87 protein-coding genes, 1 tRNA gene and 4 pseudogenes (1 of these 92 cut by a window edge) are annotated in these 93,506 nt (G+C 72.3%); 65 read left to right on the plus strand and 27 right to left on the minus strand.

Translation table 11 applies throughout. The annotated features are described in order from the left end of the window. The 5 genes from ACIQU3_RS11965 to ACIQU3_RS11985 all read left to right on the plus strand — a co-directional run. On the plus strand, positions 1 to 776 hold the 3' portion of the coding sequence (locus tag ACIQU3_RS11965) for an acyltransferase (protein ID WP_403924628.1). 514 nt of this gene lie to the left of the window's left edge; only the last 776 of its 1,290 coding nucleotides appear in the window; the start codon falls outside the window, past its left edge; its stop codon occupies positions 774 to 776. Further along, positions 769 to 2,145, plus strand: coding sequence for a sensor histidine kinase (locus ACIQU3_RS11970; RefSeq protein WP_403734633.1), 1,377 nt, complete (start codon positions 769 to 771; stop codon positions 2,143 to 2,145). Before ACIQU3_RS11965 ends, ACIQU3_RS11970 begins: the two co-directional genes overlap by 8 nt. Continuing rightward, complete coding sequence (locus tag ACIQU3_RS11975) at positions 2,142 to 2,825, plus strand: response regulator (RefSeq protein WP_403734629.1); 684 nt, start codon at positions 2,142 to 2,144, stop codon at positions 2,823 to 2,825. The genes ACIQU3_RS11970 and ACIQU3_RS11975 overlap by 4 nt, the downstream gene beginning before the upstream one ends. Positions 2,826 to 2,923: 98 nt before the next feature. Then, entirely contained in the window at positions 2,924 to 4,261 is a 1,338-nt protein-coding gene (locus tag ACIQU3_RS11980) for a sensor histidine kinase (protein ID WP_403924631.1), read from the plus strand. After that, the gene (locus tag ACIQU3_RS11985; protein WP_403734623.1) at positions 4,258 to 4,923 is read left to right on the plus strand and encodes a response regulator; all 666 of its coding nucleotides are present in this window, start codon (positions 4,258 to 4,260) and stop codon (positions 4,921 to 4,923) included. The genes ACIQU3_RS11980 and ACIQU3_RS11985 overlap by 4 nt, the downstream gene beginning before the upstream one ends. 52 nt (positions 4,924 to 4,975) lie before the next feature. Here the strand turns inward: ACIQU3_RS11985 and ACIQU3_RS11990 are convergent, their stop codons facing one another. Further along, a complete protein-coding gene (locus tag ACIQU3_RS11990; protein WP_403734619.1) occupies positions 4,976 to 5,353 on the minus strand; it encodes an SH3 domain-containing protein in 378 nt (125 codons plus the stop codon). Positions 5,354 to 5,500: 147 nt separating this feature from the next. Here ACIQU3_RS11990 and ACIQU3_RS11995 point away from each other — a divergent pair, with 147 nt between their 5' ends. Then, a complete protein-coding gene (locus ACIQU3_RS11995) occupies positions 5,501 to 6,706 on the plus strand; it encodes a cytochrome P450 (protein ID WP_403924634.1) in 1,206 nt (401 codons plus the stop codon). Here the strand turns inward: ACIQU3_RS11995 and ACIQU3_RS12000 are convergent, their stop codons facing one another. Next, positions 6,707 to 8,305 (minus strand): ABC transporter permease, encoded by a 1,599-nt coding sequence (locus tag ACIQU3_RS12000; protein ID WP_403924637.1) that lies wholly within the window; start codon positions 8,303 to 8,305, stop codon positions 6,707 to 6,709. It lies immediately after the preceding gene. Continuing rightward, positions 8,302 to 9,207: an ATP-binding cassette domain-containing protein gene (locus ACIQU3_RS12005; protein WP_403924640.1), complete on the minus strand. Its 906-nt coding sequence runs from the start codon at positions 9,205 to 9,207 to the stop codon at positions 8,302 to 8,304. Before ACIQU3_RS12005 ends, ACIQU3_RS12000 begins: the two co-directional genes overlap by 4 nt. Before the next feature lie 74 nt (positions 9,208 to 9,281). Between ACIQU3_RS12005 and ACIQU3_RS12010 the strand changes: the two genes are divergently transcribed. Further along, complete coding sequence (locus tag ACIQU3_RS12010) at positions 9,282 to 9,788, plus strand: GbsR/MarR family transcriptional regulator (protein WP_403924642.1); 507 nt, start codon at positions 9,282 to 9,284, stop codon at positions 9,786 to 9,788. A 98-nt stretch (positions 9,789 to 9,886) separates the two neighbouring features. Here the strand turns inward: ACIQU3_RS12010 and ACIQU3_RS12015 are convergent, their stop codons facing one another. Beyond that, the gene (locus ACIQU3_RS12015; protein ID WP_403734602.1) at positions 9,887 to 10,768 is read right to left on the minus strand and encodes a diacylglycerol kinase family protein; all 882 of its coding nucleotides are present in this window, start codon (positions 10,766 to 10,768) and stop codon (positions 9,887 to 9,889) included. 185 nt (positions 10,769 to 10,953) lie between these two features. Between ACIQU3_RS12015 and ACIQU3_RS12020 the strand changes: the two genes are divergently transcribed. Then, positions 10,954 to 12,237 (plus strand): adenylosuccinate synthase, encoded by a 1,284-nt coding sequence (locus tag ACIQU3_RS12020; RefSeq protein WP_403734599.1) that lies wholly within the window; start codon positions 10,954 to 10,956, stop codon positions 12,235 to 12,237. Positions 12,238 to 12,372: 135 nt separating this feature from the next. Then, the gene (locus ACIQU3_RS12025) at positions 12,373 to 12,666 is read left to right on the plus strand and encodes a hypothetical protein (RefSeq protein ID WP_403734596.1); all 294 of its coding nucleotides are present in this window, start codon (positions 12,373 to 12,375) and stop codon (positions 12,664 to 12,666) included. A 26-nt stretch (positions 12,667 to 12,692) separates the two neighbouring features. On the opposite strand, the gene ACIQU3_RS12030 is transcribed toward ACIQU3_RS12025, so the two are convergent. The 3 genes from ACIQU3_RS12030 to ACIQU3_RS12040 form a co-directional block, all read right to left on the minus strand. Further along, positions 12,693 to 13,343: a hypothetical protein gene (locus tag ACIQU3_RS12030; protein ID WP_234849520.1), complete on the minus strand. Its 651-nt coding sequence runs from the start codon at positions 13,341 to 13,343 to the stop codon at positions 12,693 to 12,695. 121 nt (positions 13,344 to 13,464) lie between these two features. Next, entirely contained in the window at positions 13,465 to 14,166 is a 702-nt protein-coding gene (locus ACIQU3_RS12035; RefSeq protein WP_403734591.1) for a GntR family transcriptional regulator, read from the minus strand. Positions 14,167 to 14,308: 142 nt separating this feature from the next. Then, complete coding sequence (locus tag ACIQU3_RS12040; protein ID WP_403924645.1) at positions 14,309 to 15,664, minus strand: aspartate aminotransferase family protein; 1,356 nt, start codon at positions 15,662 to 15,664, stop codon at positions 14,309 to 14,311. Between the two features lie 168 nt (positions 15,665 to 15,832). Between ACIQU3_RS12040 and ACIQU3_RS12045 the strand changes: the two genes are divergently transcribed. From ACIQU3_RS12045 to ACIQU3_RS12055, 3 genes are all read left to right on the plus strand, one after another. Beyond that, positions 15,833 to 16,438 (plus strand): DJ-1/PfpI family protein, encoded by a 606-nt coding sequence (locus ACIQU3_RS12045; protein ID WP_403734585.1) that lies wholly within the window; start codon positions 15,833 to 15,835, stop codon positions 16,436 to 16,438. Continuing rightward, entirely contained in the window at positions 16,435 to 16,893 is a 459-nt protein-coding gene (locus ACIQU3_RS12050) for a MarR family winged helix-turn-helix transcriptional regulator (RefSeq protein ID WP_403924648.1), read from the plus strand. Before ACIQU3_RS12045 ends, ACIQU3_RS12050 begins: the two co-directional genes overlap by 4 nt. Positions 16,894 to 16,972: 79 nt before the next feature. Then, positions 16,973 to 18,985, plus strand: a complete 2,013-nt coding sequence (locus ACIQU3_RS12055; RefSeq protein ID WP_403924651.1) for a protein kinase — start codon at positions 16,973 to 16,975, stop codon at positions 18,983 to 18,985. 183 nt (positions 18,986 to 19,168) lie between these two features. Here the strand turns inward: ACIQU3_RS12055 and ACIQU3_RS12060 are convergent, their stop codons facing one another. Beyond that, the gene (locus tag ACIQU3_RS12060; RefSeq protein WP_403924654.1) at positions 19,169 to 19,927 is read right to left on the minus strand and encodes an SLATT domain-containing protein; all 759 of its coding nucleotides are present in this window, start codon (positions 19,925 to 19,927) and stop codon (positions 19,169 to 19,171) included. A gap of 276 nt (positions 19,928 to 20,203) precedes the next feature. Between ACIQU3_RS12060 and ACIQU3_RS12065 the strand changes: the two genes are divergently transcribed. The 3 genes from ACIQU3_RS12065 (at position 20,204) to ACIQU3_RS12075 (ending at position 21,891) form a co-directional block, all read left to right on the plus strand. Next, positions 20,204 to 20,545 (plus strand): YbaB/EbfC family nucleoid-associated protein, encoded by a 342-nt coding sequence (locus ACIQU3_RS12065; protein WP_078615225.1) that lies wholly within the window; start codon positions 20,204 to 20,206, stop codon positions 20,543 to 20,545. Between the two features lie 94 nt (positions 20,546 to 20,639). Next, complete coding sequence (gene recR / locus ACIQU3_RS12070; RefSeq protein ID WP_003991835.1) at positions 20,640 to 21,239, plus strand: recombination mediator RecR; 600 nt, start codon at positions 20,640 to 20,642, stop codon at positions 21,237 to 21,239. After that, a complete protein-coding gene (locus ACIQU3_RS12075; protein WP_403734563.1) occupies positions 21,232 to 21,891 on the plus strand; it encodes a DUF5063 domain-containing protein in 660 nt (219 codons plus the stop codon). The genes recR and ACIQU3_RS12075 overlap by 8 nt, the downstream gene beginning before the upstream one ends. A 208-nt stretch (positions 21,892 to 22,099) precedes the next feature. Here ACIQU3_RS12075 and ACIQU3_RS12080 read toward each other — a convergent pair whose 3' ends face one another. Both ACIQU3_RS12080 and ACIQU3_RS12085 read right to left on the minus strand, forming a co-directional pair. Further along, complete coding sequence (locus tag ACIQU3_RS12080) at positions 22,100 to 22,936, minus strand: PhzF family phenazine biosynthesis protein (RefSeq protein ID WP_403924657.1); 837 nt, start codon at positions 22,934 to 22,936, stop codon at positions 22,100 to 22,102. A gap of 117 nt (positions 22,937 to 23,053) precedes the next feature. Beyond that, positions 23,054 to 23,527 (minus strand): annotated as a pseudogene (locus ACIQU3_RS12085) (response regulator transcription factor); the annotation flags it as partial. Positions 23,528 to 23,761: 234 nt separating this feature from the next. On the opposite strand from ACIQU3_RS12085, the gene ACIQU3_RS12090 reads away from it, so the two are divergent. From ACIQU3_RS12090 to ACIQU3_RS12105, 4 genes are all read left to right on the plus strand, one after another. After that, on the plus strand, positions 23,762 to 25,051 hold the full coding sequence (locus ACIQU3_RS12090; RefSeq protein ID WP_344461231.1) for an aspartate kinase: 1,290 nt from the start codon (positions 23,762 to 23,764) through the stop codon (positions 25,049 to 25,051). Beyond that, entirely contained in the window at positions 25,051 to 26,136 is a 1,086-nt protein-coding gene (locus tag ACIQU3_RS12095) for an aspartate-semialdehyde dehydrogenase (RefSeq protein ID WP_403734541.1), read from the plus strand. The genes ACIQU3_RS12090 and ACIQU3_RS12095 overlap by 1 nt, the downstream gene beginning before the upstream one ends. A gap of 549 nt (positions 26,137 to 26,685) precedes the next feature. Then, a complete protein-coding gene (locus ACIQU3_RS12100) occupies positions 26,686 to 27,261 on the plus strand; it encodes a SigE family RNA polymerase sigma factor (RefSeq protein ID WP_366708850.1) in 576 nt (191 codons plus the stop codon). Between the two features lie 110 nt (positions 27,262 to 27,371). Continuing rightward, positions 27,372 to 28,409 (plus strand): hypothetical protein, encoded by a 1,038-nt coding sequence (locus ACIQU3_RS12105; protein WP_403734537.1) that lies wholly within the window; start codon positions 27,372 to 27,374, stop codon positions 28,407 to 28,409. A gap of 63 nt (positions 28,410 to 28,472) precedes the next feature. On the opposite strand, the gene ACIQU3_RS12110 is transcribed toward ACIQU3_RS12105, so the two are convergent. Continuing rightward, positions 28,473 to 29,267, minus strand: a complete 795-nt coding sequence (locus tag ACIQU3_RS12110; protein ID WP_403734534.1) for an SURF1 family protein — start codon at positions 29,265 to 29,267, stop codon at positions 28,473 to 28,475. A gap of 416 nt (positions 29,268 to 29,683) precedes the next feature. Here ACIQU3_RS12110 and ACIQU3_RS12115 point away from each other — a divergent pair, with 416 nt between their 5' ends. Beyond that, entirely contained in the window at positions 29,684 to 31,552 is a 1,869-nt protein-coding gene (locus tag ACIQU3_RS12115) for a prolyl oligopeptidase family serine peptidase (RefSeq protein WP_403734531.1), read from the plus strand. Between the two features lie 124 nt (positions 31,553 to 31,676). Here ACIQU3_RS12115 and ACIQU3_RS12120 read toward each other — a convergent pair whose 3' ends face one another. Next, entirely contained in the window at positions 31,677 to 33,569 is a 1,893-nt protein-coding gene (locus tag ACIQU3_RS12120) for an NAD-binding protein (protein WP_403735287.1), read from the minus strand. A gap of 182 nt (positions 33,570 to 33,751) precedes the next feature. Here ACIQU3_RS12120 and ACIQU3_RS12125 point away from each other — a divergent pair, with 182 nt between their 5' ends. The 10 genes from ACIQU3_RS12125 (at position 33,752) to ACIQU3_RS12170 (ending at position 43,798) form a co-directional block, all read left to right on the plus strand. Further along, positions 33,752 to 34,795, plus strand: coding sequence for a permease (locus ACIQU3_RS12125; RefSeq protein ID WP_403924660.1), 1,044 nt, complete (start codon positions 33,752 to 33,754; stop codon positions 34,793 to 34,795). Next, positions 34,792 to 35,553 (plus strand): TIGR03943 family putative permease subunit, encoded by a 762-nt coding sequence (locus ACIQU3_RS12130; RefSeq protein WP_403734525.1) that lies wholly within the window; start codon positions 34,792 to 34,794, stop codon positions 35,551 to 35,553. Before ACIQU3_RS12125 ends, ACIQU3_RS12130 begins: the two co-directional genes overlap by 4 nt. Before the next feature lie 65 nt (positions 35,554 to 35,618). Continuing rightward, positions 35,619 to 36,029, plus strand: a complete 411-nt coding sequence (locus ACIQU3_RS12135) for a hypothetical protein (protein WP_403734520.1) — start codon at positions 35,619 to 35,621, stop codon at positions 36,027 to 36,029. Between the two features lie 228 nt (positions 36,030 to 36,257). Next, complete coding sequence (locus ACIQU3_RS12140; RefSeq protein ID WP_403734517.1) at positions 36,258 to 36,809, plus strand: class I SAM-dependent methyltransferase; 552 nt, start codon at positions 36,258 to 36,260, stop codon at positions 36,807 to 36,809. 583 nt (positions 36,810 to 37,392) lie between these two features. Beyond that, complete coding sequence (locus ACIQU3_RS12145; RefSeq protein WP_104783758.1) at positions 37,393 to 37,761, plus strand: hypothetical protein; 369 nt, start codon at positions 37,393 to 37,395, stop codon at positions 37,759 to 37,761. Next, positions 37,761 to 39,209, plus strand: coding sequence for an FAD-binding oxidoreductase (locus tag ACIQU3_RS12150; RefSeq protein ID WP_403924663.1), 1,449 nt, complete (start codon positions 37,761 to 37,763; stop codon positions 39,207 to 39,209). The genes ACIQU3_RS12145 and ACIQU3_RS12150 overlap by 1 nt, the downstream gene beginning before the upstream one ends. Next, complete coding sequence (locus ACIQU3_RS12155) at positions 39,206 to 39,979, plus strand: SDR family NAD(P)-dependent oxidoreductase (RefSeq protein ID WP_403734510.1); 774 nt, start codon at positions 39,206 to 39,208, stop codon at positions 39,977 to 39,979. Before ACIQU3_RS12150 ends, ACIQU3_RS12155 begins: the two co-directional genes overlap by 4 nt. 148 nt (positions 39,980 to 40,127) lie before the next feature. Beyond that, on the plus strand, positions 40,128 to 41,090 hold the full coding sequence (locus ACIQU3_RS12160; protein WP_403734507.1) for a GNAT family N-acetyltransferase: 963 nt from the start codon (positions 40,128 to 40,130) through the stop codon (positions 41,088 to 41,090). A 190-nt stretch (positions 41,091 to 41,280) separates the two neighbouring features. Beyond that, a complete protein-coding gene (locus ACIQU3_RS12165; RefSeq protein ID WP_403734502.1) occupies positions 41,281 to 42,120 on the plus strand; it encodes an ester cyclase family protein in 840 nt (279 codons plus the stop codon). A gap of 40 nt (positions 42,121 to 42,160) precedes the next feature. Next, on the plus strand, positions 42,161 to 43,798 hold the full coding sequence (locus ACIQU3_RS12170) for an FAD-dependent monooxygenase (RefSeq protein WP_403734499.1): 1,638 nt from the start codon (positions 42,161 to 42,163) through the stop codon (positions 43,796 to 43,798). A 102-nt stretch (positions 43,799 to 43,900) separates the two neighbouring features. Here the strand turns inward: ACIQU3_RS12170 and ACIQU3_RS12175 are convergent, their stop codons facing one another. Beyond that, a complete protein-coding gene (locus ACIQU3_RS12175) occupies positions 43,901 to 44,386 on the minus strand; it encodes a MarR family winged helix-turn-helix transcriptional regulator (protein ID WP_351639446.1) in 486 nt (161 codons plus the stop codon). Between the two features lie 149 nt (positions 44,387 to 44,535). On the opposite strand from ACIQU3_RS12175, the gene ACIQU3_RS12180 reads away from it, so the two are divergent. The 7 genes from ACIQU3_RS12180 to ACIQU3_RS12210 all read left to right on the plus strand — a co-directional run bounded on the left by ACIQU3_RS12180 (position 44,536) and on the right by ACIQU3_RS12210 (position 54,034). Then, positions 44,536 to 46,092 (plus strand): FAD-dependent monooxygenase, encoded by a 1,557-nt coding sequence (locus ACIQU3_RS12180; protein ID WP_403734495.1) that lies wholly within the window; start codon positions 44,536 to 44,538, stop codon positions 46,090 to 46,092. A gap of 93 nt (positions 46,093 to 46,185) precedes the next feature. Continuing rightward, positions 46,186 to 47,187: a methyltransferase gene (locus tag ACIQU3_RS12185; protein WP_403734493.1), complete on the plus strand. Its 1,002-nt coding sequence runs from the start codon at positions 46,186 to 46,188 to the stop codon at positions 47,185 to 47,187. A gap of 95 nt (positions 47,188 to 47,282) precedes the next feature. Then, positions 47,283 to 48,260, plus strand: a complete 978-nt coding sequence (locus ACIQU3_RS12190; RefSeq protein WP_403734491.1) for a zinc-binding alcohol dehydrogenase family protein — start codon at positions 47,283 to 47,285, stop codon at positions 48,258 to 48,260. A 156-nt stretch (positions 48,261 to 48,416) separates the two neighbouring features. After that, on the plus strand, positions 48,417 to 49,394 hold the full coding sequence (locus tag ACIQU3_RS12195; RefSeq protein ID WP_403734488.1) for a zinc-binding alcohol dehydrogenase family protein: 978 nt from the start codon (positions 48,417 to 48,419) through the stop codon (positions 49,392 to 49,394). 204 nt (positions 49,395 to 49,598) lie between these two features. Next, positions 49,599 to 51,197 (plus strand): DHA2 family efflux MFS transporter permease subunit, encoded by a 1,599-nt coding sequence (locus ACIQU3_RS12200; protein ID WP_403924719.1) that lies wholly within the window; start codon positions 49,599 to 49,601, stop codon positions 51,195 to 51,197. 192 nt (positions 51,198 to 51,389) lie between these two features. Next, positions 51,390 to 52,430: a methyltransferase gene (locus tag ACIQU3_RS12205; protein WP_403734484.1), complete on the plus strand. Its 1,041-nt coding sequence runs from the start codon at positions 51,390 to 51,392 to the stop codon at positions 52,428 to 52,430. Beyond that, positions 52,427 to 54,034 (plus strand): FAD-dependent monooxygenase, encoded by a 1,608-nt coding sequence (locus ACIQU3_RS12210; RefSeq protein WP_403734482.1) that lies wholly within the window; start codon positions 52,427 to 52,429, stop codon positions 54,032 to 54,034. The genes ACIQU3_RS12205 and ACIQU3_RS12210 overlap by 4 nt, the downstream gene beginning before the upstream one ends. Positions 54,035 to 54,276: 242 nt before the next feature. On the opposite strand, the gene ACIQU3_RS12215 is transcribed toward ACIQU3_RS12210, so the two are convergent. Next, positions 54,277 to 55,854 carry an FAD-dependent monooxygenase gene (locus ACIQU3_RS12215; RefSeq protein ID WP_403734479.1) on the minus strand — a complete coding sequence of 526 codons (1,578 nt, stop codon included), beginning with the start codon at positions 55,852 to 55,854 and terminating at the stop codon, positions 54,277 to 54,279. A gap of 223 nt (positions 55,855 to 56,077) precedes the next feature. Here ACIQU3_RS12215 and ACIQU3_RS12220 point away from each other — a divergent pair, with 223 nt between their 5' ends. The 19 genes and pseudogenes from ACIQU3_RS12220 to ACIQU3_RS12310 all read left to right on the plus strand — a co-directional run bounded on the left by ACIQU3_RS12220 (position 56,078) and on the right by ACIQU3_RS12310 (position 72,648). Beyond that, on the plus strand, positions 56,078 to 56,527 hold the full coding sequence (locus tag ACIQU3_RS12220; RefSeq protein ID WP_234750083.1) for a DUF1772 domain-containing protein: 450 nt from the start codon (positions 56,078 to 56,080) through the stop codon (positions 56,525 to 56,527). Further along, positions 56,524 to 57,057, plus strand: coding sequence for a hypothetical protein (locus tag ACIQU3_RS12225; protein WP_403734472.1), 534 nt, complete (start codon positions 56,524 to 56,526; stop codon positions 57,055 to 57,057). The genes ACIQU3_RS12220 and ACIQU3_RS12225 overlap by 4 nt, the downstream gene beginning before the upstream one ends. Then, positions 57,054 to 58,925: an asparagine synthase (glutamine-hydrolyzing) gene (gene asnB / locus ACIQU3_RS12230; protein ID WP_403734469.1), complete on the plus strand. Its 1,872-nt coding sequence runs from the start codon at positions 57,054 to 57,056 to the stop codon at positions 58,923 to 58,925. Before ACIQU3_RS12225 ends, asnB begins: the two co-directional genes overlap by 4 nt. Before the next feature lie 310 nt (positions 58,926 to 59,235). Then, on the plus strand, positions 59,236 to 61,179 hold the full coding sequence (locus ACIQU3_RS12235; RefSeq protein WP_403734466.1) for a BTAD domain-containing putative transcriptional regulator: 1,944 nt from the start codon (positions 59,236 to 59,238) through the stop codon (positions 61,177 to 61,179). A 158-nt stretch (positions 61,180 to 61,337) separates the two neighbouring features. Continuing rightward, complete coding sequence (locus ACIQU3_RS12240; protein WP_403734461.1) at positions 61,338 to 61,709, plus strand: TcmI family type II polyketide cyclase; 372 nt, start codon at positions 61,338 to 61,340, stop codon at positions 61,707 to 61,709. Beyond that, the gene (locus tag ACIQU3_RS12245) at positions 61,706 to 62,137 is read left to right on the plus strand and encodes a cupin domain-containing protein (protein WP_403734458.1); all 432 of its coding nucleotides are present in this window, start codon (positions 61,706 to 61,708) and stop codon (positions 62,135 to 62,137) included. The genes ACIQU3_RS12240 and ACIQU3_RS12245 overlap by 4 nt, the downstream gene beginning before the upstream one ends. Continuing rightward, positions 62,134 to 63,420 (plus strand): beta-ketoacyl-[acyl-carrier-protein] synthase family protein, encoded by a 1,287-nt coding sequence (locus ACIQU3_RS12250; RefSeq protein ID WP_403734455.1) that lies wholly within the window; start codon positions 62,134 to 62,136, stop codon positions 63,418 to 63,420. Before ACIQU3_RS12245 ends, ACIQU3_RS12250 begins: the two co-directional genes overlap by 4 nt. After that, a complete protein-coding gene (locus ACIQU3_RS12255) occupies positions 63,417 to 64,775 on the plus strand; it encodes a ketosynthase chain-length factor (RefSeq protein ID WP_403734448.1) in 1,359 nt (452 codons plus the stop codon). Before ACIQU3_RS12250 ends, ACIQU3_RS12255 begins: the two co-directional genes overlap by 4 nt. 116 nt (positions 64,776 to 64,891) lie before the next feature. After that, complete coding sequence (locus ACIQU3_RS12260; protein WP_403734445.1) at positions 64,892 to 65,155, plus strand: acyl carrier protein; 264 nt, start codon at positions 64,892 to 64,894, stop codon at positions 65,153 to 65,155. Beyond that, positions 65,155 to 65,604, plus strand: a pseudogene (locus ACIQU3_RS12265) (SRPBCC family protein); the annotation flags it as partial. The gene ACIQU3_RS12260 and the pseudogene ACIQU3_RS12265, both read left to right, overlap by 1 nt. A gap of 30 nt (positions 65,605 to 65,634) precedes the next feature. Next, positions 65,635 to 66,351 (plus strand): annotated as a pseudogene (locus tag ACIQU3_RS12270) (SDR family NAD(P)-dependent oxidoreductase); the annotation flags it as partial. A 29-nt stretch (positions 66,352 to 66,380) separates the two neighbouring features. Next, the gene (locus ACIQU3_RS12275) at positions 66,381 to 67,130 is read left to right on the plus strand and encodes an SDR family NAD(P)-dependent oxidoreductase (RefSeq protein ID WP_403734444.1); all 750 of its coding nucleotides are present in this window, start codon (positions 66,381 to 66,383) and stop codon (positions 67,128 to 67,130) included. Position 67,131: 1 nt separating this feature from the next. Further along, on the plus strand, positions 67,132 to 67,458 hold the full coding sequence (locus ACIQU3_RS12280; protein WP_403734441.1) for an antibiotic biosynthesis monooxygenase family protein: 327 nt from the start codon (positions 67,132 to 67,134) through the stop codon (positions 67,456 to 67,458). Continuing rightward, the gene (locus tag ACIQU3_RS12285; protein ID WP_403924666.1) at positions 67,455 to 67,862 is read left to right on the plus strand and encodes an antibiotic biosynthesis monooxygenase family protein; all 408 of its coding nucleotides are present in this window, start codon (positions 67,455 to 67,457) and stop codon (positions 67,860 to 67,862) included. The genes ACIQU3_RS12280 and ACIQU3_RS12285 overlap by 4 nt, the downstream gene beginning before the upstream one ends. A 2-nt stretch (positions 67,863 to 67,864) precedes the next feature. Continuing rightward, positions 67,865 to 69,136, plus strand: coding sequence for a cytochrome P450 (locus ACIQU3_RS12290; RefSeq protein WP_403734435.1), 1,272 nt, complete (start codon positions 67,865 to 67,867; stop codon positions 69,134 to 69,136). A 38-nt stretch (positions 69,137 to 69,174) separates the two neighbouring features. Further along, positions 69,175 to 69,993 (plus strand): SAM-dependent methyltransferase, encoded by an 819-nt coding sequence (locus ACIQU3_RS12295; protein ID WP_403924669.1) that lies wholly within the window; start codon positions 69,175 to 69,177, stop codon positions 69,991 to 69,993. 6 nt (positions 69,994 to 69,999) lie between these two features. Further along, positions 70,000 to 71,502: a peptide MFS transporter gene (locus ACIQU3_RS12300; protein WP_403734428.1), complete on the plus strand. Its 1,503-nt coding sequence runs from the start codon at positions 70,000 to 70,002 to the stop codon at positions 71,500 to 71,502. A gap of 94 nt (positions 71,503 to 71,596) precedes the next feature. Beyond that, positions 71,597 to 71,935, plus strand: a complete 339-nt coding sequence (locus ACIQU3_RS12305; protein ID WP_403734424.1) for an ArsR/SmtB family transcription factor — start codon at positions 71,597 to 71,599, stop codon at positions 71,933 to 71,935. Next, positions 71,935 to 72,648, plus strand: coding sequence for a cation transporter (locus tag ACIQU3_RS12310; RefSeq protein ID WP_403924672.1), 714 nt, complete (start codon positions 71,935 to 71,937; stop codon positions 72,646 to 72,648). The genes ACIQU3_RS12305 and ACIQU3_RS12310 overlap by 1 nt, the downstream gene beginning before the upstream one ends. 305 nt (positions 72,649 to 72,953) lie before the next feature. Here ACIQU3_RS12310 and ACIQU3_RS12315 read toward each other — a convergent pair. The 5 genes and pseudogenes from ACIQU3_RS12315 to ACIQU3_RS12335 all read right to left on the minus strand — a co-directional run. Continuing rightward, positions 72,954 to 73,226: pseudogene (locus ACIQU3_RS12315) on the minus strand (SRPBCC family protein); the annotation flags it as partial. A 141-nt stretch (positions 73,227 to 73,367) separates the two neighbouring features. Then, the gene (locus ACIQU3_RS12320; protein ID WP_403734415.1) at positions 73,368 to 73,916 is read right to left on the minus strand and encodes a hypothetical protein; all 549 of its coding nucleotides are present in this window, start codon (positions 73,914 to 73,916) and stop codon (positions 73,368 to 73,370) included. A gap of 267 nt (positions 73,917 to 74,183) precedes the next feature. Then, positions 74,184 to 74,257: transfer RNA gene (locus tag ACIQU3_RS12325), tRNA-Pro, on the minus strand. A gap of 32 nt (positions 74,258 to 74,289) precedes the next feature. Then, on the minus strand, positions 74,290 to 75,075 hold the full coding sequence (locus ACIQU3_RS12330; protein ID WP_403924675.1) for a Pr6Pr family membrane protein: 786 nt from the start codon (positions 75,073 to 75,075) through the stop codon (positions 74,290 to 74,292). Positions 75,076 to 75,205: 130 nt separating this feature from the next. Beyond that, positions 75,206 to 76,144: a metallophosphoesterase gene (locus ACIQU3_RS12335; RefSeq protein ID WP_403924678.1), complete on the minus strand. Its 939-nt coding sequence runs from the start codon at positions 76,142 to 76,144 to the stop codon at positions 75,206 to 75,208. 135 nt (positions 76,145 to 76,279) lie between these two features. Here ACIQU3_RS12335 and ACIQU3_RS12340 point away from each other — a divergent pair, with 135 nt between their 5' ends. Further along, positions 76,280 to 76,744, plus strand: a complete 465-nt coding sequence (locus tag ACIQU3_RS12340) for a GatB/YqeY domain-containing protein (RefSeq protein ID WP_366708944.1) — start codon at positions 76,280 to 76,282, stop codon at positions 76,742 to 76,744. Between the two features lie 254 nt (positions 76,745 to 76,998). Here the strand turns inward: ACIQU3_RS12340 and ACIQU3_RS12345 are convergent, their stop codons facing one another. After that, the gene (locus tag ACIQU3_RS12345) at positions 76,999 to 79,284 is read right to left on the minus strand and encodes a transglycosylase domain-containing protein (RefSeq protein WP_403924681.1); all 2,286 of its coding nucleotides are present in this window, start codon (positions 79,282 to 79,284) and stop codon (positions 76,999 to 77,001) included. Positions 79,285 to 79,692: 408 nt separating this feature from the next. On the opposite strand from ACIQU3_RS12345, the gene wblA reads away from it, so the two are divergent. Beyond that, entirely contained in the window at positions 79,693 to 80,031 is a 339-nt protein-coding gene (wblA, locus tag ACIQU3_RS12350; RefSeq protein ID WP_234750049.1) for a transcriptional regulator WblA, read from the plus strand. Between the two features lie 200 nt (positions 80,032 to 80,231). Here wblA and ACIQU3_RS12355 read toward each other — a convergent pair whose 3' ends face one another. Continuing rightward, positions 80,232 to 81,635 (minus strand): ArsA family ATPase, encoded by a 1,404-nt coding sequence (locus tag ACIQU3_RS12355; protein WP_403924684.1) that lies wholly within the window; start codon positions 81,633 to 81,635, stop codon positions 80,232 to 80,234. A 127-nt stretch (positions 81,636 to 81,762) separates the two neighbouring features. After that, positions 81,763 to 82,740 (minus strand): ArsA family ATPase, encoded by a 978-nt coding sequence (locus ACIQU3_RS12360; protein WP_403734347.1) that lies wholly within the window; start codon positions 82,738 to 82,740, stop codon positions 81,763 to 81,765. A 108-nt stretch (positions 82,741 to 82,848) separates the two neighbouring features. Here ACIQU3_RS12360 and ACIQU3_RS12365 point away from each other — a divergent pair, with 108 nt between their 5' ends. From ACIQU3_RS12365 to ACIQU3_RS12380, 4 genes are all read left to right on the plus strand, one after another. Further along, entirely contained in the window at positions 82,849 to 83,007 is a 159-nt protein-coding gene (locus tag ACIQU3_RS12365; RefSeq protein ID WP_097218487.1) for a DUF4177 domain-containing protein, read from the plus strand. Further along, positions 83,007 to 83,468: a RidA family protein gene (locus tag ACIQU3_RS12370; RefSeq protein WP_053669671.1), complete on the plus strand. Its 462-nt coding sequence runs from the start codon at positions 83,007 to 83,009 to the stop codon at positions 83,466 to 83,468. Before ACIQU3_RS12365 ends, ACIQU3_RS12370 begins: the two co-directional genes overlap by 1 nt. 186 nt (positions 83,469 to 83,654) lie before the next feature. Next, positions 83,655 to 84,524, plus strand: coding sequence for an NUDIX hydrolase (locus tag ACIQU3_RS12375; protein WP_403734341.1), 870 nt, complete (start codon positions 83,655 to 83,657; stop codon positions 84,522 to 84,524). Continuing rightward, positions 84,521 to 85,351, plus strand: a complete 831-nt coding sequence (locus tag ACIQU3_RS12380; RefSeq protein ID WP_403924687.1) for an MBL fold metallo-hydrolase — start codon at positions 84,521 to 84,523, stop codon at positions 85,349 to 85,351. Before ACIQU3_RS12375 ends, ACIQU3_RS12380 begins: the two co-directional genes overlap by 4 nt. A gap of 71 nt (positions 85,352 to 85,422) precedes the next feature. On the opposite strand, the gene ACIQU3_RS12385 is transcribed toward ACIQU3_RS12380, so the two are convergent. Continuing rightward, on the minus strand, positions 85,423 to 86,097 hold the full coding sequence (locus ACIQU3_RS12385) for a Crp/Fnr family transcriptional regulator (RefSeq protein ID WP_010031945.1): 675 nt from the start codon (positions 86,095 to 86,097) through the stop codon (positions 85,423 to 85,425). Positions 86,098 to 86,432: 335 nt separating this feature from the next. On the opposite strand from ACIQU3_RS12385, the gene nth reads away from it, so the two are divergent. The 3 genes from nth to ACIQU3_RS12400 all read left to right on the plus strand — a co-directional run bounded on the left by nth (position 86,433) and on the right by ACIQU3_RS12400 (position 89,740). Continuing rightward, on the plus strand, positions 86,433 to 87,473 hold the full coding sequence (gene nth / locus ACIQU3_RS12390) for an endonuclease III (protein WP_403924690.1): 1,041 nt from the start codon (positions 86,433 to 86,435) through the stop codon (positions 87,471 to 87,473). A 358-nt stretch (positions 87,474 to 87,831) separates the two neighbouring features. Continuing rightward, a complete protein-coding gene (locus ACIQU3_RS12395) occupies positions 87,832 to 88,527 on the plus strand; it encodes an NUDIX hydrolase (protein WP_403924693.1) in 696 nt (231 codons plus the stop codon). 13 nt (positions 88,528 to 88,540) lie between these two features. Then, the gene (locus tag ACIQU3_RS12400; RefSeq protein ID WP_403734323.1) at positions 88,541 to 89,740 is read left to right on the plus strand and encodes a MarP family serine protease; all 1,200 of its coding nucleotides are present in this window, start codon (positions 88,541 to 88,543) and stop codon (positions 89,738 to 89,740) included. 154 nt (positions 89,741 to 89,894) lie between these two features. Here ACIQU3_RS12400 and ACIQU3_RS12405 read toward each other — a convergent pair whose 3' ends face one another. The 4 genes from ACIQU3_RS12405 to nhaA all read right to left on the minus strand — a co-directional run bounded on the left by ACIQU3_RS12405 (position 89,895) and on the right by nhaA (position 93,200). Next, entirely contained in the window at positions 89,895 to 90,077 is a 183-nt protein-coding gene (locus tag ACIQU3_RS12405) for a hypothetical protein (RefSeq protein WP_079129072.1), read from the minus strand. Positions 90,078 to 90,204: 127 nt separating this feature from the next. Beyond that, positions 90,205 to 91,158 (minus strand): alpha/beta fold hydrolase, encoded by a 954-nt coding sequence (locus ACIQU3_RS12410; protein WP_403734319.1) that lies wholly within the window; start codon positions 91,156 to 91,158, stop codon positions 90,205 to 90,207. Further along, positions 91,155 to 91,643 (minus strand): phage holin family protein, encoded by a 489-nt coding sequence (locus tag ACIQU3_RS12415; RefSeq protein ID WP_033310187.1) that lies wholly within the window; start codon positions 91,641 to 91,643, stop codon positions 91,155 to 91,157. The genes ACIQU3_RS12410 and ACIQU3_RS12415 overlap by 4 nt, the downstream gene beginning before the upstream one ends. Positions 91,644 to 91,763: 120 nt before the next feature. Continuing rightward, the gene (nhaA, locus tag ACIQU3_RS12420; RefSeq protein ID WP_403924696.1) at positions 91,764 to 93,200 is read right to left on the minus strand and encodes a Na+/H+ antiporter NhaA; all 1,437 of its coding nucleotides are present in this window, start codon (positions 93,198 to 93,200) and stop codon (positions 91,764 to 91,766) included. Positions 93,201 to 93,506: the final 306 nt, after the last annotated feature.

The following is a 93,506-nucleotide window of genomic DNA, read 5'->3' on the forward strand; positions in this document are numbered from 1 at the left end:
TGCTGGCCCGGCTCAACCCGCTGTGGCCGCTGGCCGTCGTGCTGCACGTGGACCTGCTGCGCTTCGGCCTCGGCGGCCCCTCCTGGCTGGGCTGGGTGAACGTGGTGGCGGCCTGGACGGTGCCGTACACGCTGGGCGCGGCCTGGACCCGCGGTGAGCTGGAGGGCCGACGAGCGGGCTGGGCCCTGCTCGCCGGCGGGGCGGCGGCGACCGCGGTGCTCGTCGCGGGGGCGGGCTATCCGGCCGCCATGGTCGGTGTCCCGGGCCGGAACCTGTCGAACCTGTATCCGCCGACCCTGGCCGTCGTCACGTTCGGCCTGGCCCAGTGCGGTGCCGCCCTGCTCCTGCGCGAGCGGCTGCGGCACGCGATGCGCCGGCCCGTGGCGTGGGCGGCGGTGGCGCTGGTCAACCTGTCCGCGATGACCGTTTTCCTCTGGCACCAGACGGCCATGATGGCGACGACCGCCACCGGCCTCCTGGCGGGCAGACTGGCGGGCCTGCACACGCCGCCGGACGGTCTCGGCTGGGTCGGGTCGCGGTTGCTGTGGCTGCCGGTGTTCACGTCGGTCCTCGCCGTCTGCTGGGCCGCCTTCCGCTTCTTCGAACGGAGCGGCGGCGCCGGGCGGAGCGTGGCCGGGCGGAGCGTCGCGGGGCGGACCGGCGCCGGGCGGACCGGCGCCGGGCGGGTCGGTGGCAGGCGGGAGCGCGCCTCGCGGGTGGTGCAGGCGCACCGTCCGTCCGGCCGGGACACAGCGGCACGGGCGCGCCGTGTCTAGGCTGAGCCGCGTGAAGGACACGGGGGTGGGCCGCGCGCGGCGAACGCGCGTCACAGGATGGCTGCACGCGCTGCGCGAGGACCTGTGGACCGTGCGGACCGATCCGCTGCCGCCGTCGACGTGGCTGCGCTGGCTACCGCACGGGCTGGTGTGCCTGGCCGCCTTCGGCATCACGCTCGGGGGCACGGGCGACATGAACGACAACGGCCATCTGGCCCCCGGCCTCGCTCTCCTGATCGCGGGCGGGCAGGGCGCCGCCATGGTGCTGGGGCTGTGGCGGCCGGTGCCGGCCTGGTGGCTGTCCCTGGGACTGTTCACCCTGGGCGCCGCCACGGTGCGTACCCGGATGGGCTTCGACCTGGAGACCTACACCTGGCCCTGGACCGCGGCCGGGATCGTCGCCGAGCTGTTCGTGCTGCTGCTGCTGGCGCTGCGGGTGCCGACCCGGGCGGCGGTGGCGGCTCTGGCGGTGACCTGGTTCTTCACCTACGCACTCGAAGGCCTGGGGACCGAGGAGCCCTACGACACCACCAGTGTGCTCGCGGTCTCCCTGTTCACCGTCGTCGTGATACTGGGCAGCGCCCTGCGCGGCCGCCGCGAGGCCCGCGCGCAGCTCGTCGAGCAGACCACCCTCACCGCCGAGGAACGCACCCGGCGCACCCTGCTGGAGGAGCGCAGCCGCATCGCGCGGGAGCTGCACGACGTGGTCGCGCACCACATGTCCGTCATCTCCATCCAGGCGCAGGTCGCCCCGCACCTCGTCGAGAACCCGCCCGACGAGCTCCGGGAGAACCTCGCGGGCATCCGGCAGAACGCCCTGGAGGCCCTGATCGAACTGCGCCGCGTCCTGGGCGTGCTCCGCTCGGAACACCCCGGCCCGGAGGAGCCCTTCACCGGCACGGGTGACGGAACCACACCGCACGCCCCGCAGCCCACGCTCGACCGGCTCGACGTGCTGGTGGAGAACACCCGGGCCGTCGGCCGCGAGGTCGTCACCGACATCCGGGGCGAGCGGCGCCCGCTGCCGCCCGGCGTGGAACTGTCGGCGTACCGGATCGTGCAGGAGGCGCTGAGCAACGCCCTGCGGCACGCGCCCGGCGCGAGGATCACGGTCCGTCTCACCTACGAGACGGACGGCCTGGAGGTGGAGATCGTCAACGGCCGCCCGACCGGCCCGCCTCCGCCGTCGACGGGCGCGGGGCACGGACTGCTCGGTATGCGGGAGCGCGTCGCGATGCTCGGCGGCACGATGACGGCACACCCGTGGCACTGGGACGGTTTCAAGGTCACCGCCTTCCTCCCGGACACACCGCCCGCCGACGCCCCGGGCATCGACCACCGAACCACCCCCCGGAGAGGGACCTCATGACGAGTGGCACCGGCGAACCCATCCGGGTTCTCATCGTCGACGACCAGGCCATGGTCCGGCAGGGCTTCACCGTGCTGCTCGGCATCCAGCCGGACATGGAGGTCGTCGGCGACGCGAAGAGCGGTGAGGGCGGTGTCGCCGCGGCCGCTGAGCTCGCCCCGGACGTGGTCCTGATGGACATCCGCATGCCCGGCATCGGCGGCATCGAGGCCACCGCGCGCATCACTTCGGCCCACCCGGACATGCGGGTGCTGGTGCTCACCACCTTCGACCTCGACGAGTACGTGTACGACGCGCTGCGCGCGGGAGCCTCCGGCTTCCTGCTGAAGGACGCCTCGTCCGAGCAGCTCGCCGAGGCGGTCCGGGTGGTCGCGGCCGGGGAGGCGCTGCTCGCCCCGGTCATCACGCGCAAGCTGATCGCCGAGTTCTCCCGGCTCGACGGCAAGCCCCGCGCCCCGCTGAAGGAACGGGTCGGCGATCTGACGGAGCGGGAGACGGAGGTGCTCTCGCTGATCGCGCAGGGCCTGTCGAACGCGGAGATCGCCGGGCACCTGTTCGTGGCCGAGCAGACGGTGAAGACCCACGTCGGCAGGATCCTGGTGAAGCTGGGCCTGAGGGACCGCACGCAGGCGGCGGTGTTCGCCTACGAGTCCGGTCTGGTGCGGCCGACGGGCTACTGAGGGCGGCCGACGGAGCCCCGTAGTACCTGAGAGGGACGCCGAGGAACCCCTCTCACTGGGGACGACCGGGACCCCGGGGGCCGCTTACCGTTCTTTACGTGACCGAGACGACTCAGATGCAGACGACGCCGGGGGGCGGGGCCGTGCCGCGCAGCCCGGAGTACCGGGTGGCGGTGGACTCCCTGCGCGGCCTGCGGCAGGACCTCTTCCAGAATGCCTTCGCCTACCGGCCGCTGGCGGGCCGGCGCACGGACGGGCGGTTCGCCCGGCGGCTGCCCGGCCGCCTGCGTGAGTTCGCGGCCTGGATGCCGCACGCCCTGATCGTCGCGGCGGCCCTGATATCCGTGGCGTTCGCCACCGTCGACTCCGGTGGGCCCGCCGCGCTGATGGGTCTGTTCTGCGCGGTTCCGGTGCTGCTGACCATGGTGCGGCCGGTGGGGGCGTTCTGGGCGTCCATGGTGGCCACCCCGGTCGTGGCCGTGGTCGGCAGCCGCTGGTTCGAATGGCCGTGGGCGGCCGGCAGCTTCGTCAGCCATCTGACCGTGCTGACGGTGGTGGCGATCCGCACCCGGCCGCGCACGGCCGGATGGATGTGGGTGCTGACCGCGCTCTACGCGATCATCGCGGACAGCGGCATCGGCCCGACCTCCATGTACGGCAGCAACTCCGGCGCCATGCTGATCGTCTCGGCGCTGTTCCTGCTCTGCGTCACCGTCTGGCACATCCGCCGCAGTGCCGAGCAGGAGGTCACAGCCCAGCAGACCGTCACCGCGCACGAGCGCTCCCGCCGCACGCTGCTGGAGGAGCGCACGACCATCGCCCGCGAGCTGCACGACGTCGTCGCCCACCACATGTCGGTGGTCGCCATCCAGGCGGAGGCCGCGCCCTACCGGGTGGACAACCCGCCGCCGGAGCTGGAGAAGGCGTTCGCCACCATCCGGGTCAACGCGGTGGCGGCGCTGACCGAACTGCGCCGCGTCCTGGGCGTCGTCCGCGCCGAGGACTACGAGGCGCCGGACGCCCCGCAGCCGACGCTCGCCGACCTGGAGGGACTGCTGGCCAATGTGCGGGAGGCCGGGGCGACCGTCGACAAGGTGGTGACCGGCGCGGTGCGCGAGCTGCCCCAGGGCGTGGAGCTGTCGGCGTACCGCATCGTGCAGGAGGCGCTGAGCAACACCCTGCGGCACGCGCCCGGCGCGAGCGCCCGGGTGGAGATCGGGTACGTGCTGGGCGGCCTGGGCCTGCGCATAGTCAACGGCCCGCCGCCGAATCCGAGCCTGATCAAGCCCTCGCCCGGCGCGGGGCACGGCATCACGGGCATGCGTGAGCGGGTGTCGATGCTGAACGGGGAGATGACGGCGGGCGCGAGCGACGACGGAGGCTACGAGGTGGCGGTGTTCCTGCCGGTCGCCCTGCCGGACGAGGGCGACGCATGACCGTCCGCGTCCTGATCGCGGACGATCAGATGATGGTGCGCGAGGGCTTCTCGGTCCTGCTGAACGCGATGCCTGACATCGAGGTCGTCGGCGAGGCGGTGAACGGCCGGGAAGCCGTCGCCAAAGTCCGCGAACTCGCCCCGGACGTGGTGCTGATGGACATCCGCATGCCCGAGCTGAACGGCATCGAGGCGACCCGCGAGATCGTCGCCGCCGACGGCGCGGCGAAGGTGCTGGTGCTCACGACCTTCGACCTCGACGAGTACGTCTACCAGGCGCTGCGCGCGGGTGCCTCCGGCTTCCTGCTCAAGGACGCCTCGGCCCGCCAGCTCGCCGACGGGGTGCGCGTGGTCGCGTCGGGGGAGGCGCTGCTGGCGCCGTCGGTGACCAGGCGGCTGATCACCGAGTTCTCCAAGCTCTCGGAGACCCCGCGCCTGATGCCCTCCGCGCAGGCGGCCTATGGGGACCTCACCGACCGGGAGACGGAGGTGCTGGTGCTCATCGCGCAGGGCCTGTCGAACTCGGAGATCGCCGAGCGTCTGGTGGTCGCCGAGTCGACGATCAAGACGCATGTCAGCCGGATCCTGGTGAAGCTGGGCCTCAGGGACCGCACGCAGGCGGCGGTGTTCGCCTACGAGGCGCGGCTGGTGACACCGGGCTAGCCCGGGGCGCCGCCCTCGGGCCCGCAGGCCCGGGGGCGGCACAGAGGGCCGGTCAGTCCAGCTGCATCGGCACGCAGTCGCTCACATACGCCTTGGAGACCCAGCCGGTGGTGCCCTTGGCGATGCCGCTCCTGGACTTCTGGCCGAGCTTCAGCTTGATCCAGGAACCCTTGGTGGCGATCTTCTTGCCCCAGTCGTTCTTGTGGAGCAGGCCCTTGGAGGCGTAGCCGGTGCCGGCGCCCGTGCGGAAGTTCACGCCGCTGCTCTTGTAGACGTAGTAGTAGACGTTCGGCTTGCACGGCATCTCGGCGGCGGTGGCGGCCGGGGCGGCGGCGACGACCGCGCCGGCGGTCAGCGACAGGGCCAGCATGGCCGAGGCGGCCAGACGGGCGGGGACGCGGGTGCGGAGCTTGGATCGCTGCTGTGTCATGAAGTTCTTTTCCTTGCGAAGACTCGTGCCGCTCACACGGCCAGGTCAGCTTAACGATCTTGATGTCGCAGGTTCGTCTCCGTCGTGTCCCTGCCGTGTGCGGAACACCCCTGGTCAGAGAGGGGGTTCGGGAGCTAGCGTCCCGGCATGGCTGCCTTCGACCCGTGGGACCCGGCGTTCCTCGCCGACCCCTACTCCGCTTACGCCGAGCTGCGCGCCCGGGGTCGCGTGCACTGGTTCGAGCCGACGAACCAGTGGCTCGTCCCGCACCACGCGGACGTCTCGGCCCTGCTGCGCGACCGGCGCCTGGGCCGGACGTACCAGCACCGCTTCACGCACGAGGAGTTCGGCCGTACGGCGCCCCCGCCGGAGCACGAGCCGTTCCACACCCTCAACGACCACGGGATGCTCGACCTGGAGCCGCCGGACCACACCCGGATCCGCCGGCTGGTGTCGAAGGCGTTCACCCCGCGCACGGTGGAGCGGCTGAAGCCCTATGTGCGGGGCCTGGCCGACGACCTGGCGTCCGCGCTGGTCGCGGCGGGCGGCGGCGACCTGCTGAAGGACGTCGCCGAGCCCCTCCCGGTCGCGGTGATCGCTGAGATGCTCGGCATCCCCGAGTCCGACCGGGCCCCGCTGCGCCCCTGGTCGGCGGACATCTGCGGGATGTACGAGCTGAACCCGTCCGAGGACGCGGCGGCCCGGGCGGTCCGCGCGTCGGTCGAGTTCTCCGACTACCTGCGCGACCTGATCGCGGCACGTCGCAAGGAGCCCGGAGACGACCTCGTCTCCGGCCTCATCGAAGCCCACGACGAGGGCGACCGGCTCACCGAGCAGGAGATGATCTCCACCTGCGTCCTGCTGCTCAACGCCGGTCACGAGGCCACCGTGAACGCCACGGTCAATGGCTGGTACGCCCTGTTCCGCAACGAGGCGCAGCTGTCGGCCCTGCGCGCCGACCACTCCCTGATCCCCTCCGCGATCGAGGAGCTGATGCGCTACGACACCCCGCTCCAGCTCTTCGAACGCTGGGTCCTGGACGAGATCGAGATCGACGGCACGACGATTCCCCGGGGCGCGGAGATCGCCATGCTCTTCGGCTCCGCGAACCACGACCCGGCGGTGTTCCGCGACCCGTCCGCCCTCGACCTGACCCGCACCGACAACCCCCACATCTCCTTCAGCGCCGGCATCCACTACTGCATCGGCGCCCCGCTGGCCCGTATCGAACTGGCGGCGTCGATGGGGGCGTTGCTGGAGAAGGCGCCGACGCTGCGGCTCGCGGCGGAGCCGGTGCGGAAGCCGAACTTCGTGATCAGGGGCCTGGAGGGGCTGACCGTGGAGGTGGGCTGATCAGGCGGTCACGTCCCGCCGCCGCAGCCCCGCGAGCCCACCGGCCACCAGCACCGCCGCCAGCCCGGTCAAGGCCACCACGGGCCCCCACTCCATGGATCCGCCCGGCAGCTTCGGCAGGTGCCCGAACGGGGAGACGTCCAGCACCGCCTGCGGCACGTCCAGCGCGGGCCCGACCCAGCCGACCAGCAGCACGGCCCCGGCGACTCCCCATGCCGCCAGGGCCACCCGGGGGAGGACGCCGTACAGCAGCACCGCCACTCCGCCGACCACCCACACCGCCGGAAGCTGCGTCAGGCACGCCCCCAGGACGGGGCCGGTCTGCCTGCCGTAGCCGACGGCGAATCCGGCACCGGCCAGCAGCATGATCAGGGCGGAGCCGCCGAAGGCGATCACCAGATGCCCGGCGGCCCAGCGGAACCGACCGACCGCGTTCGCCAGGATCGGTTCCGCCCGGCCCGAGGTCTCCTCGCCGTGCAGGCGCAGCACCGAGGCCACGATGTACAGGGTCGCGACCAGACCGAGCATGCCGATCGTCGACGCCAGGAACGCGTCCGTCAGCCCGGACCGGCCGCCCATCCGCTCGACGATGCGCCGGGCGCCGGCGTTGCCGCCGACCAGGTCGGCCGCGCCCTCGGTCATGCCGCCGTAGACGACCCCGGCGAGGAAGAAGCCGATGCTCCAGCCCAGCACACCGCCCCGCTGCAACCGCCAGGCCAGGGCGCCCGCGCCGGCCAGCCGGCCGGACGCGGGGCCGGGGCGGGCCGGCAGGAAGCTCATGCCGAGGTCCCGGCGGCCGGCCAGCGTGTAGGCGATCGCGGCCTGCAGTGCCACCGCCGCGGTGAGCAGGGCCAGCACCCACCAGCGTTCGGCGGCGTAGGGCCGCAGGTTCTCCAGCCAGCCCAGGGGTGACAGCCAGGTCAGGGCCGAGGAACCGTCGTCCGTGGCCGAGTCGCCCGCGGCGCGCAGGACGAACGCGGCGCCCAGGACCGCCGCCGTCAGACCGCGTGCCAGCCGTGCGCTCTCCGTCAGCTGCGCGACGATCGCCGCCATCGTGGCGAAGACCATCCCGACGGCGGCGATCCCCAGTCCGAGGGCCACTGCGCCGGTCGGGCCCTGCCCGGCCAGTCCCGCCGTGACCAGCAGCGCCAGCACCGCGTTCGCGACCGCCGCCGCCAGCAGGGCCGCCGTGAGGGAGGCCCGGCGGCCCACCGTCCCGGAGGCCACCAGCTCCTGACGGCCGCTCTCCTCCTCGTCCCGGGTGTGGCGCACGACGACCAGCAGGCTCATCACGGCGGCCAGGGCACCGGCGTAGACGCCGACCCGCCAGGCCGTCAGGGCGCCCAGCGAATCGCCGAAGACCGGGCCGACCATCGCCCGCAGCGAGGAGTTGGTCTCCATCTGCCGGATCAGGCCGGCGCGTTCGGCCGGGGTGCCGTAGAGGCCCTCCAGCGTGCCGGGCATGGAGAGGACCATGAGCGCGTCGACCGCGATCCACACCGGGATCAGCAGCCGGTCGCGGCGCAGCGCGAACCGCAGCAGCGTGCCCGTGCCGGCGAGCGGGGAGGAGCTGCCGGGCCGTACCGCGATCGCCGTCACCGGGCCACCGCCCCGGCCCTCTCGTCCTGGTAGTGCCGCAGGAAGAGCTCCTCCAGGGTGGGCGGCGTCGACGTCAGCGACCGGACGCCCGACTCGGTCAGCGACCGCAGGACACCGTCCAGCCGGTCGGTGTCGACCTGGAGCCGGACACGGTGCCCCCGGACGTCGAGGTCGTGGACACCGGGCAGGGCTGCGAGCCCGTTCGGCGGGCCGGCGAGTTCCGCGACGACGCTGGTCCGGGTCAGATGCCGCAGGTCGGCGAGGGAACCGCTCTCGACCGTACGGCCCCTGCGGATGATGCTCACCCGGTCGCACAGCTCCTCGACCTCGCTGAGGATGTGGGACGAGAGCAGGACGGTGCGGCCCCGGTCGCGCTCCTCCTCGACACAGGCCTGGAAGACCTCCTCCATCAGCGGGTCCAGACCCGAGGTCGGCTCGTCCAGGATCAGCAGGTCCACGTCCGAGGCGAAGGCGGCGACCAGGGCGACCTTCTGCCGGTTGCCCTTGGAGTAGGTGCGGCCCTTCTTGGTGGGGTCGAGTTCGAAGCGTTCGACCAGCTCCGCACGGCGCCTCGCGTCGAGCCCGCCGCGCAGCCGGCCGTACAGATCGATGACCTCGCCGCCGGACAGGTTGCGCCACAGGGTCACGTCGCCGGGGACGTAGGCGATCCGGCGGTGCACCTCCACCGCGTCCCGCCAGGGGTCGCGGCCGAGGATCTGCGCGGCACCCGAGTCGGCGCGCAGCAGGCCGAGCAGGACCCGGATGGCGGTGGATTTCCCGGCGCCGTTGGGCCCGAGGAAGCCGTGGACCTCGCCTGCGGCGACCTCCAGATCGAGCCCGTCGAGAGCATGCGTCCGCCCGAAGGACTTGTGCAGTCCGGAGACGGTGATGGCCTTCGTCATCTTTCAGAACGTACGCTTCTTTCAGAAATTTGTGAAGTTAAGGAACCGTGTGAAGCGCGGTTAGGGTGAGTGCCATGACGGAATCAGCCGGCAGCGGCCGGGACGCACAGGCCGTGTCGAGGTTCGTGGAGTCCTTCGCGGCACAGCTCGTCGAGGCGGGCATGACGCGCATGCCCGCCCGGGTGTTCGCGGCGCTCCTGTCCTCCGACGAAGGCTCGATGACCTCCGCCGAGCTGGGGGAGCAGCTGCGGATCAGTCCCGCCGCGGTGTCCGGGGCGGTGCGCTACCTGGCTCAGACGCACATGGTCTCGCGCGAGCGGGAACCGGGCTCGCGCCGGGAGCGCTACCGGGTGCACGGCGACCAGTGGTACGAGGCCCTGACCAACCGCGAGAACGTGCTGAAGCGCTGGGAGAGCGCCCTGCGCGAGGGCGTCACCAGCCTCGGCCCCGCCACCCCGGCCGGCCGCCGCCTGGCCGAGACGCTCGCGTTCTTCGAGTTCCTCGAGGGTGAACTCGCCGCGCTGATGGAGCGCTGGCGGGAGCACCGGGACAAGACGTTCGGACCGGCCGCCGGGAGCTGACCCGCAGGCCCCACCGCCCCACCGCCCCGCCAATCTCCAGGCGTCCGCCCCGCTTCACCGCCTCATCGCCCCGCCGGTCTCCGGGCGCCCGCCCCGCTTCACCGCCCCGCCGGCACCGTCAGCCCCCACGCGGCCTCTCGCACCACCCACGTCCGGGTCCGCACCGGCCCCGACACCACCGAGTCCGCGCGATAGCGGAAGTGTGCCCCGGACACCGTCACCGTGCGGCCCTCCGCCAGCAGCGGTGACGCCTCGGCGCCCACCGACACCGGTCTGACCTCCACCGCCGCCACCCCGGCCGCGGCCGGTGCCACCGACACCGCCTCCACCGGCTGGTCCAGGTCGACGAGCGTCTCCCCGTCCACCTCGACCCGCAGTCGCGACGGCCCCGGCTCGGGCGTGGCGGCGAGACGCGCGGGCCGGCCCGCCGGCACCAGGGTCCGCACCAGGGACTGGCAGGTCCGCAGCCAGGGCCGGGCCGGTTCGTCGTCCGGCTCCGGCGCGGCCGTCTGCCCAGGCCCGGCCGTGGCCGGCGGCAAGGGCGGTATTCGCAGCGCGCCGAGCACCACCCCGTCGCTGTCGTCGACCATCAGGTCCATGCGCCGCTCGACCCCGTCGAGCACCGCGCGCGCAGCCGCCACCGTCCCCGTCGGCACCCCCAGCGACCGGGCCAGGGACAGCGCACCGCCGACCGGCACCACCGACAGCGGGCAGCCGGACAGCTCCCGGTGGCGGTGCAGCAGCGCCACCGCGCGGATCAGGGTCCGGTCGTCACCCACCACCACCGGCCGCCGCGAGCCCCGCCGGGCCAGCGCCCGGGCGAACTCCTCCGGCCCGTCCGGCAGGCACAGCTTCATGCCGGCACCCGCGCCGAGCACGTCTTTCGCGATCCGTACGGACTCGCCGTCCGACCTTCGGGCGACCGGGTCGACCACCACCAGCAGCTGCTCGGACGTCGTGGAAGTCGCCACCTCGGCCATGCCTCGCTTCCTCGGGTAGCATCTTTGTGCAAGAGCCCCTTGCGCTATTGCGCCAGGGGCTTCGTCTATTCCGGGGCATCCGGTCCGACGGTTGGCGGCCAACGGCGGTCGCGGTGCACACGGCTGCGATCCTCCGCGTGCGCCCTCGACCATGGACATGCCCCGCCCGGAAGGGGTGTACGCGCGTGCCCGCACTTGTGCTGCTCGGTGCTCAGTGGGGTGACGAAGGCAAGGGAAAGGCCACCGACCTTCTCGGTGGCTCCGTGGACTATGTGGTGCGCTACCAGGGCGGCAACAACGCCGGCCACACGGTGGTCGTGGGTGACCAGAAGTACGCACTGCACCTCCTCCCTTCCGGAATCCTGTCTCCCGGCTGTACGCCGGTCATCGGAAACGGCGTCGTCGTCGACCCGTCGGTCCTGCTCTCCGAGCTGAGCGGTCTGAACGAGCGCGGCGTCGACACGTCCAAGCTCCTCCTCAGCGGAAACGCGCACATCATCACCCCGTACAACGTGACGGTGGACAAGGTGACCGAGCGCTTCCTCGGCAAGCGGAAGATCGGCACCACCGGGCGCGGCATCGGCCCCACCTACGCCGACAAGATCAACCGCGTCGGCATCCGCGTGCAGGACCTCTACGACGAGTCGATCCTGACGCAGAAGGTCGAGGCGGCCCTCGACGTCAAGAACCAGGTCCTCACCAAGCTCTACAACCGCCGCGCGATCGCGGTCGACCAGGTGGTCGAGGAGCTGCTGGGCTACGCCGACAAGCTCGCGCCGTACGTCTCCGACACCGTCCTGGTGCTCAACCAGGCGCTGGAGGACGACAAGGTCGTGCTGTTCGAGGGCGGCCAGGGCACGCTGCTCGACATCGACCACGGCACGTATCCCTTCGTCACCTCGTCGAACCCGACCGCGGGCGGCGCCTGCACCGGTGCCGGCGTGGGCCCGACGAAGATCAGCCGGGTCATCGGCATCCTCAAGGCGTACACGACCCGCGTCGGCGCCGGCCCGTTCCCGACCGAGTTGTTCGACGAGGACGGCGAGGCGCTGCGCCGGATCGGCGGCGAGCGGGGTGTCACCACCGGCCGGGACCGCCGCTGCGGCTGGTTCGACGCGGTCATCGCCCGCTACGCGACCCGCGTGAACGGCCTGACCGACTTCTTCCTCACCAAGCTCGACGTCCTCACCGGCTGGGAGCAGATCCCGGTCTGTGTCGCGTACGAGATCGACGGCAGGCGCGTCGAGGAGCTGCCCTACTCGCAGACCGACTTCCACCACGCGAAGCCGGTCTACGAGATGCTGCCGGGCTGGAGCGAGGACATCTCCAAGGCCAAGTCCTTCTCCGACCTGCCGAAGAACGCCCAGGCGTACGTGAAGGCGCTGGAGGAGATGTCCGGCGCCCCGATCTCCGCGATCGGCGTGGGCCCCGGCCGGGACGAGACGATCGAGATCAACTCGTTCCTCTGACCGGTCCCGACGTCCGCGGGCCGCTCCTCGTGCACACGGGGAGCGGCCCGCGTTCCGTCGCAAGGAGAGTTGCCCGGAACCGGCATACGCTGAATTCATACCCCCACGTGCGTCGACCAGAAGAAGGTGACCACGATGCGCGTACTGCTCAAGATGAGCATGGACACCGAGAAGTCCAACGAGCTCATCCGGAACGGCACCCTGGGGAAGCTGATCCAGGAGTCGATGGAACAGATCAAGCCCGAAGCGGCCTACTTCACCACCGACCACGGCAAGCGCACCGCCTACGTGTTCTTCGACATGCAGGACAGCTGGCAGATGCCGGTCATCAGCGAACCCTTCTTCCTCCAGCTGGACGCGGAGATCTCCTACACGCCCGTGATGAACATGGACGACGTGCAGAAGGGCCTCTCCCAGCTGGGACGGTGAGCGGCGGGCCCCGCTGACGACCGGGCTCAGCTGAAGACGATCATCGACCCCTGGGCCAGACTGCGGGTCACCGCCGCGTGCAGCCCGAGCCACACGTGCCGCTCGCGGGCGAACGGGCTCGGGTCGTACGGGGCGGGAACGGCGGGTTCCTCCAGCTCCGTCGGGGCGAGCGGCGGCTGGGGGGCCGCCGGCGGGTTCGCCGGGTCGATCCCGATGGCCGGCGCGACCAGCTCCAGTTCGCGCAGCAGGGCGTGCGAGGAGCCCAGCGGGCCGCCGCCCGCGAGGAGATCGTCGTCGGCGAGCGGGCCGGGGAAGTCCACCGGGACGTAGGCGCCCGCGTGGTCGTAGTGCCAGACCAGGTGCGACTGCTGGGCCGTCGACTCGAACATCTCCAGCAACTGCTCGTAGTCGCCGCCGAGTTCGTCCACCGGCGTCACCGGCAGGCCGCACACCTGGAGCAGGTAGGCGCGGCGCAGGAAGTGCAGCGCGTCGTAGTCGAAGCCCGCGACCGGGGCGACCTCGCCGGAAAGGCCCGGCATGTACTGGTACACCGGCACCGGCGGCAGACCGGCCTCCGCGAGCACCTTGTTGTATTGCGCGAGTTCCTCGGCGAAGGGGTTGTCCGGCGTGTGGCACAACACGTCGACGAGCGGTACCAGCCACAGGTCACAGGCCAAAGAAGGCTCCTCGCTCAGCGCGGTGGTCGGGTAGCACGGTGGTCAAGAAGGGTAGCGGTGTGCCGCTGTCACGGCTCCCGCCGTGCATGTCCCATACCCATACGGACAGCGGCGACGCGGGTCATCGGGGAGCGAGCCGTTCGATGAGGGTGACCGAGTGCGCGTTGTACGCGGCGATGATCGCCCGGGCGGCGTCGTTGTCGCGGGCGATCAGGGCGTCGACCAGCTGGGTGTGACCGGCCCACAGCTCGCCCCGCAGATCGGTGAGCCGACGCAGGTGCGGCACCGCGCAGACCCAGGTCTGCACGCGCAGCCGGTTCAGGAAGTCGGCGAGGTAGGGGTTGCCGAAACAGGCGCCGAGCTCGCGCCAGAAACGCAGGTCGTAGCCGATGAGGACGGTGAGGTCACCGGCCGCGGCGGCGCGCTGCGCCTCCTCGCCGCGTCTGCGGACCCCGGCGACGACCGCGGCGGAGCGGGGATCGTCCGGCCGTACCGCGCCGGGGCGGCCTTCGGTCAGTGCGAGGAACATGCCCTCGATGACGAGACCGCGGGCCTCGATCATGCCGCGGAAGTCCTCGACCGAGTACTCGTGGACCCTGAAGCCCCGGTGCTGGTCGGCCTCGAGGAGCCCCTGTGCGGAGAGGTCGACGAGCGCCTCGCGCACCGGCGTCGCGGACACCCCGTACTGCTCGGCGATCTCCTTGACCGTGAACTCCTGCCCCGGCTGGAGCCGCCCGGCCAGCACCTCGTCACGAAGCGCGTCGGCGATCTGCTGCCGCAGGGTGCTGCGCGTCACGGCGCCGTTGCCGGAGCTGGCGGGCATGGTCGGGGCGTCTCCCTCGTCGCGTTCGGGTGGCGTGCGCGTACATGTATGTCTACGAGCACGCCACCTTACGCGTTCGAATGAGGCGCGAGGATGTCGGTTACTGACGGGTTTACAGGTGTTTACCGTGCGTATCCGGTGTCTACCGCGTGTGCTCGTCCGCGACCGAGAGCGCCGCGTCCAGCGCCGCCAGGCCCTCCTTGAGTTCGGCCTCGCCGATGTTGCAGGGCGGCACGACGTGCGTCCGGTTCATGTTCACGAAGGGCCACAGGCCGCCCTTCTTCGCGGCGGCGGCGAAGGCGGCCATGGGGGCGTTCGCCTCACCGGCCGCGTTGTACGGCACCAGCGGCTCCCGCGTCTCGCGGTCGCGCACCAGCTCCAGCGCCCAGAACATGCCGGTGCCGCGCACCTCGCCGACGCTCGGGTGCCGCTCGGCGAGCGCGCGCAGCTCCGGTCCGACGACATCGGCGCCGAGCCGGGCCGCGTTCTCGACGACGCCCTCCTCCGCCATCACGTTGATCGTCGCCACCGCCGCCGCGCAGGCCAGCGGGTGCCCGGAGTACGTCAGACCGCCGGGGTAGGGCCGCTTCCCGAACGTCTCCGCTATCGCGCCGGAGATCGCGACACCGCCCAGCGGTACGTAGCCGCTGTTCACGCCCTTGGCGAAGGTCAGCAGGTCGGGCGTGACGTCGAACAGGTCCGCCGCGAACCACTCACCGGTCCGCCCGAACCCGGCCATGACCTCGTCCAGGACGAAGACGATCCCGTACGTGTCGCACAGCTCCCGCACCCCGGCGAGGTAGCCGGGCGGCGGGACCATGATCCCGGCCGTTCCGGGGACGGTCTCCAGGATGATCGCCGCGATGGTCGAGGGCCCCTCGAAGCGGATCGTCGTCTCCAGGTGCTCCAGCGCCCGCGCGCACTCCTGCTCCTCGGTCTCGGCGTAGAAGCGGGAACGGTAGAGGTAGGGCGCCCAGAAGTGCACGACCCCGTCCGTGCCGCTGTCGGAGGCCCAGCGGCGCGGGTCGCCGGTGACGTTCACGGCCTGCTGGGTGCCGCCGTGGTACGAGCGGTACGCCGAGAGCACCTTCGGGCGGCCCGTGTGCAGCCGGGCCATCCGGATGGCGTGCTCGACGGCGTCGGCGCCGCCGTTGGTGAAGAAGATCTTGTCCAGGTCGCCTGGGGTCCGCTCGGCGATCAGCCGGGCCGCCTCCGAGCGCGCCTCGACCGCGAAGGCGGGCGCGAAGGTCGTCATCTTCGCCGCCTGCTCCTGGATCGCGGCGACGACCTTCGGGTGCTGGTAGCCGATGTTCGTGTAGACGAGCCCGCTGGAGAAGTCGAGGTAGCGGCGGCCGTCGTAGTCCCAGAAGTACGACCCCTCGGCACCGGCGACGGCGAGCGGGTCGATGAGCTCCTGCGCGGACCAGGAGTGGAACACGTGGTCACGGTCGGCGGCCTTGACGGCGGCACCGGCTTCGGGGTTCGGCTGAGGGGTCATGCGGGCGAGCGTAGGCACGGGGGGCGGGGGCGGGAAATCGGCGTCGTGTGTGAGGTCTGGGGGTTTCCGCGACAGGTTGTCGACGGGAAGGTGTCGCGCGGCCCACTCATTGACAACATGCTGTCTATTGGACAGCATGTTGTCATGCAGGGAAGCCGAGGAGGCACCATGACCCGCAAGCCCGTCCATCTCGCCGTCTACGACACCCTCGCCGACTGGGAGACCGGCCACGCCACGGCCCACCTCGCCCGCGCCGGCCACGAGATCCGCACCGTCGGCCCGTCCACCGCCCCCGTGCGGAGCACCGGCGGACTGCGCGTCCTGCCCGACCTGGCCCTGGCGGACCTGCGCCCCGAGGACAGCGCCCTGCTGATCCTCCCGGGCGCCGACCTGTGGGACACGTCCGGCGACCTCGCGCCCTTCGCCCGCACGGCCCGGGCCTTCCTCGAAGCGGGCGTGCCCGTCGCCGCGATCTGCGGCGCCACCGCAGGGCTCGCCCGTGAGGGCCTGCTCGACGACCGCGACCACACCAGCGCGGTCTCCTTCTACCTCGCCGCGACCGGCTACGCGGGCGCCGGGCGCTACGTCGAGACCGACGCCGTCACCGACCGCGGCCTGGTCACCGCAGGGCCGACCGAGCCGGTCGCGTTCGCCCGGGAGGTCCTGCGGCTGCTCGGTGTCTACCAGGGCGAGGTGCTCGACGCCTGGTACCGGCTGTTCCACGACTCCGACGCGGCGGCGTACGGGGTGCTGGAGAAGGCCGGCGCCCTGTGAGCCGGGAGCGTCAGGAACTGCTCAGCGGCAGCGCCCTCGGGGTGTTCCGGCTCAACGGCCAGTTCCTCGCCGTCGCGGAGGAACTGGCCCGGCCCGCCGGGCTCACCGCCGCCTGGTGGCAGGTCCTCGGCGCGGTCCTCGGCGAGCCGCTGCCCGTCTCCGGCATCGCCCGCGCCATGGGCATCACCCGGCAGAGCGTGCAGCGCATCGCCGACCTGCTGGTCGAGAAGGAGCTCGCGGAGTACCGGCCGAACCCGGCGCACCGCCGCGCCAAGCTCCTCGCGCCGACCGGGCGGGGGCGTGCGGCGATCGCCCGGATCGACCCCGGACACGCGGCGTTCGCCGACCGGCTGGCGGAGGCGTTCGGGGAGGAGGAACTGGCGGAGGCGGCGCGGATGCTGGAACGGCTGTCCACGGTGCTGGACCAGGTGGGTCCGCCTGTTACGGAACCGTAGAGGTTGTCCAGGTCACCCCGCCCTGGCCCCGCACTATTCTCGGTCTGTTGCTCACGTGTGGGGGGAAGGCGGCTGAGCGATGGAGAAGCTGGGGCCCGGGGATCCGCAGCACATCGGTGCGTACCGGCTGCTGGCGCGGCTCGGTGCGGGGGGCATGGGGCACGTGTACCTGGCCCGCTCGGAGCGGGGCCGTACGGTCGCGGTGAAGCTGGTCCGTGAGGAACTGGCCGCGCAGGAGGAGTTCCGGGAGCGGTTCCGCCAGGAGGTGCGGGCCGCGCGGCGGGTCGGCGGGTACTGGACCGCGCCGGTGCTGGACGCCGACACCGAGGCGGCCGTGCCGTGGGTCGCGACCGGGTACGTCGCGGGGCCGAGTCTGCAGCAGGTCGTCGGGCACGACCACGGTGCCCTGCCCGAGCGGACGGTCCGCATCCTCGCGGCCGGGCTCGCGCACGCGCTCAAGGACATCCACGCCGCCGGCATCGTCCACCGCGACCTCAAGCCGTCCAACGTGCTCGTCACCATCGACGGCCCGCGCGTCATCGACTTCGGCATCGCCCGTGCCCTGGAGACTGTGACGGACGGCGGCCTCACCCGCACCGGCGCGCTCGTCGGATCGCCCGGCTTCATGGCGCCCGAGCAGGTGCGGGGCGACCGCATCACCCCGGCGTGCGACGTCTTCTGCCTCGGCTCCGTCCTCGCCTACGCCGCGACCGGCGCCCTGCCCTTCGGCACCGCCAACAGCGGCGTGCACGCCATGATGTTCCGCATCGCCCAAGAGGAACCGGACCTGGAGGGCGTCCCCGAGGGCATCGCCGACCTCGTCCGGGAATGCCTGCGCAAGGACCCCGCCGCCCGACCCTCCCTCGACCGCATCCTGCAGCGCACGGGCGCCGACGACACCGTCTCCGACGGCCGCGCCCTCGACCCCTGGCTGCCGAGCGCACTGGTCGCCCAACTGGGGCGGCACGCGGTGCGGTTGCTGGACACGGAGGACCCGGAGGCGGTGGCCGGGCCCGCCGAAGGCGCGCGGGGCACCGCGCGCCCGGCCCCCGCCGGCCCGCAGCCCGAGCGCGACACCGCGCGGCAGCCGGGCGCGGCCCCGGCGGAGAAACCCGGCCCCGGCCCCACTCCCGACCATGCCCCCGCCGCCGACGAGTCGTCACCGCGCCCCGCGCTTCCCCCGGCCCCGGCGGCAGCGCCCGCCGCGCCCGCGGGCCCACCCCTGCCGGGCAGACCCGGCGGGGGCCCGCCGCTGAACCACCTGCCCACCGTGGCCGCGGGCCAGAGCGCTGCCCCCGCCTCCCGGCAGCCACAGCCGGCGGGCGGCCCGCCCCACCCGCAGCCCGGAACGCCCCCGCCCCCGTACCCGGCATACGGCTACCCCCAGCAGCACCCGCAGCCCGGCACCCCGGCCCTACCCGCGCCCCACCCCGCCCACGGCGGCCTCGGCGCGACCCCGCCCTACGGCCCGCCGCCCTATGGCACGACTCCGCCGTATGGCCCCCCGCAGCCCCAGCCGGCCCGCGGGGAGGGCCGGTCCACCGCGCTGCTCGTCGTGATCGCCCTGGTCGTCGCGCTCGCCGCGGGCGGATCGGTGTACGCCCTGATGCAGGGCGGCGACGACGACCGGGCCGACGACGGGCGCGGCGGCACACAGAGCACGGGCGCGTCCCCGACCACCCCGGGCCCCTCCCCGACCACCTCGCAGCCGGACACCTCCCCCTCACCTGCAGACGGCACGATCCCGGCCGGCTACCTCGGCACCTGGGCCACGACCATCGACAACGCCGACGGCCGGCACAGCCGTTCGCTCACCCTCCAGCAGGGCGAACCGGGCGACACGGTCCTGTCCCTCGTGGCCGACGGCCCGACCGAGGGAGGCGGCACGTACCACTGCGTCTTCGAGGGCCGGCTGACCGCGGCCCCCGGGGCCGGCGGCACGCTGAGCATCGGCCCGTCCAGCGTCAAGGTCGGGCAGCCGCGCACCGCCTGCACCCCGGGCGCCGCCACGGAGGTGACCCTCCTCCCGGACGGCACGCTCCAGCGCGTGAACACCAGCAGCGGGGAACGGCTGACCTACACGAAGCAGTGAGCGACTCCCGCCGGCCCTGCCCGGCGGGTGGCCGGTCGCCGCCCCGCTGGTAGTGGGACAACCGGGCCGTGAACGTCTCGGCTTCCGCGCGCCGCTCTCGTCCTGATGAGGTCGCCCTCCCCATCGCCGGACACCGGGCCGGTCAGGGCCGACGACGACCCGAGACGCGCACGCCGGCGCCCCTCACCTCGGCTCGGGCGGCCGCTGGCGGGGCATGTTCGGGCGGGCCCCTCCGTGCGGCGGCACCGTGAACCGCCCGTTCAGCCCGACCTCGGCCCCCCGCCCCGGAGCCGGGAACACCACCGCCTGCAACCCCGCCGGCGTGGCACATCCCGACCGGAACTCCCCCATCCAGTCAGCCGTCTCCACCCGCACCAGCTCCGTCACGTCCTCGGAGAACCTCCGCAGCACCCCGAGGCACCGCTCGGCGGCCTCGCCGGCCGTTCCCTCCGCCGGACCCAGCACCTCCCGCACACTCTCCGCCGCCCAGTCGAACTGCAACGCCTGCAACCTGCGCTGCACGGCCTGCGCGGTGGCCACGTCCCGCATCCACCCGGACGTCACCCCGAAGTACCGGTCGACCGCCACGCACGTCACCCCCAGCAGCAGCGCGACACACCCCCAGGGCGCGATCCCGCCCGCGGCGCCGGTCAGATCCAGCAGCGGCAGCGCGACCCCGGACACCGCCCCGGCCGCGGCCCCGCAGCGCAGCACCCGCGCGCACCTTCGCTTCCACACCCGGTCGGCCAGATACCAGGCCGCCGTCCGCAGGGCCCCCCGCTCCACCCACCGGTACAGCTCGTCCAGCCGGAGCGCCGGCTCGCCCCAGTCCCCGAGCGGGAAGACCCGCCCGGTCAGATCGCCCGGCCGCAGCCCGGGCGCCGCCTGCTCGCCCCGCCCGTCCTGAGGCGGCCCCTCGGGCTGCATCTCCGGCTGACCCACCCGGCACTCCTCACTGACCACGAATGACCACGTACGGTTCACTCACCGATCACGCTGCGCGATGGGCGAAAGCATGCATCCGGCACGCGCCCGACCCTTCCTACCCCCCAATGGGTGGCGAAGACGTAGCTTTCGCCTCTTTTCCGCCCGGAAGTATTCCTTGATCAGGTATAGGGCGCGAGTGGGACTCACTCGAAAGAGTGCTGGGGCGACGGCAGCCCCGACCACGTAGGCTCGTGCCGAACGGGAAAACCCGTACCGAGCAAGGAGCTGATCGTGATCCCCGGTGGTGGCCAGCCCAATATGCAGCAGCTGCTCCAGCAGGCCCAGAAGATGCAACAGGACCTGGCACAGGCGCAGGAGGAACTGGCGCAGACCGAGGTCGACGGGCAGGCGGGCGGCGGTCTGGTGACGGCCACCGTCACCGGCGCCGGCGAGCTGCGTGCCCTCAAGATCGACCCGAAGGCGGTGGATCCGGAGGACACCGAAACGCTCGCCGACCTGGTCGTGGCGGCGGTCCAGGCGGCCAACGAGAACGCGCAGACGCTCCAGCAGCAGAAGCTGGGCCCGCTCGCGCAGGGCCTGGGCGGAGGCGGCATCCCCGGCCTGCCGTTCTGACCCCGCACACCGCCTTCCTCGGACAGGCGGCAGACAACTACGGTACGTACGGGACGGTACGCACCGACCCCGAAGACCCAGGAAGGGCAGTCCGTTGTACGAAGGCGTGGTCCAGGACCTGATCGACGAGCTGGGGCGGCTGCCCGGCGTCGGTCCGAAGAGCGCCCAGCGGATCGCCTTCCACATCCTCCAGGCGGAGCCGACGGACGTCCGGCGGCTCGCACAGGCCCTGATGGAGGTCAAGGCGAAGGTCCGCTTCTGCGCGACCTGCGGCAACGTCGCACAGGAGGAGCTGTGCAACATCTGCCGTGACACCCGCCGCGACCCGGCCGTCATCTGCGTGGTCGAGGAGCCGAAGGACGTCGTCGCGATCGAGCGCACGCGTGAGTTCCGGGGCCGGTACCACGTCCTGGGCGGCGCGATCAGCCCGATCGACGGCGTCGGCCCGGACGACCTGCGCATCCGGGAGCTCCTGGCGCGCCTGGCGGACGGGACGGTCACCGAGCTGATCCTGGCCACGGACCCGAATCTCGAGGGCGAGGCGACAGCGACGTACCTCGCCCGCATGATCAAGCCCATGGGCCTGAAGGTCACCCGCCTGGCCAGCGGCCTCCCGGTGGGTGGGGACCTGGAATACGCGGACGAGGTCACCCTCGGACGCGCCTTCGAGGGGAGACGACTCCTAGATGTCTGACGCCACGCTGCACGCGACCGACCAGAACCCGGACGATTTCGCGGTCCAGATCGCGGACCAGATCGAGAGCTTCCTGGTCGCCGTCACGGAGGTCGCGAAGGGAGACGAGCCGGAATCGGCCGTGCCCTTCCTCCTCCTGGAGGTCTCCCAGCTCCTCCTGGCCGGCGGTCGGCTCGGCGCGCACGAGGACATCGTGCCCGACGAGCGTTACGAACCGGATTCCGGCCCCGAGGCGGACGTCGACGAGCTGCGCGAGAACCTGGCCCGGCTGCTGGACCCGATCGACGTCTACTCCGAGGTCTTCGACCCCTATGAGCCCCGCAAGGCACCGGTCCCGGCCCGCATCTCCGACGACCTGACGGACGTCATCACGGACCTGCGCCACGGCATGTCCCACTACCGTGCGGGCCGCACCACGGAGGCCCTGTGGTGGTGGCAGTTCTCCTACTTCTCCAACTGGGGCTCCACCGCCTCGGCGAGCCTGCGCGCCCTCCAGTCGGTCCTCGCCCACGTCCGCCTCAACCAGCCCCTCGCCGAACTCGACGGCCTGGACACGGACCAGGGCATGGGCGACGACACGCTGGAGATCGAGGCGGGCCGCGTGATGGCGGAGGAGATCGCGGCCCCGCTGGGACTGCGCCGGGCCAAGTAGCCGCGGCCGGCCCGGAGCCGGCGCCCGGCCCCCGGGACCGTAGGCGCGCAGCCGGACTGCCACCCCCGCCGGGCGCAGTCCGGACTGGCTTGCAGTTCTGGCCACCTGACGGGCGGTCACGACATCAGCCCGGGTCCCAGGGAGACCGGGCGTCGGCAGGAGCGCCGAGAATCACCACGTCGCGGGGAAGCGGTGACCTCGCCGCCGCTCAGAGCCGTACGGCCGCGCCCGTCACGCCGATGCCGGTGCCCGGGTCCGCCGGTACCGTCACGGTGATGGTGCTGGGGCGTCCCATGTCCGCACCCTGGTGGATCGTCAGGGTGGCGGGGGTCCGTACGAGGCCGAGTTCGCGCAGGTATCCGCCGAGTGCGGCCGCCGCCGCCCCCGTCGCCGGGTCCTCGACGACGCCGCCGGGCGGGAACGGGTTGCGGGCGTGGAAGACGGTGGGCGACTCGCGGCGGATCAGGTCGATCGTGGTCCAGTCCCGGCGGGCCATCAGAGCGGTGAGCGCGGGCATGTCGTAGTCCAGCTCGGCCAGTCGGTCCCGGCTCGTGGTGGCGATGACGGGGTGCCAGGCCCCGGCGAAGGCCACCCGCGGGGGGAGCGCCGGGTCCAGGTCTTCGGCGGTCCAGCCGAGGATCGCCAGCAGTTCGGCGAGGTCGGCCTCGCCGAGCGGGACCGTGCGTGGCGGGACGCTCACCAGGGTCGCCACGAGGGTGCCGTCCGCCGCCCGGTCGGTGGTGACGGTGACCGGGCCCGCGGGGGTGCGCAGCAGCAGCCGCCCGGTGCCGTGCCGCTCCGCGTGCGCCACGGCCGTGGCGATGGTCGCGTGGCCGCAGAACGGCACCTCGGCGAGCGGGCTGAAGTAGCGGACGTCCAGGGAGCCGTCGTCGGCGGCCACCGCGAACGCCGTCTCCGAATAGCCCACTTCGGCCGCCGTCGCCAGCATCTTCGCGTCGTCGACGCCGCTCGCGTCCAGCACCACCCCCGCGGGGTTGCCGCCTTCGGGGTCCGTGCTGAACGCCACGTAGCGCAAGGTCTCCATGCCCCGACGGTAGCGTCCGGCCCGCTGTCACGCAGGGTGATTTGGAGGCTCCTTGTACGGGCCCTGTACGCGGGCTGTACGGCCCCTGAACGGTGCGACGCGAGGCTGGAGTCACTTCTCCTTGGGCGCGAGGGCTATCTCCTCGCCGTCCAGGCGCACCCGGGCCGCCTTGCGGTCGATCGTCAGGCGGGTGCCGTAGCGGTCGGGGCCGGCGTCGGGTGTGCCCGCGGGGGTGCGGGGCCGGGTGCGGCGCAGGACCGCCCTGATCCGCGCGATGACCTCGCGGACACCGAACGGCTTGGAGACGTAGTCGTCCGCGCCGAGCTCCAGGCCGACCACCCGGTCCGTCTCGTCGCTGCGGGCACTGATCACGATGATCGGGACGTCGCCGCGCTCGCGCAGCGTCCTGCAGACGTCCAGGCCGTCGGTGTCGGGCAGGCCGAGGTCCAGCAGGACGACGTCGCAGGGGCCCCCGTGCCGCAGGGCCGCCTCGCCCGTGGTGACCCACTCCACGTCGAAGCCGTAGCGCTTGAGGCCACGGCGCAGGGACTCGGCGACCGGTTCATCGTCTTCCACCAGGAGTACGCGCACAGCCGAACCCTAGTGCTTGAAAGTTGTGTGATTCGGATCGAGGCTCGTGCGATTGTGACGCCGGGCACTTTCCCGAGTGGCCCGTGCCCAGATGGGCATGAGCGACTCTGGACGGGCGGCCCGAGATCTCACCATGCGATATCGCGGAAGGGATTTTCGGACGCTCGTTAGACTGAGCCGACCGCGGTACGAATGCGTATGAGCGGATAGAGACGGATTGAGCGAGGAGCGCACGTGGGCCTTGTCGTGCAGAAGTACGGAGGCTCCTCCGTAGCCGATGCCGAGGGCATCAAGCGCGTCGCCAAGCGGATCGTGGAAGCGAAGCAGAACGGCAACCAGGTGGTTGCCGTGGTTTCCGCGATGGGCGACACGACGGACGAGCTGATCGATCTCGCCGAGCAGGTTTCCCCGATGCCTGCCGGGCGCGAGCTCGACATGCTGCTGACCGCCGGAGAGCGGATCTCCATGGCATTGCTGGCCATGGCGATCAAAAAGCTGGGCCACGAGGCCCAGTCTTTCACCGGCAGCCAGGCGGGTGTCATCACCGACTCGGTCCACAACAAAGCGCGCATCATCGATGTCACGCCGGGCCGGATCAAGACCTCGGTGGACGAGGGCAACATCGCGATCGTGGCCGGTTTCCAGGGTGTCTCCCAGGACACCAAGGACATCACCACGCTCGGCCGCGGCGGCTCCGACACCACCGCGGTGGCCCTCGCCGCCGCCCTCGACGCCGACGTCTGCGAGATCTACACCGACGTCGACGGCGTGTTCACCGCCGACCCGCGCGTGGTGAAGAAGGCCCGGAAGATCGACTGGATCTCCTTCGAGGACATGCTCGAACTGGCGGCGTCCGGGTCCAAGGTGCTGCTCCACCGCTGTGTGGAGTACGCCCGCCGGTACAACATCCCGATCCACGTCCGGTCCAGCTTCAGCGGACTGCAGGGCACATGGGTCAGCAGCGAGCCAGTCGTTCGCAAGACACAGCAAGGGGAAAAGCAGGTGGAGCAGGCTCTCATCTCCGGTGTCGCGCACGACACCTCCGAGGCCAAGGTCACGGTCGTCGGCGTGCCGGACAAGCCGGGCGAGGCGGCCTCGATCTTCCGCACGATCGCCGACGCCGAGATCAACATCGACATGGTCGTGCAGAACGTGTCCGCCGCCTCCACGGGCCTGACGGACATCTCCTTCACGCTGCCCAAGACCGAGGGCCGCAAGGCCATCGACGCGCTCGAGAAGAACAAGGCCGGCATCGGCTTCGACTCGCTGCGCTACGACGACCAGATCGGCAAGATCTCCCTGGTCGGCGCCGGCATGAAGACCAACCCGGGCGTCACGGCCGACTTCTTCACCGCTCTGTCCGACGCGGGCGTGAACATCGAGCTGATCTCGACCTCCGAGATCCGCATCTCGGTCGTCACCCGTGCCGACGACGTGCCCGAGGCCGTCCGCGCCGTGCACTCCGCGTTCGGGCTCGACTCCGACAGCGACGAGGCCGTGGTCTACGGAGGCACCGGCCGCTGATGGCCGACCTCCGACAGGACGCCCGGACCGGACGGTCCGGGCGTCCGACGCTTGCCGTGGTGGGCGCGACCGGGGCCGTCGGCACGGTCATGCTCCGGATCCTGTCCCAGAGGGCCGACGTCTGGGGCGAGATCCGGCTGATCGCCTCCGCGCGCTCGGCCGGCCGCAAACTGACCGTGCGCGGCGAGGAGACCGAGGTCCTCGCGCTCGCCGAGGAGGCCTTCGACGGCGTGGACGTCGCCATGTTCGACGTCCCCGACGAGGTCGCCGAGCGGTGGGCGCCCGTCGCCGCCGCCAAGGGCGCGGTGGTCGTCGACAACTCCGGCGTGTTCCGGATGGACCCGGAGGTGCCGCTCGTGGTGCCCGAGGTCAATCCGCACGCCGTGCGGATGCGCCCGCGCGGGATCATCGCCAACCCCAGCTGCACGACGCTCTCCATGATCGTGGCCCTGGGCGCGCTGCACGCGGAGTTCGGGCTGCGCGAGCTGGTCGCCTCCTCGTACCAGGCCGTCAGCGGCGCCGGGCGCGCCGGTGTGGAGACCCTGCGCCGGCAGTTGTCCCTGGTCGCGGGCACGGAGCTGGGCACCAACCCCGGTGACGTACGCCGGGCCGTCGGCGACCACACCGGGCCGTTCCCGGAGCCGGTCGCCCTGAACGTCGTGCCGTGGACCGGTACGGCGTGCGACGAGGGCTGGTCGTCGGAGGAGCTGAAGGTACGGGACGAGGCCCGCAAGATCCTCGGGCTGCCCGGCCTGCCCGTGGCCGTCACCTGCGTCCGGGTGCCGGTGATCACCACCCACTCCCTGACCGTGCACGCCCGCTTCGAGGGCGAGGTCACCGTCGACAAGGCACGCGAGATCCTCGCCACGGCGCCCGGGGTGGTGCTGTTCGACAACCCGGCGGCCGGGGAGTTCCCGACCCCCGCCGACGTGGTGGGCACCGACCCCACCTGGGTCGGCCGGGTCCGGCGTGCACTGGACGACCCGACCGCGCTGGAGCTGTTCGTGTGCGGGGACAACCTGCGCAAGGGCTCCGCGCTCAACACCGCCCAGATCGCCGAGCTGGTCGCGGCCGAGCTCTCCTGAGCCGCCCCGACCCGCCCTGATCCTTCCTGACCGGGCGGTCGCCCGGGTTTCGTGAAGTTTCGCGGTCCCCGGACCCGCCGCCGATGTCAGAGGCGGTTTGTAGGATCTGTGGACGACGTGTGAGCCGGTCGATGATCCGGACCACTTGTCCGTGGCGCTTCGGCATCAGAGGATTTACCTCCCCGCTCTCCGCAACCGCGCGAAGGGCGGGGAGCGTCTTTGCGGTCGCCCTTCGGCCGTGGGAGCGCTTCATCAGGCGTGGGGACGCCTGGACCGGGCGTGGGGACGTCCGTTCACATTTGGATATAAGGGAAGAGCGGGACGCATGAGGGCAATGGACGCACCATGGATTGTGCTGCCTGACGCGGGTAGACCGTCGACGGCGACGGTCGGCGTGAAAGTGATGCCCGGCACGTACAACCCTCACCGGGGTCAGCGTGTCCAACAGGCGTGGCAGAGGTACTCGACTTCAGCGCGGCACGCGGCACGGTCCTTCGACCGCCCCGTCCGGCGGCTCTCCGACCCCGCATGGCCGGTACGCCCGGTGGCATGCCGGTGATCGCGCCCGTGCCCGCAGCGCGGCCGGCCCGCATACCCAGCCAGCGTGACGGCGCAGAGGACGGCGTCGCGGCCGGCACCTCCGTCGACCACCTCACCGAGACCTACCGCGCGCACTACCGCTCGCTGCTGGGTCTCGCCGCCCTCCTCCTCGACGACACCGCCTCCTGCGAGGACGTCGTCCAGGAGGCCTTCATCCGTGTCCACTCCGCCCGCAAGCGGGTCCGCGACCCCGAGAAGACCCTGGCGTACCTGCGCCAGACCGTCGTCAACCTCTCGCGGTCCGCGCTGCGCCGCCGCATACTCGGCCTGAAGCTGCTGTCGAAGCCCATGCCCGACATGGCCAGCGCCGAGGAAGGTGCCTACGACCAGCTGGAGCGCGACTCCCTCATCAAGGCGATGAAGGGGCTGCAGCGCCGCCAGCGCGAGGTGCTGGTGCTGCGCTACTTCGCGGACATGACCGAAGCACAGGTCGCCGAGACGCTCGGCATATCCCTCGGCTCGGTCAAGGCCTACGGCTCGCGCGGTATCGCGGCGCTCCGGCTGGCCATGGAGGCGCCGGCATGAGTGACGGAGACGGGGCGCGCCGTGACGGGCGCGACCGGCACGAGCCCTTCGAGTGGCACGAGCCGACAACGCCGCAAGATCCGAAGCAATCGCACGCTGGGAACGGAACTGTGAACCACGGCCCCGACGACCAGAGCCCCCACGGGCTCGACTCGGACGAGCTGGACCTGCGCTCGATGCTGCACCAGGCGGTGCAGGACGTGGAACCGCGCGACGGCACTCTGGACCACCTGCGCAAGGCGGTGCCGCAGCGGCGGGCCCGCAAGCGGCAGGCCGCCGTCGGCATGGCGGCCGCCGCCCTCTTCATCGGCACGGCCGTTCCCGCCCTCGTCCATGTCTCCAAGACCACCGGCTCCGAAGCCAACCCGGCCGTCGCCGGCCACACGTCGCAGACGCAGGGCGGTGCGAGCCAGGGCAAGGGCCCGGACGGCGGCGAGAGCACCTCCGGCGGCTCCTCCGGCAAGGCCGAGAGCAAGGAGAAGGGCGAGAAGAAGGAGAAGGACAAGGGCAAGGGATCCGGCGCCTCCACCGGCGCGTCCCAGGGCGCCGGCCCCTCCTCCACGGTCGCCGCCGGCATCCCGGCGTGCACCGCGGCCCAGCTCGGCCCCGCCTCCGGAAGCAGCAACGCCCCCGATTCCACGGGTGCGGTCTCCGGTTCCTTCCGCGTCACCAACGTCTCCGGCGCGGCCTGCACGGTCACCGGCCCCGGCTCGGTCAGCGCGCTGGCGCAGGGCGCGGCCGACGCCGCCAAGGTCGGTTCGGCCCGGCACACCGCGGGCGACGCGGCGGCGGGCCTCCTGCCCGACCCGTCCCTGGAGGCGGCCCAGCTGGTGCTCCAGCCGGGCATCGGTTACGACGTGAAGTTCGCCTGGGTGCCCTCCGAGACCTGCCCCACTCCGGGTGGCAGCGTCGGCGGGCCCGACCCGAGCCCGGAACCCACCCCGTCGGAGGACCCGACGACCACGGCCGGCACGTCCACCGGCGGCGACACCGGAGCGGCCCCCCAGCTGGTCCGGGAGGACGGCACGGTCGACGGCAGCGTGGCGGTGACGTACACCCCGGGCGCCGGCTCGGCGGGGACCTCGGTCACGGTGCCCAACGCGTGCGCGGGGACGGTGTACTGGACGGGCGTGCTGGCGGGCGCGTAGGCAGGGGCCGCGGCCCGCAGGGGACTGCGGCCGCGGTACCGCCGGGCCGCGCGCGGACGCCGCTCACTTCACGGCGGCGTCCGCGGTCACCGGCTCCTCGTCCGCGACCAGCCCCAGCTCGGCGTCCCGCGCGTACTCCACCTCGCGCCGCAGCAACCGGAACCACATGAAGATCACGAACCCCACGAAGGCGAACCACTCGGCGGTGTAGCCCAGGTTCTGGAACGCCTTCAGGTCCAGCCCCGAGTCCGGCGGTGCGGTGGCGGGCACCGCCTTCATCCCCGAGTCGCCCTCGGTCAGGGTGATCCACGCGTCGTACACGTCGTACGGCACCAGGTTCACCAGTGCCGCCGCGCTGATCGCGGAGGTCTGCCCGGCCGGGAGGCCGCCCTGCGCGCTGACGCCGTTGTCGCCCGGTGTCTCGGACGCCTGCAGCGCCCCGGTGACGGTGACCTCGCCGGCCGGCGGGGCGGGGGCCTTCGCCGCGTCGGCCGTCCCGGGCAGCCAGCCCCGCACCACCGGCAGCGCCTCACCCGAGTCGGTCCGCAGCAGCGTCAGCACGTAGAAGCCCTGCTTGCCGTCGAGCTCGCGCCCGGGCACCAGCAGCTGCTTGCCGTACCGCCCGGTCGCGGTGACCGGCTTCCCCGACGTGGCCTTGTCCACCGGGAGCATGTCCTTCAGCGGCCGGGGCGCCTCGTGCCGGGACTCGGAGACCTGCTCGGTCGCGGTGCGGTGGTCCTGCACACGGTCCTCGAACCGGCCCAGCTGCCAGGACCCCATGAAGATGCAGAAGGGGATGGACAACAGCACGAAGACGTTGATCCCCCACCATCGGGGCGTCAGCAGAAACCGGTACACACCCCCACGGTACGGGGCTGTCGCCCGGCCCCGGCCCGCGGGGTCGGCAACGCGGCGGGCCCCACGGCGGGTTCCGGACGGCGGATGAGCCGTCTGCGACCGGCCCTCGACGGGCCCGGATCGGCCGCCGGGGAGTCGTCTTCGGCCGGTCCTCGGTGGGCCCGGACCGGCTGCGGGCCAGTCGTCCTCTGCCCGTCCTCGCGGGCCCGGATCGTCTGCGGGGGAGTCGTCTTCTGCCGGTCCTCGCGGGCCCGGGCCGGACTTCTTCGGTGCTCGCCGCCGACGCGACACCGAGGGCGGTGGCAGAGAGCGGTTGCCGCCCTCATCGGTCCCGGCGGAGCCGGAGTCGGTGGAGGTTATCCACAGGCTGGGGACCTCGCGAGCGGATTGTCGGCCGGGGCGGGCAGTATGGGGCCATGACTGAGAGCAACGGGTCCGACGCGCGGGAGCGGCGCGACCAGCACGAGCAAGAGGTACCGGCGGTACGACAGGAGAGGATGCCGGACTGGGAGAAGCGCTTTCGGGCGCCGCGGGTCTCCCTGCCCGACTGGGCGGAGGACGCCCCGGACCGCTCCCTGTTCGTCTCGAACGCGACCGGGACGTACGAGCTGTACGCCTGGGACCGGGCGACGGGCGGGCAGCGCCAGGTGACGGACCGGCCGAACGGCACGACGGACGGTGTGCTGTCTCCGGACGGCGCGTGGATCTGGTGGTTCGACGACAAGGACGGCGACGAGTTCGGCGTGTGGCGCCGCCAGCCCTTCGAGGGCGGCTCGGACGAACCGGCCGCCGCGGGCCTGGACGCCTCCTACCCGGCAGGCCTGGCCCTCGGCCGCGACGGGCGTACGGCGGTCGTCGGCCGCTCCACGGACGAGGACGGCACGACCATCCACCTCGTCCGCACCGGCGAGGACCCGGTGGAGATCTACCGCCACCGCGAGTCCGCCGGTGTCGGCGACCTCTCCCACGACGGCTCGCTGATCGCCGTCGAGCACACCGAGCACGGCGACGCCATGCACTCGGCGGTGCGTGTCCTGCGCCCCGACGGCACGGCCGTCGCCGACCTCGACGACACCGAGGGCGGCACCCGCGAGCTGGGCCTGGAGGTCCTCGGCTTCGCCCCCGTCGGCGGCGACACGCGCCTGCTCATCGGCCACCAGCGCCGCGGCCGCTGGGAGCCCCTGGTGTGGGACGTGGCCACCGGCGAGGAGACGGACCTGGCACTGGAGCTGCCGGGCGACGTCAGCGCCGAGTGGTACCCGGACGGCAGCGGCCTGCTCATCGTGCACAGCTTCGAGGCCCGCAGCGAGCTGTTCCGCTACGACCTGTCCGGCCGTGCCCTGACGGAGATCCCGACCCCGCCCGGCACGGTCTCCGGCGCCACGGCCCGGCCCGACGGCAGCGTGGAGTACCTGTGGTCCTCGTCGGCCGAGCCGTCGGCGGTCCGCTCCACGACGGGCGGTGTGGTGCTGGACCCGCCCGGGATGAAGTCGCCCGGCTCGGTGCCGGTGGAGGACGTGTGGGTGGAGGGCCCCGGAGGCCGCATCCACGCCCTCCTCCAGCGACCCGAGGGCACCACCGGCCCGCTGCCCACGGTCTTCGACATCCACGGCGGCCCCACCTGGCACGACAGCGACTCCTTCGCGGCGGGCCCCGCAGCCTGGGTCGACCACGGATACGCGGTGATCCGTGTCAACTACCGCGGCTCCACGGGCTACGGCCGCGCCTGGACGGACGCCCTGAAGCACCGCGTCGGCCTCATCGAGCTGGAGGACATCGCCGCGGTCCGCGCATGGGCCGTCGACTCCGGCATCGCCGATCCCGAGCGCCTGATCCTCACCGGCGGCTCCTGGGGCGGCTACCTCACCCTCCTCGGCCTCGGCGTCCAGCCCGACGCGTGGACCCTCGGCATCGCGGCGGTCCCCGTCGCCGACTACGTCACGGCGTACCACGACGAGATGGAGGCGCTGAAGGCGATGGACCGCACGCTCCTCGGCGGCACACCGGAGGAGGTGCCCGACCGCTTCGAGGCCTCGTCCCCGCTCACCTACGTCGACCAGGTCAAGGCGCCGGTCTACATCTCGGCCGGGGTCAACGACCCGCGCTGCCCGATCCGCCAGATCGAGAACTACGTCAAGCGCCTGGAGGCGCGAGGCGCGGTGCACGAGGTGTACCGCTACGACGCCGGCCACGGCTCGCTGGTGGTGGACGAGCGGATCAAGCAGGTGCGGCTGGAGCTGGAGTTCGCGGAGCGGCACATCAGGGGGGTTTCGGGCGCCCAGTAGCCCGGGAGGTGGGGTGGTTCCGCGGCTGCGGGCGGGGGTGGCGGCTGATCGCGCAGTTCCCGCGCCCCTCGGGTTGGTGCGTAACCCTCGGGCGTCTGACGCCGAGCAGGAACACCGCTCGGCGTCACGCCCCCGCCCGCTCCCGCCGTCTGCGTCCCAGCAGCTCCGCGAGTCCCCGCCGGGTGGCCGCCAGCACCACCCGGTCCCCGGCCCCCAGCACATGGCAAGGAGGCAGGTCCCACACCAGCCCCGACGTCGCCGCGCCGTCCTCCTCGGTGCTCTCCCGGTCACCCCGGCGGCCCCCGGAGGGCGCCGTGTTGAGCGCCAGCACCCGCCAGGCCCCGGCCCGGAACGCCTCCCCGACGGTCCGTCCCTCCAGCTGCGGATGCCCGGCCACGTCCACCTCCGCGAACAGCAGCACCCGCCGCTCCACCGGGATCGCCCCGAGGATCTGCCGCCCCATCATCGCCCCGGCGAACGCGGGCGCGGCCAGGTGGGACACGCTCCGGCTCCGCGTCAGGGCGCGCGGATGCGCGGCCCGCAGCGTCCGGTACACGGCCGTCGCGAAGTCGTCGTCGTACAGCCGCAGCACGACCCGCAGGTCGGGCCGTACCGACCGCGCGTACAGCGACGCCTCCAGGTTCGTCGTGTCCGCGCTGGTCAGTGCCAGCAGCGCGTGCGCACGGTGGATCTTCGCGGCTTCCAGCACGCCTTCCTGCGTGACGTCCCCGAGCACCACCGGCACCCGCAGGCGCCGGGCCGTGGCCAGACCCCGCGCGTCCGGATCGGACTCCACGCACACCACGGGGATGCTCAGCTCCCGCAGCCGCGTCAGCACCCGCGTCCCGATCTTGCCGAGCCCGAGCAGCACCACGTGCCCGCCGAGCCCCCGCGGCGGCTTGCGCAGCGCGGACGCGCTGCGGAACGTGCCCAGCGCCTCCAGCACCGCCGCCAGCAGCACCGGCAGCAGCAGCAACCCCACCAGACCGGACAGCAGTTGCAGCACCTGCCGGGCCGTCGACTGGTGGAGCGCGGGATCGTTGATGCCGAACAGGTCGAGCAGCGTGACGTACGTCGCGTACAGCGGATGCTCATCGGCCACGATCATCAACCCCACGGCGAGCGCCAGCACACAGCCCACCAGCCCGGCCAGCGACCAGCGCAGCCGCCGCGAGAACAGCGAGGCGAACGGCGGCACCCCGCCCCGCCCGGCGGGCAGGGACGGCCCCGTGTACGACACCTGCTCCAGGACGACGGTCCCGCGCCCGGTCGCCGCCGCCACCGCCGCCTCGTCCGGCAGCAGGTGCGGCCCGTGCTCCCCGCTGCCCTCGGAACCATCCGCGCCGGCCGGGTCGTTGCTCGTCGCCGACAGCAGCGCCAGGGTGCACAGCCCCGGGTCGGCCACCTCGCCCGGCCGCGGCGGCTGACGCTCCACCGCACGCAGCACGAGCCCTTCCGTCTGGACGACCTTGCTGGTGCCGACGAGAGCGGTGGCGGCGAGCGCGGGGGCGGCCGTGTCGGCGTCGGACAGCACCGTCGTCGACGCGTCGAGGCCCGCCGCCCGGCCGTCCCCGGAAGCGACGGCGGCGGTCTGGTCCAGCAGTTCCTCGATGTGCTGCCCCAACCGGCGGTTGTAGAGCCGCAGTACGAGCCGCAGGTGCGGGTTGAGGCGGCGGGCGGTGAGCGCGGCACGGATGTTGGTCTCGTCGTCGTCGAAGACGAGCGCCAGCGCCGCCGCCCGGTCGGCGCCCACCTCGGTGAGCACCGCCTCGGTGATCTCCGGCGCCTGAACCACCTGCTCGTTCGCGGCCGGTTCGGCGCTCGGGCCGGTCCGCCCGGAGGCCGCGTTCACGACCCGGTCGAGCAGCGCGGCCGAGGCGGCCCGGGCCCGTCCGACGACGGGCTGCCGCACCCGCCTCCCGGAGGGCGGCACGACGAGCGTGACCTGCTCGGCGTAGACACCGCGGAGTTCGGCGGCCAGCCGGTGCGCAAGCCCGTCGTCACCGCACACGATCATGTGCGTGGCCGGATCACCGGGCTGACCTTGGTTCGGAACGCTCCCCACGAGGAGAAGACTGCCTCACCGTGACGAGCGGTTCCAGAAGGGGACGGTGGGGCGTGAACGCCCGGCCGTCGCCGTCCGTACGAAAGGGGAGGGAAGGGGCAATGCCCTCGCGCACCACCGGAGGTACCGGGCCCGTGGCCATCACGAAGACCGCCCCGCAGCACAGCGGTGAGCGCGCGGAACCCGGGCAGGGCCGGGGCACCGGAACGGACCCGGGCAGGGAGGAGGGCCGGCACCTCAACTCGGCCCTCCTGCTGACCCTGTTGCTGCTCACGGCGGTGATGTTCCAGGACCCGGTCCGCGGGGCCCTCGCCGCGCCGGTGATGCAGAGCTGGATGACGGTGTTCGTCGCGGTCATGGTCCAGGCGCTGCCGTTCCTGGTGCTCGGTGTGCTGCTGTCGGCGGCGATCGCGGTGTTCGTGCCGCCGTCGTTCTTCGCCCGGGCCCTGCCGAAGCATCCGGCCCTGGCGGTGCCGGTCGCGGGCGCGGCGGGGGTGGTTCTGCCGGGCTGTGAGTGCGCGTCCGTGCCGGTGGCCGGTGCCCTGGTCCGCCGGGGGGTCACACCGGCGGCGGCCCTGGCCTTCCTCCTCTCGGCGCCCGCCATCAACCCGATCGTGCTGACGGCGACGGCCGTGGCGTTCCCCGGCAACCCGGAGATGGTCTGGGCCCGTTTCGTCGCGAGCCTGGTCGTGGCCTGCGCGATGGGCTGGCTCTGGCACCGCCTCGGCCGCACGGACTGGCTGCGCCCCCCGGCCCGCGCGTCGTACGAGGGCCGGAGCAAGGGAGCGGCCTTCGCGAACTCGGTCCGCCACGACGTGACGCACGCGGGCGGTTTCCTGGTGATCGGCGCGATGGCCGCGGCGACCCTCAAGGCGGTCGTCCCGGCCGACTGGCTGGGCCTCGCGGCCGGCCACCCCGTGCTGTCGGTCCTGGTCCTCGCGGTCCTGGCGGTCCTGCTCTCCATCTGCTCGGAGGCGGACGCGTTCGTGGCGGCGTCCCTGACCCAGTTCTCCCTGACGGCCCGTCTGACGTTCCTGGTCGTCGGCCCGATGATCGACCTGAAGCTCTTCGCGATGCAGGCGGGCACCTTCGGCCGCGCCTTCGCCCTGCGCTTCGCCCCCGCGACCTTCGCCCTGGCCGTCGTCGTGTCGGCCCTGACCGGAACGGTCCTGCTGTGAACCGCCTGGCCCAGACGGCTCTTCTCTTCCTGCTCGGCGCGACCCTGCTGCACGCCGGCACGACCGACCTCTACCTGCGCTACGTCAAGGAGGGCCTGCGCCCCCTGGTCCTCCTCGCGGGCGCGGTCCTGATCGCCACGGCGGCGGCGACCCTCTGGTACGACCGCCGCAACACCTCCGCCCACGACCACGACGACGAGCCGGGCACCCCCGCCGACGAGTCGCGCACCCCCGCCCACGACCACCACCGTGAGCCCCGGGTCTCCTGGCTCCTCACCCTCCCCGTCCTCGCTCTGATCCTGGTCGCCCCGCCGGCCCTGGGCTCCTACAGCGCGGCACACACCGGTACGGCCCTGACCAAGCCCTTCGGCTTCCCGGCCCTCCCCGCCGGCGACACCCCCCTGCGCCTGGCCGTGGCGGACTACGCCGGGCGTGCGGTCTACGACGACGGCCGTGCCCTCAGGGGCCGCGAACTGAAGATCACCGGTTTTGTCACCCTGGACCGCGACGGCACCCCCTACCTGGTCCGCATGGGCCTCAACTGCTGCGCCGCCGACGCCCAGCCGGTCAAGATCGCCCTGTCGGGCGACATACCGCCGGTCCTGCGCCCGGACACCTGGCTGGAGGTCACCGGCACCTACACCCCCCGCCGCACCAAGGACCCGGTCAACAACGGCCCCGTCCCCTACCTCGAGGTGACGGCCGCGCGGCCGGTCCCCACCCCGCACGACCCGTACGACGAGACGTGGAACACCTGAACTGCGGTGTGGAGCAAGCACTTTGGGGGTACCCGGAGGAAACCGCTGATCAGCGAGGTGCAGGCATGACCACACTCCACGGTGCGCGCACGGCGGAACTCGGCCGGCCGCTTGCGCCCGAGGCGGCCCGCGAGGAACTTGCGAAGGCAGACCAGCGAGCCGGTCTGACCCTGGCCACCCTCGGCGCCGCCCTGGCCGCCCTCCTCACCGCGATCACCGCCGGTGTCATCACCCCCGCCCAGTTCGCCACGGTCCCCCAGCTGCTCCTGTGGACCGGCTGCGCTGCCTGCGCCCCGTCCCTGGTCCTGCTGAGCCTGGCGAGGACGCCCCACCCGGCGCCGACCGCCGACACCCCGGCCCAGCTCCTGACCCGCACCACCCGCGTCAAGCACCGCCGGATACGGCACGCGATGACATGGGGGGCGGCGTTCCTCGCGCTGACCCTCGCGGGGACGCTGGCAGGCCTGCTCACCTAGGGCCTGTCGTTTGGATCACGCCGGCGTCGCGGGGCGCGCACATCTGCCGCGTCGGCCCTGGCCGGCCCGCCGCACCTCAGCGAACCGCAACCGGGGGACCGCGCGGTTTGGAGGGCGGCTCGAGCCTCGCTCGCGTGGGCATCCAGGGCCGTCGCCCGCGGCGGCGGCGTCTGCAACTCTCGGCGGAGAGACCGCGAACGTCTCGACACTCGTGACGGGGAGTTCCGCATGCCCAATGCCGTTTCCTGCACCGACTCCGCAGCCGGACGTTCTGCCGTGCCCTCCTTCGAAGCCGCCACCGGAACCCTCCTGCGGCAGCTGGTGCTGGCGGCCGGGCCGCTGACGGTGCTCCAGATCGGCTGCCCGTACGAGTCGTTCACCGCCACGCTCGCGACCGCGGTGAGCGAGAACGGGCAGGGCCGGGTCATCGCCTGCGAGCCGGACCCCGCACGCGCCGGGGCCGCCGCCGAGGCGGTCGAGAGGGCCGGAGCGGGGCGCTGCGCGGACGTGCGGGCGGGCCGTCCCGAACCGTCGCTGGCGACCCTGGCCGGACCGGTCGACCTGCTGCTGCTCGGCGGGCCGCCCCAGTCCTTCCTGCCGCTGCTGGAGCTGGTGGAACCCAGGATGCTGCCGGGCGCGGTGGTGGTGGCCCTCGGCGTACGGGACGAGCCGGTGCGGTGCGCGGACTTCCTCGCCCATGTCCGGTTCCCCGGCAGCGGCTACGTGTCGCTCCCCCTTCCCTTCGACGGCGGCGTGGAGATGGCCGTCCGCACCGCCTGACGCCCACGCAGCCCACCGCGCGTCCGCAACCCACGCCTGCCATCCGCGCACGCCCCCCGTGTCGGTCACCCGCGCACGCCCCCCGTGTCGGTCACCCGCGTCCGCCCCCCGTGTCGGTCACCCGCGTCCGCCCCCCGTGTCGGTCACCCGCGTCCGCCCCCCGTGTCGGTCACCCGCGTCCGCCACCCGTGCCGGTCACCGGCGCCCGCCACCCGTGTCGGCCACCCCTTAGGAGTGCCGTGTCCCTTCGTCCGTTCGACCCGGAGTTCCTGCCCGAGGGGCACCCCGACAAGGAGACCGTCCCGCCCCGTGTCACCGCCTCGCACGCCGTGTGGCGAGGACTGGTGCGTTACCTGCTGCTGCCCTCGTACCGCGCGCTGGTCGCCCTCGGCTCCGTGCACGTGGCCGCGCTCTGGCACCCGGAGTTCGGGCCGGCGTGCGGTGCGCCGAGGGAGGAGCCACCGCCCGGCTACAGGGCGTTTCGAGCGGGTCTTGAGAGCGGGCCGGAAGCCTGGCCGGGACAACCGCATCCCCCAGTTCCCCCAGTTCCCCCTGTTCCCCCAGAGAATCGAGGAGATCTGTGATGAGCGACGTACGGCTGGTCGGCACCTGGACCACGCAGTTGGACGACGACGGCAAGGCGGTCCCCGGCCTGGTCAGCTTCTCGGCGGACGGCACGGTCGTCTCCACCCAGCTCAACACGAAGAACATCGGCCTGGGCACCTGGCGTGCCACGGGCCCGGACAGCTTCGAGTACGGCTTCCACATCCTGGCCGCCGACCCCGAGGGCAACCACGTCGGGGAGGCGCACGTGCGGGTGTCGGGCGAGTTCGTCTCGGACACCGAGTGGCAGGGCACCGGCGGTGCGGAGTTCTTCGACCCGCAGGGCACCAAGCTGCGCGGGCACGCCGGGTCCAAGGTGACCGCCGGCAAGTTCGGCATCGACGACTGATGCGGGCGGCTGCGCTGCGGGACCGGCTCGACGGGGACCTGGTTCTGCCGGACGAGGCGGGCTTCGCCCTGGCCCGACAGCTTCAGAACACCGAGTACGACACGGTCGAGCCGTACGCCGTCGCGTACTGCGCCTCCGAGGAGGACGTCGCGCTGTGCGTGCGGCACGCCCGGGAGCTGGGGGTGCGGCTGCACGTCCGGGGCGGCGGCCACAGCTTCAACGGCTGGTCGACCGGTGAGGGGCTGGTCGTCGACCTGTCCCGGATGAACCACGTCGTCGCCGAGGGTCCCGTGGTGCGGCTGGGGGCGGGCGTCCAGTCGCTGGACGCGCTGGACGCCCTGCGGACGCAGGGGCGGCAGATCGTCACCGGGACGTTCCCCACGGTCTCCGCGGGCGGGTTCCTGACCGGTGGCGGGATCGGCTGGCAGACACGGAAGTTCGGGCTGGGCAGCGACCGGCTCGTCGCGGCGCGCGTCGTGCTCGCGGACGGCAGGACCGTCCGCTGCTCGCCCGCCGAGGAGCCCGATCTGTACTGGGCGTCGCGCGGTGGCGGCGGAGGCACCTTCGGCGTGGTCACGGAGTTCGAGGTGCGCGCGATCGACGCACCCGCCCTGACGGCCTTCGAGACGCTGTGGGCGTACGACGACGCCGTGGAGGTGCTGACGGCCTGGCAGGAGTGGGCCGTCGAAGGCCCCGACGAACTCGGCACCTCCCTGGTCGTGCTGCCGGGCATGTTCGGGCCCGGCGGGCGTCCGGTGGTCCGGGTCTGGGGCGTGCACCTGGGTACTGACGAGGCGCTGCGCGACGGATTGGATGAACTGGCCGAGCGGGCCGGGTGCAAGCCGCTGAGCAGGACCGTCGGTGCGCGGGGCGGATACGCCGAGGTCATGCACGAGGCGCTGTGCGGCTCGAAGACGGTGGCCCAGTGCCGGCGTACGGGCACCGGGCCCGAGGCCGAGGGGCACCGGCATCCGTACACCCGGCAGAGCTACCGGCTCACCGGCCGGGCCTCGACCCGGGCGGAGTCGGCGGCACTGCTCGACGCCTGGGATCCCGCCCTCGACGCGGTGGGGCAGGAGCGCTATTTGCTGTGCATCGCCCTGGGCGGTGCGGCGAGCCGGGTGCCGGGCGGCGCGACCGCCTACGCCCACCGGGACGCGCGGTTCCTCGTCGGCTATCAGTTCGCCTGCCGGCAGGCGGCGACGGACCCGGACGCGCCGTCGCGGCTGACCGCGCTGGCGGACCGTGCGGCAACCGCCCTCACACCGCTCGCCTGCGGCTCGTACATCAACTTCCCCAGCTCACGGGCGGGTGAGGACTGGGAGCCGGAGTACTTCGGCGCGAACCGGTTCCGGCTGCGCGCCGTGAAGCGGGCCTACGACCCGGACGGCTTCTTCCGGCACGCGCAGAGCGTCGGCCGTGCCCCGACGACCGAGGTGGACTCATGAGGACGGATCTGCGGAACAAGGTCGTGCTGGTCACCGGCGCCTCCTCGGGCATCGGCCGGGCGACGGCCGTGGCCTACGGGGAGGAGGGGGCGAGGGTCGCGATCACCTACCACAGCAACGAGGACGGGGCCCGCGAGACGGCCCGGCTGGTGACCGAGGCGGGCGGCACACCGCTGGTGGTGCGCTACGACCTCGCGGACGAGGGGTGCATACGGGACGCCGTGGGGCGGGTCGCCGAGGAGTGGGGCGGCATCGACGTGCTGGTGGCCAACGCGGTGGTCTGGAGCGAGGCGATCCCGCGGCCCGGGCAGCCGGTGCCGCGCTTCGAGGACGTACCGGCGAAGCAGTGGCAGGAGGTGCTGCGCACGTCCGTCGACGCCGTGTTCCACACGCTCCAGGCCGTCCTGCCGTGGATGCGCGGGCGGCCGTGGGGCCGGATCGTGCTGCTCGGCGCGGGACTGGCGGACACCGGCAAGGCCGGGGCGGGGGCGTACGGCGCCGGCAAGTCCGCGCTCTTCGGGCTGATGCGCAGTCTCGCCTGGGAACTGGGGCCGGACGGGATCCTGGTCAACATGGTGGTGCCCGGCCAGACCAGCACCGAGACCGTGCGGGCACACGTGCCCCCGGGCTTCCTCGAGGAGAAGGGCAGGACCCTGCCGTCGGGCCGGATGTCCGCGCCCGAGGACGTGGCCCGGGCCATCACCTTCCTCGGCTCGGCCGCCAACGGCAACACCAACGGCGAGACGCTGCGCGTGACGGGCGGCGCCTGACGGGGCCGCCTGCGTCCGCCCCGGGTACGGGCCCCGCAGCACTCCAGGGATCCTGGGTGCGGCGGGGCCCGCCACCGTCGCGGCCGGTGTGCCCGGTGTCGAGTTGTCCTCGACGGTGCTTCGAGAGGCCCGGGTCACCGTGTGGGGCATGGAGATTCGTAGCCTCGACGGCGATGAGCCGGCGACCATCGCCGCCTTGCTTCCCGGGTTCCGGGACACCATGAGCCTGGAGCTGCCCGGTGATCCGCCGGTGACCCAGGCCCTGCTGGCGCGGCTGTTCCAGCGGCGGCACGGCACGGAACGGATCGTGCTGGCCGCCTACGACGGCGGCACGCCGGCCGGTGTGCTGAAGCTCGGCCTCGACCTGGCGGACCGGAGCGGGCCGGGACACGGTTCGCTGTGGGTGTTCCCCGGTTTCCGGCGGCGCGGTGCCGGCCGGGCGCTGGCGGCCGCGGGGCTGGCCGCACTGCGGGAGCGCGGGCGGGACCTGATGCTGGCCGACGCTCCCAGGGCGGAGGCCGGCGAACGGTTCGCGGCGGAGCTCGGAGCCGACCTCATCGGTGAGAGCGTGCGTCATCGGCTGCGCCTGGCCGGGCCCGCCCGTGCGGTGCTTCAGGCCGCGGCGGCCCGGCCGGTGCCCGGGTACCGCCTGGTGAGGTGGCAGGGGCCCTGCCCCGACGACCTCGTGGAGTCCTACGCGCGGGCCTGGAGCGGGCTGGAGGAGCGGGTCAACGGCCAGGCGAGGATCCGGCGTCCCTCCGCCGACGACGTACGCGCGCGGGAGGCCGAGGCGGAGCGGGCCGGGCATCTGCCCCACGTGGTGGCGGCGCTGCCCGAGCACGGCACGCAGATCGTCGGGTACGCCACCTTGTTCGTGCGGAACAGCCCGATGGCGGACGCCGGCGAGACGCTCGTGCTGCCCGGGCACCGGCGGCGTGGTCTGGCCACCCGGCTGAAGGGCGAGCTGCTGCTCGGGGCCGCCCGCGAGAACAACCGGCTCGCGCTGGTCCAGGTCTTCAACGACACCGCCGACACCGCCGTGGTCGCGCTCAACCGCAAGCTCGGCTTCGAGGCCGACTCGTACTGGTCGACCTACGCGCTCAAGGCCTGACGCGCTGAAGGCCTGGGCGTGCAAGGCCTGACGGGCTGAAGACCTGACGAGCCAGCCCTTACGCGCTCAAGTCCTGCGGTGCTCAAGGCCTGAGCGGACAGCCTCCCCCGGGTCCGCCCCCGGATCCGCCCCGACCCCCGAACCCGCCCCGACCCCCGAACCCGATCAAGAGCCGAGCCGAGAGGAACCCATGACCACCGTGATCCCTGCCGGGCAGCGCACGCGCAACGCCGAACTGATCCGCGAGCTGTACGGGACGCTCCACCGCGAGCGCCGCTTCGAGGAGACGGGCCGCTTCTTCCACGCCGACTGCGTCGAGCACGCCCCGGCCGACTGGCGGAGCTCGGACCGGGTGTTCCCCGAGCTGCGCGGGGACATCGACCACCTGGTGGCCGGGAACGACCGGGTGATGCTGTTCGCGACCTGGACCGGGCGCTCCCGCTCGGGCGCCGAACTGCGCCTGCACACAGCCGAGTTGTACCGTCTGCGGGACGGCAGGGTGGCCGAGCACTGGAACGTGGTGGACCGTGACGTGCTGGTCGCGCACGGCGTGGACGGCGGACCGGACCGGAGCGGTCAGCCGGCCGCGCCCGGGCTGCACGGCCCGCACAGCGACACCGAGCGGGCCAACGCGGAGCTGGTGCTCGGCGCGTACCGCGACGTCTTCAGCGAGCACCGGCTGGACCTGGCCGAGCGTTACTACCACCAGGACTACCGGCACCACAACATGCGTACCGACGCGGTGCCGGACGGGCTCGACGCGTTCAAGGCGTTCTTCGCCGACAACATCGCCGCCTTCCCCGACCTGGTCACCACCGTGGACCACATCGTCGCCGCCGGCGACCGGGTGATGGTCTTCGTGACCTGGACCGGCACGCTCACCGGCGCGTGGAGCGGCGGCGGCCCCTCCGGACTGCCGCTGGAGATGCGTACCTGCGACCAGTTCCGGATCGAGCGCGGGAAGGTCGCCGAGCACTGGGAGGTCGTGGACTACCTGGCCCTGGGACGGGCCGGACTGCCGACCCCGTGAACCACTGTCCGAGGCCGATCACCCAGAGAGGGACCGTGCGATGACCTCCGCTTCCGACCCTTCCGGCAACGCACCCGTACTGATCGTCGGCGGCAGCCTCGTCGGGCTGTCCACCGCCCTGTTCCTCGCCCGGCACGGGGTGCGGTGCACCCTGGTCGAGCGCCATCCGGGCACGTCCGTCCACCCCAGGGCCGTCGGGTACTACCCCCGGACCGGGGAACTGCTGCGCCAGGCGGGTGTCGAGGACGCCGCCGTACGGGAGGCGTCCGGCTTCGCCACGCACCGCACCCGGGCCGGGGTGACCTCGCTCGCCGGTGACGTCCTGTTCAGCAAGGAGGAGCTGGAGGGCGACGACGACCTGGGCGACCTCACCCCGTCCCGGCTGCTCCTGCTGCCGCAGGACCGGCTGGAGCCGCTGCTGCGGGAGCGGGCGGCGGAGCTCGGCGCCGACCTCAGGTTCGGCACCGAGCTGTTGTCCTTCGCGGAGGACCCCGAGGGGGTCACCGCCGTCCTCGGCGACGACACCGGCACCCGCACCTTCCGCAGCTCCTATCTGGTGGCCTGCGACGGGCCGCGCAGCACCGTCCGGGAGGCGCTGAAGGTGCCCCGGCAGGGGCGCGGGGTGCTGTCCCGCCATGTGAGCATCGCGTTCGGCGCGGATCTGCGCCCGGTGCTGGGCGACCGCAGGTACAGCGTGGTCCACGTGCAGAACCCGCAGGTCACCGGCATTCTCGTGCATGACGACACATTGACCGGGGGCACGCTCATCGTCGGGTACCGGCCCGAGGACGGCGAGAGCCTGGAGGACTTCACCGACGACCGCTGCGCGGAACTGGTGACGGCCGCGGTGGGCACGCCCGGGGCCGGGGTGACGATCCGTTCGCGCTTCCCCTGGGACATGGCGGAGCAGGTGGCCGAGAGGTTCGTGCACGGCAGGGTGCTGCTCGCCGGGGACGCGGCGCACGTGGTGCCGCCGACCGGGGGATACGGAGCCAACACCGGTATCGCCGACGCCCACAACCTCGCCTGGAAGCTCGCCCTGGTGGTCGCGGGGGTCGCGGGGCCCGGCCTGGTGGAGACGTACGACGCCGAGCGGCGTCCCGTGGCGGTCTACACGGCCGAGCAGGGTTCCCTCCAGCTGGCGCTGCGCTCCGGCTCCGCGACCCCGGAGCAGCGGGCGGCCGTCGCGGACGCGGTGACGGTGACGTCGGGGCAGGCGTACCGTTCCGCCGCGGTGGTGGCGGAGCCGGGCGGAGCGTACCTGCCGGTCGCCTCCGACCCGCGCGCACTGCATGGGGAACCCGGGACCCGGGCGCCGTACGCGCTGCTGTCGCGGGACGGCGAACCCGTCTCCACGCTCGACCTCTTCGGGCGGGACTTCGTCCTGCTGACGGGGGAGAACGGCCGCGAGTGGCTCTCGGCCGCCGCCTCAGCCTCCGCCGGGCTGGGCCTGAAGCTCACCGCACGCCGGGTCGTGCGGGGCACGGGCGGCGGGGCGGGCACGCTGGCCGACCCGGACGGCACCTGGTCCGAGCGCTACGGCGGGCTGCGTCCCGAAGGCGCGGTCCTGGTACGGCCGGACGGTGTCGTCGCGTGGCGCTCGCCGGGCGCGGATCCCGGGGGCGCGGAGGCGGCGGTGCTGGAGGCGGTGCTGCGCGGGGTGCTCGACCGGGGCTGAGAGGCCCACGGCGCATCCGCGGCTTCGGCCGGGACGCGCCCGGCGCACCGAGGTGCGTCACGGCCGGGGCGGCGGATGCCCGTCCCGGCCCGGCGGCGCCGTCTACGCGGAACCGTCGTGCTGCAGCTCGCCCACGGAGTCCACGTACTTGATGAGCAGCCGGGCGAACTCGAGCCGCTCCTCCTCGGGCCAGTCCTGGGTGATGCGCTCGAAGGCCGCCCGCTGGTGGCGGCGGAAGCGGGCGAGCGTCTCGTGCCCCTCGGGGGTGAGCTGCAGGATCGTACGGCGGCCGTCGCGCTGCGAGGCCGCACGGATCAGATAGCCGGCCGAGATGCAGTCCGAGACCATCCGGCTCGCCACGGAGGGGTCGACGGCGAGCCGCTCGCCCACGACACCCACGGTGATCTCCTGGCCCTCCTGGTCGGGCCCGTCCTGCACGATGTTGAGCACCAGCGTCCTGGTGAAGTCCTTGCGGGACACCTGCTTCTCCACGTTCAGCGCCTGCGCGCGCCGCAGTCGGGAGAAGGCGGGGCCGACGGCGTCGAGCAGATCCGCTGCCCGCGGCGGGGGCTGAGTCGAAGTGTCCATGTCCGCATTCTAAGCGAGTTGATTACGGCAGACGAGCATCTGTATGCTCTCAATCGACTGCATGACATTAAGCATATACCTGTGAGCGAACATCTATCGCACACACTCTGCCGCGCACCCGACGCGCCCGTCCACCGAGGGGGAACCTCATGTCCCAGTCCGTGCCACCCGAGCAGTCCGATCGCGACTTCGAGATCACCTACGACCCCGACGTCGAGTTCGACGTGCTGATCGTCGGCGGCGGTCCGGTCGGCATGCTGCTCGCCGCGGAGCTCCGGATCTCCCGCGTCCGGGCGGTCGTGCTCGAGCGGCTGCCCGAGCGCACCCCGCACTCCAAGGCCTTCGGGCTGCACGCCCGCTCCCTGGAGTCCCTCGACCGGCGCGGCCTGCTCAAGAGGTTCCGCGAAGGGGCCCGCTCCTGGAACAACGGCCACTTCGCGGGCCTCGACGAGTGGGTCGACTTCTCCACCCTCGACAGCGCGCACGGCTACGCCCTGCTCTCCGAGCAGACCCGGACCGAACGGCTGCTGGAGGAGCGTGCCGCCGAGTTCGGCGCCGAGATCCGGCGCGGCCACGAGGTCACCGCCCTGCGCCAGGACGCCGACGGCGTCGAGGCCGAGGTGACCGGCCCCGACGGCGGCTACACCCTGCGCGCCCGCTACGCCGTGGGCTGCGACGGCGCTCGCAGCCTGGTCCGGCAGGAGGCCGGCATCGCCTTCCCCGGCACCGGCGGCCGGGTCACCGCCCGGCTCGGCGACGTGATCCTCGCCGACCGCGAGAACGCCCCCATGGGCATGGAGCGCACCGAACGCGGCCTGCTGTTCTGCGTCCCGCTCGACGACACCTACCACCGGGTCTCCACGTTCGACTTCGAGGCCGACCGGGAGCCCGGGGCGGAACTCACCCTCGACGAGCTGACCGCGAGCCTGCGCGAGATCTGGGGCGACGACCTCGGGGCGCACGCGCCGCGCTGGCTCTCCGTCTTCACCGACTCCGCGTGCCAGGCGGAGTCCTACCGCGCCGGCCGGCTGCTGATCGCGGGCGACGCCGCCCACACCCACTTCCCGGTCGGCGGCCAGGGCGTCAACCTCGGTCTCCAGGACGCCTTCAACCTCGGCTGGAAGCTGGCGGCCGCGGTGCACGGCTGGGCTCCCGAGGGCCTGCTCGACAGCTACGACCGGGAGCGCCAGGCGCCGGCCCGCAAGGTGCTGGCCAACACGCGCGCCCAGATCGCGCTGATGAACCCGGACCCGTACGTCACCCCGCTGCGCGAGCTCTTCACCGACCTCATGCGCACCGAGCAGGTCAACCGGTACCTCGCCGAGATGCTCAGCGGCGTCACCGTCCGCTACGCGATCGACGGCCCCGAGCACCGGCTGCTCGGCGACTTCGCCCGGGACCTGGAGCTGAGGACCGAGGACGGCGTCCGGCCCCTGCCCAAGTACCTGAAGCGCGGCACCGGCGTGCTGCTCGACCTGTCCGGCGACCCGCAGATCGGCCAGGTCCACGAGAAGTGGGCCGCGGGCGTCTCCTGGGCCGGCCGGCTCCAGCTCGTGCGGGCCGAGTGCGCCCAGGAGCCGGGACTGGCCGGTCTGCTGGTCCGCCCCGACGGCTATGTCGCCTGGGCCGCGGACCGGGACATGCCCGAGCCGGAGCTCCGGGAATCGCTGACCGCGGCCGTCACCACCTGGTTCGGCACGGTCTGACGAAGGGGCCGCGAGGGCCGCGGGGGATGTCCCCGCGGCCGGCGCGGCCGCCTTCCCCACCCCCCACACCGCACGTGCCCGTGAGAGGAACCCGTGAGCAATCCCCCCTGGTCGCAGGAGTTATTGGAGAAGAGCGACCTGATCACCCCCATGGCCATCAGAGTGGCCGCCACCCTCGGACTCTCCGACCACATGGCCGCCGGCGCGGTCACGGTCGAGGCGCTGGCCCGGGAGGTGAACGTGGACGCGACCGCTCTGGGCCGTCTCCTCGGTCACCTGGTCAACGCCGGGATCTACCGCCCGCTCCCGGCCGGGGGCTACGAACCGACGGAACTCGGTGTCCTGCTGCGTGACGACGTCCCGCAGTCGGGCCGCGACTGGCTCCGTCTGGACGGCCCGACCGGCCGCGGCGAGGCCGCGGTGTTCCGCCTGCTGGATGCCGTGCGCACCGGCGGACCCGTCTACTCCGCGCTGTACGGGCAGGAGTTCTGGACGGACGTCGAGTCGGACGGCGCGCTCGCGGAGGCCTTCGCCCGGCGGATGGCGGCGAGCATGCGCTGGGTCGTCCCCGAACTGCTGGCCAAGGGCGACTGGGAGTCCGTCCGGCATGTCGTGGACGTCGGCGGGGGCAGCGGTGACCTGCTCGCGGCCGTGGTCGACGCCACCCCGGGCGCGCACGGCACCCTGCTCGACCTGGAGGCGCCCGCGGCGGCGGCCGAGCGGGACTTCGCGGCCGCCGGCCTCCAGGAGCGCTGCCGCGCCGTGGTCGGCAGCTTCTTCGATCCGCTGCCCGCCGACGGCGACGTGTATCTGCTGTCCAACGTCCTGCTCAACTGGCCCGACGACCGGGCCGCCGAGATCCTCCGGCGCTGCGCCGAGGCCGTCCGCCCGGGCGGCCGGGTCATGGTCCTCGAAGGCCTCCTCGACGTGCAGACCGACCAGACGGATCTCGACCTGCGGATGCTCATCTACCTGGGCGGGCGAATGCGCACCACCGATCAGCTGCGCGAGCTGGCTGCCGACGCCGGGCTCGCCCTGCGCCGTGTGGTCGACCTGGGCCCGGTGCGCTCACTCGTCGAACTCACCCGGGCCTGATCCCGCCCGCGCCCCCCTTTGAAACCCCCTAGTGCCCGGCAGGGCGAGGTCCCGCCGGGCACGCAAGTGAACGAACGAAAAAGAGGAGTACGTCCATGCGTATCGTCCGACACCACGAGTTCGGTGCCCCCTCGGTGCTGCGGCTCGAAGAGGCCGAGAAGCCCACCCCCGGCCCCGGCCAGGTGCTGATCCGCGCCGAGGCGGTCGGCGTCAACTTCGCCGAGTGCCAGCGCCGTCAGGGCATCCCGGTCGGCGGTCCCGCCGAACTGCCGGGCTCGCCGGGCGGTGACGTCGCGGGTGTCGTGGAGCAGCTCGGCGAAGGCGTCGACCAGGTGAAGGTCGGTGACCGCGTGGTCACCGGCGTCGCCGCCGACGGGTACGCCGAGTACGTCGTCGCCCAGGCCGACTGGCTGTTCGCCGTCCCCGAGGGCATCGACCCCGGCCAGGCCACCTCGCTGCCCATCCCGGGCCAGACCGCCTACCACGTGATCGTCACGGCGGCGAAGCTCCAGCCCGGCGAGAGCGTGCTGATCACCGCCGCCGCGGGCGGCATCGGGCACCTGCTGGTCCAGATGGCCAAGGCGCTCGGCGCGGGCCAGATCATCGCCGCCGCCCGCGGAGCGGAGAAGCTGTCCTTCGCCGCCTCGCTCGGCGCCGACGTCACCGTCGACTACGGCGAGGACGGCTGGGACGAGAAGGTGCGTGCCGCGACCGGCGGCCGGGGCGTGGACGTGGCCCTGGAGACCGTCGGCGGCGACATCCTCACCAAGTCCGTGAATCTCACCGCCCAGTTCGGGCGGACGGTGGTGTACGGCGCGGCGGGCGGCGAGCTGCCGGCCATCGACGTCGCCGACATCTTCGACAACCGCATCGTCATGGGCTTCAGCATGTGGGGCGTGATGGGCGCCAAGCCGGACGCCATGGCCGCGGGTGCCCGGGACCTGCTGAACATGGTGACCTCCGGCACCGTGCGTCCCGTCGTCCACGCGGAGCTGCCGCTGAAGGACGCGGCGGCCGCGCACGAGCTGATGGAGTCGCGCTCCCAGCTGGGCCGTGTGGTCCTCGTTCCCTGACATCCCCTCAGGCCGTGCATCGAATCACTGATGTGCGGTTGACAAGTGCATGCATGACCACATGTAATTGTTCCACACCATGTAACCCGGATCCCTGGGCGGAGCCGCGCGACGACCTCCCGCGGCTCGACAACACCTCCTAGTTGGGAGAACACCATGCGAATCGTCCGCCACTACGAGCACGGCGCCCCCTCGGTGCTGCGTGTCGAAGAGGCGGAGAAGCCGCAGCCCGGACCGGGCGAAGTGCTGATCCGCTCCGAGGCCGTCGGCGTCACGTTCGCCGAGGTCCAGCGCCGCCAGGGCATCCCGATCGGTGGCCACGCCACGCTCCCCGGCGCCCCCGGCGGCGATGTCGCCGGCATCGTCGAGGCACTCGGCGAAGGCGTCACCAACCTGAGCGTCGGGGACCGCGTCGTCGTCGACGTCGACCACAGCGCCTACGCCGACTACGTGACCGCCGACGCCGCCTGGGCCATCACCATCCCGGACACCATGGACGCGGCCGAGGCCACCCTGCTGCCGAGCCCAGCCCAGACGGCCTACCACGCCATCAAGGAGTCCGGCCAGCTCAGAGCCGGGGAGTCGATCCTGATCGACGCCGCCTCGGGGGGCGTCGGACACCTCGCCGTGCAGATCGCCAAGGCGATGGGCGCCGGCAAGGTCATCGCCACCGCCAGCACGCAGGCCAAGCTGGACTTCGTCCGTGACCTCGGTGCCGACGTCACCGTCAACTACACCGACGACGACTGGGACGACCAGGTCCGGGCCGCGACCGACGGCCGGGGCGTGGACGTCGTCCTGGAGACAGTCGGCGGGGACATCCTCACCAAGTCCATCGCCCTGACGGCCCAGTTCGGCCGGCTGGTCTTCTACGGCTCGGCCAGCGGCGACATCCAGCCGATCCACCCGTTGATGCTCAGCCGGATGAAGACCGTGGCGGGCTTCGCCCTGTACGCCATGCTCTACAACAAGCCCGAGGCCATCGCCGCGGGACAGCGCGACCTGCTCGACATGATCGCCGACGGCAAGGTGCGCCCGATCGTGCACGAGCGGCTCGGCCTCGACGAGGCCGTCAAGGCGCACGAACTCATGGAGGCCCGGGCCCAGCTCGGCAAGGTCGTCCTCGTCCCCTGACGCGGGGCGACCCACCGCCTCCCGACCGACGTGGCCGGTCACGTGTCCCCCGTTCGGGACCGGCCACTCGCCGTACGGCACGAGAGGCACTCGTGCCGTACGGCGCAGTCCACAGCAATCCCCTGACGGATCCCACACCGCAGCGACGCCGGCCGACCACGGCCCGCGGGACGGGGATGGCACCCACTCCAGCCCGAAAGGCGAATCACCGTGCCCTCCCGGACCACAGGGGCAGACGGCCCGCTCACGACCGTCGGCTCCGCACCCGAGACCCGCATCAAACCCGTCATCACCGCCTGCATGCTGGCCGTCTTCCTGGCCATGCTGGACTCGCAGATCGTCGCCACCGCGCTGCCCCGCATCGTCGGGGACCTCGGCGGCCTCGACGTCTTCGCCTGGGTGACGACGGCGTACATCATCGCCGCCAGCGTCACCACGCCCGTCTACGGCAAGCTCGGCGACCTCTTCGGCCGCAAGAAGATCTTCCTGATCTCCGTCACGGTGTTCCTGGCAGGCTCCGCACTGAGCGGCGCCGCGCAGTCCATGGACCAGCTCATCCTGTTCCGCACCGTGCAGGGCATCGGCGCCGGCGGCCTCTTCGTCTCCGTGCTCGCCATCATCGGCGAGCTGTTCAACCCGCGCGAGGCCGCCAAGTACTTCAACCTCTTCGGCATCGTCTTCGCCCTCGCGGCGCTCGCCGGGCCCGCCGTCGGCGGTGCCCTCACGGACCTGCTGAGCTGGCACTGGGTCTTCCTGATCAACCTGCCCGTCGGCATCGTCGTCCTGGTGCTGGTCTCCACCTGCCTGCACCTGCCCCGCGCCGACCGCGTCGCGCGGATCGACTACACCGGGTTCGTCCTGCTCAGCGCCGCCATCGTCGCCCTCACCCTGGCCGCGAGCTGGGGCGGAGTGAAGTACGAGTGGCTGGACTGGCGGATCCTCGGGCTCGCCGTGGGAGCGGTGCTGCTCGCCGTGGCGTTCGTCGCCGCCGAGCGCCGGGCCCCCGAACCCGTCATCCCGCTGCACCTCTTCCGCGACTCCACCTTCAGCGTCAGCGTGCTGGTGAGCGTCGCGGCGGGCATCGTCTTCCTCGGCTCGGTCAACTTCCTGGCCATCTACATCCAGGTGGTCACCGGCGCCAGCCCGACCATGTCCGGCGTGGTGCTGCTGCCCATGATGTTCGGCCTGGTCGCCTCCTCCGTCGTCAGCGGAGCGGCGATCACCAAGACGGGGCGCTACAAGTGGTACCCCGTGCTCAGCATGGCCACCGGCATCGTGGGGGCGCTGCTGCTGGCCACCATGGACACCGGGACCCCCCGTACCGTGGTCATCGCCTACATGCTGGTCTTCGGTGTCGCCGCCGGACTGAACATGCAGGTCCTCACCATGGCCGCGCAGAACACCGCCCCGCGCGACGACATCGGCGCGGTCCACGCCACCGTGTCCTTCGCCCGGCAACTGGGCACCACCGTCGGCATCTCCCTGTTCGCCTCGATCTTCTACAACCGGCTCACCGAGGAGATCGCCGACCGGACCCCGCCGGGCGCGCTGCGCGGCATCGACCACGACGCGCTGTCCTCCACCGAGACACTGGACCGGCTCGCCGAGCCCGTGCGCAACGCCGTGGAACAGTCCTACGCCGCCGCGCTCACCCCCGTGTTCCTCACCGCCGTACCGGTCCTTCTGCTGGGGCTGCTGGCCGCCCTGACGATGAAGAACCTGCCGCTGCGCGGCGAGCACCAGGGCGAGGAGCACCAGGCCGGGAACCACCGGGAACACGAGAGGGCCGCCGAGGAGAGCTGAACGCCTCCCGGCCACCGGCAGTGAGCCGCCGTCCCGCACGGGACGGCGGCTCACGTGTGCGCGTCCCGCCTGGGCCTCCCTTCAGCGCCCTTCGAGCCCGAATCGACGGCTCGCGACCATCGTCGGCACTGCACAGCCGTACGACACAGGACGCAGCCCGAAGAACAGGCAGAGGCAGACCAGGAGGCTCGTGTGACAACGACCGAAGACCCGCAGACGGCTCCGGCGGTCGACCCCGGACCACTGATCCGGCTGACCATTGCCGACTGCGCCGCCAAGGTGCTGCACAGTGCCGTGACCCTCGGCGTGTTCGGCGCGCTGGCCGAGAGCCCCGCCGACGCGGCGGAACTGGCCCGCCGCACCGGGACGCACCACCGGATGGTCCCGGACTTCCTGGACGCGCTGGCCGGGCTCGGTCTGCTGGAGCGGACGGCGGGCGGCTACCGCAACTCCCCGCTGGCGCAGGCCTATCTGGTGCCCGGCTCCTCCTCGTACCTCGGCGGCTTCGTCGAGCTCACCAACGAGACCCTGTACGGCACCTGGGGCCGGCTCACCGAGGCGATGCGCTCCGGCGAGCCGCAGCACCTCGACCCGGACAAGGGCGGTTTCGTCGGGGACCGGCACAAGGACCCCGCCAAGATGAAGCGGTTCCTCGCCGGACTCGACGCCTACAGCGACCGGATGGGCGCCGAACTCGCCCGGCGGCCCGACTGGGGCCGCCACTCCTCCTTCGTCGACCTCGGCGGCGCCCGCGGCAACCTCGCGGCCGTCCTGGTGCGGGAGCACCCGCACCTGAAGGCGACCTGCTTCGACCTGGAGCGGACCCGGCCGCTGTTCACCGAGCACATCGAGGCCCTCGGCCTGACGGGCCGGGTCGCCTTCGCCGGCGGCGACTTCTTCACCGACCCGATCCCGCCGGCCGACGTCGTCGTCCTCGGGCACATCCTGCACGGCTTCGACACCGCACGGCGGCGCGAGCTGCTCGGCCGGGTCTTCGAGGCGGTGCGGCCCGGCGGCACGGTCCTCGTCTACGACCGGATGATCGACGACGACCGCAGCGACCCGGAGCGGCTGCTCAGCAGCCTGCACATGCGGCTGGTCAGCCCCGACGGCTCCGAGTACCGGATCGCGGACTGCCGGTCCTGGCTGCGCGGGGCCGGCTTCACCGACGGCGACGCGCAGCCCCTGCTCGGCACCCACACCCTGGTCACCGCCCACAAGGAGACAGCATGACGTCGCACACCACCCCCGTCCTCATCGTCGGGGGCGGGCTGACCGGACTGTCCGCGGCCGTCTTCCTCGCTCATCACGGCGTCGCCGCCACCCTCGTGGAACGCCACCCGGACACCTCCACCCACCCCAAGGCCCGGGCCATCAACCCGCGGACGATGGAGCTGTACCGCGCGGTCGGGATGGAGGAACGGGTCCGGGCGGGGCGTTCGCCCATCTCCGGCAACACCGACCTGGTGCACGTCGAGAGCCTCGCCGGCAAGGAACGCGTACGGATGCCCAGCGCCTCACCGGAGGACATCGGCCGGATCAGCCCCACCCAGTGGACGCTGATCGACCAGAACCAGCTGGAGCCGATCCTGCGGGAGCGGGCCGTCGAAGCAGGGGTGGACGTCCGCTTCTCCACCCGGGTCGACGCGCTCGAGGAGGACGCGGAGGGGGTGCTGGCCCACGTCACCGACCGGTCAACCGGGCAGAGTTCGCGGATCCGGGCGCGGTACGTGATCGCGGCGGACGGCAGCCGCAGCCCGCTCCGCGAGATGCTGGGCATCGGCGCGCACGGCCGCGGCACCATCACCAACCTCGTCAGCTTCTTCTTCGAGGCCGACCTGACCGAGGCGCTGCGCGGCCGCCGGATCATCGCGGCCTACGTCAACAACCCCGAGGTGCGCGGCACGATCATCCCCATCGACAACGACCGCCGGTGGGTCATCAACGTCTCCTTCTTCCCCGAACAGGGCCAGCGCGCCGAGGACTTCACCGAGGAGCGGTGCACCGCCCTGGTGCGCGCCGCGGTCGGGGTGCCCGACCTGCCGCTGAAGATCGAGTCGGTGGACATGCCCGCGTGGGACATCTCCGCACGCGTGGCGGACACGTTCGCTACGCGCCGGGTGTTCATCGCCGGGGACGCCGCCCACGTGATGCCGCCCACCGGCGCGTTCGGCGCCAGCACCGGCATCCAGGACGCGTACAACCTGGCCTGGAAGCTGGCCCTGGTGCTCGACGGCACGGCCGGCCCCGGGCTGCTGGAGAGTTACGACGCGGAGCGGCGGCCGGTGGCCGAGGAGACCGTGCGGCAGGCCATGCTGCGGTTCGCGGTCCGCGAGGGCAAGCAGTACCAGGAGGTCGCCGCGGAGCTGGTGGACGAGACGACCATGACGTTCGGGTACTGCTACCGCTCCGGCGCGTTCGCCGCGGAGGACGGGGCGCCCGACGCGATCCTGGAGGACCCCGAGCACCCCGGCGCCCGGCCCGGCGCGCGGGCCCCGCACCTGCGGCTCGACGGGCCCGAGGGGCCGGTGTCGGTCACCGATCTGTACGGCGACGGGTTCACCCTGCTCGTGGACGAGGCGGCGGGCCGGTGGACCGGGGCCGTGGAGAAGGAGGCCGAACGCCTCGGGGCCGGGCTGAAGGTCGTGCGGATCGGGCGGGGGACGCGGCTGTGGGACCAGGACGGGTCCTTCCGGCGACGGTACGGGCTGCTTGCCGGCGGCGCGGTTCTGGTGCGGCCCGACGGGTTCGTGGGGTGGCGCACGACCGCGGGGCGCGGCGGGCCTCTCGACCAGGCGGCGATCGCCGCGTTGCGGGGGATTCTGGACCGGGTCTAGGCGCGACGGGGGGGCGTGTGGGGTGGTCGGGCGGCTGCGGGCAGTTCGTGGCTTGTCGCGCAGTTCCCCGCGCCCCTTGACGCCCGCTTCGCGTGCACAGGTCGGCCGCGGTGCTCAGAGAAGGAGCACCGCGGCCGCTTCATGGGGCGCGAAGCGCACCCATAGGGGCGCGGGGAACTGCGCGATCGGCCACGACGGTGCCGCAGCCGCCCGACAACCCACCCCGCCCCCGAACAGAACGCTCACGCACGCCGCAACACCGCATCGAGCACCGCCGTCAGCGTCCCGGCAGGCTCACCCACCGCCGCACCGGAACGCCACGCGATGAACCCGTCCGGCCGGACCAGCACCGCACCGCTCTCCTCGACGCCGTAGCGGCCGAGGAAACGCTCGACGACCTCGGGGGACTCCTCCGCCCCCACCCGGTGGAAGGACAGACCGAGCGCGGCCGCCGGCTCCTGCCAGACGGTGCCGTCCGGGCCGGTGAGAAGCCAGAAGTCGCCGTCGAGGAGATCGTGCAGGGCGATGTCCTTGCCCTCACGGACCAGGGGCAGGTGCGCAGCGCGGGTGCCGGGGCGGCCGGTGGGGGCCGTCGGGTCCTCGACCACGGCGGTGTCGTCGTCGCCGGCCTCGCGCAGGACCGCGTCCGACCGGTACACGTGCCCGAACAGCACCGTGCTCTCGGGGCGGTGCCGGGCCGCGGCCGCCTCGTCGAGGCCGCTGCGCTGGAGGTAGCGGATGACGCCCTGGTCGACGGTGAACTCGGCGACCGGGGCCCGCTCCTGCTCGTAGGTGTCCAGCAGGCCGGGGCCCGCCTGCCCGCGCAGCACCCGCGCGAGCTTCCAGGCCAGGTTGTGCGCGTCCTGGATGCCCATGTTGCCGCCGAACCCCCCGGTGGGCGGCATGACGTGTGCGCAGTCGCCCGCCAGCAGCACGCGTCCGGAGCGGAAGCGGTCCGCCACCCAGGCGGCGATCTCCCAGCTCGTCGCGGACTCCACCGTCACCGGCAGACCGGCCACGCCCACCGCGGCCCGCACCAGCTCCACGCACTCCTCGGTGCCGAAGCCGCGGTGGTCGGCCCCGGGCGGCAGGCTCGGCGCGAGCACCCAGCGGTCGGAGTCCGCGCCGCCGAGCTTGCCGAGCACCCCCTTGACGGTCGGGTTGCTGACGAAGCAGAGGAAGAAGGTGCGCCCCGCCACGTACGGGTCGAGGTCGGCGTGGAAGACGATGTTCATCTGTCCGCCGAACACGCCCGGCCCGTGGTGGCCGATGCCGAGGGAGGTGCGGATCGGCGCCCGTGAGCCGTCGGCGGCGACCAGATACCGTGCCCGCACGGTCCGTTCGGCGCCGTCGCCCGCACTGCGCAGCACCGCCGTGACGCCGTCCGCGTCCTGGGTGAACCCGGTCATCTCAGTGGCGAACCTGATGTCCGCGCCGAGCTGCTCGGCCCGCTCCCGCAGCACCGGTTCGAGACGGTCCTGCCCGATCAGGGTCCAGCCGGTGGTGCCGACCTCGTGGCGGTCGAAGCGGAACGGCCCGTCGAACCGCCCGAGTTCCTTCCCGGTCAGGGACTCGGCCTGGAGGATGTCGCCGTACTGGGCGTGCGGGTTCTCCCGTGCCCGTACCGCCTCCTCCAGGCCCAGCGCGCGCAGCAGCTCCATGGTCCGCGGGCTCGCGGCCTGCGCCCGGGGGTGTGCCGAGATCTCCGCGTGCCGCTCCACCAGCAGCGGCCGGATGCCCTGCCGGGCGAGGAACAGGGCCTGGGCGAGCCCCACCATGCTGCCGCCCACGATCAGTACTTCGGTCGTCTCGTCCGCCATTCCGGCTCCTCGAAGGGTATGGATTGCGTTCGGTTCGGCGGGCCGATGCAACACCCGGCGCCTCGAGGCGGGCTCGCGGCGCGGGTGAGCGGAACCCGCGCGAAGCGGTGTGCTCCCAGGCGGATTCGAGTCTCGTGCGAGGGGTGGCTGACAGTTTCGGGCCAGCACGCAGGACAGCGCGGGGCCAGAAGGACGTCGCACGGCTCGAAGGAGGGCGAAAGCGGTGGTGGAGGCTTTGAGTGTGCTGGTGCTGACGGGCACCGGCCTGGTGGCGGGGGTGCTCTTCGCGGTCGCGGTGAGCGTGATGCCCGCGCTGGTGGCGATGTCCCCGGAGCGGTACGTGTCCACCCACATCCTGCTCGGCAGACGCTACGACCGGATCATGCCGTTCATCGTCACCGGCTCCACGGCCGTGGACGTGGGGTTCGCGGTACGGGCGTCGGGCGGCCCCCGGGTGCTGTTCGCGGTCGCCGCGCTGTGCATGGCGGGGGTGGCCGTGGTGTCCCAGACCCGGAACGTGCCGATCAACCGGACGGTCAAGCGGACCCGGCCCGAGGACCTGGGCCCCGGCTGGCGGGACCCCCGTCCGGCCTGGCGCGGCTGGCACCTGGTGCGCACCGTCCTCGCCATCGCGGGCTGCGCGCTGACGGCCGCCGCGGTGGTGCTGTCATGAGCCCCGACGTCGTACGCCGGCTGCCGGAGGGACCGGAACGGGCGGCGGCCGATGCCCGGATGCGGGAGCTGCTGGCGCGTCCCGAGCCCGGTCCGGTCGCCGAGCGGCTCGCGCTGCTGCACTTCACGGGACGGCACAGCGGGCGGCCGTACACCGTGCCCGCCGGGGTGCACTCCCTCGGTGGCGCGCTGGTGGTGGCGACCGGCAGCGGCTGGCGGCACAACTTCGCGGGCGGCTCGCCGGGCGAGCTGACCTGGCGGGGCCGGCGGCGGCCGGTGCGGTTCGCGCTGGTCGGCGACGCGGAGCGCACCGCGCGCGGCTATCTGGAGCTGTACCGCCGCTACGGGGAAGAGGCCCCACGCCGGCTGGGCATCGCGGTGCGCGGCGAAGGGGTGCCGGGGCTCGGCGAGTTCCGGGAGGCGGTCGCCCGGTACGGGCTCTCCCTCGTGGAGGTCACCCTCCTCACCCGCGCCCCGCAGGAGAACAGCGCACCCACATCACACGCGGAGAGCGAAAGGACGCCACGATGAGCGGAATCGCCGGCTGGGTGGACTTCGAGCGGGACCTGACACCGGAGGCGCCCACCGTACGGGCGATGGCCGCGGCGCTCGCGCACCGCGGCCCGGACGGCTCCGGCGAGTGGATCGAGGGCCATGCCGCGCTGGCTCACCGGCACCTCGCCCTGACCGGCCCGGGCCGCACGGGCGGTCCGGCCCTCGTGGAGACGGAGGCAGGCGGCCCGGTGGCCGTGCTGACCCTGGACGGGTGCGTCACCAACCGGGTGGAGCTGCGCCGCGAACTGGGTGCGAGGGGGCACCGGTTCACCGGTGAGGACGACGCGGAGGTGGCGCTGCGCGCCTACCTGGAATGGGGTGCCGCGTTCCCGGAGCGGCTGGAGGGCCTGTTCGCCCTGGCCGTGTGGGACGTACGGAGGCAGGAACTGCTGCTGGTCCGCGACCGGTTGGGGGTGAAGCCGCTGTGCTGCTTCCTGACGCCCTCCGGTGTGGTCTTCGGCTCGGAGCCCAAGGCGCTGCTGGCGCACCCTGCGGTCCGGCCGGTGGTCGACGCCGACGGGCTGCGGGAGCTGTTCGCGCACAGCCGCAAGCCGGGCACCGGGGTGTTCCGGGGCACGCGTGAGGTGCTGCCCGGCCACACGATGACCGTGCGGGCGCCGGGCACGGGTCATCGTCGCTACTGGTCGCTGCCCGCCCGCCCGCACAGCGACGGCCTGGAGACCACCGTCGCCACCGTGCGCAGACTGCTGTCGGAGGCGGTCGCCACCCACCTGCGGGCGGACGTGCCGGTCGGCGCGATGCTGTCCGGGGGGATCGACTCCAGCACGCTGACCGCGCTCGCGGCGCGTGAGCGGCGGGCCGGGGGCGGCCGGCTCCGGTCGTTCTCGGTGAACTTCTCCGGCTACGCGGAGAACTTCGAGCCGCACCCGACGATGCGCGCCACCCCCGACGCCCCGTACGCGGCCCTCGCGGCCGAACACATCGGAACCGCACACACCGAGATCCTGCTGGACACGGCGGCGCTCGCCGACCCGCGGACGCACGCCGCCGCCCTGCGCAGCCAGGACGCGCCCTCGCCGCTCGGCGACATGGACGTCTCGCTGCTGCTGTTCTTCGAGGCGCTGCGGGGTGCGGGGATCACGGCGGTGCTCTCCGGGGAGACCGCGGACGAGGTGTTCAACGGTTACTTCTGGGCGTACGACCCGGCCCACAGCAACTCCACGACGTTCCCGTGGGTCTCCTTCGAGCGCGGGCACGACGCCGCCGCCGGCGGTCTCGGCTGCTCACTGGTGGACCGTACGCTCCGCAAGGAGCTGGACTTCATGGAGTACGCCGACCAGCACTACCGCGACGCGCTCACCGAGGTCCCGCAGGTCGCGGGGGAGACGCCCGCCGAGCGCAGGGCGCGCGAGGTCACCTACCTGGCGTTGACCCGGTGGGCCCCGACCCATCTGGACCGGGCCGACCGGATGAGCATGGCGCACGGGGTGCAGCTGCGCCCGCCGTTCTGCGACCGGGCGCTGGTGGAGTACGTCTACAACGTGCCGGCCGAGTGGAAGCGGGTGAACGGCCAGGAGAAGAGCCTGCTGCGGGCCGCGGTCGCCGATCTGCTGCCGGAGCCGGTGCTCAACCGGCCCAAGAGCGCCTACCCGACCGTCCAGGAGGCCGCGTACGGCGAGTTCGTCCGCCACCGCTTCGGGGAGGTGGCAGCGGACCGGACGGCGCCCGTCGCCCCGCTGCTGGACGCCGAGGCGACCCGGGTGGCGCTGGGCACGGCGGCGGCCCCCAGCGGTGCCTTCGCGTGGGTGGAACGGGCGAGCATGGAGATGGTGCTCCAGCTGAACACGTGGCTCGCGGAGTACGGGGTCGAACTCGACGTGTGAGCCGGGCGGGCGCCCCTGCGCACACAACCGCGCATAAATGTGCACCTTGTCATCCATGTGCGCGAAGCATAGGATGTGGGAAGGTGAAGAACGAGAATGTGGTATTCGGTTTCCACTTTTGTCGTCACCGTGCGCAGGGATATTGCTGGTTTCAACTTCTTTTCCGGCGAAGCGTAATTCCCCGAGTAAAGGGTGGGTAATTTTCCCTGCCTCTTCGGGTGTTCGGTGCTTCGCTGAAAAATGAGTGACGCAGGAAGGTGAAAAGCCGATGGCCGCCCCCCACACAGGCGGCTCACTCAGGGGGAATGCAGTGATAGAGATCGGTCTGCTGGGCTCCATGCGAATATGCAGGAACGGGGAAGACGTCACACCGTCGGCCCCCAAGCTGCGTCAGGTGCTGGCCCTGCTGGTGCTCAATGCCAACTCGCTGGTCAGCGTGGACCAGCTGTGCGAGGAACTGTGGGAGGACCACCCGCCGCTCAGCGCGCTGACCACCTTGCAAACCTACATTTATCAACTGCGCCGCAGACTGCTCCTGGCCACCGGACAGCACGGTGCGCCCTTCGGATCCCGCCCGCCGCACGGCTGCCCCGCCATCCTCACCAGGGTGGGCGGCTACGAACTGAGGCTGGACGACAAGCAGTCGGTGGACGCCTACCGGTTCGACCAGCTCACCGAACAGGGCATGGCACAACTGCGCACCGGCGCGGGAGGGGAGGAGGCGGCCCTCACCCTCAAGGCGGCCCTCTCCCTGTGGTACGGCGGAGCCCTGGTCGACGTCAGCACCGGACGCCGGCTGTCGGCCTGGTCGACCCAGCTGGAGGAACGCCGCAAGAGCGTGCTGGAGCAACGTTTCTCCCTGGAGCTCGAACTCGGCCGTCACCACGCCGTCCTGGACGAACTGTCCGAGGCCTTCCGCGCCCACCCCACCCACGAGGCGTTCGCCGGGCAGCTGATGCGGGCCCTGCACCGCTGCGGCCGCCGCCCGGACGCCCTGAACACCTTCCGCACCCTGCGCAGCCATCTCGTCGAGGAACTCGGGCTGGAGCCCTCCGCGCAGCTCCAGCGCCTCCACCAGGAGGTGCTCGCCGACCGCGGTCACCTCAGGGGGGCGGCCCCGGCCAAGACCGAGTCCGCGCCCGGCGGTCGGCGGCTCGGACCCGGTCCGGCCCAACTGCCCGCCGACAGCGGTGACTTCGTCGGAAGGGAACGCGAACTCGACCAGCTGGAGACCTTCCTCGGCGCGGACCGGCCCAGCACCGGCATGCGGGTGGTGGAGGTGCACGGCCCGCCCGGGGTCGGGAAGAGCGCCTTCGCCGTGCGCGCCGCGCACCGGCTGCGGCCGCGCTTCCCGGACGGGCAGCTCTTCATCGACCTGTCCGCCGTGGGCGAAGGCGCCCAGCAGCTCGCCGACGTGCTGTCGGCCTGCCTCACCGCCTGCGGCGTCCAGCGCGAGAAACAGCCCAGCGGACTCGACGAACTCAGCAGGCTCTTTCGCACCTGGACCGCCGACCGCAGGGTGCTCGTCGTGGTGGACGACGCGCTCACCGCCTCCCAGATCCGCGCCGTCCTGCCCGGCGGATCCGGCTGCGCGGTGATCGCCACCAACCGCTACCGGGCGCACAGCCTGTCCACCGGCCGCAAGATCGTCCTGCCCGCCCTGTCCCCGGAGGAGTCCCTCCAGCTCTACGACCGGGTCGCCGGGGAGCGTTCCCGGCAGGAGGACCCCACGGCGGTGCAGGAGCTGACGGGACTGTGCGAGGGACTGCCCCTGGCGATCAGGGCGGTGGCCGGCCGGCTCACCGCACGGCCCGGCTGGTCGGCGTCCCGGCTGGCGATGCGGCTGCGCGGCAATCCCCGGATGCTGCTCGAACTCCCCGACGGCACCCAGTCGCTGATGACCACGGTGGCCGCCAGCCACCGGCACCTGCCCGCCCCGTCACGGGAGTTGCTGCACCTGCTGCTCCAGCGCGAACGTCCCCGATGGAGCCTCGACGAGGTGGTGACCCGGCTGCGCCCCGGCATCGGGGACGCCGAGACACTCCTCGAATACCTCGTCGACGTCCACCTCGTACAGGAGCACCTGACCCCGGACGCCCGGCTGCTGTACTCCGTGCCCCGGCTCACCCGGCAGGCCCTGATCCTGCTGTCACGGGGCGCGCCCGCGGGCGACGTACCGCACGCGCGGATGGTCGGCGCCGGTGTCGTCGGCGGCACCGGCGTCACCCTGATGAAGGCCGACGTCCGCCGGTAACGGGACCCCTCACGGCCCGCCGCACCCCCGGGTGCGGCGGGCCGTCGTGCTGTGCACCGTCGGCCCGCGGCGCGCCAGCGGTTCTCCAGGCGCCTTCGAGAGCGTCTCGACCCCCGCCGACCAGGGTGAACACAGCACCGACAAGCCGGGAGGACATCGTGCACCGAACGCTGATCGTGGCGAGGATGGACCTCGCCGACGCCGAGGGCGTCGCGCAGGTCTTCGCCGATTCGGACAGCACCGAACTGCCGCATCTGGTGGGGGTGTCGAGGCGGACCCTGTTCGCGTTCCACAACCTGTACTTCCACCTGGTGGAGGCCGACCAGGACATCGCGCCGAACCTGTACAAGGCGCGCAGCCACCCGCTCTACGAGGAGATCAACACCCGGCTCGGCCAGTTCATCTCGCCCTTCGACCCCGACTGGCGCGAGCCCAAGGACGCCATGGCCGTCCCCTTCTACTCCTGGACGCCCCAGGAGGGCCCGCAGACCAGCACCCCGCGTTCGGCGAACCTGGGCGGTGCCCGATGAACGCCCCCGCCACCACCCGGGTCTCCGCGCACGAGGTCGCCGCCAACACCAAGCGCGGCGGCGACATCCGGGTCACCCTGAGCCCCAAGACCGTGGGCTGCACCTCGGGCTTCGGCGGCGTCCTGCGGCTGGCCCCCGGCCACCACGTCACCGAGCACCTCCACCCGTACTCCGAGGAGTTCCTGCACGTCGTGCAGGGCCGGCTGGAGATGACGCTGGACGGCGGCACGCCCGTCGCCCTCGGTCCCGGCGACTCGCTGCTGGTGCCGATCGGGGTCCGCCACCGCCTGGTGAACACCGGAACCGTGCCGGCCGAGGCGGTCTTCCACCTCTCCCCGCTCGCGCCCCGACCCGAACTGGGCCACGTCGACACCGAACAGCCGCTCGACGCGTCCGCGGGCAACCCCGATGTGGGAGCGGCCCGATGACGTCCGGACCCCGACGCGCGGTCATCACCGGTGTGGGAGCCGTCGCGCCCGGCGGGATCGGGCGGGACGCCTACTGGGACCTGCTCACCACCGGACGCACCGCCACCCGCCGCATCAGCCTGTTCGACCCGGCGGGGTTCCGCTCACGGGTCGCCGCTGAGTGCGACTTCGACCCGCTCGCCGCGGGGCTCACCCCCCAGGAGACCCGGCGGATGGACCGGGCAGGCCAGTTCGCGGTCGTCGCCGCCCGTGAGGCCGTAGCCGACAGCGGGATCGAACTGCCCGGTGCCGACCCCGAACGCATCGGCGTCAGCATCGGCAGCGCCGTCGGCTGCACCATGGGCCTGGAGGAGGAGTACGCGGTCCTCTCCGACGGCGGCCGCGACTGGCTCGTCGACCACAGCTACGGCGTCCCCCACCTGTACGGCTACATGGTGCCCAGCACCCTCGCCGTCGAGGTGGCCCGCCAGGCGGGCGCCGAGGGGCCGGTCGCGCTGATCTCCACCGGCTGCACCTCGGGCCTGGACGCCATCGGCCACGGCGTCCAGCTGATCGAGGAGGGCACGGCCGACATCGTGCTCGCGGGCGCCACCGACGCGCCGCTGTCGCCGATCACCTCCGCCTGCTTCGACGCCATCAAGGCCACCACCGCCAACAACGACGACCCGGAACACGCCTCCCGGCCCTTCGACGGACGGCGTGACGGCTTCGTCCTGGGCGAGGGCTCCGCCGTCATGGTGATCGAGGAACTGGAGTCGGCCAGGCGCCGCGGCGCCACCGTGTACGCCGAGGTCCTCGGCTTCGCCGGCCGCAGCAACGCCTTCCACATGACCGGACTCAAGCCCGACGGCCGGGAGATGGCCGAGGCCGTCCGGGTCGCCCTGGACCGGGCGCGGATCGGCCCGGACGGCATCGACTACATCAACGCGCACGGCTCGGGCACCAAGCAGAACGACCGGCACGAGACCGCCGCGTTCAAGCGCAGTCTCGGACAGCGCGCCCACGAGGTGCCGGTCAGCTCCATCAAGTCGATGATCGGGCACTCGCTCGGCGCCATCGGCTCCCTGGAGATCGCCGCCTGCGCCCTCGCCCTGCGCCACCAGGTCGTCCCGCCGACGGCCAACCTGTCCACGCCCGACCCCGAGTGCGACCTCGACTACGTGCCGGTGACGGCCCGCGAGCACCGCATGGACCGGGTGCTCAGCGTGGGCAGCGGCTTCGGCGGCTTCCAGACGGCGATGGTCCTCGGCCGGCCCGCCCTCGCCCACGGGGAGGCGGCATGAGCGCCTCCGGCATACGCCCCGGCCGGCGCGGCCGGTCCGTGGTCACCGGGCTGGGTGTGGTCGCGCCCACCGGGATCGGCGCCGTCCGGCACTGGGAGTCGGTGGTCTCCGGCAAGAGCGGCCTGGGCCGCATCACCCGCTTCGACCCGACCGGCTACCCCGTCCGGGTGGCGGGCGAGGTCCCCGGGTTCCACGCCCGTGAACAGGTGCCGGGACGGCTCGTCCCGCAGACCGACCGCTTCACCCACTTCGCGCTGGCCGCCGCCGAGGACGCCCTCGCGGACGCCGCCGCCGACCCGGCGACCCTGCCGGAGTACGAGATGGCGGTGGTGACCGCCAGCTCCTCGGGGGGCACGGAGTTCGGCCAGCACGAGATGGAGAACCTCTACCAGAAGGGTTCCTCCTGGGTCGGTGCCTACCAGTCCATCGCCTGGTTCTACGCGGCCACCACCGGCCAGGTCTCCATCCGGCACGGCATGCGCGGCCCCTGCGGGGTCATCTGCTGCGAACAGGCCGGCGGCCTCGACGCCCTCGGCCAGTCCCGGCGGCTGCTCGACACCGGCTCCCGGCTGGTGCTCAGTGGCGGCACCGACGCCTCACTGTGCCCGTACGGCCTGGTGGCGCAGCTGTCCACCGGCCGGCTGTCCACCGAGGACGACCCCGCCCGCGCCTACCTGCCCTTCGACGCGGCCGCCTCCGGTTTCGTCCCGGGCGAGGGCGGCGCCATGCTCGTCGTCGAGAGCGCCGAGGCGGCTCACGCCCGCGGGGTCCCGGCGTACGGCGAACTCCTGGGCTACGCGGCCGGGTTCGACCCCACCGCGGACGCCGTCCGCCGTGGGTCGCCGTCCACGGCGGAGGGCGTCCCACGGCCTCCCGCGCCGGAGGGCGCTGCGGCACAGACCCCGGCGGCGAGCCGCACCACCGCGCGGCACTCCGTGCTGGTGTCCGTGATCCGGCGGGCACTCGCCGACGCCGGGCTCGCCCCGGGCGAGGTCGACATGGTCTTCGCCGACGCCGCCGGCACACCCGCCGAGGACCTCGCCGAAGCCCGCGCCCTCACCGAGGTGTTCGGCCCCGGCGGGGTGCCGGTGACCGCGCCGAAGACCCTCACCGGGCGCCTCTACGCGGGCGGCGCCGCCCTGGACGTGGCGACCGCGCTGCTCGCCCTGTGCGCCGGGGTCGTCCCGCACACCGCGGGACTCGGCCGCCCGGCCCCCGGCTGCGAGATCGACCTCGTCCTCGACCGCCCCCGCCAGACCGACCCGCGCACCGCCCTCGTCCTGGCCCGCGGGCACGGCGGCTTCGCCTCCGCGCTGTTGGTGGGCGCCGGCGACCGCGACGCCCTCAGGAGGTGACCGGCTCACCGGCGACCGACCGGCATACGCGGGCGCGGCCCGCACGGGGGCGCGGGGAACCGGCCGACCGGATCCCACGCGCCCGCAGCACACACCCCACCCACGAAAGGATTCCCATGCCGGAGTTCACCCTGGACGACGTGCGCCGCATCCTCCGGGCCAGCGGCGGCGTCGACGAGCAGACCGACCTGGACGGCGAGCACTTCGCCGACACCGCGTTCGCCGACCTCGGCTACGACTCGCTGGCCCTGCTGGAGCTCGTCAACCGCATCGAGCGCGAGTACGGCATCCAGATCCCCGACGGCGACCTGGCGCACACCCAGACCCCGCGCGAGGCCCTCGCCCACGTCCGCGCCCGGCTCACGGAGGCCCGCGTCTGATGGCAGGACACACCGACAACGCGATCGTCGTCGAGGCACCGATGGACCTGGTGTGGACGATGACCAACGACGTGGCCGCCTGGCCGCGGCTGTTCAGTGAGTACGCCTCCGCCGAGATCCTCGGCCGGGACGGCGACACCGTCACCTTCCGCCTCGCCCTGCACCCGGACGAGAACGGCACGGTCTGGAGCTGGGTCTCCGAGCGCACCCCCGACCCCGCCACCCGTACCGTCGAGGCCCGCCGCGTCGAGACCGGCCCCTTCGCGTACATGAACATCCGCTGGGAGTACGAGGAGGTGCCCGGCGGCGTGCGGATGCGCTGGATCCAGGACTTCGCGATGAAGCCCGACGCGCCGATCGACGACGCGGGGATGACCGCCCGGCTCAACCGCAACACCGCCGTCCAGATGCGGCTGATCAAGGCCAAGGTGGAGACCGCCGCCCGGGCCGGCCGTCAACTCCAGGGCAAACGCGTCCTGGTGACCGGCGGCAGCCGCGGCATCGGCCGGGGCATCGTCCTCGCCGCTGCCCGGGCCGGGGCCGACGTCGTCACCTGCTACCGCACCCCCGGCGACGCCGTCGCCACCCTGGAGGAGGAACTCGCCGGCACCCCCGGCAAGCACCAGGTGCTGCGGGCCGACGCCGCCGACGAGACGGACGTGGACCGGCTGGTCACCGCGTGCGAGGCGAGCCTCGGCGGACTGGACGCCGTCGTCAACAACGCCGGGACGTTCCGTCCACAGCCCTACGCCGACCTCTCACCCGCCGAGTGGGCCGCCACCCTCCAGGGCAACCTGACCGCCACCCATCTGGTCACCCGGCGCACCCTGCCACTGCTCTCCGCAGGCTCCTCGGTGATCAACATCGGCTCCACGGTCGCCTTCATCGGCATGACCGGCGGCGTCCACTACACCGCCGTCAAGTCCGCCCTGGTCGGCATGACCCGTTCGCTGGCCCGGGAGCTCGGACCGCGCGGCATCCGCGTCAACACCGTCTCACCCGGCCGCATCGCCACCGAGGCGCTCGACGAACTGCCCGCCGAGGAGGCCGAGCGGCAGCGCGCCGTCTTCGCCTCCTTCACCGCGCTCGGCCGGCTCGGCACCGTCGACGACATCGCCCGGACCGTGCTGTTCCTCGTCAGTGACCACGCCGGTTACGTCACCGGTCAGAACATCCACGTCGACGGCTGCGTCTGAGCCGCGTCCCAGCCACGGAGGGAATCCCAGTGGAACTCGCACTGCACGGCAGGAAACTGCTCATCACCGGCGGCACCCGCGGCATCGGCCGGGGCATCGTCCTCGCCGCGGCCCGGGCCGGTGCCGACGTCCTCACCTGCTACCGGCAGGAGAGCGAGGCCGTCGACAGCCTGACCGCCGCACTGAAGGAAACGGCCGGGGACCACCACGTGATCCGCGCGGACGTCGGCGACACCGCCGAGGTCGACCGGCTCGTCGGCGAGGCCAAGGACCGCTACGGACGGCTCGACGGCATCGTCAACAACGCGGGCGTGATCAGCCACATCCCGTTCGCGGAGCTGCCCGCCGACGAGTGGTCGCGGATCCTCGACACCAACCTCACCGCCGCCTACCGGATCATCCACCAGGCGCTGCCGATGCTCGGCGCCGGCTCCTCGGTGGTCAACATCGGCTCGCGCGGCGCCGCCGCGGGCATACCCCTGCGCGCGCACTACACCGCCGCCAAGGCCGCCATGATCGGACTGACCCGCTCGCTCGCCAAGGAACTCGGCCCCAAGGGCATCCGCGTCAACGTGGTCGCCCCCGGTGTCATCGAGACCGAGGCCTTCGCCGCCATGCCCGCCGACCGCGCGGCGGGACTGCGCGCCACCTACGCGCAGAAGACCGCGCTGGCCCGCCTCGGCACCGTCGAGGAACTCGCCGGCCCGGTCCTGTTCCTGCTCTCCGACGCCGCCGCCTACATCACCGGCGAGACCCTCAACGTCGACGGAGGCATCTGACATGCCCGAACCCACCGAGAAGATCTTCCGGGTCACGCTGCGCATGCAGATCAAGCCCGGCATGGAGGCCGAGTTCGAGAAGGTGTGGCTGGAGGTCGGCGACTCCGTCACCAGCCACCCCGCCAACCTCGGCCAGTGGCTGTCCCGCAGCGCCGAGGAGGAGGGCGTCTACTACATCGTCAGCGACTGGGTGAACGAGCCGCTGTTCCGCGCGTTCGAGACCAGCGACCGGCATCTGGAACACCGTCAGAAACTGCACCCGTACCGCAGCGGCGGCTCCATGACGACCATGCACGTCGTCGCCGCCCTGTCCGGCGCGGCCTCGTGACCGGCGGCGCCGTCGAGGTCGTGCTCTACCACCTGAGCGACGACCCGGACCGGGTCCTGCCCGCCTACCACGAGGCCAGCCGCCGGATGGCGGGCACCGCCGGCCTGCTCGGCAACAAACTGCTGCACGCCCTCGGCGACCCGCGCTCCTACGTCGTGGTCAGCCGCTGGTCGGACTGGGAGGCGTTCACCGCCTGGGAGAGCGGCCCCGCCCACAAGGACCAGACCGCCCCGCTGCGCCCGCTGCGCGACACCGGCCGCGACCGGCCCTTCGAGATCTACCGGGAGCTCGCCGCGTACGCGGGCGACCGGGCCGCGACTCCCGTAGCCGACGCCCAGCGGGCGGGGCAGCGGGCCGCCACCCCCGTAGCCCCCGCCGGCACCAAGGAGAAGGAAGGAGTCTGAGCATGGCCCGCACGGACGCCCGGCACACGGCCCCACCGGCCGGCCCGCCCACCGACCTGTTCACCCCCGACTTCCATCAGAACCCGCACGACGCGCTCGCCGGCCTGCGAAAGACCGCGCCCGCGGTGCCCGTGACGACACCCAACGGCCTGCGCACCTGGCTGGTCACCGGCTACGAGCACGCCCGGGCCCTGCTCGCCGACCCCCGCCTGAGCAAGGACATGCGGGTCGGCCGGGACCTCATCCCGCGCAACTTCACCGACCCCGAGAAGCAGCGCAGGTTCCTCGCGGAAGCGGGGGAGCGCAGCCAGTTCCCGCACGTCCTCAGCGTGCACATGCTGGACAGCGACCCGCCGGACCACACCCGGCTGCGCCGGCTCGTCGGCCGGGCCTTCACCGCCCGCCGGGTCGAGTCGCTGCGGCCGCGCATCACCGGGCTCACCGACGAACTGCTGGACGCCATGGCCCGGCAGGATCGGCCGGACCTCATGGAGGCGCTGGCCTTCCCGGTGCCGTTCACGGTCATCTGCTGGCTGCTCGGCGTCCCCCCGGACGACCGGGCCGCCTTCCGCCGCTGGTCCAACCTGCTCGTCTCCGGTGCCGGCACCGAAGAGGTGAGCGAGGCCAGCGCGTCGATGATCGCGTACCTGAAGGCGCTCATCGAGGCGAAGCGGGCCGATCCGGCCGACGACATGCTCACCGACCTCGTGCACGCCCAGGACGCCGGCGACCAGCTCTCGTCGGACGAACTGATCTCCATGGCCTTCCTGCTGCTGGTGGCCGGCCACGAGACCACGGTCAACCTCATCGGCAACGGCACCCTGGCCCTGCTCACCCACCCCGAGGTGCGGGGACAGCTCGCGGCGGACCAGTCGCTGTGGCCCGCGGCCGTCGAGGAGTTCCTCCGCTACGACGGGCCGGTCACCAACGCCACCTGGCGGTTCACCACCGAGCCCGTCCAGGTCGGTTCGGTCACCATCCCCGAGGGCGAGTTCGTGACCATCTCGCTCGGCGCCGCCGGCCGGGACCCGGCCCGCTACCCCGAGCCCGACCGCCTGGACATCACCCGCTCCCACACCGCCTCGGTCGCCTTCGGCCACGGCATCCACCACTGCCTGGGCGCCCCGCTCGCCCGGCTGGAAGGACAGATCGTCCTCAGCCGCCTGTTCACGCGCCTGCCCGGGCTGCGGCTCGCCGTGGACCCGGACGAACTGCGCTGGCGCAGCAGCCTCATGATGCGCGGCCTGGAGGAACTCCCGGTGTTCACGGCGTGACCGCCGATCCCGCCCCGCCCCCTTTGGAGGACACACCCGTGGAACGTCAGGACACCCAACGCCCCTCCTGGGCCCCGCCGGAGGTCGACATCGACACCCCGAGCATCGCCCGGGTCTACGACCACTGGATCGGCGGCACCCACAACTTCCCCGTGGACCGCGAACTCGCCCGCAAGGTCGCGGCCGGCAACCCGGACCTCCCGGCCACCCTCAGGGCCAACCGCGCCTTCCTGCGCCGCGCGGTGCGCGAGCTGTCCGCGCTCGGCATACGGCAGTTCCTCGACATCGGCTCCGGCATCCCCGCCGAGGGCAACGTGCACGACATCGCCCTCGCCGCCCACCCGGACAGCAAGGTCGTCTACGTCGACATCGACCCGGTGGCCGTCGCGCACGGCCGGGCCTTGCTCACCGGCGAACCGCGAGCGGCGGTCTTCCAGGGCGACCTGTACAAGTCCCGGGAGATCCTCGACGCGGAGGACACCCGCCGGCTGATCGACTTCGACCGGCCGGTCGCGCTGATCCTCGCCGCCGTCCTGCACTTCGTCCCCGACGAGGACGATCCGCTCGCCCTGGTGCGCCAGTACACCGAGCGGCTGGCACCCGGCAGCGCCCTGGTCATCTCGCACGCCGGTGCGGAGGAGGTCCCGAGGACGGCGCCGGAGGCGGCCGAGCAGTACCGGGGCGCCGTGAGCCGGGTGATCTGGCGCGACAACCGGGAACTCGCGGCGCTGTTCGAGGACTTCGAGCTGCTGGAGCCCGGTGTCGTGCGTGCCCCGCTGTGGCGCCCCGAACCGGCCGAGACCCCCGACCCGGGGCTCGCGATGCTGGCCGGAGTGGCGCTCAAACCGGCTGGGTGACCGGGGGTGGACACCTCCCTCACCCCGCAAGACTCCGCACCGGCCGCCCCGCCCGCCGCATCACCGCGAACGGGTGGGGCCAGGCCCGGCTTCGGCACGCTGCTCGCGGTCGACCTGTGGGAGCGGTTCAGCTTCTTCGGCATGGCGGCGATCCTGGTGCTCTACCTGACCGCCTCCGAGGCCCGCGGCGGCATGGGCATGGCGCCGCAGACGGCCACCGCGATCTTCGCGGCCTACATGTCCATCGGCTTCATGGCCGGGCTGCCGGGCGGATGGCTCGCCGACCGGGTGCTGGGCGCGCGCCGGGCCGTGCTGCTCGGCGGCGTGCTGATCACCTGTGGCCACGCGGTGCTCGCCCTGCCGGTGACCGGCTCGCTCTACGCCGGTCTGCTGCTGGTCGTCGCGGGAACAGGCCTCGTCAAACCGGCCATGGCGGCCATGGTCGCGGGCGTCAGCGGGGACGGGAAGGACCGCCGCGAGGCGGCCTTCTCGCTCTTCTACATGTGCATCCAGGTCAGCGCGCTCATCGCCCCCGTCGTGACCGGGCTGCTGGCCGAGCGTGTCGCCTGGCACCTGGGCTTCGCGGCGGCCGCCCTCGGCATGACGGCGGGGCTGATCCAGTTCGCCCTCGGCCTGCGCCGGTACGGGGACGTGGGCGCGCGTCCGCCGCATCCCGTTCCGCGCCCCGAGGCCGCCGCGATGCTCCGGCGTGCGGCGTGGGCCACGGGGGTGGTGGGCGCGCTCCTGGTGGTGCCGGTGGCGTGCGGGCTGCTCCCGCTCCCCGCGGTGCTCGCCGTCCTCGGGCTCACCACGGTCACCCTCCCGTTCTGGTACCTGCGCTCGCTGCGCCGGACCCATGCGGGGGGCACGCTCCACAAGCGCCGCCTCGCCGGCTTCACGGTCCTGATGGCAGCCTCGGCCGCCTTCTGGATGATCTTCGCGCAGAGCGGTTCGGTGCTCAGCCTCTTCGCCGAGCGCCACACCGACCGGGACGTGCTGGGCTTCGAGGTCCCCGCCAGCTGGTTCCAGTCCGTGCACCCGCTCTTCGTCCTGCTGGTCGCCCCGCTCTTCGCCCGGCTCTGGAGCCGGGCACCGCGGGTGGACGTACCGGTCAAGTTCGCGGGCGCGCTGATCACAGCGGGCGTCAGTTTCCTCCTGATGGCGATAGCGGCCGGACTCGCCGAACACGGCCCGGTCGGCCCGCAGTGGCTGCTGGTGGTCTACCTCCTCTACTCCTGCGGCGAGGTCGCACTGGCCCCCGCGGGCCTGGCCCTGGCCGCCACGGTGGCGCCCCCCGGCAGCACCAGCCGCCTCCTCGCGGTGAACGGCCTGTTCGGAGCGGTGGGAGTGGTGGCGGGAGGCCAGCTCTTCCGCCTCACCACGGTGCTGTCCCCGACGGTGTACTTCCTGCTGCTGGGCGGCTTCGTCCTGTCGGTGGGCACGACACTGGCCGTCGCCACGCCCCGCCTGCGCCGCCTGCTGGCCCTGCCGGCCGGCCCCGGCATGTGAAGCCCGAAGAAGACGACGCGAGGCGATCAGAACCCGACCACCCCAGGCTGAATCCATACGTTTATGAATTCAGGCTTCGGTGTACTGTCGTTGGGTGCTCAGGACTGCTGCCCCCGACATCGACGTGCTGGTCCGGTTCGGCCGTGCGCTCGCCGACCCGATCCGCTGCCGCATCCTGCTCGCCCTGCGGGACGCCCCCGCCCACCCCGCCGACCTCGCCGACCTGCTCGGCATCTCCCGCACCCGCCTGTCGAATCACCTGGCGTGCCTCCGCGACTGCGGCCTGGTCGTCACGGTCCCCGTCGGCCGCCGCACCCGCTATGAGCTTGCCGACGAACGCCTCGGTCACGCGCTGGACGACCTGCGCACCGCCGTCATCGCCGTCGAGACGGACCGGACGTGTGCCGAGGCGGACGAAAAGGGATGCTGCTGATGACCGCGCTGTCCCTCGGTCCGTCCCAGGCCCGCCGGGACGCGCTCACCCGCCGGATACGGCTGCTCGTGGCCGCGACGATCACCTACAACGTCATCGAGGCAGTCGTCGCCATGACCGCCGGCACTCTCGCCTCGTCCACCGCGCTGATCGGCTTCGGGCTGGACTCCGTCATCGAGGTCTCCTCGGCCGCGGCGGTCGCCTGGCAGTTCTCCGCCGCCGACCACGCCGTCCACGAGGCACGCGAGAAGACCACCCTGCGGATCATCGCGCTGTCGTTCTTCGCGCTCGCCGCCTATGTCGCCGTCGACGCCGTCCGCGCCCTCACCGGCACCGGTGAGGCCGAGCGCTCCGTTCCGGGCATCGTGCTCGCGGCGCTCTCCCTGGCGGTCATGCCGTTCCTGTCCGCCGCCCAGCGCCGGGCGGGCCGTGAACTCGGCTCGGCCAGCGCGGTCGCGGACTCGAAACAAACCCTGCTGTGCACGTACCTCTCGGCCGTGCTCCTGGTCGGTCTGGTCCTCAACGCCACGCTCGGCTGGTCCTGGGCCGACCCCGTCGCCGCCCTCCTCATCGCGGCCATCGCCGCCAAGGAAGGCCGCGACGCCTGGCAGGGCAAGGGCTGCTGCGCACCCTCCGCTGCGGCACCCCCCACAGCCGACCCCGCCCAGGGCACCGCGTGCGGCTGCGCCCCCGACTGCACCTGCTGCACCTGACACTCGCCCCCCGAGCGAGTGGACATCGCGCACCTGATGGTCGTGGCCCGCAGGAAGCCCCTCACTTCTGCGACGGTCGCACCCGATACGAGGATCCAGCCACGCGTCGGGCGGTCGTCATGTCGAAGAACCGCTCTGCTCGATGAGCCGGCGTTCGAGGTTGCGCAGATCCTTGGCCAGGGAGGAACGGACCTGACGGGACAACAGAGGCGTGGCCGGGCGGAGGATCCCGCCGGCCCTCCCCGGACGCGGATGGCGGCGAGCGTACCGCGCGGGTGCGGCTCGAAGGAGTACGTCACATGCATCGGCATGGGAGCGGCCACGGAGACCATGTCCAGCAGAAGCGGGGGCTCGTACGCGACGACGCGCAGCACGTAGGCGATGCGCCGGCCCAGGAAGCGCGCGGTGCGGGTGACCTCGGCACTCGTACCGAACCCGCCACCGTCCGCCTCCCGCGTCAGCCGCGCCGTACGGATCCCCTGCGTCCACTCGGCGTCGTGGCGCCAGTCCATGGCGTACCCCGCCACCTGCTCGGGCGGCAGCGGAATCTCCCGCCGAACGGTCACGTCGATCGCCATCGCCTCACCGCCTCGTGCCGGCTCCGTGGTCCCGAATTCGGCCGCTGCCGCGTCTCCCCTCCAGCATGGCCGTGATCGCCGGTACCCGCGACGGCCGCCACTCACGAGGAGCCGGGACACCGAAAGGCGGCTCCCGATGCTTCAGAACGGCGATAAAAATGAGGGGAGGTCGTCTTCATCGACGGGTTCGGGTTCGCGGATGTAGGAGAGGTCGAGGACGTAGCGCTCGGTGACGGGGCAGCTGTCCCAGGCTTCGGTGAGCCGGCCTTCCGGGGATTCGCCGGCGAGCCGGTCGAGGGTGGCGGCGTAGTGGTCGGCTGCTGCCCGACGCCCCTGCCACCAGGCGTGGCCCTCGTAGACGCCAGGTCGGGGCAGGGTGATCTCGCCGGCGGGTCCGCGGTCGAGTTGGCCGACGACCAGGACGCCTGTCTCGGATTCGAGGCTGACGCCGGTGTGGCCTTCGGCCTCGGCGGGCGGGGTGGGTGGGGTGTCCCAGATGCGGATCGTCATCTGGACTTTCATGTCCGGTTGCAGGCTGAGGAGGTACAGGTGGTAGCCGTTGCCGGCCACCACCTGTGTCTCCGCGGCGTCCATGGCTGCTTCGTCGCCGAGGTGGGCGTCCGCGTCGTAGACCTCCAGCACGCGGCGGCCGGGGATGGCGGTGACGTTGTGTTCGGCGAGCAGCGCCATGGTCAGTGGTGCCTTCCTGCTGGTCGGTGATCTCCACGTGGAAGGGGCGGAGAGGCGCAGCGGCCTGATCACCACAGCCCTTCGACTGGGGGCGCACTGACAGAAGCGGTGGTCCGGAGGCCTATGCGGTCTGTGATCGCCTGTCAAGCGATGCGCAACGCTTGCGCTGATGATCAGGCGCAGTCTGTGCGCGTTCGGGCCCCTCTTTGGCCCCCGAACACGCCAGAGGACCTGGTGCAACTTACACACCAGGCCCTCTGAACACTGTCGGGGTGGCGGGATTTGAACCCACGACCTCTTCGTCCCGAACGAAGCGCGCTGCCAAGCTGCGCTACACCCCGATGTCGCTGCTGTCGCGGCGACGACGTTTACTTTAGCCCACCGGTGGCCGGAGACGAAATCCGGTTTTGCCGCGGTGGCGGACGGCGTTCGGGCGGACGTGGTCGAGGGCCACGAGGAGGGTCGCCAGGGCGTAGAAGGAGAGGCCCAGGAGGAGGGCGTTGCCGAGCACCCGCTTGAAGCCTTCCTGGCCGACGTCCAGGAAGGGGTAGAGGTAGCGGTCGGGGGTGCCGGGGAGGAGCAGCTCGCCCCGGATGAGGCAGAAGAACAGATAGGCCAGCGGGTACAGGAGCCAGGTGCCGGCCTGGCGGAGACGCAGGCTGCCGGGGGACGTGAACAGGAGCCAGTCGAGCACCGCCGCGATCGGCGCCGCCGTGTACAGGACCGCGTGGGAGAAGATCTGCCGGCCCGTCGGTGTGGCCGCCTCGCCCGGGAGGAAGAACGGGCTCGCCTCGTTCGCCAGGAGCACGTGGTGGACCAGGGCCGTGACGACGACGTACAGCAGCGTCGCGCCCAGCACGGCACCCGGCAACGGACGACCGGCCGTCCAGGCGCGGCGGGCCGAGAGGGCCATGACCAGCGCCAGGAGCAGGCTGCTCTGGATCGCGAAGTGGCTCAGGGCCCGGGCCGGGTCGCCGAGGAGCAGTTCGAGCGTCACGCCCGCTGCCGCCGCGACGGCGATCAGCAGGCGGAAGGCCGCGACCGCGGGGCGTCGGGCCGGGGGGACGACGGCCGTGGCGGGCACGGGGGAGGGCTTCCGCGCCGGCCGGGACGGTATCGCTGGGAGGTCCGGGATGTCCCGGGGTATCGGGGCGGTCATGCCCCCACGCTGGCAGAAGCGGACATAGGGGGCGATGCGGGCGGGGCTGTGCGGGTTACCCCACACCCGGGGGCGAGCCCCCAGGTCCGTTCCCGACCTGCCTCCGCCGCCTCTCCTGCCTCTGCGTCCCCTACCTGCCCACGGCCTCGCGTCCGACCAGCGTCAGCAGCGTCGCCTCCGGCGGGCACGCGAACCGTACCGGTGTGTAGCGGTTCGTGCCGCAGCCCGCCGACACGTGCAGGTACGACGTACGGCCCTCCGCCCGGTGCCTGGACAGGCCCTTCACCCGGTCCGTGTCCAGGTCGCAATTGGTGACCAGGGCGCCGTAGAAGGGGATGCACAGCTGGCCGCCGTGGGTGTGGCCGGCCAGGACCAGGGGGTAGCCGTCGGCCGTGAAGGCGTCCAGGCTGCGCAGGTACGGGGCGTGCACGACGCCCATCGAGAAGTCCGCCGACTCGGACGGGCCGCCCGCCACCTGCGCGTACCGGTCCCGCTTGATGTGCGGGTCGTCCACGCCCGTGAGCTCCACCGAGCCGCCCGCGAGCTTGAGCTCACCGCGCGTGTTCGTCAGGTTCAGCCAGCCCGCCGCGTCGAAACCGTCCCGCAGGTCCTCCCACGGGTTGTGCACCACGCCCTCGGCCGGCGCGTTGCCGTTGAGCCCGTGGCGGCCCTGGACCTTCTCCAGCAGGTAGCGGGCCGGGTTGCGCAGCTTGGGGCCGTAGTAGTCGTTGGATCCGAAGACGTACGCGCCCGGGAACTCCATCAGGGGACCGAGCGCGTCCAGGACCTCCGGGACGCCCTCCGGGTCGGAGAGGTTGTCGCCCGTGTTGATCACGAAGTCGGGGCGCAGTCCCGCCAGGGACCGCAGCCACCGCTGCTTCTTGCGCTGGCCGCCGACCATGTGGATGTCGGAGACCTGGAGCACACGCAGGGGACGCATCCCCGGGGGCAGGACCGGGACGGTGACCCGGCGGAGGCGGAACGAGCGGGCCTCGAAACCCGCCGAATACACCAGACCGGCGGCACCAGCCGCCGCGATTCCCAGGGGGGCTCCGTATCGCGCGCGCATACGACCATCGTGTCAGACCCTGATGGCCGCCCGTGCCCGGGCGGTGCGCGAAATCCCCTGACGGCACCGGCCCTTCGGCCGGGGCCCGCTAAATCGGGGGGCGCCGTTCCTCCCGGACCTGCGACAATCGACCCCATGACCACGCTCAAGTCGAAGCTGCAGGAAGACCTCAACGTTGCGATCAAGGAGCGCGACGAGCTGCGCTCCTCGACGCTCCGGCTGACGCTCGCCGCGATCACCAAGGAGGAGGTCGCGGGCAAGGAGAAGCGCGAGCTCTCCGACGACGAGGTTCAGAAGGTGATCACCCGGGAGGCGAAGAAGCGCCGCGAGGCGGCCGAGGCCTTCGCGCAGGGTGGCCGGGCCGAGCAGGCCGAGCGGGAGAAGGCGGAGGGCGAGGTCCTCGCCACGTACCTGCCGCAGCAGCTGTCGGACGAGCAGCTCCAGCAGATCGTCGCGCAGGCGGTCGAGGAGGCGAAGGCGGCCGGTGCCGAGGGGCCGCGGGCCATGGGCGCGGTCATGAAGATCGTGAACCCGAAGGTCGCCGGGCAGGCCGAGGGCGGCCGCGTCGCCGCAGCGGTGAAGAAGCTCCTGGCCGGCTGAGCAGGTGATCGGCTGAGTGGTGCTGTTCGGCCGACCCGCGATCGGCCCGGAGGTGCCGCCGTCCGGCTGACCCGTGATCGGCCGGGAGGTACCGCCGTCCGGCTGACCCGGTGATCGGCCCGGCGATGCCACCGTCCGGCCGTGCCGGTGATCGGCCCGGTGCCGTCGTCCGGCTGACCGTTCAGCCGGACGACCGCGGCCCCTCCTACCCGCGCGGGTAGGAGGGGCCGCGGTCGTTCCGGCACACCGCCGGCTCAGCCGAACCGGCCGCCGTTTCCGTTGCCGCCGCCGTTGCTCTGTCCGCGGAAGAAGCCCTCCGGGATGGAGAAGGAGGGCGTCGGGATGGGCTCGCCGCCTCCGCCGTTGTTGTTGCCGCCGACCAGACCGCCGATGAAGCCGTCGTTGTCGCCGTTGCCGCCGTCCTCGCCGCCCCCGTCGTTGTCACCGTCCCCGCGGTCCCGCGGCTTGCTGTCGGGGATGTGGACGGAGTTGAAGTTCTCGACGGGCTTGCCCTCCAGCGCGCCGGACATCATGTCGCGCCAGATCGGACCGGGGACCTCGCCACCGAAGACCTTGCCGTACGACCGGCCGCCGATGGTGATGCCGGACATCTTCCGCTTGTGCGCGGGGTCGCCGACCCAGACCGCCCCGGCCATGTTGGGCGTGTAGCCCACGAACCAGGCCGCGTAACGCTCGTCCGTCGTACCGGTCTTGCCGGCGCTCGGGCGGCTGCCGAGGCCCGCCTTGGTGCCCGTGCCGTCCTCGACGACGCCCTTCAGCAGCGCGTTGATGGTGTCGGCGGTGTTCTCCGACATCGCGCGCGAGCAGGTCGACTTCGGGACCTCGAGCGACGTGGTCTTGTCGCCGACCCGCCGGTTGACCGACTCGATGGCGATCGGCGTGCAGTACATGCCGCGCGAGGCGAAGGTCGCGTAGGCGTTCGCCATGGTCAGCGGGGACATCTCCTGGGTGCCCAGGGCGATGGAGGGCACCTGCGGCATCTTGTTGCCGTCGGCCCGCACGACGCCCATCTTCTTCGCCATGGTCGTCACGGGGCAGATGCCGATGTCGCTGATCATCTGCACGTAGTAGGTGTTGACCGACTTGGCGGTCGCCTCCCGCATGTCGTACGGGCCGACCTCGGAGGAGTTCTCGTTCTGGAGCTTGGCGGGGCTGTTGGGGTCGTTGACCCACCGCTTGCCGTCACAGGCCGAGACCGGGCTCGGGTACGCCATCTGGTACGGCGAGGAGTACACCTTGTTCGCGGGCATGCCGTCCTCGAGGGCCGCCGCGGCCACGATCGGCTTGAACGTCGAACCGGGCTGGTAACCCATGCCGCCGCCCATCGACTGGTCGACGGAGAGGTTGATCTGCGTCTCGTTCTTCTTGAAGCCGTACGGACGCGACTGGCCCATGGCGAGGATCTTGCCGGTGCCGGGCTGGACGATGCCGGCGGCGGTGGCCACCTCGTCGCTCTTGTAGACGTGGTCCTTGATGGAGCGCTGCGCGGCCTTCTGGGCCTGCGGGTCCATGGTCGTGCGGATGGTGAGGCCGCCCTGGTTCCAGATCTTCGCGCGCTGCTCCCTGGTCTTGCCGAAGACCGGGTCGGTCAGGAAGACCTCGCGCACGTAGTCACAGAAGAAACCGGCGCCCCTGACCGCCGTGATGCAGCCGTTCTTGGGCTTGCTGACCTTCAGACCGAGCGGTGCCTTCGTCGCCTCGGCGGCCTGCGCCGCGGAGATGTCGCCGACGGCCGCCATCCGCTGCAGCACGGTGTTGCGGCGCTTCATCGCCTCGGCCTCGTCGTTGACCGGGTCGTACCGGCTGGGCGACTGGACGATGCCGGCGAGCAGGGCCGACTGCTCGAGGGTGAGGTCCTTGGCGGACTTGGAGAAGTAGCGCTGCGCGGCGGCCTCGACGCCGTAGGCCTGCTGGCCGAAGAACGTGATGTTCAGGTAGTTCTCGAGGATCTTCTTCTTGCCCAGTTCCTCCTCGACCTGGATCGCGTACTTGAGCTCGCGGATCTTGCGGCCGATGGTCTGCTGGGTGGCCTGCGCGACCTTCGTCGGGTCGTCGCCCGCCTCCTCGACGAAGACGTTCTTCACGTACTGCTGCGTCAGCGTCGAGGCGCCCTGGGCGACCTCGCCGCTGCGCGCGTTCTTGTCGAGGGCGCGCAGGACGCCCTTCAGGTCGACGGCGCCGTGCTGGTAGAAGCGCGAGTCCTCGATCGCGACGATCGCCTTCTGCATGTACGGCGAGATGTCCTTGAGGGGGACCACCGTGCGGTCGCGCGAGTAGACCGTGGCGATCTGGCCGCCGCCGGCGTCGAGGATGGTGGTGCGCTGACTCAGCGGCGGGGTCTTCATGTTGACCGGGAGCTCGTCGAAGCTCTCGACGGATCCCTTGGCCGCCAGCCCCAGCGCACCCACCGCGGGCAGCGCGATGCCGGCCAGCACGGCCCCCGCGAGGACACTGACACCGAGGAACTTGGCGGCCTGCTGCGTGGGAGACAGACCACCGCCCGAGCGCTTCTTTGGCATGAGGGCAGCCTACGTTCTCATTCGCCGGACAGGCGTATAGGCCTTGGCCTAAGCTGCTCTCAACTGTCACAGCAGTGAGGTCACGTATCAATACGTCCGGCGACCCCGAATCGTTCTGGGTGTTCCCCGACTTTTTTGTTGGGGGCGTGTCCGAATCCGCCTTGTGTGTCATACGGCGTCCGATGTGACGCAGCTGAACTGTCCCGGTTTGCCGGAATAGTTACGTATATCACCAGCTCACTCCCCCGGGTGATCTGCCGCTTACCCATAGTCCGTTCGGGCCATTCAAGATTGGGCCCGCTGGGGGTGTTGCGCTGTGCCCACCTTCCGTAACGTCCTCAACTGGCGGCGGTGAATATGCCGCTGCCGCCGTGGGGGAGCCTCGATTCGGGAGAGGACGGCGCCGGTATGGGCTGGGTAGTCGACTGGAGTGCGCAGGCGGCCTGCCGCACTACCGATCCGGACGAACTGTTCGTTCAAGGAGCAGCGCAGAACAGGGCCAAGGCGGTGTGCACCGGATGCCCGGTGCGGACGGAGTGCCTGGCCGACGCGCTCGACAACCGCGTCGAGTTCGGCGTGTGGGGAGGTATGACGGAGCGGGAGCGCCGCGCACTGTTGCGCAGGCGTCCCACCGTGACCTCCTGGCGCCGGCTGCTGGAGACGGCGCGCACGGAGTACGAGCGGGGGTGCGGTGTCATGCCCCTCGATGACGACGAGATCTACGAGAACTACGCGGCGGTGAGCTGAGGACTCCCCTCCGGGAGCTCCCCCAGGTCCAGGTCTGAGGGCCCTGCCAGGCCCTTCGCCATCACCGGTGAGCCGGGCGCCACCTGCGCTGTCGCTCAAGCGCCCTTGCCTGCGCGCCGGGTTGCCCCAGCACTCGCCTCGGGGTGTCACGCCGGGTTGTCCTCGTGGCCTTGCCCTCCGGCGCATGCCTGGGGATGCCCTCAGGCGCTCACCTCGGGCGGTTCCGGCTGGTCCGCGGGATCCGGAAGCTCACGCTCGTCGGCCGCCAGCCGGTCGCCGATGTCGCGCAGGCCCGCGAGGTCGTGCACGTCCCCGGGCAGCGCGGCCACTTCCGTCACGGCCACCTCGGGGTGCAGCGCGGTGAAGCGGTCACGCGTGCGCTGCTCACGGGAGAGCAGCTGCATGCGATCGGCGTGCAGCCTGAGCAGGCCCGCCGTGAGCTGGTCGACGGACCGCTCGGCGTCTTCGGCGTCCTCCGCGTCCCCGGTGGGCTCGGTGTCGTCGGCGTGCTCGGTGGGGGAGCCACCTTCGGGAGCCGATGCCAGAGCTGGTGTCCCGGGCGTGGGAGAGCCTGAACTGTCCTGTGCGTCGGGGGAGTTACGAAGTAGTGCTTTCCCGTCCTCCTGATCCACAATGCGGGGCTCTTCAAGATTTTCCGCGGCGGCGAGTGCCCGCTCGGCCGACAGCCGGCCGGCGCCGCTGCCGTGCACCCGGTTGAGCACCAGACCGGCGAGCGGCATGTTCTCCGCGGCCAGCCGCTCCACGAAGTAGGCGGCCTCGCGCAGCGCGTCCCGCTCCGGGGCCGCGACCACGAGGAACGCCGTGCCGGGCGCCTGGAGCAGCTTGTAGGTCGCGTCCGCGCGGGTACGGAAGCCGCCGAAGGTGGTGTCCATCGCCGACACGAACGTCTGCACGTCCTTGAGGAGCTGACCGCCGAGCAGCTTGCCGAGGGTGCCGGTCATCATCGACATCCCGACGTTCAGGAACTTCATCCCGGCGCGGCCGCCCAGCTTCGCCGGTGCCGTCAGCAGCCGGATCAGCCGGCCGTCCAGGAAGGATCCGAGCCGCTTGGGCGCGTCCAGGAAGTCCAGCGCCGAACGGGACGGCGGTGTGTCGACGACGATCAGGTCCCACTCGTCCCGGGCGCGCAGCTGCCCGAGCTTCTCCATCGCCATGTACTCCTGCGTGCCCGCGAAGCCCGCCGAGAGCGACTGGTAGAAGGGGTTGCCCAGGATGGCGGCCGCCCGCTCGGGGTCCGCGTGCGCCTCGACGATCTCGTCGAAGGTGCGCTTCATGTCGAGCATCATCGCGTGCAGCTCGCCGCCCGCCGTGTCGTCGATGCCCTTCACCCGGCGCGGGGTGTTGTCGAGTGAGTCGATGCCCATGGACTGGGCCAGTCTGCGGGCCGGGTCGATGGTCAGCACGACCACCTTGCGGCCCCGCTCGGCCGCGCGCAGGCCCAGGGCCGCCGCGGTCGTGGTCTTGCCGACCCCACCCGAACCGCAGCACACCACGATCCGGGTCTCCGGGTCCTCCAGCAGCGGATCGACGTCGAGCAGGCGCGTCGGCGACAGATGGTGGTGGGCCGGGTCCGGACGACTCATGACATCCCCTGCTTCCGACTCATGACGGGTCCTGCCTGTCTGGCCTGGCTCATGACACGCCCTGCCCGCGTGCCCTGCCGGTGTCGGCTCATGACACGCCCTGCCCGCGTGCCCGGTCCGAGTGGGCTCATGACACGCCCTGCTCGCGCAGCTCGCGGGCCAGCTCGTACAGCCCTGCCAGGTCCATGCCCTCGGCGAACAGCGGCAGTTCGTGCAGCGGCAGGCCCACCTCGGCGAGGACCGCACGCTGCTCGTGCTCCAGCGTGTACCGCTCGGCGTACTCCTCGGCCTGCGTGAGCAGCGGGTCCACCAGCCGCTCCGCGTGCCCCCCGCGCCGCGCCCCGCCGAGCCCGGCGGACGACAGGGCCCGCGCGACAGTGGAACGCGGGACGCTCCGCAGGAGTTCCAGGTCGGTCTCGTCCAGCACCTCCGGCCGGACCATGTTCACGATGATCCGGCCCACCGGCAGCCGGGCCGAACGCAGCTCGGCGATGCCGTCCACGGTCTCCTGGACGGGCATCTCCTCCAGCAGCGTCACCAGGTGCACGGCCGTCTCCTGCGACTTCAGCACCCGCATCACGGCCTGCGCCTGATTGTGTATCGGGCCGATCTTGGCGAGGCCCGCGACCTCGTCGTTCACGTTGAGGAAGCGCGTGATCCGCCCGGTCGGCGGGGCGTCCATGACCACGTAGTCGTAGACGAACCGCCCGCTGCGCTCCTTGCGGCGCACCGCCTCGCACGCCTTGCCGGTCAGGAGGACGTCCCTGAGGCCGGGCGCGATGGTGGTGGCGAAGTCGATCGCGCCGAGCTTCTTCAGGGCCCGTCCGGCACTGCCCAGCTTGTAGAACATCTGGAGATAGTCCAGAAGGGCCAGTTCGGGGTCGATGGCGAGGGCGTACACCTCCCCGCCCCCGGGTGCTACCGCGATTTTCCGTTCCTCGTAAGGCAGCGCTTCCGTTTCGAAGAGCTGCGCGATGCCCTGACGGCCCTCGACCTCGACGAGAAGCGTCCGCTTCCCCTCCGTGGCCAGGGCCAGCGCTAGGGCCGCGGCCACCGTGGTCTTGCCGGTACCGCCCTTGCCGCTGACGACCTGGAGCCTGCTCACGTATTCGAGCCTAACCAGTCCGCGCCCGGGCCACGCGGGAGGCTGTGGACAACCGGTGCGGTGGTGGGCCGCGTGCCCCCCCGGCCACCAGCGGCTAGAGTCGGCCGCATGACCAAGTGGGAATACTCAACCGTGCCGCTGCTCGTCCACGCCACGAAGCAGATTCTGGACACCTGGGGCGAGGACGGCTGGGAGCTCGTCCAGGTCGTGCCCGGGCCGAACAACCCCGAGCAGCTCGTCGCCTACCTGAAGCGGGAGAAGCAGTAGTGGGCGCCGTCGAGGCGAAGCTGGCCGAGCTCGGCCTGAGCCTGCCCGACGTGGTCCCGCCGCTCGCCGCGTACCAGCCGGCCGTGCAGTCCGGCCCGTACGTCTACACCGCCGGGCAGCTCCCGATGGTGGAGGGCAAGCTTCCGGTCACCGGCAAGGTCGGTGCGGAGGTCACCGCCGAAGAGGCCAAGGAGCTGGCACGCACGTGCGCGCTGAACGCCCTGGCCGCCGTCAAGTCGGTCGCCGGTGACCTGGACCGCATCGCGCGCGTGGTGAAGGTCGTCGGCTTCGTGGCGTCGGCATCCGACTTCACGGGCCAGCCCGCGGTGCTGAACGGCGCGAGCGAGCTGCTCGGCGAGGTCCTCGGCGACAAGGGCGTACACGCGCGCAGCGCGGTGGGCGTCGCGGTGCTGCCGCTGGACGCACCGGTCGAGGTCGAGATCCAGGTGGAGCTCGCGTAACACCCGCGGGACCCGTCGCACCCCGCGGGACGTATCACCACCCGCGGGACCCGTCACTCCCCCCGGGCCCCGTCACCACCCGCGGGACCCGTCACACCCCGCGGGACGTGGCAGCGGGTCCCAGCTGCGGAATCCGTCCCCGGGGGCCACTCGAACATCCGCCCGTCACGGGATAGCCTCGCGCCCATGGCGAACGGTCAGTGGTACCCCCCGGAGTGGCCGGACCGCATCCGCGCACTCGCGGCCGGCACCCTCACCCCGGTGACCCCGAAGCGCGCGGCCACCGTCATGCTGCTGAAGGACACGGGCAGCGGCCCCGTCGTCCACATGCTGCGCAGACGCGCCTCCATGGCCTTCGCCGGAGGCGCGTACGCGTATCCGGGCGGCGGTGTCGACCCGCGTGACGACGACCACCACGTCCGCTGGGCGGGCCCCACGCGCGCGTGGTGGGCCGAGCGGCTCGGCGTCGACGAGACGGCCGCCCAGGCGATCGTCTGCGCGGCCGTGCGCGAGACCTACGAGGAGGCCGGCGTCCTGCTCGCCGGTCCGGACTCCGACTCGGTGGTCGGCGACACCACCGGCGCAGACTGGGAAGCCGACCGGGCCGCCCTGGTCGCCCGGAACCTGTCCTTCGCCGAGTTCCTGGACCGCCGCGGCCTGGTCCTGCGCTCCGACCTGCTCGGCGCCTGGACCCGCTGGATCACCCCGGAGTTCGAGGCCCGCCGCTACGACACCTGGTTCTTCGTCGCCGCGCTCCCGAAGGGGCAGCGCACCCGCAACGCCTCCACGGAGGCCGACCGCACGGTGTGGATCGCCCCGCGGGAGGCGGCGGCCGGGTACGACGAGGGCGAGCTGCTGATGATGCCGCCGACGATCGCCACCCTGCGCCAGCTGACGGCATACGAGACGGCCGCCCGGGCGCTCGACGCCGCCCCGGGACGGGACCTCACGCCCGTCCTGGCCACCGCCCGCCTGGTCGACGGGGAGATCGTGCTCTCCTGGCCGGGCCACGACGAGTTCACCAAGCACATCGCGACCGGTGGAGCCACCGCATGACGGACGCAAGCGCCCTTCCCGGCCGGCCCCGCGGCGGAGTCCTCTCCGGGCCCGCCACCGCACGGGCCGTCAACGTCCTGGCTCCGAACGCCTCGGCGATGACCCTGGACGGAACCAACACCTGGATCGTCTCCGAGCCCGATTCCGACCTGGCCGTGGTGATCGACCCGGGCCCCCTGGACGACGGGCACCTGCGGCGGGTCGTGGCCACGGCCGAGCAGGCCGGCAAGCGCGTCGCCCTCACCCTGCTCACCCACGGCCACCCCGACCACGCGGAGGGCGCCGGCCGGTTCGCCGAACTGACCGGCACGCGCGTGCGTGCCCTCGACCCGGCCCTGCGCCTCGGCGACGAGGGCCTGGCCGCCGGAGACGTGATCACCACCGGCGGGCTGGAACTGCGCGTCGTACCGACCCCCGGCCACACCGCCGACTCCCTGTCCTTCCACCTCCCGGCCGACCGGGCGGTCCTCACCGGGGACACGGTCCTCGGCCGTGGCACGACGGTCGTGGCCCACCCCGACGGCCGTCTGGGCGACTACCTGGACTCCCTGCGCCGCCTGCGCTCCCTCTCGGTCGACGACGGCGTCCACACGGTCCTGCCGGGCCACGGCCCGGTCCTGGAGGACGCTCAGGGTGTCGTCGAGTACTACCTCGCCCACCGCGCCAACCGCCTCGCCCAGGTCGAGACGGCCGTGGAGGACGGCCACCGCACCCCCGCGCAGGTCGTCACCCACGTCTACGCCGACGTGGACCGCTCCCTGTGGCCGGCGGCGGAACTGTCGGTCCGGGCCCAGCTGGACTACCTGGAGGAGCACGGACTCATCTGAGGCCGTCCGGATACGACGTCGGGCCCCGTCTCGTGGGGAGACGGGGCCCGATGACGTACGGCCGGGTGCGCTCAGCGTGAGCGCTTGGCGAGGCGCTCCACGTCCAGCAGGATCACCGCGCGGGCCTCCAGTCGGAGCCAGCCGCGCTGGGCGAAGTCCGCGAGGGCCTTGTTGACCGTCTCACGGGACGCGCCGACCAGCTGGGCCAGCTCCTCCTGCGTGAGGTCGTGCACGACGTGGATGCCTTCCTCGGACTGCACGCCGAACCGGCGCGACAGGTCCAGCAGGGCGCGGGCGACACGGCCCGGGACGTCCGAGAAGACGAGGTCGGACATGGCGTCGTTGGTCTTGCGCAGCCGCCGCGCGACGGCGCGCAGAAGCGCCGTGGCCACCTCCGGGCGGGCGTTCAGCCAGGGCTGGAGGTCGCCGTGGCCGAGGCCGAGCAGCTTGACCTCGGTCAGTGCCGTGGCGGTCGCGGTGCGCGGGCCCGGGTCGAACAGCGAGAGCTCACCGATGAGCTCGCCGGGGCCGACCACGGCCAGCATGTTCTCGCGGCCGTCGGGGGACGTGCGGTGGAGCTTCACCTTGCCCTCCGTGACCACGTACAGGCGGTCACCGGGGTCGCCCTCATGGAACAGCGAGTCACCGCGGGCGAGGGTCACCTCACTCATGGAGGCGCGGAGCTCCGCGGCCTGCTCGTCATCGAGCGCCGCGAAGAGCGGATTGCGCCGCAGAACGTCGTCCACGAGTTCTCTCCTTGTCGACCTGCTCAGGGGATCTTGCTCCCCCGTGTACCGAGGGACCGTGGTGCCCATTTTGTCGGGCGGTCCAAACAGTGTGATCTGTCACAAGGATGCCGCACACGTGTCCCGGGGTACGCGGCAGGGGTCCAATTGGACGCCGATCTTCAGGGGCCGGGGCGGATGTCGGTGCCGGGCCGTAGGCTGGCCGGGTGTCCAAATCGCCGGTGAGAGCACAGGCCGAGGGGGCTGCGCGGGTGGTTGTACGTCGCGATTCCGCTGTGGGCGAACAGGGCCCCGATGGCGGTAGCAAAACGGCGAAACAGAACAAGTCGGAACCAGTGAAGAAGACGGCGGCCGCGAAGAAGGCCGCCTCTGCGAAGCGGGGCGCCTCTGCCGAGAAGACGGCCTCCGCGGAGAAGGCCGCCCCGGCGAAGAAGGCGGCCCCGGCGAAGAAGGCCACCTCCGCCACGAGCGCTGCCTCCGCCAAGAAAGCCGCCTCCGTGAAGAAGGCGCCCGCGGCCAAGAAGGTCGTGGTCGCACCCAAGAAGGCCACCGCCCGGGTCAAGGGCACCGCCCCGGCCAAGGCCGTCGTCCACCCGCCGGGCGACGAGTCGCGTACCGCCCTGGTCCGCCGGGCCCGCCGTATCAACCGCGAGCTCGCCGAGGTCTTTCCGTACGCCCACCCCGAGCTGGACTTCGAGAACCCCTTCCAACTGGTCGTCGCCACGGTCCTGTCCGCCCAGACGACCGACCTGCGCGTCAATCAGACGACACCTGCCCTCTTCGCGAAGTACCCGGCACCGGAGGACCTGGCCGCCGCCAACCCCGAGGAGGTGGAGGAGATCCTCCGCCCGTGCGGCTTCTTCCGGGCCAAGACGAAGTCCGTCATAGGACTGTCGAAGGCCCTGGTCGAGGATTTCAACGGCGAGGTGCCCGGCCGGCTCGAGGACCTGGTGAAGCTGCCCGGTGTCGGCCGCAAGACCGCGTTCGTCGTGCTGGGCAACGCCTTCGGCCGCCCCGGCATCACGGTGGACACGCACTTCCAGCGGCTGGTGCGCCGCTGGCGGTGGACCGGCGAGACCGACCCCGACAAGATCGAGGCCGCCGTGGGCGCCCTCTTCCCGAAGAGCGACTGGACGGATCTGTCGCACCACGTGATCTGGCACGGCCGCCGCATCTGCCACGCCCGCAAGCCCGCGTGCGGCGCCTGCCCGATCGCTCCGCTCTGCCCGGCGTACGGCGAGGGCGAGACCGACCCGGAGAAGGCGAAGAAGCTCCTCAAGTACGAGAAGGGCGGTTTCCCCGGCCAGCGTCTGAAGCCCCCGCAGGCCTACCTGGACGCGGGCGGCAAACCGGCGCCGCCCCTGGGGGCCGGATGAGCCGCTCGACCCGGCGGAGGGGTCCGATGGGAAACCCGAAGGGCTCGTGGCGCCACCCCAGGCGCTCGGCGTGCGCCCCGCGCCCGGACGGCACGGCGTGCGCCCCGCGCTTTAGCGGGACGACGAGCGCTCGGGGCGGCCCGACGCGCGCCCCCAGGAGTCCGATGGGCGACCTCAGGGGCTCGTCGGGCGACCCGGCGGGCTCGATGCGCGCCCCGGGAGGCTTCGCACACCACCCGGTGGATCCGGTGCGCCGTCCGCAGAGCCCTACGCGCCGCCCGTTCAGGGGATCCCGGGCGCGCGCGGAACGATCTCAGGGGCGTCGTGCGTTGGACGCGGCAGGACGACGGGGGTGGCGATGACGCGTGCGAGCGACACACAGGGCGGGCCGGTGGTGCTGAGCAAGGACGGCCTGCCCGGTTGGCTGGACCCCGTGGTGCACGCCGTGGAGACCGTTCGCCCGACGCAGCTGAGCCGATTCCTGCCGCCGGAGGACGGGGCGGGCCGGCAGTCCGCCGTGCTGGTCCTCTTCGGCGAGGGCGCGCACGGCCCGGAGCTGCTGCTCATGGAGCGCGCGAGTTCCCTGCGCTCGCATGCCGGCCAGCCCTCCTTCCCCGGCGGCGCCCTCGACCCGGAGGACGGCGACCCGCACGGCGACGGCCCGCTGCGGGCCGCCCTGCGCGAGGCGGAGGAGGAGACCGGCCTCGACCCCACCGGCGTCCAGCTCTTCGGCGTCCTGCCCCGGCTCTACATCCCGGTCAGCGGCTTCGTCGTCACCCCCGTGCTGGGCTGGTGGCGCGAGCCGAGCCCGGTCGGGGTCGTCGATCCGAACGAGACCGCCAGGGTCTTCACCGTCCCCGTGGCGGATCTCACGGATCCCGCCAACCGCGCGACCACCGTCCACCCCAGCGGCCACCGAGGTCCGGCATTTCTGGTCGAATCAGCCCTTGTCTGGGGTTTCACGGCCGGAATCATCGACCGCCTGCTGCACTTCGCGGGCTGGGAGCGCCCGTGGGACCGCGAGAAGCAGGTCCCCCTCGACTGGCGCGCATGACAGGGTGGCCTTCGTGAACGTGCTGGACATCTTGTTGCTGGTCGCCGCCGTGTGGTTCGCGGTCGTGGGATACCGCCAGGGGTTCGTCGTCGGCATCCTGTCGGTGATCGGCTTCCTGGGCGGTGGCCTCGTCGCGGTCTACGTGCTGCCCGTCATCTGGGACGCGCTGACGGACAACGCGGAGGTGAACACGACCGCCGCGGTGGTCGCGGTCGTCGTCGTCATCGTGTGCGCCTCCGTCGGCCAGGCCCTCACCACGCACCTCGGCAACAAGCTGCGCCGGCACATCACCTGGACCCCGGCCCGGGCCCTGGATGCCACCGGTGGCGCCCTGGTCAACGTCATGGCGATGCTGCTGGTCGCCTGGCTGATCGGGTCCGCCCTCGCGGGCACGACCCTGCCGACGGTCGGCAAGGAGGTCCGCAACTCCAAGGTCCTGCTGGGTGTCTCGCAGGCCCTGCCGGACCAGGCGGCCACCTGGTTCGCGGACTTCTCCTCCGTCCTCGCGCAGAACGGTTTCCCGCAGGTCTTCAGTCCGTTCTCCAACGAGCCGATCACCGACGTCCAGCCGCCCGACCCTAAGCTCGCCGGCAGCCCCGTGGCGCACCGCGCCCAGCGCTCCATCGTGAAGGTCACGGGCACCGCCCCGAGCTGCGGCAAGGTGCTGGAGGGCACCGGCTTCGTCTTCTCCGACCGGCGCGTGATGACCAACGCGCACGTGGTGGGCGGAGTCGACGAGCCGACCGTGCAGATCGGCGGCGAGGGCAGGAAGTACGACGCCGAAGTCGTGCTCTACGACTGGCGGCGTGACATCGCCGTGCTCGACGTGCCGGATCTGAAGGCGCCCGCGCTGCGGTTCACCCCGAAGGACGCGAGCAGCGGCGACGGCGCGATCGTCGCGGGCTTCCCGGAGAACGGGTCGTACGACGTGCGGGCCGCGCGCGTCCGCGGCCGTATCACCGCCAACGGCCCGGACATCTACCACCGGGGCACGGTGCGCCGCGACGTCTACTCCCTCTACGCGACCGTCCGTCAGGGCAACTCCGGAGGCCCGCTGCTCACACCCGGCGGCAAGGTCTACGGCGTCGTGTTCGCCAAGTCGCTCGACGACGCCGAGACGGGATACGCGCTGACCGTGGACGAGATCCAGGAGGACATCACCAAGGGACGCACCGCGAACCAGCAGGTGAGCAGCGACAGCTGCGCCCTCTAGGTCCTGTCGTCAGGCCTCGTCTTCCGACCCTGACGCCAGACCCTGACGCCAGACCCTGACGCCAGACCCTGGCGTCAGGCCCCGTGGTTCGGACAGGCAGCAGACGCGGCGTCGTTGCCGCAGGTGTCGGGGTGTCACTCGCGCGAGTGATGTCTCAGTCGCGTGTATGGCGCAGACGTACGGAGACCCAGCGGGCCCGGCGGCGGAGGATGCGCGGGATCCCCACCCTGGGATCCGCGGTCACCATCTGCGGTGCGCCGCTTCGCTGGTGGGGGTTCGTACCGCTCGCCGAGCGGCGATTGCGGGTTGCGTCACTGTAGTCGTGCGTCCAGCCCATACCCCGACGTGTGCCCCCGCCCCATGGTCGATAACCGCTCCCGAGGCGTCCAATTGGCCTATGCGCCGGGCAATTGGCCGTTCGTAGGACAAGCGTTCACGGGCCGGTACGGGGCGGGGTCGCCCGGTCACCGGTCGGGCTCGGGATCCCGCAGCCAGTTGACGAGTTCCGAGGAGAACGCGACGGGGTCCTCCTCGTGCGGGAAGTGCCCGAGGCCGTCGAACAGACGCCAGCGGTAGGGGGCTTCGACGTACTCCCCGGACCCGGCCGCGCTGCGCGTGCGCATCACGGGGTCGAGCGAGCCGTGCAGATGGAGTGTCGGCACTCTCACGGGCCGCTTCATCCGCCGGTTGAACTGGATGCCGTCCGGGCGGGCCAGGGAGCGCACCATCCAGCGGTACGGCTCGACCGCGCAGTGCGCAGCGGAAGGGATGCACATGGCGCGGCGGTACGTCTGCAGCGCCTCTTCCTCGGGCGGGCGCGGCCCGGACCATTCCTGGATCAGCTCCGCCACCAGCGCCCCGTCGTCGGCGGTGAGCTGCCGCTCCGGGATCCAGGGCCGCTGGAACCCCCAGATGTGTGACCCGGCGCGGGTCTGCTTGACGTCCCGCAGCATGGCCGAACGCCAGCGCCGCGGGTGCGGCATGGACGCGACCGCCAGCCGCCGCACCAGCTTGGGGCGCATCGCGGCCGCCGTCCACGCGAGATATCCGCCCAGGTCGTGACCGACCAGCGCGGCGTCCGGCTCGCCGAGGGAGCGGATGACGCCGGTGACGTCGAGCGCCAGGTTGGCGGGGTCGTAGCCGCGCGGTGTGCGGTCGCTGCCGCCGACGCCCCGCAGATCCATGGCGACGGCCCGGAAACCCGCGTCGGCGAGTGCCACCAGCTGGTGCCGCCAGGTCCACCAGAACTGCGGGAAGCCGTGCAGCAGCAGCACCAGCGGCCCGTCACCCAGCTCGGCGATATGGAAGCGGGCGCCGTTGGCGGCGACGTCGCGATGGCTCCAGGGGCCGTCGAGCAGGACGGCCGGAGCCGCTGGTTCCGAAGGTGTCTGTCCCGCAGGGATGGAGGAGCCCGTCATGACGACGAGCGTGCCACAGCCTCGATGGCCTCGGGGACCCGGTCCTGCGGGAGCTCCGGACGCGGGTGCGGCTTGGCCTTCTGCAGTACGACCGCGCTCTCCTTCATCGACGCGGCGACCTTCTGCGGGCCCTTGCTCTTCTTGGCCTTCTTCGCGAAGGTCACGCCGATCAGCGCGAGCACCCCGGCGACCAGCACGTTCGCCGCGAACGACAGCAGGAAGCAGACTGCGAGGTTCCAGTCGCTCCAGGTGCGGATGCCGTACGCCAGCGCGAAGTTCAGCATCGGCAGGGAGAAGATCAGTACCGCACCGGCCGCCGAGAAGGCGCCGCCACTGGTCGCACCGCGCTTCACGTCCTGCCTGAGCTGTGCCTTGGCCAGCGCGATCTCGTCGTGCACCAGCGCCGACATTTCCGCCGTCGCCGAGGCGAACAGCTGGCCGATGCTGCGTTCGGCGCCGACCGGGCTGCCGTCGGGTGCGCTCATCGCGGTCTCCCTCTTCTGCGTACGGTCCGTTTTCCGCGTCTTGTTCCTGACCCGCCGCAGTCGTCCGACTGGGTACGGCCTGACTGCGTACGGTCCCGTCTTTTGTACCGTCTCGTCAGATCATGCCGGACGGTGGTGATCCTCGCCTGCCCCGCCCGGTACTTCGGCAAGCCCGTGGCGCGCCGCTGCCTTCTCCCGGGCGATCCTGCGGTGCTCGGCGGCCTTGCGGTCGTAGACGGCGGCGAGCCGCAGGTGGTACGCCGGGTCGTCCTCCTCGTAGATGTCCGGGATGCCGTCGGCGTCCTCGTCGCGCTCCTCTTCCTCCCACAGACGGCGGTACTTGGCGTTGCGGATCTTCAGCAGGACGGTCGCGAGTGTCGCGGCGATGAGTGAGCCCAGCAGGACGGCGGCCTTGATTTCGTTTGTCATAGTCGCGTCGTCGGTGAAGGCGAGTTCGCCGATGAGCAGCGACACGGTGAAGCCGATGCCGGCGAGGCTCGCCACCGCGAACACGTCCGCCCAGGCGAGGTCGTCGCTGAGCGAGGCCCGGGTGAAACGGGCCGTCAGCCAGGTGCCGCCGAAGATACCGAGCGCCTTGCCGACGACGAGGCCGAGGACGACACCGAGGGTCTCCGGCTTCGTGAACACGTCGGCGAGTGCGCCGCCGGACACCGCGACGCCCGCGCTGAACAGCGCGAACAGCGGCACCGCCAGCCCCGCCGACAGGGGCCGCACCAGGTGCTCGATGCGCTCGCCGGGGGAGCGCTCCTCGCCCTCGTGCCGGTGGCAGCGCAGCATGAGGCCCATGGCGACACCGGCGACGGTGGCGTGGATGCCGCTGTTGTACATCAGGGCCCAGACGACGAGACCGAGCGGCACGTACACGTACCAGCCGCGCACGCCCTTGCGGAGCAGCAGCCAGAAGAGCACCAGTCCCGCGACGGCGCCGCCGAGCGCGGCGAAGTTCAGGTCGGCGGTGAAGAACACCGCGATGATCAGGATCGCGAAGAGGTCGTCGACGACGGCGAGCGTGAGCAGGAAGGCCCGCAGCGCGCTCGGCAGGGAGGTGCCGATGACCGCGAGGACGGCGAGCGCGAACGCGATGTCGGTCGCGGTCGGCACGGCCCAGCCGGCCAGGGAGCCACCCCCCGCGACGGCGGTGACGGTGTAGACGAGCGCCGGTACGGCCATGCCGCACAACGCGGCGACGACGGGCAGCGCGGCGGCCTTCGGGTCGCGCAGATCGCCCGCCACGAGTTCCCGCTTGAGCTCGATCCCGGCGACGAAGAAGAAGATCGCGAGCAGCCCGTCGGCGGCCCAGTGCGCGACGGACAGGTCGAGTCCGAGGGTGGCGGGACCCAGGTGGTAGCCGGAGACGCTCTCGTAGCTGTCGTGCAGGGCGGGGATGTTCGCCCACAGCAGCGCGGCGACCGCGGCGGCGAGCAGCAGCACCCCTCCGACGGTCTCGGTGCGCAGTGCGTCCGCCACATAGGTCCGCTCGGGGAGCGAGAGCCGGCCGAGGACCTTGCGGGGGGTGCTGGGGCGGGGCGCGGTCACGGGGGAGACCTCCGGTCGGTGGGCAGGGCTGAACGCATGCCGACCAGACTTCCCGGCGCACCATGGAGCACTTGTTTTGCTTAGTTTAGCTAAGGGTGTGGCGGGTCGCACCCGCGGCCCTCACCACGGGCACCACGAGGGCACCCGGCTCGCCTGTCCGCCGGGTGCCCGTCGCCGGTTCCGCTACGCCTGCTCAGTCCTCGCTGGGCGCGGCCGGCAGCTTGGCCTGGATGAGGTCCATGACCGTGGAGTCGGTCAGTGTGGTGACGTCACCGAGCTGGCGGTTCTCCGCGACGTCCCGCAGCA

Source organism: Streptomyces sp. NPDC101110 (assembly GCF_044759525.1).
Taxonomy (GTDB): Bacteria; Actinomycetota; Actinomycetes; order Streptomycetales; family Streptomycetaceae; genus Streptomyces.

Bases quoted from the DNA above. Each gene is read 5' to 3' on its own strand.
- ACIQU3_RS11975 (WP_403734629.1), top strand. From the start codon at position 2,142: ATGACGAGTGGCACCGGCGAACCCATCCGGGTTCTCATCGTCGACGAC.
- ACIQU3_RS11985 (WP_403734623.1), top strand. From the start codon at position 4,258: ATGACCGTCCGCGTCCTGATCGCGGACGATCAGATGATGGTGCGCGAG.
- ACIQU3_RS11990 (WP_403734619.1), bottom strand. From the start codon at position 5,353: ATGACACAGCAGCGATCCAAGCTCCGCACCCGCGTCCCCGCCCGTCTG.
- ACIQU3_RS11995 (WP_403924634.1), top strand. From the start codon at position 5,501: ATGGCTGCCTTCGACCCGTGGGACCCGGCGTTCCTCGCCGACCCCTAC.
- ACIQU3_RS12005 (WP_403924640.1), bottom strand. From the start codon at position 9,207: ATGACGAAGGCCATCACCGTCTCCGGACTGCACAAGTCCTTCGGGCGG.
- ACIQU3_RS12010 (WP_403924642.1), top strand. From the start codon at position 9,282: ATGACGGAATCAGCCGGCAGCGGCCGGGACGCACAGGCCGTGTCGAGG.
- ACIQU3_RS12015 (WP_403734602.1), bottom strand. From the start codon at position 10,768: ATGGCCGAGGTGGCGACTTCCACGACGTCCGAGCAGCTGCTGGTGGTG.
- ACIQU3_RS12025 (WP_403734596.1), top strand. From the start codon at position 12,373: ATGCGCGTACTGCTCAAGATGAGCATGGACACCGAGAAGTCCAACGAG.
- ACIQU3_RS12035 (WP_403734591.1), bottom strand. From the start codon at position 14,166: ATGCCCGCCAGCTCCGGCAACGGCGCCGTGACGCGCAGCACCCTGCGG.
- ACIQU3_RS12040 (WP_403924645.1), bottom strand. From the start codon at position 15,664: ATGACCCCTCAGCCGAACCCCGAAGCCGGTGCCGCCGTCAAGGCCGCC.
- ACIQU3_RS12045 (WP_403734585.1), top strand. From the start codon at position 15,833: ATGACCCGCAAGCCCGTCCATCTCGCCGTCTACGACACCCTCGCCGAC.
- ACIQU3_RS12055 (WP_403924651.1), top strand. From the start codon at position 16,973: ATGGAGAAGCTGGGGCCCGGGGATCCGCAGCACATCGGTGCGTACCGG.
- ACIQU3_RS12075 (WP_403734563.1), top strand. From the start codon at position 21,232: ATGTCTGACGCCACGCTGCACGCGACCGACCAGAACCCGGACGATTTC.
- ACIQU3_RS12080 (WP_403924657.1), bottom strand. From the start codon at position 22,936: ATGGAGACCTTGCGCTACGTGGCGTTCAGCACGGACCCCGAAGGCGGC.
- ACIQU3_RS12095 (WP_403734541.1), top strand. From the start codon at position 25,051: ATGGCCGACCTCCGACAGGACGCCCGGACCGGACGGTCCGGGCGTCCG.
- ACIQU3_RS12100 (WP_366708850.1), top strand. From the start codon at position 26,686: ATGCCGGTGATCGCGCCCGTGCCCGCAGCGCGGCCGGCCCGCATACCC.
- ACIQU3_RS12115 (WP_403734531.1), top strand. From the start codon at position 29,684: ATGACTGAGAGCAACGGGTCCGACGCGCGGGAGCGGCGCGACCAGCAC.
- ACIQU3_RS12120 (WP_403735287.1), bottom strand. From the start codon at position 33,569: ATGATCGTGTGCGGTGACGACGGGCTTGCGCACCGGCTGGCCGCCGAA.
- ACIQU3_RS12135 (WP_403734520.1), top strand. From the start codon at position 35,619: ATGACCACACTCCACGGTGCGCGCACGGCGGAACTCGGCCGGCCGCTT.
- ACIQU3_RS12140 (WP_403734517.1), top strand. From the start codon at position 36,258: ATGCCCAATGCCGTTTCCTGCACCGACTCCGCAGCCGGACGTTCTGCC.
- ACIQU3_RS12145 (WP_104783758.1), top strand. From the start codon at position 37,393: ATGAGCGACGTACGGCTGGTCGGCACCTGGACCACGCAGTTGGACGAC.
- ACIQU3_RS12150 (WP_403924663.1), top strand. From the start codon at position 37,761: ATGCGGGCGGCTGCGCTGCGGGACCGGCTCGACGGGGACCTGGTTCTG.
- ACIQU3_RS12155 (WP_403734510.1), top strand. From the start codon at position 39,206: ATGAGGACGGATCTGCGGAACAAGGTCGTGCTGGTCACCGGCGCCTCC.
- ACIQU3_RS12160 (WP_403734507.1), top strand. From the start codon at position 40,128: ATGGAGATTCGTAGCCTCGACGGCGATGAGCCGGCGACCATCGCCGCC.
- ACIQU3_RS12165 (WP_403734502.1), top strand. From the start codon at position 41,281: ATGACCACCGTGATCCCTGCCGGGCAGCGCACGCGCAACGCCGAACTG.
- ACIQU3_RS12170 (WP_403734499.1), top strand. From the start codon at position 42,161: ATGACCTCCGCTTCCGACCCTTCCGGCAACGCACCCGTACTGATCGTC.
- ACIQU3_RS12175 (WP_351639446.1), bottom strand. From the start codon at position 44,386: ATGGACACTTCGACTCAGCCCCCGCCGCGGGCAGCGGATCTGCTCGAC.
- ACIQU3_RS12180 (WP_403734495.1), top strand. From the start codon at position 44,536: ATGTCCCAGTCCGTGCCACCCGAGCAGTCCGATCGCGACTTCGAGATC.
- ACIQU3_RS12190 (WP_403734491.1), top strand. From the start codon at position 47,283: ATGCGTATCGTCCGACACCACGAGTTCGGTGCCCCCTCGGTGCTGCGG.
- ACIQU3_RS12195 (WP_403734488.1), top strand. From the start codon at position 48,417: ATGCGAATCGTCCGCCACTACGAGCACGGCGCCCCCTCGGTGCTGCGT.
- ACIQU3_RS12210 (WP_403734482.1), top strand. From the start codon at position 52,427: ATGACGTCGCACACCACCCCCGTCCTCATCGTCGGGGGCGGGCTGACC.
- ACIQU3_RS12215 (WP_403734479.1), bottom strand. From the start codon at position 55,854: ATGGCGGACGAGACGACCGAAGTACTGATCGTGGGCGGCAGCATGGTG.
- ACIQU3_RS12225 (WP_403734472.1), top strand. From the start codon at position 56,524: ATGAGCCCCGACGTCGTACGCCGGCTGCCGGAGGGACCGGAACGGGCG.
- asnB (WP_403734469.1), top strand. From the start codon at position 57,054: ATGAGCGGAATCGCCGGCTGGGTGGACTTCGAGCGGGACCTGACACCG.
- ACIQU3_RS12245 (WP_403734458.1), top strand. From the start codon at position 61,706: ATGAACGCCCCCGCCACCACCCGGGTCTCCGCGCACGAGGTCGCCGCC.
- ACIQU3_RS12250 (WP_403734455.1), top strand. From the start codon at position 62,134: ATGACGTCCGGACCCCGACGCGCGGTCATCACCGGTGTGGGAGCCGTC.
- ACIQU3_RS12255 (WP_403734448.1), top strand. From the start codon at position 63,417: ATGAGCGCCTCCGGCATACGCCCCGGCCGGCGCGGCCGGTCCGTGGTC.
- ACIQU3_RS12260 (WP_403734445.1), top strand. From the start codon at position 64,892: ATGCCGGAGTTCACCCTGGACGACGTGCGCCGCATCCTCCGGGCCAGC.
- ACIQU3_RS12280 (WP_403734441.1), top strand. From the start codon at position 67,132: ATGCCCGAACCCACCGAGAAGATCTTCCGGGTCACGCTGCGCATGCAG.
- ACIQU3_RS12290 (WP_403734435.1), top strand. From the start codon at position 67,865: ATGGCCCGCACGGACGCCCGGCACACGGCCCCACCGGCCGGCCCGCCC.
- ACIQU3_RS12310 (WP_403924672.1), top strand. From the start codon at position 71,935: ATGACCGCGCTGTCCCTCGGTCCGTCCCAGGCCCGCCGGGACGCGCTC.
- ACIQU3_RS12320 (WP_403734415.1), bottom strand. From the start codon at position 73,916: ATGGCGCTGCTCGCCGAACACAACGTCACCGCCATCCCCGGCCGCCGC.
- ACIQU3_RS12330 (WP_403924675.1), bottom strand. From the start codon at position 75,075: ATGACCGCCCCGATACCCCGGGACATCCCGGACCTCCCAGCGATACCG.
- ACIQU3_RS12335 (WP_403924678.1), bottom strand. From the start codon at position 76,144: ATGCGCGCGCGATACGGAGCCCCCCTGGGAATCGCGGCGGCTGGTGCC.
- ACIQU3_RS12340 (WP_366708944.1), top strand. From the start codon at position 76,280: ATGACCACGCTCAAGTCGAAGCTGCAGGAAGACCTCAACGTTGCGATC.
- ACIQU3_RS12345 (WP_403924681.1), bottom strand. From the start codon at position 79,284: ATGCCAAAGAAGCGCTCGGGCGGTGGTCTGTCTCCCACGCAGCAGGCC.
- wblA (WP_234750049.1), top strand. From the start codon at position 79,693: ATGGGCTGGGTAGTCGACTGGAGTGCGCAGGCGGCCTGCCGCACTACC.
- ACIQU3_RS12355 (WP_403924684.1), bottom strand. From the start codon at position 81,635: ATGAGTCGTCCGGACCCGGCCCACCACCATCTGTCGCCGACGCGCCTG.
- ACIQU3_RS12365 (WP_097218487.1), top strand. From the start codon at position 82,849: ATGACCAAGTGGGAATACTCAACCGTGCCGCTGCTCGTCCACGCCACG.
- ACIQU3_RS12375 (WP_403734341.1), top strand. From the start codon at position 83,655: ATGGCGAACGGTCAGTGGTACCCCCCGGAGTGGCCGGACCGCATCCGC.
- ACIQU3_RS12380 (WP_403924687.1), top strand. From the start codon at position 84,521: ATGACGGACGCAAGCGCCCTTCCCGGCCGGCCCCGCGGCGGAGTCCTC.
- ACIQU3_RS12395 (WP_403924693.1), top strand. From the start codon at position 87,832: ATGACGCGTGCGAGCGACACACAGGGCGGGCCGGTGGTGCTGAGCAAG.
- ACIQU3_RS12405 (WP_079129072.1), bottom strand. From the start codon at position 90,077: ATGGGCTGGACGCACGACTACAGTGACGCAACCCGCAATCGCCGCTCG.
- ACIQU3_RS12410 (WP_403734319.1), bottom strand. From the start codon at position 91,158: ATGACGGGCTCCTCCATCCCTGCGGGACAGACACCTTCGGAACCAGCG.
- ACIQU3_RS12415 (WP_033310187.1), bottom strand. From the start codon at position 91,643: ATGAGCGCACCCGACGGCAGCCCGGTCGGCGCCGAACGCAGCATCGGC.